The organism is Stieleria bergensis, from assembly GCA_007745635.1.
GTDB classification, from domain to species: Bacteria; Planctomycetota; Planctomycetia; order Pirellulales; family Pirellulaceae; genus Stieleria; species Stieleria bergensis.
The window spans coordinates 1,755,254-1,841,300 of sequence record CP036272.1 but is presented as its reverse complement, the minus strand read 5'-3'; the positions used below and the strand labels follow the sequence as shown (position 1 = coordinate 1,841,300).

General features: G+C 55.5%; 52 protein-coding genes, 2 tRNA genes and 1 pseudogene (1 of these 55 only partly in view). 24 read left to right on the top strand and 31 right to left on the bottom strand.

Going from position 1 to position 86,047, the window contains the following annotated elements; genetic code table 11:
- Positions 1 to 407: 407 nt before the first annotated feature.
- A complete protein-coding gene (locus tag SV7mr_RS06205) occupies positions 408 to 6,602 on the bottom strand; it encodes a DUF2339 domain-containing protein (protein ID WP_145270196.1) in 6,195 nt (2,064 codons plus the stop codon).
- A gap of 478 nt (positions 6,603 to 7,080) precedes the next feature.
- Here SV7mr_RS06205 and SV7mr_RS06200 point away from each other — a divergent pair, with 478 nt between their 5' ends.
- The 7 genes from SV7mr_RS06200 to SV7mr_RS06170 all read left to right on the top strand — a co-directional run bounded on the left by SV7mr_RS06200 (position 7,081) and on the right by SV7mr_RS06170 (position 16,705).
- Entirely contained in the window at positions 7,081 to 9,045 is a 1,965-nt protein-coding gene (locus SV7mr_RS06200; protein WP_145270194.1) for a hypothetical protein, read from the top strand.
- A gap of 9 nt (positions 9,046 to 9,054) precedes the next feature.
- Positions 9,055 to 10,917 (top strand): P-loop NTPase family protein, encoded by a 1,863-nt coding sequence (locus tag SV7mr_RS06195; RefSeq protein WP_419188164.1) that lies wholly within the window; start codon positions 9,055 to 9,057, stop codon positions 10,915 to 10,917.
- Positions 10,918 to 11,041: 124 nt separating this feature from the next.
- Positions 11,042 to 11,782 (top strand): MotA/TolQ/ExbB proton channel family protein, encoded by a 741-nt coding sequence (locus tag SV7mr_RS06190; RefSeq protein WP_145270192.1) that lies wholly within the window; start codon positions 11,042 to 11,044, stop codon positions 11,780 to 11,782.
- Positions 11,783 to 11,970: 188 nt separating this feature from the next.
- Positions 11,971 to 13,749: an ABC-F family ATP-binding cassette domain-containing protein gene (locus SV7mr_RS06185; protein WP_145270190.1), complete on the top strand. Its 1,779-nt coding sequence runs from the start codon at positions 11,971 to 11,973 to the stop codon at positions 13,747 to 13,749.
- A 35-nt stretch (positions 13,750 to 13,784) separates the two neighbouring features.
- Positions 13,785 to 13,982, top strand: a complete 198-nt coding sequence (locus tag SV7mr_RS06180; RefSeq protein WP_145270188.1) for a hypothetical protein — start codon at positions 13,785 to 13,787, stop codon at positions 13,980 to 13,982.
- Positions 13,983 to 14,051: 69 nt separating this feature from the next.
- Positions 14,052 to 15,437 (top strand): AAA family ATPase, encoded by a 1,386-nt coding sequence (locus tag SV7mr_RS06175; protein ID WP_145270186.1) that lies wholly within the window; start codon positions 14,052 to 14,054, stop codon positions 15,435 to 15,437.
- Complete coding sequence (locus tag SV7mr_RS06170) at positions 15,434 to 16,705, top strand: tetratricopeptide repeat protein (protein WP_145270184.1); 1,272 nt, start codon at positions 15,434 to 15,436, stop codon at positions 16,703 to 16,705. The genes SV7mr_RS06175 and SV7mr_RS06170 overlap by 4 nt, the downstream gene beginning before the upstream one ends.
- Before the next feature lie 94 nt (positions 16,706 to 16,799).
- On the opposite strand, the gene SV7mr_RS06165 is transcribed toward SV7mr_RS06170, so the two are convergent.
- Both SV7mr_RS06165 and SV7mr_RS06160 read right to left on the bottom strand, forming a co-directional pair.
- Positions 16,800 to 18,299 carry an arylsulfatase gene (locus SV7mr_RS06165; RefSeq protein ID WP_145270182.1) on the bottom strand — a complete coding sequence of 500 codons (1,500 nt, stop codon included), beginning with the start codon at positions 18,297 to 18,299 and terminating at the stop codon, positions 16,800 to 16,802.
- A 104-nt stretch (positions 18,300 to 18,403) separates the two neighbouring features.
- The gene (locus SV7mr_RS06160; RefSeq protein ID WP_419188163.1) at positions 18,404 to 20,116 is read right to left on the bottom strand and encodes a sulfatase family protein; all 1,713 of its coding nucleotides are present in this window, start codon (positions 20,114 to 20,116) and stop codon (positions 18,404 to 18,406) included.
- A 276-nt stretch (positions 20,117 to 20,392) separates the two neighbouring features.
- Here SV7mr_RS06160 and SV7mr_RS06155 point away from each other — a divergent pair, with 276 nt between their 5' ends.
- Entirely contained in the window at positions 20,393 to 21,487 is a 1,095-nt protein-coding gene (locus SV7mr_RS06155) for a sialate O-acetylesterase (RefSeq protein WP_145270177.1), read from the top strand.
- Between the two features lie 13 nt (positions 21,488 to 21,500).
- On the opposite strand, the gene SV7mr_RS06150 is transcribed toward SV7mr_RS06155, so the two are convergent.
- Positions 21,501 to 22,976 (bottom strand): sigma-54-dependent transcriptional regulator, encoded by a 1,476-nt coding sequence (locus SV7mr_RS06150; protein WP_145278112.1) that lies wholly within the window; start codon positions 22,974 to 22,976, stop codon positions 21,501 to 21,503.
- 575 nt (positions 22,977 to 23,551) lie between these two features.
- Between SV7mr_RS06150 and SV7mr_RS06145 the strand changes: the two genes are divergently transcribed.
- From SV7mr_RS06145 to SV7mr_RS06120, 7 genes and pseudogenes are all read left to right on the top strand, one after another.
- Positions 23,552 to 24,193: a response regulator transcription factor gene (locus tag SV7mr_RS06145; protein ID WP_145270175.1), complete on the top strand. Its 642-nt coding sequence runs from the start codon at positions 23,552 to 23,554 to the stop codon at positions 24,191 to 24,193.
- Positions 24,194 to 24,938: 745 nt separating this feature from the next.
- Positions 24,939 to 25,885, top strand: a pseudogene (locus SV7mr_RS06140) (NAD(P)/FAD-dependent oxidoreductase); the annotation flags it as partial.
- A 93-nt stretch (positions 25,886 to 25,978) separates the two neighbouring features.
- Positions 25,979 to 27,067 carry a nitrite/sulfite reductase domain-containing protein gene (locus tag SV7mr_RS06135; RefSeq protein ID WP_419188452.1) on the top strand — a complete coding sequence of 363 codons (1,089 nt, stop codon included), beginning with the start codon at positions 25,979 to 25,981 and terminating at the stop codon, positions 27,065 to 27,067.
- Positions 27,068 to 27,069: 2 nt separating this feature from the next.
- Positions 27,070 to 28,575, top strand: coding sequence for a cytochrome c3 family protein (locus SV7mr_RS06130; RefSeq protein ID WP_419188162.1), 1,506 nt, complete (start codon positions 27,070 to 27,072; stop codon positions 28,573 to 28,575).
- A 64-nt stretch (positions 28,576 to 28,639) separates the two neighbouring features.
- Positions 28,640 to 28,897 carry a hypothetical protein gene (locus SV7mr_RS25125; protein ID WP_419188161.1) on the top strand — a complete coding sequence of 86 codons (258 nt, stop codon included), beginning with the start codon at positions 28,640 to 28,642 and terminating at the stop codon, positions 28,895 to 28,897.
- Between the two features lie 36 nt (positions 28,898 to 28,933).
- Positions 28,934 to 29,269: a Tll0287-like domain-containing protein gene (locus SV7mr_RS25120; protein ID WP_419188160.1), complete on the top strand. Its 336-nt coding sequence runs from the start codon at positions 28,934 to 28,936 to the stop codon at positions 29,267 to 29,269.
- A 140-nt stretch (positions 29,270 to 29,409) separates the two neighbouring features.
- Positions 29,410 to 29,829, top strand: coding sequence for a globin family protein (locus SV7mr_RS06120; RefSeq protein WP_145270168.1), 420 nt, complete (start codon positions 29,410 to 29,412; stop codon positions 29,827 to 29,829).
- A gap of 37 nt (positions 29,830 to 29,866) precedes the next feature.
- On the opposite strand, the gene SV7mr_RS06115 is transcribed toward SV7mr_RS06120, so the two are convergent.
- From SV7mr_RS06115 to SV7mr_RS06105, 3 genes are all read right to left on the bottom strand, one after another.
- Complete coding sequence (locus SV7mr_RS06115) at positions 29,867 to 30,724, bottom strand: alpha/beta hydrolase (RefSeq protein ID WP_419188159.1); 858 nt, start codon at positions 30,722 to 30,724, stop codon at positions 29,867 to 29,869.
- A 151-nt stretch (positions 30,725 to 30,875) separates the two neighbouring features.
- Complete coding sequence (locus SV7mr_RS06110) at positions 30,876 to 31,526, bottom strand: hypothetical protein (RefSeq protein ID WP_419188158.1); 651 nt, start codon at positions 31,524 to 31,526, stop codon at positions 30,876 to 30,878.
- 589 nt (positions 31,527 to 32,115) lie between these two features.
- The gene (locus SV7mr_RS06105; protein ID WP_145270166.1) at positions 32,116 to 33,228 is read right to left on the bottom strand and encodes a BON domain-containing protein; all 1,113 of its coding nucleotides are present in this window, start codon (positions 33,226 to 33,228) and stop codon (positions 32,116 to 32,118) included.
- 486 nt (positions 33,229 to 33,714) lie between these two features.
- Between SV7mr_RS06105 and SV7mr_RS06100 the strand changes: the two genes are divergently transcribed.
- A complete protein-coding gene (locus SV7mr_RS06100) occupies positions 33,715 to 34,659 on the top strand; it encodes an IS110 family RNA-guided transposase (RefSeq protein WP_145268727.1) in 945 nt (314 codons plus the stop codon).
- A gap of 391 nt (positions 34,660 to 35,050) precedes the next feature.
- Here SV7mr_RS06100 and SV7mr_RS06095 read toward each other — a convergent pair whose 3' ends face one another.
- The 3 genes from SV7mr_RS06095 to SV7mr_RS06085 form a co-directional block, all read right to left on the bottom strand.
- A complete protein-coding gene (locus SV7mr_RS06095; RefSeq protein WP_419188157.1) occupies positions 35,051 to 35,812 on the bottom strand; it encodes a PEP-CTERM sorting domain-containing protein in 762 nt (253 codons plus the stop codon).
- Between the two features lie 659 nt (positions 35,813 to 36,471).
- Positions 36,472 to 37,281, bottom strand: a complete 810-nt coding sequence (gene trpA / locus SV7mr_RS06090; protein ID WP_145270162.1) for a tryptophan synthase subunit alpha — start codon at positions 37,279 to 37,281, stop codon at positions 36,472 to 36,474.
- A gap of 224 nt (positions 37,282 to 37,505) precedes the next feature.
- Positions 37,506 to 38,813 carry a hypothetical protein gene (locus SV7mr_RS06085; protein ID WP_145270160.1) on the bottom strand — a complete coding sequence of 436 codons (1,308 nt, stop codon included), beginning with the start codon at positions 38,811 to 38,813 and terminating at the stop codon, positions 37,506 to 37,508.
- Positions 38,814 to 39,085: 272 nt separating this feature from the next.
- Between SV7mr_RS06085 and gpmI the strand changes: the two genes are divergently transcribed.
- On the top strand, positions 39,086 to 40,693 hold the full coding sequence (gene gpmI / locus SV7mr_RS06080) for a 2,3-bisphosphoglycerate-independent phosphoglycerate mutase (protein WP_145270158.1): 1,608 nt from the start codon (positions 39,086 to 39,088) through the stop codon (positions 40,691 to 40,693).
- Positions 40,694 to 40,783: 90 nt separating this feature from the next.
- A complete protein-coding gene (locus SV7mr_RS06075; RefSeq protein WP_145270156.1) occupies positions 40,784 to 43,021 on the top strand; it encodes an NADP-dependent isocitrate dehydrogenase in 2,238 nt (745 codons plus the stop codon).
- A gap of 486 nt (positions 43,022 to 43,507) precedes the next feature.
- Here SV7mr_RS06075 and SV7mr_RS06070 read toward each other — a convergent pair whose 3' ends face one another.
- From SV7mr_RS06070 to SV7mr_RS06055, 4 genes are read right to left on the bottom strand one after another with little or no spacing between them, the layout of a single operon-like run.
- Entirely contained in the window at positions 43,508 to 47,047 is a 3,540-nt protein-coding gene (locus SV7mr_RS06070; protein WP_145270154.1) for a YhaN family protein, read from the bottom strand.
- Entirely contained in the window at positions 47,044 to 48,345 is a 1,302-nt protein-coding gene (locus SV7mr_RS06065; protein ID WP_419188156.1) for a metallophosphoesterase family protein, read from the bottom strand. The genes SV7mr_RS06070 and SV7mr_RS06065 overlap by 4 nt, the downstream gene beginning before the upstream one ends.
- Positions 48,346 to 48,372: 27 nt before the next feature.
- A complete protein-coding gene (locus SV7mr_RS06060; protein WP_145270150.1) occupies positions 48,373 to 50,949 on the bottom strand; it encodes a UvrD-helicase domain-containing protein in 2,577 nt (858 codons plus the stop codon).
- On the bottom strand, positions 50,946 to 53,993 hold the full coding sequence (locus SV7mr_RS06055) for a PD-(D/E)XK nuclease family protein (RefSeq protein WP_145270148.1): 3,048 nt from the start codon (positions 53,991 to 53,993) through the stop codon (positions 50,946 to 50,948). Before SV7mr_RS06055 ends, SV7mr_RS06060 begins: the two co-directional genes overlap by 4 nt.
- 686 nt (positions 53,994 to 54,679) lie before the next feature.
- Between SV7mr_RS06055 and SV7mr_RS06050 the strand changes: the two genes are divergently transcribed.
- Together SV7mr_RS06050 and SV7mr_RS06045 are read left to right on the top strand one after the other, a co-directional pair.
- On the top strand, positions 54,680 to 58,357 hold the full coding sequence (locus tag SV7mr_RS06050; RefSeq protein WP_145270146.1) for a hypothetical protein: 3,678 nt from the start codon (positions 54,680 to 54,682) through the stop codon (positions 58,355 to 58,357).
- A gap of 103 nt (positions 58,358 to 58,460) precedes the next feature.
- Entirely contained in the window at positions 58,461 to 59,864 is a 1,404-nt protein-coding gene (locus SV7mr_RS06045; protein ID WP_145270143.1) for a hypothetical protein, read from the top strand.
- 122 nt (positions 59,865 to 59,986) lie between these two features.
- Here SV7mr_RS06045 and SV7mr_RS25115 read toward each other — a convergent pair whose 3' ends face one another.
- Entirely contained in the window at positions 59,987 to 60,403 is a 417-nt protein-coding gene (locus tag SV7mr_RS25115) for a DUF4339 domain-containing protein (protein WP_419188155.1), read from the bottom strand.
- A 459-nt stretch (positions 60,404 to 60,862) separates the two neighbouring features.
- Between SV7mr_RS25115 and nrdR the strand changes: the two genes are divergently transcribed.
- Positions 60,863 to 61,327, top strand: coding sequence for a transcriptional regulator NrdR (gene nrdR, locus SV7mr_RS06040; protein WP_145270141.1), 465 nt, complete (start codon positions 60,863 to 60,865; stop codon positions 61,325 to 61,327).
- Positions 61,328 to 61,421: 94 nt separating this feature from the next.
- Here the strand turns inward: nrdR and SV7mr_RS06035 are convergent, their stop codons facing one another.
- From SV7mr_RS06035 to SV7mr_RS06020, 4 genes are all read right to left on the bottom strand, one after another.
- Positions 61,422 to 62,852, bottom strand: coding sequence for an EF-hand domain-containing protein (locus tag SV7mr_RS06035; RefSeq protein ID WP_145270139.1), 1,431 nt, complete (start codon positions 62,850 to 62,852; stop codon positions 61,422 to 61,424).
- Between the two features lie 131 nt (positions 62,853 to 62,983).
- On the bottom strand, positions 62,984 to 64,261 hold the full coding sequence (tyrS, locus tag SV7mr_RS06030; protein ID WP_145270137.1) for a tyrosine--tRNA ligase: 1,278 nt from the start codon (positions 64,259 to 64,261) through the stop codon (positions 62,984 to 62,986).
- Between the two features lie 7 nt (positions 64,262 to 64,268).
- Complete coding sequence (gene ispD, locus SV7mr_RS06025; protein WP_419188154.1) at positions 64,269 to 64,991, bottom strand: 2-C-methyl-D-erythritol 4-phosphate cytidylyltransferase; 723 nt, start codon at positions 64,989 to 64,991, stop codon at positions 64,269 to 64,271.
- Between the two features lie 117 nt (positions 64,992 to 65,108).
- Positions 65,109 to 66,158, bottom strand: coding sequence for an AAA family ATPase (locus SV7mr_RS06020; RefSeq protein WP_145270135.1), 1,050 nt, complete (start codon positions 66,156 to 66,158; stop codon positions 65,109 to 65,111).
- A 468-nt stretch (positions 66,159 to 66,626) separates the two neighbouring features.
- On the opposite strand from SV7mr_RS06020, the gene SV7mr_RS06010 reads away from it, so the two are divergent.
- Positions 66,627 to 68,621, top strand: a complete 1,995-nt coding sequence (locus SV7mr_RS06010) for an ATP-binding protein (protein ID WP_145270131.1) — start codon at positions 66,627 to 66,629, stop codon at positions 68,619 to 68,621.
- A 23-nt stretch (positions 68,622 to 68,644) separates the two neighbouring features.
- Here SV7mr_RS06010 and arfB read toward each other — a convergent pair whose 3' ends face one another.
- From arfB to SV7mr_RS05980, 6 genes are all read right to left on the bottom strand, one after another.
- A complete protein-coding gene (gene arfB / locus SV7mr_RS06005) occupies positions 68,645 to 69,067 on the bottom strand; it encodes an alternative ribosome rescue aminoacyl-tRNA hydrolase ArfB (protein ID WP_145270129.1) in 423 nt (140 codons plus the stop codon).
- Between the two features lie 105 nt (positions 69,068 to 69,172).
- A tRNA-Glu gene (locus SV7mr_RS06000) sits at positions 69,173 to 69,245 on the bottom strand.
- Between the two features lie 565 nt (positions 69,246 to 69,810).
- Entirely contained in the window at positions 69,811 to 70,008 is a 198-nt protein-coding gene (gene csrA, locus SV7mr_RS05995) for a carbon storage regulator CsrA (protein ID WP_145270127.1), read from the bottom strand.
- A gap of 365 nt (positions 70,009 to 70,373) precedes the next feature.
- Positions 70,374 to 70,844, bottom strand: a complete 471-nt coding sequence (locus SV7mr_RS05990; protein WP_419188153.1) for a hypothetical protein — start codon at positions 70,842 to 70,844, stop codon at positions 70,374 to 70,376.
- An 84-nt stretch (positions 70,845 to 70,928) separates the two neighbouring features.
- A complete protein-coding gene (locus SV7mr_RS05985) occupies positions 70,929 to 74,309 on the bottom strand; it encodes a hypothetical protein (protein ID WP_419188152.1) in 3,381 nt (1,126 codons plus the stop codon).
- Positions 74,310 to 74,708: 399 nt separating this feature from the next.
- Positions 74,709 to 76,640, bottom strand: a complete 1,932-nt coding sequence (locus SV7mr_RS05980) for a preprotein translocase subunit SecA (protein ID WP_145278099.1) — start codon at positions 76,638 to 76,640, stop codon at positions 74,709 to 74,711.
- A 680-nt stretch (positions 76,641 to 77,320) separates the two neighbouring features.
- On the opposite strand from SV7mr_RS05980, the gene SV7mr_RS05975 reads away from it, so the two are divergent.
- On the top strand, positions 77,321 to 79,273 hold the full coding sequence (locus SV7mr_RS05975; protein ID WP_145270123.1) for a BBP7 family outer membrane beta-barrel protein: 1,953 nt from the start codon (positions 77,321 to 77,323) through the stop codon (positions 79,271 to 79,273).
- A 62-nt stretch (positions 79,274 to 79,335) separates the two neighbouring features.
- Here SV7mr_RS05975 and SV7mr_RS05970 read toward each other — a convergent pair whose 3' ends face one another.
- The 5 genes from SV7mr_RS05970 to tig all read right to left on the bottom strand — a co-directional run bounded on the left by SV7mr_RS05970 (position 79,336) and on the right by tig (position 84,913).
- Positions 79,336 to 79,785 (bottom strand): FHA domain-containing protein, encoded by a 450-nt coding sequence (locus SV7mr_RS05970; RefSeq protein ID WP_145270121.1) that lies wholly within the window; start codon positions 79,783 to 79,785, stop codon positions 79,336 to 79,338.
- Positions 79,786 to 80,122: 337 nt separating this feature from the next.
- Complete coding sequence (gene thiL, locus SV7mr_RS05965) at positions 80,123 to 81,040, bottom strand: thiamine-phosphate kinase (RefSeq protein ID WP_145270119.1); 918 nt, start codon at positions 81,038 to 81,040, stop codon at positions 80,123 to 80,125.
- Between the two features lie 48 nt (positions 81,041 to 81,088).
- Positions 81,089 to 81,391 carry an acylphosphatase gene (locus SV7mr_RS05960; protein ID WP_145270117.1) on the bottom strand — a complete coding sequence of 101 codons (303 nt, stop codon included), beginning with the start codon at positions 81,389 to 81,391 and terminating at the stop codon, positions 81,089 to 81,091.
- A 48-nt stretch (positions 81,392 to 81,439) separates the two neighbouring features.
- Complete coding sequence (locus tag SV7mr_RS05955) at positions 81,440 to 83,161, bottom strand: SpoIIE family protein phosphatase (RefSeq protein WP_145270115.1); 1,722 nt, start codon at positions 83,159 to 83,161, stop codon at positions 81,440 to 81,442.
- 270 nt (positions 83,162 to 83,431) lie between these two features.
- Entirely contained in the window at positions 83,432 to 84,913 is a 1,482-nt protein-coding gene (gene tig / locus SV7mr_RS05950; protein ID WP_145270113.1) for a trigger factor, read from the bottom strand.
- A gap of 896 nt (positions 84,914 to 85,809) precedes the next feature.
- Here tig and SV7mr_RS05945 point away from each other — a divergent pair.
- Positions 85,810 to 85,882, top strand: a tRNA-Gly gene (locus tag SV7mr_RS05945).
- A gap of 163 nt (positions 85,883 to 86,045) precedes the next feature.
- On the opposite strand, the gene SV7mr_RS05940 is transcribed toward SV7mr_RS05945, so the two are convergent.
- Positions 86,046 to 86,047, bottom strand: a 2-nt sliver of a protein-coding gene (locus SV7mr_RS05940) for a hypothetical protein (RefSeq protein WP_145270111.1). 187 nt of this gene lie beyond the right edge of the window; just 2 of its 189 coding nucleotides fall inside the window; the start codon falls outside the window, past its right edge; only part of the stop codon is in view: it crosses the right edge, with 2 bases visible at positions 86,046 to 86,047.

The following is an 86,047-nucleotide window of genomic DNA, read 5'->3' as shown; positions in this document are numbered from 1 at the left end:
TGGCGCGTTGTTTGGGAGTGTTGCCGGTTCGTTGGACTCGATGTCAGAGGAGCGGAAGCATGTGAGCGGAGATGCCTATTTCATCCGCAAGCAGGCTCGCGTGGTGTTGCAGATTTGAATTCTCATTAGAACGGATTTACCATCACGCCATTTGGCGTCATAGCATGACCGATTTCAAGCTTTTTCGAAGCTTGCAGGCTAACGTTCTGCGCATCCCTGAGGCAGAAACGCTCCGAAACGGGTTATTCCGGCTGATCCAGACTCCAATCGCACTACCTGCCGTCTCTCCAGATCACCTCCCCGTCCCCGACCACCCCTCCTCCCACTCCCAACAGGGACACACCCCATCAAGCAACCCATTCCCCTCCTTTCAATAGGGACACACCCCATCGGAGAAGAGCAGATTTTCACCCTTCCCATTTTTGCAGGTGACGCGTGAATTGGCGGAATTGCTGCTTGTTCTTTTCAATCAAGGTCAACAAGACCAATAGCACAATCCCAGTGCTGATCCCAAAAACCCACCAGGGCCACACCGCTTGAATCTGCTGCTGAGCATGCCATACCATGCTGACCGTCCCTAAAAAGACAAACAAAGTTCCCAGGTAAACAAACGGCCGCACCTTGCATGCAATCCCGAACGCAACGCCAATCAATGCCAACCCCACTAACACCATCGGCCCCAAAATGGACTCCCCCAACCCCTGAATGAACATGTCCGCGGAACTCAAAATGTAAATCATCGACGTCGCTGCGTAACGAATCGCATTCGCTGCCCTAACACCAAGCTGATGCCGATAGAACTGCACACCCACCAGCACACACAAAGCCGGTGGAATCAACCAGGCTTGGGGATGTTGCCAAAGACTCCAACCTTCCGCTTGAGCCAACACGACCCAGATCGTCGCATTGCCTCCCACAATCGCAAACATTCGCATCACTGTGTTCTTCCACATGAAGGACACCACCGAATAGTAAAGCGTCACGACGATCAATAATGCCTGGTAACTAACCCGACCTTCAATAAAACTCCATGAATCGGCTGCCGACTGTCCAAACAACCCCGTTACAACTGAGCCACTGATCCAAAACCCAATCACCGGGATCAACGGCAGATACATGACACTCTTACGCATCACCGCCACCAAGACTTTGTCATCTCGGCGCATCGCCCATTGAACCACACCCGCACTGGCAAACGCCAATGCCATCACGACATACGGCCAATAGGGACGAAGCCCCAGACTCGCCAACGGACTCCGACACAAAAACAAGTGAAACCAAGCCAATCCGCCAAACATCTGAGCCCCGATGACCAACGCCGTTCGCTTGCGATCCGTCAACTTCCAGATCTCGGCATAGCGAAAACCTGGACCGCTAAAAACGGCTCCTCCAGTACATAGAACACAAGCAGAGACCAACGTCCCTGCGACGGCCAACATGATGGGGCGAATCAACACATCCGTCTGCCCGCCTATTCGCAGCCCAAACTCAATCACTAGCAACGCCACGAGCGAAAGACCTGATAAAGTCATGGTGCTGAGACCGCCAAACCGAACCGCTGCTTCCCAACGCCCCCACCAAGACTTGGCCACCAAGCGAGGCACCGCAAAAACCGTCACCGCAGAAATCATCGACCAAGAGATAAACCAACGTGCCGCTAACTCCCAACCAGCTACCACTGCCGAAAGGTTGACACTGGACCACATCGCAATCGCCAACAATCCAACCAACACGGAAACATAACGCTGCCAGGAATTCATCAGACGGTCCGCTAACTCTGCAATCGCCCAGCCAAGCATCGCAACGCCACCTATCGCGAACGGAACAAATTGATGCCCGTTTTCCGAAATCAACAAGTTGCCACCGACACTAACAACGATCACCAGTGGAATAACAATCTGTCGCTGCAGCATCCTCAACACATCAACCAATTGTGTCGCTGACACATCTCGCTCAGGACCAAAACCGGACCAAATCCGATTGACTAAAGTACTCACAAGCGCAATCAGCGACGACGCATACACCGCAACCGTGACCAATAAAGCAATGGCTGATGAAAAGACAGTCACCAAAATAACGCTTTCCTCGGTCCATAAACTTGCCACCCGAACCGAAAACAAACCGACAAGCACCATTGCCAAATAGCCTGAAACCTCACCCGCTCCACGCACTCCCCGACGCCAAAACGCAGAGACAACGATGAACCAACCAAGCCCCTGACGCACAAAGCACCAACCGTCACTGGCCAACTCCGGACTCGGCCACCGAACGAAAACTCCAAAGCACACGAATAACTCAAAAACAGATAGGCATAACACCAACACACTGACCTGAGTATCAACAAGCATCGCTAACCATCGAGGCCTTGACGCTTTAAGCTGCCCGACGATTCCTGAACGAGGGTCCACACAAATGAATCGCCACAAGATGCACCACAACGCAAACCAAACGTAGAACGCGTTGAATGCCATCCAGCGATCTCTACCGACAACCGGGAGTTCATCAATGACAAACCAAGCCCCCGCAGCCAAACCGAACCAAGCACAGCCCGTGGCGAACCAACGCGCAACGGCGTCTAAACGAACGAATGCTGGCTTCTCAATTCCTGGTGAATCTTCCCAGCTACCTAACAACGCCGAGCCAGTCACCGAAACCAAAATCATCGTGGCAGTCAACAGCCCGACGTGAACAAACGGCCCCGTCCCATAACAAAGACATTGCACGACCACCAGCAGCGCCAGCCCAATGCTCAGCAACTTATCCTGCAAGTTCCCTCGCGCGGTCACACGACCAGGAAGAAACACGAACTGATACGCTGCCCCAACCATCACAACCACCGCGCAGAACGTCAACAACAACCCAACCATCCAGGTCGCATCACTAGAATCCCCTGTCCACTGCCCAAACGCCACGGCGAGTGGGGCAGCTAAAACCAAAGGGGCCGCCGTAGCATTGATCGCCAGCTTTTCCCGCCACTGCCTCTCAAGCAACTTGGGTGCCGACAGAATCAATCCAAAGGTTGTGAAAGAACTCGCGATCGCAATCCACTGATGAAACTGTCCCAAGTAGGGCGCTTCGATCAAAACCAGCATCGTCATCACGACTGCACTGCCAAGGCCAGCCACCATCGACATGACGAACCCCAGATTGATCGCCAGCGACGCAGGGTGCTGAGCGTCGCCCAACACAAAATGACAGCCCACTGCGATCAGCGCCAAAAGCACAATCGCTGCCTGAAACCAAGCCGTCGGAAGACCTGGCAGCCACAGTGGCATCACCCACAACACCAACAGCGGCAACACGAAAGCTATGCTAACAGCTCGAAAACCATTCCGTTCCCGATAAGCCAGCATTGCCCAAATCAGCCCCATCCCCCCCCACCAAACAGCAACGGTCCCTGTGCTGAAACTCGGCGGAGCAAGATCCGCCACAACTTCCGGCAACCATTGATTGATCAAAATCGTCACCGTCGACACCATGCAAAGCGCCGGTGCAAAAAACAACACGATTCGCCGCTCACCAAGCAGACGACGCACGCGAATCATCAGGCCTTGCGTGACATCAATCAATAGTAAAACACCGACCCCAAGGGAGGTCATCACAACCAGTTGCGTAGACGCATCGTACGAATACCAAACCGCTGTTCGCCAACAGAACCACCCGATCAATCCGGCAAGATGAGCCAAACGCAACTGAAGCAACCAAGATCGACTGAGAGAACGCCCGATCGCCGGCAGATAAAGCAACATGCCAAACGACAATAAAGTCAATCCTGGCAATCGATTGCTTGCGTCGTACGCGACCGAATGGCCCCAACTCGAAGCCACAACAGCAAACACGCCCCACATCGCCGCCAACAGCAAGCTGACCACTGCAATGCACTGAAGTGAGCGAAACGAATCAACATCCCAGTCTTGCTGGTCCAAACGATACCAGCGGAATCGCTCAGCAAGCCCCGATTGCTTCGCTGCAGAAGGAACCTGCACGGCCCAATGATGCAACCAATCCAGAAACATTGACCGCAACTGCACCCAGGCGGTCAAACCAACCAAAGCTGCCGTCAATACCCAAAGTGCCGATCCACTACGCCAAGCTTCCGCTGCCTGCAATTGATCCCACAAGGCTCCATAACAGACGACAAACAGACCAACAACACTCGACAGACGCGCCATCTGAAGAGGCAAGGTCTGCCGAACCGACAGACCAATCCAAGTCCACATCGCGTTGGAAACGACAACCAACACCGTTGCTGACACCCAAGTTGCTCCCGCAAACGCATCAAACACAGCAGCCAGCAACGAGAAACCAATCCCAACAGCCGTGTATTCATACGCCAGCAAACGACGAAACTCATCGCGGGTTCTCCAGGCACAAATCATCTGCATTGCAGCAGCAATGCTCACTGCCCAACCAACTTGAAAACACAACCCAGAATCAGCCTCAATCCACTGCACGTCCACAACCTTCAACCACCCAAAGCCAGCAATGGAACTGAACAACAACGCCCCTAACACCAGCCCCTGACTTCCCTTCGGATCGATGCTAATCTTGCTGGACTGCACGATCATCCCTGCCAGCGCAACCAGGCTTGTGATCCCAACGACGAAGCTCAGTGGAACACCAGCCAACCAAGCACTCGGCGCAAAGGTAAGCACGGCTGCGATCAATCCAGAAAGCGCCAACCAACCCGCCCCGCAAGCGAGCAGGCCGATTCCAACCAACTGCTTACGCAACAGCAACCCAATCCCCACCAACGTTCCCCCAAAAACAAAGAGCGTTACTGCGTTCACGCCGCAAAGTAACTGACGCCACAATGCCCACTCAAGCAATGCCTCGTTACCAAACACGAGCCGACTGATCTCCGGAGCGCTTAAACTGAGTGCGACTCCCAGTGGTATCGTTGCAATCGCTGTCCAGGCCCCCATTAAATGCTGAGTACGTCGCTGCTGAATCGCAACCCACAACGCCGCAATGGAAAACGACCCTGCCCACACCCAAGTCCATTTCAGCGCAAACGACACTGGAACAACCAAAGCCCCACAAAGCAGCAACACGCAGATCGCAGCAGCGGTCGATGCCAATGCAATTCGAGGTCGCCGAACAAGGCGAACCATCGTCCCTAGCGAACCTGCCAACACCACCAAACCAGGAATCGTCCCCAAGGCGATCGGCAACCAAGCCTTGGGAATTTCCCTTGTAAGAAACCCCAAATAAGTCGCAAGGACGGCCAAGCAAAACAACGACACACCGATCACCATCAGGCGCTTTCCAGCAAACGCATGCAAACGGCCTGTGCTGCGTGGGTGTTGATCGATGTTACGCCAAACCACAAACTGGGACACCACCACCACCACTGAGGCCACGTACATCCCCAGACCAGCATAGCCACCGAGCCAACGCCAAAGCGCCGGTGCAAAAGGAATCACTGCTGCCACACCAACGATTCCTATCGTCATCGCTAACGCCAAGTGTTTGCCAACCAATACACGCGACGATTGCCTAAGAAACAACGTGTAGACGACTCCCCCAACGAACAGCCCGACCAACGCGATTGGATCGGTCAACTGAACCGCCGACTCCGAGTCGCCTGTTGATAAACCTGCCAGAATCCCTAAGGGAACAAGGAAAGTGGCAATCAACAGAGTCGCGCGACTGGTATCGGGGAGTTTCCATCGAAAAAACGTGTACAGGCCAGCCGAAAAGATCGCTGCGTTCCCTGCCAGAAAGAGCATCGACGGAACCACCCGATGCATCGACGACAAGGTACTCCACAAACTGACCACTAGACCAATCGAACAAACAACAATCAGCACGCCAGCAAGCAACTCTCCCCAACGAATATTGTGATCAGCCAGAAATTCTGCCAGGGTCCTGCCAGCGGCGGCCTGCGTCGCGCCCCTTGTGGCGGCCAGAGAATCGGTGACAGTGGTTGCCGCCAAAGAAGCGTCCGCCAAGTCCTGTTGCCGCGCCGCATGCAGATGCCGAAGAGCCTCCGCCGGCTGGCGACGCGCGGTGGATTCAACACGCTCATCGTCAGACGCTGCCCCAGACGTTACCCCAGCAACTGGCCCCGACACATTTCCTCGATCACTTGAACGATCGCCGTTTACAGCCTCACCAATCCCCCCTGAAAGATGCGTTCGTTCCGGCGAAGAATCAACCGGGACAATGCTTGGCTCCCCTGGCGTCGTCGCGGTTGGACTCAACGCCGCACTGCTTCGCTCAATCGCACCAGCCATGGGCGGCGGATCGATCGCGACAGAGCCTGCCTGCATCGGTTGCGGGTGCCAGACCGGTGGAGACGCTGGTGATTGCAGCGAGCCGGGCTGAGAAAGTTCGTCGCCCAGCTGTTGCAACTGTTGCCCGATTGCTTTGGCTTGGCGCTGGCTAATCCGTTTTTGAAAGTGAGCATACTGCAAGACGCGACGGGCCCCTGCAATGTCATCACGCAGCGACGGAGTCTCAGTAACTGCCGGCGACTTTGGCTCCCTGATCCCGAACAAGCCCGAGAGCAGTAGCTTTACCAGCAGCCAACTGGCATGTCCGACCAACGTCACAATCACCCAGCCGATGAACAAAAAGATCAGGAATTCAGCAAACATGATTGATTTGAAATAATCGGGAAAAGCAGAAAGATTACAGTCTCAGTGACGAATGTGGTCTGTGAAACTCGATGAACCACTGGAGACGACTGTGTGACAGAGCCCGTGCGCGTGTGCCTGATTCGCACCAATATCCAACAGTGCGTCAACTCATAGGAAAAACCTCTACGATCATCAGGACCCGGCAGATTGTTGACCGGTTCAGCAGTGAGTTTGGTTAGTGTGTGCCTTCATAGCGTGTACCAGTTGCCACAACCGATGGGTTTTGCGGAGTCCCCCAAGCGTCATCCCACCATGAAAACCGCCCCGATTAGTTAAAATGTTTGGCGTAAGGCGAAAGAAAAAAGACCAGCCGGTGGATTGGCCTCAGCTGTTGTCACTCTTAGAGGACGACGGCCGGCGCGCCGCATTGTCGCGCCGATTTCCAAAACCGCGCCATGAAAGCTTTTTAAACGGGCTCAAACGGATTGACTCCGAATTGGCTGAAGGAGTTGTAGCACTCGGTCGTCAAGTTTCGCAGGCCGCTCGATTGGCGGAGTTTCCGACCTTGGCGGTCGCTGGAATGCTCAACGGTGGCAAGACAAGCCTGATCGCCAGCTTGCTAAGCCCCGCAGGCCGAGCTCGCGCATTGCGTGGTGAATCCAACGACCAGGGCACACACCGCTTCGTCCTCTGGCTGCCCGACTCTTGGAAAGCCGATGCACCGCTCTGGGAACTGTTGCTCAAAGACTTGAGCGACGCGATTGGGCATCAAGCGGAATTGCTGTCCGACGATCCCGAATCCGCGCACCAGCAATACAGCAATCAAGCCGGAGAACCAGCGCTACTGGGCATCCCCTTGGTCGCTACCGACGCCGCGCTCGACGATCTAGGCATTGGACTACTGGACTGCCCAGACATTGTTTCAGATGAAATCTTTGGCGTTGGCTCCCCTGAACAGCGACGGCAGCTGCTGGGAAAAGTGTCAACATTCTGCAGCGCGTTCCTTGTGGTTTCAACGCCAGGCATGGCGCGTGATCGAGCACTGGGCGACATCCTGGAAACGGTGTCAGACCTCATGCCGGGCACCGAAAGGCTGTTGGCGGTGAACAAGATTCGCCCACGTCAAAATCCCGACGACGTGCTCTCAGCTTTTGAACCACAATGCAATCGCTATGGAATCAAACGCATCTTCGGTGCCTACGATTACGAGATTCCTAAGTGTGGGCCCTACATTCCTAAACAAGTCGTCGACGGCGAGCAACTGATCGAGTTACCGCACGACGAAGCGGATCCGTTGCCGGTCTTCTTCGCACTCTCTCCCGACCCAGAACAAAATCCACCAGCCCAAATCACCCGCGACCGATTGCTCTCTCAATTAGCCAAAGACCTTGATAGCCCGGCGTCCTCTGCAAGGTTCTTAGCTGGTCGCAACCAAGCGCTGTCCAGGGCGATTTGGGATCAGGCCATTCCACTGTTGAAACAGCACGCTCAGGCCTCCTGCGAAAAGTCACAGCGCGCCCAGCAGACGCTGCTGGAGACGACCGTCGCTTGCTTTACCAAACGAGACGCGCAAGGACAAATCACCGAACTTCGCTTGCATCAAAGCGATCAAGTCGTGCAGCAACTGGCGGTTGCGTTCACGCGAACTGCTCCCTGGTATGCGCGACTGAGCGTTCGCATGAACACGATGATTCAAGGACAAGCCAAGAAAGCCGGCGATAAGATTCGCAAGTTCGTACCAACGGTCTTAGCGGAAAGTTATGCCGAGTCCATTAAGAGCAAATTCACGAGCCAAAAAGTCGGCAGCGTTGTGGACGTCACCGCACTCGCCTCCTCCATTGGCCGCTATGGCGGTGATTTGACACTCCCTCACTGGTTTCCACAACCCACCGGCGCCTCCCTGAAACAACACTGGCAGCTGATGTTGGAACAGTGGTTGGAAGCGTTTGCCAACGTGGACCAAGTGCAAATCGACTCCGACGCGCTGGACTCTGTTGCCAAAGAAATGTGGCATCAATTGCCCAGCCACCGAAAACTGGCTGCTGGCTTGACTCCGTTGGCCGCATTGATGGCGACCTTTGGAAGCGTGCTGATGATCGGCGTGGACTTCGGAGCCACTTTCATTGCACAGGCTTCGATCGTTGAACTCATGGCTGCTGCGGGGCTCACCGCGTTTTCGACGTATTGGTCCGGAGGCAAAGCGGCTCAGCAATTGAACAATCAGGTTGCCATCAAGCAGATGTCGATCTTTTACTTGGTCGCCTGCCATCACGTGGGAATTGAATCAGGCGATCCATTACCCAACATTGAGTTCAAGAATCAAACGCTTGCGTTCAGCAACCCTCACTTGGAACTGGAACCTCTTCCCGGCCAATGGCCTCAACTTCCCGTTCACGAGTATCGCCCTGAGTTTGAAAAAGACCTGCGCAACATCATTGCCCCCAGCAACACTCAGGGATAATCTTTGAACATGTCAGTGACCGATCCCAAGGCTAACCGACCAGCAATCGGCCACGATGAAGCGTTTCATCATCGTGTTCGCCGCGCTGCGCAAGCGGTGCTGGGCAACAGCTCGACCGGGCAAAACATCATACGTCTATGCGATCAGCACGAGCGCTCGCTGTCTCTGCTGATGCAAGATCGCGCTGCCGGTGCGATGGTCCTGGGTGTGGTGGGAGCAACCGGGCAGGGCAAGTCCTGGCTCGTTCGTCAATTGATTCGCAAGTCACCATCGGCCAATCAGATTCGATCGGGTGACAACATTGACCAAAACACTGAAAAGCTGGTGTGGGTGGGCCCCCAGCCGCCGGCTGACATTGATTCTCGCTATGAAGAATACCTGCCAGTTGCAACCTCGCAGATGGAACCGGCCGATTCACCTTACCTGCTGCTCGACGCTCCCGGGGCAACAGACCAGCGAGCCGCGATCGCCGAGGTTTCGCGACGCGCCCTGATGCTAGCTTCGGCAATCCTTTTGGTCGTGCGCAGAGACCAGATCCGTGGCCAAACCCCTGGTATCTTAGTTGCGGCAAGTGAAGGCACGATCGTCATTCCCGTGATCAACACGGTCCGCAGCACGGACCAATCACTCCAGGAGGACACCGAGCGGTTCCTGGACAATCTGCGTGGCACAGCCCCACAAAGCATCATTGCCAAGCCACTGCTGGTTGAAGACTTTGATGTCACCGGGCAGTCCAGCGAAGTGGTCGGACAGCAGGTGTCCAGAGAATTGATGCGGCAACTTTCCGACCTGCTTGAACAGCACCCCGATTCCGATCGTCGTCTCGGTTCACGAAAGGTTGCACTCGAAGAACGCTTTCGTTCCGCTCTTCAAAGCTTGCTCGTCGATCAGTTACCAGGCCTCACCTTTGCGGTCAATCATCTCAACCAAGAGGCCTGCAAGCTACCGGGTGAAGTCGCGGAGACACTTGTTGGTGGCGATGGGCCAATCATTGCCGCCGTTCGGAATCGGCTGCGTTTAAAACTGCTCGCTCAGACCAGTGCTCTCTGGTTTCCCTATCGATCGATCTTGGGTTCACTCAACCTGACACACGGCATCTGGGACCGCGTATTGATGTCACTTTCTGGTTCGCTCCCTTCGCTGGTAAGCAGTGTCTGGGCCACGACACAAGGCATCTTGGCAAAGCGTGACGCAGATGCACAAGTCCGAGAGGGGCTCAAACGACGCAGTGCTGCCGCAGTCACCGACCGCCTAGGGCCGCTAGCAGCCAGGTTTCGAGAAGAACTAGCGATGCTGCGCCAATACCAGACAAGCGAAGTTGATTCGGCAGTTTCACCGACATCCAGTGATTCGGGTGCATCAAGAGCAGAGGGGGCGCCCGTCGCGACGCTCGCCGGTGTTGATGCCTTGCAAGAACGATCCCAAGAAATCTTCGAGCGGGCGATAGACCATCACGGCATCTCGCGACGCTTCGCCTCCATCACGGCACTCCTTGGAACTGTCCCCTTTTGGTTATTGCTAGCCGGCCCCCTGCTAGCAATGTATGCGAACTACCTGGAAGCCTGTTACCAGACCATTGGCGGTCTGGCCGGACAACAGACAGCGCCAACCAGCCTTGGCAGTCTAGTGGACCGCTTTCCCAACCCTTTCACATGCGTCCTACTCTCGCTGCCACCAACGGCCATCATTGCGATGGTGTCGCTGTCCATTTCGCAGTCCAATCGCCGCAGTCGCAGCACGCAAGCGGAGATTCGCGAGGGACATGCACAGGCGATCGACGAACTCCAGCAAGCCGGTATTCTGCGGCTGCGCTGGAACGATCCCTTGCTAACTGAAGCCGAATTTCTGGTTTCGGCAGGAAATGGAAACTAAGTCCATTGCCCGAGCGAGCGGCATCCCGTCTGCGGGGTGGCAATTTGCGACCAAATCGACGAAACTAGTGGCGCTGCGACGGCAGTTTCATCGCTTCTCGATCACAGACTGATGCTTCCAAAACATGATGCTGCTCCCTCAACTTAGCAATCTGCTGTTTCTTGCCCAGGAAACCAGCGCACCGGCAGAGGACACCAACGCCACCGAAACGACGGGGCTGTTGGATGTGATTCTAAGTGGCGGCATTACCGGGGCGCTCATTCTGGTTGTCCTTCTGGCGCTGAGCTTCTTGGCAGCCTACCTGGTCTTTGATCAAGTGATGACACTGCGCCGTCAAGAGATCCTTCCTGACGGGCTCAGCGAAGCCGTCCGCCAAGCACTGCTTACGGGAAATTTGGCTGACGCGGACGCGGCCTGTCGTCGGAAACCGAGTGTGCTTGGCGTGGTCTTGCTTTCTGGGCTGACCGAAATCGACTACGGTTGGCGTGAAGTCGAAAAGGCCACTGAGGATGCGTTGGCGGAGCAAAGCGCTCGCTTGATGCGAAGGATCGAATACCTTTCGGTGATCGGCAACATCGCACCGATGGTTGGTCTCCTGGGAACAGTGACGGGGATGATTTTTGCCTTCCAGCAAGTCGCTGCGACCAGCGGTGCGGCGGGAGCAGGTGACTTGGCTGAAGGCATCTATCAAGCGTTGGTGACCACGGTGGGCGGTTTGATTGTGGCCATTCCTTCCCTCGCAGCCTATGCCGTCAGTCGCAATCGAGTTGACACGCTGATCGCTGATGTCGCTTATCAAGCACAGCATGCCCTGATCCCCATCAAGCGCAGGCCAAGTGCTCCACCGGCTGCGCGGCGAAAATAGACGCTCACCGTCGGTCGTCCATTGACCAGCAGCAGGGACCGCTTCTTGGTCTCAATCAGGCCCGCCTACCGGATCCACGGCGTTTGGAGACACGTTGAAAAAGCATCGCGGATCGACGTGTTTTTGATTTCTTGCTACGCTATCGGTGACAAATCTCTTGCCTCCAATTGTTGATTTCCCTGCGTCCCATGCCAGTCCTGATCCAAGTTCGAGATGCCCACAAACGCTACGGCGACCAAATCCTGCTTGATGGAGCAGAAGTCTCCCTGGTGGACAATCAAAAGGTTGGCTTCATTGGACGAAATGGAGCTGGGAAAAGCACGTTTTTGAAGGCAATCCTGGGTGATGAGGAACTGGAAAAAGGTGAAGTCACTCATCACCCCAGCCTCCGCGTGGGGTACCTCCGGCAGCACGATCCGTTCCAGCCTGGCGAATCAGCTCTAGATTTCCTGATGCGAGAAAGCGGCCAGCCCGATTGGAAATGCGGCGAAGTCGCTGGCCAATTCGAACTGAAGGGAGACTATCTGGAAGGTCCGGTCAAGTCGCTCTCTGGCGGATGGCAGACGCGAGTCAAACTGGCCGGTTTGTTGCTGAACGATCCCAACTTGTTGATGCTTGACGAGCCGACCAACTTCCTGGATCTCCGCACGCAGATCTTACTGGAACACTTTTTAAGAAACTTCAACAAAGCGGCACTGATCGTCAGCCACGATCGTGCGTTCTTGAAGGCGACTTGCTCGCAAACGCTTGAACTGGCCAAAGGCAAGCTCACCATGTTCAGTGGTCCGATCGATCGCTATTTAGAACATCGTGAAGAACGCCGCGAACATGATCGCCGCGTCAATGCCACCGTGGCTGCCAAACAGAAACAATTGCAGCGATTCATTGACAAAAACCGAGCCAACGCATCCACAGCCAGCCAGGCGCGCAGCAAGGCCAAACAGCTTGAGCGTTTGCAAACAGGTGAAGTCGATGTCGATGAACCGACCGTGCACATTCGCGCCCCCTTGGTCACCCCAAGACAGGGCACTCTCATGCGCTGCGACGGTTTATCGATCGGCTATCCGGACCACACCGTTGCATCGAACATTCAATTAGAAATCGAACATGGCCAACGAGCCGCAATCGTCGGGGACAACGGACAGGGTAAGACAACCCTGCTGCGGACACTCGTCGATTCCCTGACACCGATCGAAGGCAAACTCAAATGGGGACATGGAACTGAAATTGGCACCTATGCCCAGCACGTGTACACCAGTCTCGATCCACGTCGCACGGTTCTAGAACACCTCGAATACGAATCCAACGCCGAAACAACTCGCCAGGATTGCCTGGCAATGGCCGGCGCCTTGCTGTTTCGCGATTCTCACATCAACAAGAAAGTCGAAGTGCTCTCTGGTGGTGAACGAGCTCGCCTGTGCATGGCCGGCCTACTGCTAGGAACGGCAAATGTGCTGGTACTGGATGAACCGGGAAACCACTTGGACGTGGAAACCGTCGAAGCTCTTGCCGATGCGTTACACAATTACAAAGGCACAGTGATCTTTACGTCTCACGATCGACACTTCATGCAGCGGGTCGCGACCAATGTGATCGAAGTCCGCGATGGATCGGTCAAGAACTACTTTGGCAACTACGAAACTTACTTGCAAAGTATCGAGAGCGAAATTGACGAAGGTGAACGCCAACGTCAGAGCGCCAATGCGAAAGACAAACCGGCAGGCAAGGCTAGTGCCTCACAAAACGATCGCGGCGCGCACAAGCAGAATCGCAAAACAGAGAAGGAAATCAAGAATCTGGAAAAGAAGATTGCTCGATTAGACGACGAGAAAAAGTCGCTCAATGAGCAACTGATGTGCGAATCAGACCCCGACAAAGCGATGAAGTTGCACCAACAAATCACGGACATCACCAGTGAGTTGGAAACCGCCGAAGAACGCTGGCTAGAACTCAGCGACTTTAGCTAAATTCATTCACGTTATTGACTTCAAAGGCATTCCCAGTGAATACAACCGAGCGACTCTTTGCGCGATTTGAAACCAGCAAACCATCCTGGTGGCCGGTGATCGTTTTGTCTCTCATCGGTTCACTGGGAACCATCACTGCCGTGACGGCCCTGTCGCAAGTGCAACCACCTGAACCGGCGCAGACCAATGCTGCGCTAGACGACTCTGATCCGCAAGCGACTCCAGACGGGTAACTGGCGAACAAGTATGACGCCGCAGACGCCTTAACGCCTACCAACCGAATCTCTCCTTGCCGCCATCCCATGACTGACCCCAATCAAATCGCTCTCAATGCATTGCGTCAAGCCGTTGAAATGGCACCTGGCAATATTGAATTAGTTGATCACTTGGCCAAAACGCTGGTGCAGCTCCGTCACTTTGATCAGGCCGTCGACGTTTATCGCGACGGTCTCTCGCACAGTGCCGGAAACCTTACCCTGCAACTTGGGCTCGCCGACGCATATCGTCTCAGCCAACGCCACTCGCATGCGCTGGCCATCATGGAAACCATCATCGAATCTGGCCAGGCGAATGCAGAGGCACACCTGTTGTACTGCAAGGTGCTGCAATCCGAAGGCGAACATCGTCAAGCCATCGACCATTACAAGAAAGCCGTTGACACCGATCCGGATCTTGCTGACCCCGCACTGGAAAGCTTACTTGGATTGACCTTCGAACCTGACGATCAGCAAGAGGCACCGCGTCCGATGCGAGCCGGTTGGTCACAAGGTGGCGAAATGATGGAAGAGCTCGGCGAGGGCGAAGAAGAGGATTCAATCGTCGAACTTGAAAAGCCTGGCATCAAATTCGATGACGTGGGTGGGATGAATCAAGTCAAAGAAGACATCCGCGTCAAAATCATTTATCCACTTCAACACGCGGACATGTTTGCAGCCTATGGCAAGAAAGTCGGTGGTGGCATTTTGATGTACGGACCACCTGGATGCGGCAAAACGATGCTCGCCAGAGCCACTGCAGGAGAGGTTGAGGCCAACTTCATCAGCGTTGGGATTAGCGATGTCCTGGACATGTGGATGGGGAATAGTGAAAAGAACCTGGCCAAGCTTTTCCAAAAAGCGCGTTCCAATCAACCCTGCGTGATGTTCTTTGATGAAGTGGACGCGTTGGGGGCCAGTCGATCCGACATGCGACGCAGTGCGGGTCGCCATTTGATCAACCAGTTTCTATCAGAACTGGACGGGGTCCAAGCGGATAACGAAGGCGTCCTGTTTTTGGCTGCGACCAACGCGCCTTGGCACCTGGACAGCGCCTTTCGTCGGCCCGGAAGATTTGAACGCATCGTCTTCGTACCGCCACCGGACAAAGAGGCTCGTGTGGAGATTTTCAAGATCGCGTTGATCGGCAAACCGACCGAAAAGATCAACTTCGAAAAACTAGCGGCCAAGACGGACGACTTTTCTGGAGCCGATATCACGGCGGTGATCAACAGCGCCGTGGAAGCCAAACTGCACGAGGCCGTGAAAACCGGATTGCCCAAGCCAATCACCACCGGCGATCTCATGGCGGCAATCAAGAGCAATCGCCCCAGCACCGGGGAATGGTTTTCCACCGCTCGAAATCACGCCCTGTACTCCAATGAAGGCGGCGCGTACGACCCAATCTTGGACTATCTGAAAATCAAACGATGAACAGTCAATACAGCCGCATCGAACTGCTGCTTTCTCAGGGGCGTCATGAATTGGCTGAGCGTGAAACCCGCCAGTTACTGGGCCAGGATCCCGATGACGCCTTAGCGCACAGCTTACTGTCGATCTGCATCGCCAATGATGCCAATCGCCAAGATGAAGCAACGCGAGAAGCCCAAATGGCAGTCGCCATCGAGCCTGATTCGGCGTTCAGCCACTATGTACTGAGCCAAGTGCTGGCCAATGCCAATCAGCTGACCGAAGCGTATCGGTCGATTCAGGAAGCGATTAGTTTGGATCCCTACGATGCAGACTACTTTGCCCATGCCTCCATGATTCGGCTGCAGCAACGCAACTGGGAAGACTCCCTCAAGCATGCCGAGCAGGGACTGTCGATCAACCCGGAATGCAACGATTGCAATAACCTACGAACCATCGCACTTGAACGTCTTGGGCGCACGGGCGACGCCGTCGTCTCGGCAGAAGAGAATCTCAAGAATGCGCCAGACAACTCCTACGCTCATTCAGCGCATGGCTACGCGTTGCTAAATGACGGCAAGCACCGTGAAGCTCAGGTTGCCTTTCGCGAAGCGCTTCGATTGGATCCCAACAATCCAATGGCTCGCAGCGGAATGATGGATGCCATCAGCAGCAAGAACGTCCTGTTTCGAATGATGAACCGTTACGAACGCTGGATGAGTCGGCTAGCGATCAAATATCAATTCGCTTTGATCGTAGGAGCCTGGCTGCTGATCCAGGTGCTTGCCCGCGTGGAATCTCAGCAGCCTTGGATCGGGCCCTTGATCCCGGTGATCATCATGGCCTACATCTGCTTTGCAGTGCTCACGTGGACCAGTGACTCAATCTTCAATACGCTGCTCAGGTTTCATTCCTTTGGTCGGCATTTGCTGATTCCCAAACAGATCTGGCGTTCAAACCTGATTGCTTCATTTCTGATCAGTGGCCTCAGTGGCATCCTTTACTGCGGAGCCATGGGACTGTGGGGAATGATTCCCGGAGTCTTCTTCTACTGGACGCTGCTTTGCGTGCCGGTGACGATGGCATTTGGCATGCCCACAATCAACCAGAGTTTATTGATTGCCACGATTGGACTGGGCGTTGCTCTGCTGCCAGTTTATGGAGTCATCAACTACACCTTGATGGGCGGCACGCCAGCATTTTTTGTCCAGACCTTCAACCTATTCACCTGGGGCATCATCCTGATGCAGGTGCTCGGCGGATCGCTGGTCGCCAAAAGTGCCCGCGGGTAGCGGCGGAATGTTGCCGCTTGCCAGGCAGGACCACCGACGCTTCGATGAGCGCGGTGCTGCTGTTAAGCGGCAGCACGTCACTTGATCTGGGGTGTTATTCCAGTGGAAGTGGCTTCCAGTCTGGAATGCCCTGTGCCGCCATTTGCTTTTCGTAGCGAACCGCCTGGGGTTGCTGCTTGGCATAGGCAGCATCTTCATTGACCATCAAGGGCAGCGTTTCCTGCCACCACTTGTCATAGCTCCTTCGCAACTTGGCAACCACCTCCGGATGCTGATCGATCACGTTCACTTTCTCATACGGATCGTTCACGATGTCATACAGCTCGCGATTGTTCACGAATCGCCAACGCTGAGTACGGACGGCGCAGTTTTTGAATTTACTGCCGTTGGGGTCAGCGCCCTTTTCCCAGCGACCTTGATGCACGAACAGTTCGCGATCGGCCCAATCAGCCTTGGCGTCCTGTAACAAAGGCAGCAAAGAACGACCATCAATGGATTGAATCCCAGCTGGGATTTCAACGTCCGCTAAATCACAAAAGGTCTTGTACAGATCGATGTGAGCGGTCAGGCCATTGATATCGACGCCTTCATCAAGGACACCTTTCCAGCGCCAAAACGCCGGGACGTGGGTGCCACCTTCATAGGGAGAACCTTTGCCAGTCTTAAAGCCGGCCGTGTAAACATCGGTTCGTTTTCCATTCAGTTTGCCGCTACGCGACGCTTGGCCATTGTCTGTCATGAAGATCACCAGGGTGTTGTCCCACATCTTCCAATCATCCAGCTTGTTCATCAACAAGCCAAAGTTATCGTCGATGTTCTCCAGCATTCCATAACGACCTTGCGTGTTGCCGTCCCAGCCCATTTCGGCAAAGCGTTGTTTGTATTTCTCTGGGGCCAACATCGGACCATGTGGTGCATTGGTTGAAATGTAGGCGAAAAACGGCTTGTCCTCGTCGTGCTGCTTTTTCACCCAACCGAGTGCCGCCTGGAAAAACACATCCGTGCAAAAGCCTTTCGTTTGCACGATAGTGTCGTTATGCAAGATCACGTTATCAAAGTAACGCCCGTCGCGCTGGCGGTTCGGCGGAAAGTCGGCGCAACTCCCAGGGTAAGACTGCCCAATGCCACCGGCGCCGTGAATAAAGGTTTCTGTGAATCCACGACTGTAAGGTTGGTACGCGTCCTCATCTCCCAAATGCCACTTGCCAAAGATCCCGGTCTGGTAACCAGCTTTTTGCAATAGCTTTGTAAAGCTGGTCGTCGACAGCGCCATCCGCTCACGTTCTTTAATCGTGTGTGTGACACCGTTACGAAATTCATGCCGTCCACTGAAGATTGCGGATCGAGTGGGCGCACAGGTTGGACTGACATGGAACTCCGTAAACCGAGTCGATAGCTTGTAGAAGCGATCCAAGTTGGGAGTCCGCAAGACTTCGTTGCCCAAACAGGACAAATCACCCATCCCCTGATCATCCGTCATGACCAAGATAATATTGGGCCGCTTACCAGCCAAATCTTCAGCACAGGCAAACGGGCTGGCACTGAACAACAGCACTGCGATGGACAACGAGAACCAACGACACAAATAGCTCATGAGCAAGTCTCCAGAGGAGCGGCGGGGACGGAGGAGGGAAGGAAAGACAAAAAGAAACAACGCGTTGCAAACTCAATCGCGTGGTCACGCGAACGTAAACCGAATCACTTTCCTTGGTACGTGCGAATATTTCGCTTCCCCTCGGCAAGTTCACTCTGGCGACGTTTCAGGTACTGATGGGAGATCTGACGTGCCTTCTGGCGATCAGCGGCATCATAGTCCCAGAACTCTTGCACAACGGATTCACAATCAGGAAAGTGCGATCCGTCATCGCCAACGCGAGCACGCAACGCAGCGAGTCGCTGCTTCAACGTTTTGACCAAGCCCGCATGCTGAGGATCATGATACAGGTTTTTCGTTTCCGCAGGGTCGTTGACCAAGTCATACAACTCCCAGCCCGCTGGGGTCTGATAGCCGCCTTGATAATTGCAACCGTAGTAGTAAATCAGTTTGTGAGTCTTTGTCCGCAGGCCCATGTGTGCAGGGTTATCATGATGCGCCATGTGCATCCAGTAGCGGTAGTAAGCCTCTTGCTTCCAATCGGCAGGCTCATCGCCGGTTGCCAAGATTGGCATGAACGAGCGACCTTGGACGGTTTGAGGAATGCTGGCACCGACAAAATCCAACAGTGTGGGCGCGAAATCAACGTTCTCGATAACCGAGTCAATGGTTTGTCCAGCAGGAATCGACTTGGGGTAGCGCACCAAGAATGGCATCCGCATCGACTCGTCATACATCCAGCGTTTGTCTTGATAATCATGCTCGCCCAGCATGAATCCCTGATCGGCGGTGTAGACGATCAGCGTGTTGTCCAGCTGTCCGCTCTGCTCAAGGTATGCCAAAATCCGACCAAGATTATCATCGATGCCTTTCACACAGCGGAGGAATTTTTTCAAGTAAGCGTTGTAGGCAAGACGCGTGTTCTGTTCGTCAGAATAATTTTTAGCATCGTAGTTGGCTGGAAACTCGTTCGGATAGAGCTTCGGCAGATCCATTAAATAGGAACGCCTTGGATTGCGGTTCCCAATCGATGTACCGAGATGCGGAATCAATTCATCATCGGCACCGCGCGTCGCCAAGGACCCAAAACTCTCATTCAGTTCCCACAAGCTATCAGGCTCGGGAATCTTTACATCGGCCAAGTAAGATTCGTAGCGAGGAGCATTATCAAAGTAATCGTGAGGCGCTTTGAAATGATGCATCAAGAAAAAGGGCTTCTCCGGATCACGTTCCTCTTTAAGCCACTGCAGTGACAGGTCCGTGATCGCATCGGTCACATGTTTATCGGGGAATGCAATCAAGTTCTTCCCCCAAGGCTTGTCTCCACGAACACGAAACTCTGGGCCGTGATACTTGCCTTGACCGGGCAGCACGCAGTAATAGTCGAAGCTTGCCGGTTCGGCCTTCAAGTGCCACTTACCGATCATCGCCGTCTGGTAACCAGCCTGCTTCATTTGCAAAGCCAGCATTTGCTTCTCTGGTTCCACGCGTCCTGACAGATCGAAAGCACCGTTGGTGTGATCGTATTGTCCGGTCAGCACGCAAGCACGTGAGGGCGAGCAAATCGAATTGGTACAAAACGCATTCTTCAGGAGCGCACCTTCTTTGGCCAAGCGATCGATGTTCGGTGTGGGCGCAATCTTGGCAAAACGGCTTCCATAGGCGCTAATGCCGTGAGCCGCATGATCATCCGACATGATGTACAGGACATTAGGACGTTGCTTCTGAACTGCTGATTGTGCATTCAGTGAACCTGCTGCGGTCAACAGAGCAAGCAACAACATCAACGAGACGCGGCTAAATAAGATCGGTTTCATCGTTTTCATGAAAAGATTTGCGATGGTGTGACATCCAGCAACGGAGTGCTCGCACATCGAGGTTCGGACGAACGAATGTCGCGAAGATGTGCCGCTGGATCAATCCATCAGTATACCTGGGCAGATTGCTTGCTCGCCGACCTCCTGAGATTGCTGGGCCAGATTCTTTGGCGTTTTCCCCGTGGCCGACACAACCGATGTCGGATTGAGCATAAAATACGCTAACCCCGACTCCACAGATCCCGAGTCGCCTTCACGCCCTCCTTGCCCCACCGAATGATGATGCTGCAACGACACCTCTCCCGAACCCGCTTGCTCCTTGGCTCGCTTGCCCTGTTGGTCTTTCTGACCAGTCACTGCAACCTACTGACGAACCAAGCCTGTGCCCAAGACACCGTCCAGGTCTATATCCTTGCCGGCCAAAGTAATATGGAAGGCAAAGCCAAGAATAGCCTGTTCGACCACCAGGCCAGCGCACCGGAAACGAAAGAATTTTTTGCACACCTACGTGATGGTGAAAAGTGGCTGGAGATGGATGACGTGTTCATCAACTACTTGAACCGCAACGGTCACTTGACGTTGGGCTACGGCTCCCGAGATCGGACAGGAATTGAATACGAGTTCGGCTATCGCATGGGAAAACAGCACAAGGATCCCGTGCTGTTGATCAAGACCTGTTGGGGCGGGCATTCTCTCTACAAGAAGTTTCGCTCTCCATCCAACCCTGTCCCCGATTCTGTTTTGAAGCAGGATCTGGAACAACAAGTCAAGAATGTTCAGCGCAACAATGAAAAGAAGGACCGCAACGATCCCGCGCCGACCGCAGACGAAGTTCGTCAACAATACGGTGATTCATATCGCATGATGGTTGACGAAGTCACCAACACATTAAAAGAACTGGACACGCGCTTTCCCGAGTTGGCAGGCAAGAAAACAAACATCGCCGGTTTCGTATGGTTTCAAGGCTGGAACGATCAATACAACGGTGCCGAAACCGAGTACGATCATAACCTTCGAATGCTAGTCGATGACATTCGCAAAGAGTGGAAAAAGCCCAAACTGCCGGTTGTGATCGCCGTCATGGGTCAGAACATGTCCCAAGAAGCCAAGGGAGCGATGAAAGTGATCCAGGACGCTCAAATCGGCGTTGCAGAAAGCGACGAATACAAAGATAGCGTTCGTGCGGTGCGCACCGCTGTGTTGGTCGATAAAGCTGCCGAAGAACTGTATCCCAATTGGCGACAGAATTTCGAAAAGTGGGAAAAGACCGGATCGGATTTTGCGTATCACTACATGGGCAGCGCGATTTGGATGACGCGAATTGGCGGCCACTGTGCCGATGCAATGATCGAACTGGTTGGCAAAGACTGATCTGCAAACGCCACTAGTGGGCTTCATCCAGAGCGAATTGCAACCGTGGATCGTCCAGCCCCAAACGCTTCATTTTCTTGTAAAGCGTCGTGCGATTGATATCCAACGCATCGGCGGTTGCGGCGCGATTCCACTTAAAACGTCGCAGCGTGTGCAAAATGATCTCGCGTTCAGGACCTTCCAAGGCTTCACGCAAGGTTTTATTCGCAAAGCTGCTGGGGTTCAAACGGTTGCCGCTCTCTGGGCCAGCGGCTTGATTGGGCAACCCACCAGTAGCACCCTGCGTCTGGGAGATCGATCCAGTCCCGGGGCTGGCAATCGAGCTGGGAATCCCTTGAGGCAATGCTGCACTCAGCGGATCAGCCACAGTGCCCACAACCTCGGGCGGCAAGTCTTGCACCGTCAGCACTTTATCGCGTGACAACAGGACCGCACGTTCAACCACATTCTGCAATTGCCGAACGTTACCAGGCCAAGGATAGGCCTGCAGCAGCTGCATGGCTTCGTGATCGAATCCGTCAACGTCTCGGCCACTGGTCTCCGCAGCCGCGTGCAAAAAGCTGTCGCAAAGCAGCGGGATATCGCCAACACGTTCTCGCAGCGCGGGCAGAACGATGTTCACCACGTTGATGCGGTAGTAAAGGTCCTGACGAAACCGACCGTCGTTGACCGCCGCAGACAAATCTTCGTTGGTCGCCAAAATCACACGCGTGTCAACCGATTGTGTTTTCGTGCCACCGACCTGTTCAAACTCAAATTCCTGTAGCACACGCAACAATTTGACTTGCATGGCGGGGCTTGCTGTCCCGATTTCGTCCAGGAACAACGTGCCTCGATCGGCGAGATGAAATTTGCCGACCTTATCCGTTGCTGCTCCGGTAAAAGCACCTTTGACATGCCCAAACAGTTCGCTTTCCAATAGATTATCCGGCAGAGCACCACATGCGACTTCCACAAAAGGCTTTTGTCGCCGCGAACTACGCTGATGGATCGCTCGCGCGATCATGCTTTTCCCCGTCCCGTTTTCTCCTGTGATCAACACAGACGCTCGGGCATCAGCCACGCTGTCGATCACGTCGAATATCTTCAACATGCGATAGTCATGTGTCAGGACGTTCTCTAATCCGCTACGAACGTCCAAGCTTTGTCGTAGCCGTTGGTTCTCTTGTGCGATTTGCCGTTGTGACAGGCCGCGCTCAATCGCTAGCTGCAATTCAGCATCCAACACGGGCTTGGTCAATAAATCAAACGCGCCCGCTTCGATGGCTTCCACCGCAGTCTGTGGAGTTGCGTAGCCAGTCAATACCAGCACACACACATCGGGATACGCTTTGCGGACCTCTGAGATCAAATGAAACCCGTCGTCAGAACCTAGCCGCAAGTCCAATAGCAATAGATCAAAGTGACGAGCGGCCAGTTCAGTCCTGGCCTCTTCCAAGTTGCCAGCTGTCTGTACTTGATGCCCAAAGTCGCGCAGCCAATGACTCATCGACTGCACCAATTGCAGATCATCGTCCACTAACAGAATCGATGCAGGTTTAGCATTCACGAATCGCGACTCCTCACTCGGTCGACATGATCGGGCTCATGGCCTTTCTAAACGAAAGTGGGAACTCGATTCCTTCGTCGCCAGCGACCAACAAGAGCCTGCTGTGCTGGCAACGGTGCAAGGGCTGCCGAGTGCACGACTGGCGACGGAGATCACTGCCGCTAAGAACCTGCACGCAGAAATAACTTCTACGCGTTCTGGATGTTTAGAAAGGGCCGTAATGACGTCCAACCAAGCAATCTTGGCAAATGCTCCATTCAACGCTTGATGTGGCTAGTCACTCTTTGATGTAGGTCACGAATGTGCATGGTGCATAAAAACCACGACAGAAACCCCACAAGAGGGGATTCTGTCGGACATCCACACTAGCAATCTCCCTCAATTCGGGTGGATCGGATAGATAATTCTCGTAAGACTCCCCATATTTTGGTTCGTTCGGCGAAGCATCGCCAACCATCAGCGGTGGGAACGACTGCCCAAGCAGCCGATCTTGCCGTTTCAACTACGAGGGCAACATGTCATTTAAAACCATCGTCATCGATGACCACGAAGCAGCACGGCTGGGGCTTGCCGTTATGCTGGAAGGGTCATCCATCAATATTGCTGGATCGACGGCCAGTGCGGAAGAAGGATTAGCCACTCTCGAAACGGAAAAGTTTGACGCCGCACTCGTTGATGTCCAGATGAGCCAGACCGATGGCTTGGCACTGCTGACAAAACTCCGTGAGCTGCACCCCGAGTTACCCGTCATCTTTATCAGCGCTTACGATTACCCCATCTATATCGCCAGAGCAGTCGCCAATGGCGCACTGGGATACGTTCTAAAGAGCGATCCCATCGGTGATGTTGAAAAAGCCATCCAGCATGCGGTGGTTGAGAGCCTTCCTCACCCCGAGGGCCGACTGCATCGAATCAAACGCAAGATGACCGAATCAATCCCTGCCTCTGACCTGCCGGCTGAGTTCCCCATCACGCCGCGTGAGGCTCAGGTACTGCGTCACATTGCGTTTGGATTAAGCAACCGGGAAATTGCTGCTTCCCTGCGGATCAGCGTGGAAACCGTCAAAGAGCACGTCCAGAACATCTTGCGAAAGACGGGCGCCGCCGACCGGACGGATGTCGCGGTTCGAGCCGTTCGCCTGGGTTTCAACGACTGACCGATTTCTGCACACCCCGCCAGATGCTTCAGAAAGCCATGGACGCAGCCGCTCTCTCTTGAGCGACAGTGCCCCTTAGGCTGCGCGGGGAACGTTCTCCAACATCGATGAACTGATTCCGCTGCTGGCAACCTCGTGAAAGCGGCGAGTCGCCTATCGGTCTTCGCGGTGCTCAAACGTTCACTTGCTGAAACGGCTCGTCAAGCAGCCTCTGGTTCGCTGCTGAACCGCTGCAACTGATTCGGCGTATGCTCAGGCGACACAGCCTCCAGCTTCCCATCAGAAGCCAATCGGCATTGCGCACCGACCGCCACCAGTGCCATCCTAACACCCCCAGTCAATCGCCACATTCTTAGGCATGCAGTCTAACATTCGATCATCGCACCGTTCTCGTTGACCGCTAACCAAGTGTCTCATCGGAAAGGTTAATCCTGCGGTTAATGCGCGGTCAATCTACCCTTAGCCTTTCTCTAAGCCGCCGGCCGCTACCACTTCGATTTAGGCGTCAAGTTCAAGGCGGGTCGATCCTACACACCAGCGTGCAGATTGGCACGCAGCTCGCATTTCGAGTCCTGCACAGAAGCGTGCAGATTCATGCGCAGCATTCATTTTGATTCGCTGCTTCTGAGCTCATCAACGCGTCACAGGCGGACACGGTGTTCGACAACCGTGCTGGATCATTAATGACACTCCAGAGATGCAGGATCTCATTCCTGCTTGTGCCTCCTCCTCGTGCTTGTGATTAATGGCCACCACTCCGCCAGTTGATACCCAGTCAGTCAATGCAAGAGCCAAAGGCTCAGCGACAGCGACTCGACGCCCATCGGCAACAGTCGGTGGTAGGCAATTGGAGCACCAATCGGTCGTGTCTGCGCCCGAGCGACTGGTCGTCGTGGGCATGGGAATGGCAGCGCATGGTTTGTGCAAGCGTTTAAACCAGATCGATGCTCTCAAGCACTATCAGGTCACGGTCATCGGCAAAGAACCAACCATTGCCTATGACCGCGTGAATCTGTCCCAATTATTCACTGGACGCGCCCCCGAAGACTTGCTACTGGCCGACCAAGCGTGGTACGACGAACGCAAAATCGACGTCGTGACCTCGCGAACCATCCGTCAAATTGATTGTGACGAACAGACACTGACTGATGATCATGAACAGCAGTACGGTTACGACAAGCTAGTGATTGCAACCGGCTCTTCAGCCTTCGTTCCACCGATTGATGGCATCGATAGCCAGGGAGTCTTTGTCTATCGCACACTCAACGACCTTGCAGAGATCCGGCGGTACGTTGAAGAGCGGCGTGACAAGCAAAATCCCCTGTCGACGATGCGGGGCGGAGTGATCGGCGGAGGCTTGCTTGGCCTGGAGGCCGCTCAGGTGTTGCAACACTGGGTCTGGAGGTTGACATTTTCGAAATGGCTCCCGGCTTGATGCCTCGACAACTTGATGCTCGAGGTGCTGATCGACTCCGTGACTGGGTTGAGGAAACCGGTGCCAACGTTCACTTGGTACGACGAACGAAGGAGATTGAACGCACCGACGATGATCAATTGACGCTTTCGTTTCATAACGCATCGGCGCTGGAGGTTGACATCTTGATCGCTGCCACCGGCGTCCGCCCCAACGATCAGTTGGCTAAAGCTACTGGGCTGGCAACAGGGAGTCGCGGCGGATTTGCTGTGAACTCGAACCTGGAAACCTCCGCCCCGAATGTATTCGCCGTCGGGGAGTGTGTTAGTTTCCATGACCATCTTTACGGCCTAGCCGCACCGTGCTTTCGAATGGCAGATGTGCTTGCCGAGCGTTTAGCGGGGCGTGACGAACAGTTTCATGGGGCGGACGAGTCGGCTGAACTGAAGCTGCTGGGAGTCAACGTCATCACGATCGGAAAAACGCTGGGAGATTCGCCAGGCGTCATTCCATTGATTCACTTTGACGCCAGCGGCTATCGCAAACTGTTGCTGGAAAAAGGCCGAGTTGTTGGCGCGTCTTGTGTGGGGGAATGGTCTCAGCTGCACCAAGTTCGTCATGCGATTGAACATCAAACCATCCTCTGGCCTTGGCAGCGTTTGCGGTTCCAAAAGACTGGCGTTCCCTGGGCGATCGCAGAGAACCTGCCCGTGCACCAATGGCCACCTAGCAGCACGATCTTCAGCTGCCTTGGTATCAAGAAACAAGTGATCGAACAAACCATCGATCACTGCGGCGGAGCAGAGTCGCAACGGCTGGAGCAGGTGATCGAACGATGCCGAGCATCGACGGCCTGTGGCAGTTGTCGGCCCTTGGTTGCCGAACTGGTTGGTGCCCCCGCGTCAAAATCTGCCAGTCCAGGCAGCAAGACAATCCTGATCGCCAGTCTGATCGCGTTGCTGTTGGGCGTTGGCGTGTCGCTGCTACCGCCACTGGGATTCTCGTTGAGCGTCACCGACCAATGGCGAAACATCGACTGGCTGTGGAGAAACGACACCGCGCGCCAAATCACGGGCTTTAGCCTGTTAGCAGTCACCGTGATCGGCATGGTGTTTTCGATTCGCAAACGCAGTTCGAAGGTGCAATGGGGACACTACGGATACTGGAGAGCATTCCACTCAATCATGGGCACCTTGGCGCTGGTTTTCATGCTGGTTCATACCGGGGTGAAACTGGGCTCTAACCTAAATCTGATGCTTGGGGTTTGTTTTTGGATGACCGTATTACTTGGCGCAGGCGATGGAATCAGCAGCGGGCTGGAATCGAATCTCCCCGCCCATGTGGGACATCGCGTGCGAGGCTGGAGGACCAAATTGACGAAGCTTCATCACTGGGTCACTTGGCCACTCCCTGCATTGATTGGGCTGCATATCCTCAGCTTCTATTGGTTTAGCGATTGAAGATGAGCAACGACCTTTCCACTTCAGCCGAATTAGACAACGTCTCGCTGGATCCCGTCTCGATCGAAAACAAGAACTCCGATCGAAGCTGGCTGCGGACGTTCATGTACTGGGGCATTGTGAACGTCTGCCTGCTGGCGTTCTTCCTGTATGGCCTGTTGGCGCCAGCATCGGACATCAAGCAAGCCTTCCTGCCAGGTACGACAACACACGGTCACTATCAGATCGAACTTGATTGCAACGCCTGCCATCGTCCCGTTGCCAAGGGCAAGAAGCATTCAGCCAAGAACGTGATGCAGAACGCCTGCATCGACTGTCATGGCGATCAACTGAAAGCGGCACGTGATACTCACCCGGCTTCCAAATTCAACGACCCTACCAACGCAGATCGCCTCAAGATTCTGGATGCACGCAACTGCCTGACCTGTCACCAAGAACATGTTCCAGACCGGACGCTTGCGATGGGACTGACAGTTCCCACGGACTACTGCTGGCATTGCCATCAGGACGTGGGAGATTCGCGGCCCAGCCACGTCGGCATGGCCTTCAATAGCTGTGCCACATCCGGTTGCCACAACTACCACGACAATCGAGCACTTTACGAAAAGTTCCTTGAAGACCACTACGGTGAACCAGACCACCATTCGATGCAGATCCTTCCACTGACATCTTCGATGGTCAAGAGGCTGGCGCGTTATCAGAATGAGGAAGGGCAGGAGACAGATGACGGAGAAGCCAGAAAACCTTTATCGCTGGCCGATGCCGATGCCCCCCAATCGCTACTGGGCGATGAGCAGCGACTGACCGATTGGGCAACGACAGCGCACGCTCAAGCGGGCGTCAACTGCAGCCACTGCCATCAAGTTGGCAGCGAGGGACAGAAGGCAGCGATCTGGCAAGATGCTGTGGCGTTGGAAACCTGTCAGCAATGTCACCAGCAAGCAGCCAATAGTTTTCTCAAAGGCAAGCATGGCAGGAAGCTGGCGTCCGGCCTGCCTGCCATGACGCCCGCCCAAGCCAGGTTGCCAATGCATCAGAGTGCGGCTCATCAACAACTCTCCTGCAACGCCTGCCATCAGGGTCACCGATTTGATCGGCAGTACGCAGCGGTCGATGCCTGCTTGAAATGCCACGCGGATTCGCATTCAACGGCCTATCTGGATTCTCCACATGCTCAGCTCTGGGCGGCGGAGATCAGTGGCCAGGGCCAGGTGGGATCAGGCGTCAGCTGCGCGAGCTGCCATTTACCTCGCTTGGCCGACGGCAAAGAGGTTTGGGTCAACCACGATCAAAACAGCAATCTACGCCCCAACGAAAGCATGGCTCGGGAAGTCTGCCTTCATTGTCACTCCTTGGAATACTCACTGAGCAGCCTAGCGGAAACGGATTCCGTGCCAAGCTGTTTTGCCAACCCTCCATCAGCGCGCGTCGAAAGTGTCCAAATGGCGCGCGACTGGTTTGTCGAAAAGGAACAGCAACGCAGGCGGCGTCGCAAAGGTTCCCAATAAACGGTTTTGCCCAACGGGGGCGAATCACTCTTCACTCCCTCGCATTTCATGCAAGGCATTCATCATGAATCGGAATCTCTCCAAACGAACCGCCACCCTCGCTTGCAGCCTTGCAGCGACTGCCTGCGTTAGCATCACCGCGTTGATCTCCAGCGGCTGTGGCTCGTCAGAAGCCAGCAGTACACCAGCGGGCTCAATCACTCCTCAGCAATTTGCAGATGGGGTGCACGCTGTGATGATGGCAGACCGGACGGTTTACGCCAAACACGTTGTCACCAACTTGAAGAAACAAGACGCTCCCGTCACCGCCTTTGAGTACTGATAAACCACCGACAACTCCATCCCGCTGCCCGCGCAAATGTTTCGCATGGGGGCCGCTCTGGTCGACGAAAACGAAGAAGCTGGCTTCGCGTACTCTCTTCGCAGCAAGTGGCCCCTGAACGAACAGAACAAACCACGCAGCGATTTTGAAGTCGAAGCCTTGGACTTCCTGGAAGCCAATCCCGGCGAAAACTTTTACGGCGAAGAAGAACTTGGTGGCGATAAATACTTCGTCGCAGCGTATCCAGACCGCGCGGTCCCCGAAGCCTGCTGGACCTGCCACAACGAGCATAGCAACCGCGGCGAAGACTATCCTGAATTCAAAAAGGATGACGTCATGGGCGCCGTTGTCGTTCGTATTCCTCTGCAATAATCACCGGCCAGGTTCATCGCCCCGCCTATTGAGTGATTCAGGGACAACGAGATTGCCAACGCAATCTCGGGGGCAAACGATTGAATGACTCAAGCAAGACTCCCAATACTCTCCATTGCCCAACCTTTTAGAGACCCTTTATGACACCAGCACAGATCGAACTTGTCCAATCAACCTGGGACGCGGTCAAGCCAAATGCAGACACCGTGGCAGAACTGTTTTACCAGCGACTCTTTGAACTCGACCCTTCCTTGAAGCCGTTATTCAAAGGCGACATGAAAGAGCAGGGCAAGAAACTGATGGCAACGCTTAGCCTGGCAGTTGCCTCGTTAACCAAGCTTGAAGAAATCCTGCCCGCCGTGCAGGCTCTGGGCCGTCGCCACGTCGAATACGGAGTGCCAGAAGAGAGCTACCAGACCGTCGGCCAAGCCCTCTTGGACACGCTGAACAAAGGCCTGGGTGATGCCTTCACTGACGAAGTCAAAGAGGCTTGGACGCAGACCTATGTCACGCTCAGCACCGTGATGATCGAAGCCGGCAAGACAGCCGAAGAAGCCTGATCAAAGGCTCGACCCACTAACAGGTGTTGTCGCTGAGTTACTCAATGTAGCCCAGCGACTTGAGGAACGCGAGGCTCTTTGCCAAGGTGTCTTGGTAAGGCTCCCCCTTGTTAAAAAAGCCATGTTTCGCGTCCTGGTACAGGTGCATTTCGCAGCGTCGCTCAAGTGCTTGCATCTTGTCTTGATACGCTTTGCCAGTGGACACTGGAATCAGCTTGTCCTGCGTCCCCAAAAAGAAGATCGTCGGCGGCGAGTCCGCATCGAGATTGTGTAGCGGCGAAATCTTCTGCCAGTACGCTTTGACGCGATCATAGCCATATCCCTCGGGGCCATTGTCAAACACGGGATTAAACAATAGCAACGCCGCTGGTCGCGGGCTGATGGACTGATCATCACTGGGGTCATCAAAGTCATCCACCATCGCCGTGGCGGCCGCGACATGTCCGCCTGCTGATCCGCCACCGGCTGCGATGCGATCAGGATCAATGCCCAAGTCGTTGGCATGGCTGCGAACCCAGCGAATCGCGCTCTTGCCGTCACTGACACATTCTTTGGGCGATGTCCCGTTCCGAGACTTCACTCGGTACTCGGCACACATCGCGACCATTCCGGCATCCGCGATCGCGCGGCTCTGGCCATAAAACTGCGACGGAGAACCACCATTCCATCCACCGCCGAAAAAGAACACGATGGCAGAAGCGGATTTGGAGGGATCGTGACCGGGAGGATTGAAAACGTGCAACGAAAGCGTGCCGGAGTCCAGCGTCTTGTAAACCACTTCCTTGTCAGGCGAAGGTTTCGCGGACTGGGCTGCCGCCAAACCGGGCGTGAGCAGCAATCCCGGCAAACACAGCAATGCAGCGCAAACAGAGCGACGTGTGAACAACATAGTCATCGAGGCTTGATTCCTGGAAAAGGAGATGAGAATCGGCAAGCAACGGCCAATCAAACGCCTCGATTATAGTCGAAACAAATAAAAAACGGCGGCCCGGTGAAAAACACCGAGCCGCCGTTCATGTCGTCAAGCGAAACGTTGATGAATCAGATCACTCTGTGGGAGTCTGGTAAGGCTCCACATCGCCAACCATGTGGAAGTGGTTGTGATCGATGTAAACCACTTCAACCGCTTCACGGTCACGAAGCGTGTGTGGCACAGGATAGCCAACACTGGTGATCTCTTCAAAGTAGATCGTGCACTTGTAGTGTGCGTGGTGCAACTGTGCAGGACCGATCAGAGGATAAAAGCGTGGTGGATCAATGTAGTCTGCGATCTTCTCTTTGATGATGCGAACATTGTTCCGCTGCTTTTCATACAGAATGGGAACTCCGCCTTGAACGGGGCGAGCCTTTTCCAACGCCTGCATGACTTCGTCGTCGCTTGGTGAATCCAAAGCGATTGGAGGTCCGCCGCTGGTCGTTGGGCCAAGAATTGGCACGCGATCATAGCGTTCGTGATTCCAAAACTTCTCTTCCAACTTGTGTTGGTAGTAAGGGCTTACCGGAATCGGGTAAGCCAAAGGTCCTAAGTTGTAGTTGCCAGTGAAACCATAACCGAGGCAGCCGGTTGTGGTCACAGCAAGTGCTGCAACAGAGAACAGAGCCAGTGTACGAGCTACGCTGACTTGTCGCTTGCTAAGTGAGTGCCGCGTCTCGCTGCGGCAGTTCTTGGTGTTTTGACGTTTCGTCGTGATGGACATCCGAGCAACCTTCCCTGGTTTTCGTTTACAGTTCCACACTGGCTTGTGCTGTAGCCGCTTCTAAGCGAGCCATTCGCTGGGCTATCAAGTTCGATGTGTGGATTGGTTCCGCTTGTACGTCACTTATCGTGTGAAGTTGTGCGGATCTTGCGGGTAAATCAGGAGTTTTGCAATTTCACGGCAAGAACCCTGTTTCACGATTCGCTGTTTCACGCCGCGGCGCTCTCCAGCGAGTGTTGTGAGACCATTGAGGCCTGCAAAAGCTGGCTCGTGACACCGACGGTGCAATGCCTGACGGCTGTGTGTGCCCTGACGACCGCGTGAGCGTGCCAGCTGCGAGCTTCAGATCGCACCGACCACCCAGAACAGGCCAGGCGGTTGCCGAGCGTGATCGTCCGGCGGCAATGCAGCCGACAGGCAACTAGCAAGCCAACCAGTGGGCAGCGTGTTCGCAACGAGCCCTTCTGCGCATAGAAAAACGCGGAGGCAAGGCGACCTCCGCGTTGGCGATTTCCAGAACTGCTTCTGAAGCCTGTCCACCGATGCGAGACCAGTTTGTTGGTGTCGCAGGTTGACAACTCGCTGCAGATCAGCGGCTAGAGAAGTCCAAGTACCACCAGCCGTCGTCCCATTCCAGGCAGACCTTACGCCATCCCAAAGGAACTTGTGGGTAAGGGTGGAAAGGACCAATGTAGGGCCATGCACAAGGGCTGTACTGCTGAGGATAGGTCACAGCGGCGTAGTTAGGGTAAGCCGCGTAGCCTGGCCAAGCGTAGTTGGGCAGATTGGGTGCTTCGTATTGAGGAGCACCCGCACTGTAAGCCACAGGAACCGGCCCAGCTGCTGCTGGCATCGGTACCGCTTGTGGTGGAGCAGCCATGGTGGGAAATTGGTCCCCAGCTTGGCTCAGGCTGACCGGGTGAACAGGAGCAGGCTGACCAACGACTTCAATCATTGGTTGGATGCTTTGAACACCTGGAATGCTCTGTGCAATCCCAGCGATCTGTTGAGCCACTTCAGGAGAAACAGCTCGTCCTCGCAAAGTGACAACACCCGCATTGGCTTGAACATCAACACCGAAGCCACGCAAGGTGCCAGCTTGGTTGGCTTTGCTAAGAGCTCCGACGACTGCAGCGACCAATTGTTGGTCAGAAGCAGCCGCTGGAGCAGCCAATTCAACGGCACCGGCAGGCTTCACGTCAACCGTGTTGGCCACTTGGGCAACTTGGGACTCAGGACGAGCCACAGTCACAGGCTGCACAGCGGTGGACTTCTGCTTGCCTACCAGCTTGGACTCCAAGCCTGCAGACAACATGTTTCGCAAAGAATCGCCAGGACGGCGAGTCGCTAGAGGCTTGGCCTCTGGCTTTGATTCAGCCTTGACTGCCACAGCTTCCACTTCGGGAGCTGCTTCAGCTGGCTTGACGACCACTTCGTCAACTACCTTCGTGATGCCTTCAACACCCTTGGCAGCAGACAGAACGAGGTTCTTTTGATCTTGCTGACTGACATTGCCGCGGAAAAGGACAACGCCCTCTTCTACTCGCATGTCCAGTGAGAAATCTTTAAGAGCACCGGTGTCACGGTTACTCTTTAATCGGGTCATGATTTCTTGTGCGATCTCTTGGTCGCCACCGAAGGCCGCAGTGTGGCCTAGGGTTACGAGCGCCGCGATCGCCAATCCGAAATACTTTCGTCGCATGGGAAATGCCTCCTACAGTTCCTAATCGCTCCGGCCGGCGAGGCTTCATTGAGCCGCCCGCGACGATCGCGGGTCTCTCCATCACGGGTGGCAATACGCCTCCGGAATTTCCGTGTCGGACCGGTGTTGCTGTAGACTTCGGCGCTTTGAGCTGTCCTGATGGTGCGTTTTTCCGGATTTTGATGCTGAATCAAACGGAGCAAGCCACAAACTCTGCCCAAACCCCCAGAACTATCTCTATTCCCTTGTATGTTACATCCTAGTGGTGTTTCGTTGGACACTACAGATGCAGTTGCTTTAGCCTCTGAGCGTAGCGAAGAGGCTAAAGCAACTGCGGCCGACGGCAGATCGTTGACCCTCGAGTGCTGCAACGCAGATACTGTGCGGGAGCTGGATCGTCGTCGGCCTTTGGTAAATAGCCCGAACAGCCGCCTGAGCCGAGACAAGCTCTCGAGCTCGCATTTGCAAGGAAGGGATACATCCAAGATGAGTTTTCAACACTTTATCGGAATCGATGTCTCAAAAGCCAAGCTTGATCTCGCGTTTGATGAACAAGCCACGACAACAGTCGTTCCCAATGATCCAAAGGGAATTGATGAGCTAGTGGATTTGTTGCCAGAAGCGAAGTCTTGCCTGATCGTAATTGAGGCCACTGGCAACTACGAACGTCCACTCGCTGTGCGACTTGTTGAAGCCGGCCATGTTGTCTCTGTGGTCAATCCGAGACAAGTGAGAGACTTTGCCAAAGCGATTGGAAAATTGGCAAAGACTGACAAGATCGACGCACGCATCATCGCACTGTTTGGGAAATTGACGAGGCCTCGAGCCGTCGCCAAAACCAAGCAATTGCAGGGTGAATTGGATCAGCTTGTGACTCGAAGAAGACAGTTGATCGGCACCAGAACTGCCGAGAAGAACCGACAGGGACAAGCCGTGTCCGGAGCGGTTCGCAAGAGCATTCAGCGCGTTCTCGATGCAATCAACAAGGACATCAAAATGATTGATCGTGAGATCCAAAAGCTTGTGCAGTCTGATGATGACTGGAAGCATCGCGCCGAATTACTTGGGACGATGCCTGGTATCGGCGATGTGACATCAGCAACGATCATTGCAGAGTTACCAGAGCTTGGCGACCTGAACCGACAGGAAATCGCCTCGCTCGTTGGACTAGCACCGTTCAACCGGGACAGCGGGCAGATGCGAGGCAAGCGTTCGATTTTTGGAGGCCGTGGATCAGTGCGATCGGCGCTCTACATGGCCGCACTGAGTGCTCGCCGATACAACCCAGCGATCGCAGCCTTTTCCAAGAGACTGGCCGAACAAGGCAAGCCTCCAAAGGTCGTTATTACCGCATGCATGCGCAAAATCCTCATCACACTCAACACAATGGTCAAAACAAATACAGCATGGGAAAATCCACAAAACGCTTGACATCTAACACAGCCGCTCCTGAGTCACTCTGGGATCATGCCCTCTGGCGCCCATCGAGCCGCGTTCCCGCAGAGAAAGCGCCTTCACCAACTGCCTGGCGCTTTAAGAAACCAATCCGCCGCCACGAATCCAACAAGAGTCCACTTCTCTTGCCAGCGAAGAGCAACCGTCCACCACAGTCGTTCGCTTCTTGTGGTTGACTTCAGGCGGCGGGTTCGTTTTCGGTCTCACCTGCCAGCACCCGTCGCCCGACAGAATGCCTCAGCGACTTTGCCCCACGTTTCCATCCGATTGTACGCCTTGATTTTCCAGGCCTCCAACGCGGCCCCATCAGGTCATCAATGGTTCTGGTGTACAGTTACCGCGAAGGAACTGTCGCAACGATATCCTCTTAGGATCGACGTCGACGCAACATGAGTCCACCGACGAAAGTCGATGCGAAAATCATCAGCGAGGAGGGCTCGGGGGCCGCTTGAGCATTCCCAGGTTGTTCAACTTCCGTGGTCAACTGAATGTTGTCGACCTGGATCTGGCCGCTACCACCGTTGGCATCCACTCCATAGATCCGAACTTCATAGCGTCCCTCGGGCAACTCGATGTCCAGTGAATCATCCCCAGCAAGGACGCCGGACGGATAGGTGGTCCAATCGGTCGAAGGATTGGTAATCGGGGGCAGAAGATCGTCGATACTAATCAGATCGATTCCGTAGAACCCGTCACTGAATGTCTGTCCCGTTTCCTCGAACCGCAAGATTTCTGCAGCCAATTCAACGCCCGAATCTACCGCAGCATCGAATGAGAAACCCGTGACGGTGGTGAGCGGATCCAAGACGTCAAAGCTGAAACCGAAATAGCTCTCCAGAGCAGAGTCCGGGGAGAAGCTATCGCTGCTACCAGCGTAGTCATCGCCACCGCGATTCACCGTCGAAAGATTGCCAGTGTTCTTGACGCTTGACTGACCGAGGTTCTGGTCGAAGCGTTCCAGGGGGCTCAATCCGCCCACACCGCCTGATCCGCCGCTGGCAGCTTGGTTCTCGAGGGACTCACCCTGGAAGGTGAAATTCGCAATCATGCCTGCTTGGCTAACACTGTTGGCAAACAAGCAAATTAAGCAGCCGAAAGCAAACGATTTGGCAAACAAAAGACGAGTCATTGGGGAAGTGCAAGTTGAAGGGACGGAGCCACGTTTTGACAGTTGCCCTCCTGCCATCTTCAATGCACAGCATTATTGCAAACCAACGGGAGTCAATCCCCAGAGAGTCCGGTTAGCGCATTTAGAGGGACAGAAAGTTCTCAGCGCCCCCAAAACCCCCAGGCCGAAAACAAAAGAAATGACCCGCAGGGGGGGCGAACCCTTAGAACGCAGGCCAATCCCCCCTCCACAAAAGGGGACGCCCGACAAGAGACAGGGGCTTCGCTTTCCAGCTTGGCGTCGTTCCGCCTACCGCAGGCGATCCTTGGAATTGCTGATCCGTTGTCGACGGCCAAACGCACCGAGTCGCGCGGGACTGCTTGCGAGCAATAGGACTGGTTGCGAGCAATAGGACTGGTTGCGAGGAAACTGGTTGCGAGGAACCAATGCGGCCAAATCGAACGCAGCGCTGTGCAACAGCACGGCTAGAGACTGCCAAACGACGCGTCGACAAGAGTTCGCATCGCTTAAACGGGGACACCGATCGATACAGGAGGCTGCGTCATGGACAGACCGCTGGTCTGCAAGGCAGTTCAGCACCACTGCTTGTGCCGCGTCCGGCAGGCTCGGGCTGCATCGAGATCGCCAAAGTGCTTCTTAGAAAGCACGCGTCAGAACGGTTATGAACGAGTGCTGGCTTGATCGATCGCTTGGCGCAGTTGTTGTACAAACGCAGCGACCTCGGCCGGCGCGTTGGCTGGCCCCGCTTCATGGATCCGCCGAACGACCGCCGATCCGACGATCAATCCATCGGCTACAGGAGCCAATTGGGCAGCCGTTTCGGGACCGCTGATTCCAAAGCCAATACAGATCGGTAACTCAGTCTGCGAACGCAGCCAAGCGACATGATCGACCAAGTCTGTGGGCAGTTTGGTTCGTTCGCCGGTGATGCCAGTGACTGAAACGTAATACAAAAATCCGCTGGATGATTCAGCAATTTGCAACTGCCGCTCTCTAGACGTTGTTGGAGTGACGAGCTGAACCAAACTAAAGTCCGCTGCTTGGCACAATTTGCTGAGCGCGGCAGCCTCTTCAACGGGCAAGTCTGGAACGATGGCACCGTGGAACCCCGCTTGTTTGGCTTGCTCGACATACTTTTGCAATCCAACACGCCAGATGATGGAGTAACTGACCATCGTCACCAAGGGCATGGTCAGCGCGGCGGTTTGCTGTGCCCCCAGATCCAGCGCTTGATTCAAACGAAAGCCGTTGTCCAAGGCTCGTTGATAAGAATCCTGAATCACCGGACCGTCAGCGATCGGGTCACTGTAGGGAATCCCCAGTTCACACAGATCGGCTCCGGCCTGATCAATGGCCTGCAAGATTTCGCTTGTTACCGCGATGTCGGGATCACCCGCTGTGATAAAGGGCATCAGCGCTTTGCGATTTTCAGACTTCAAACGTGCAAACAGATCATCAATGGCAGACATGGTGAATCCACAAGGTTGTCTTGAAACTCTGCCGCAACAGAGCATAAACGGGGCGTGCTAAGGTTAACCGATCGCCCGCAAAAGTTTTAGCCCCGCAGCCACCCACGGCGGGCGGACTCCGGCAGATTGCATGGGGCGTTTGCCTTCGACCCTGCGGCTTCAGCCCCAGAAAGACCTGCGCCGGACAAACAATCGGCAGGCCGCTTGACGCCACGGCGGCCAAATCAACCCTCCGCTGCCGCCATTTGCCCCGCAATCATGACCCACTGGACCAATTGGCCCAACGCATTGGGCTCGATCACCGGCAGATGGAGTTCCGCAAAATCGGCAGCGAATTCACCGCTCATTCGATCCGCTTGCCAATCCTGCCAGGGACGACCGTCCACCATCAGCTGATCGCTCCGCTGCCGCCCCACCCGCCACCGGGTTGCCAGGACTGCCAGGGGGGCCGGTTGTGATGCTGACTCATTGTCGATGCTCTCTGGCAGATCAAATCGACAGGCGTGATTGGCCCACCGACACAGGCTCTCCAGGGATGGATCGAGTGCCACGAAGCGGTGCGTTTGCCGCCGTTGAGCGCCCCCTCTGATCGCATGGGCCAGCAACTGCAGGACCAAGTTGCTGGAAAAATCGGCTTCCACCAGATTGCGATTCAGCTCGGCTGCCCCCACCAATAACTGCACGCAGTCAAATCCCAAGAACGCCGCTGGCAACAACACCACGGGGGACAAAACTTGACAGCCGAGCGGCAGCGAACGGGGAACGCACAGCATTTGCTTGTGAGCTGACTCTGGCATTCGCTGCAGCAAAGGGTCGTCCTGATGACAAATCAGCGTGAACGGGTGCGGGAGCGCGTCGGTCGCCGGCGAGTCGTTTAAGGTGGGCAGGCGCGGCAACAACACGCCGAACACCAGTCGCTCAAATGCAGATCGGGACGGTGTTGCCGGGGCTTGCCCATCGACCTGCTGATCAACTGGCCCATCAACTGGCCCATCAACTGGCCCATCAACTGGCCCATCAACTGGAGGCGGCGCGATTGCCACCATCGCCCAGCGTGACTCGGCGATCCCATCACCATAGCCGCCGCGATCCAATCGCCCCAATACGGCCTGAATCACGTCGCTGGAATCGTCTGGCCGCAGGTAGTAGGTGCGTGGTTTGCTGCCCCGGTGAGCACGTGAGAGTTCATTATGAAAGGGATCGCAGCCCGATTCGATCACCGCTCGAACCTGCAGCAATGGAGCTGGCTCCGCGACAATCAGCAGCGCGTCCACTTGATCGTGCAAACCATTGGCAATGCGAAACACTTGGCCCAGTTCGCTGTTTTCACGATGCTTCTCATACGCGTGCAATAACTGTTCGGGCAGGGCCCAAAAAGGCAAATCATCGGGCAGCCGCTGATCGCGATTTTTCCCATTTTCAAAATCCACCGCATGCTGAGCAACAAACCGATCCCTCCAGGCCTTTAGCAACAGACGCTGATCGTCGGCCAGCAAATCGCTGGAGCGGCAGTCAAAATGCAACAGTGGCATGGAAAAGCCCAGTGAAAATGGCTGAGTTAAAACAGTGAAAATGGCTGAAAGAACACAGGGAACCTGAAGCGTTGCGAAGCCATCCTCTGGTGGCCGCCGCATGATTCTGGCTGGGGTCTGACGACCTGCCAATAGCAGCGACCACCAGAAGCGGGCTGCCGCCAACCGCCCCACTGTGTTGGAACGCGATTCTCGGCTACCATGAGCGGCCAGATCGGTGGCCTCGAGCGTCACCTGCAACGCCTTCACTTCAGCCAAAGAATATTGTTGTCATGAGCGAAGTTCGCCGGAAACCAGTCGTCTTGATCGTACGCGATGGATGGGGCGAAAACCCATACCCCCAGTGGGATGAGTCCAACGCCGTGATCCAGGGCCAAACGCCCGTTGCTGAACAACTGATGAAAGAGTACCCGAATGTTTTGATCAAGACCTCGGGCGAAGACGTTGGGCTACCGACTGGCGTGATGGGCAATAGCGAAGTGGGCCACCAAAACATCGGTGCCGGTCGGATCGTGGACCAAGAGGTGATGCGAATCACTCGCGCCATTCGCGAGGGGATCTTCTTCAAAAACGAAGTGCTTAACGGCGCGGTCGACCATGTGCGCAAGACAGGCGGCAAGCTGCATGTGCTGGGCCTGATCTCAGACGGCCGCGTGCACAGTGACTTGGACCACGCATTAGCAGTGGTCGACCTGTACAAAGACTCTGGACTGCCGGCCGATCGTCTAGTGGTCCACGCGATCACCGACGGTCGAGACACTTCGCCAACCGGCGGATTGGCGTACGTTCAAAAGGTTCAGGACAAGTTGTCTGAAGCCGGCGTTGGAGCAATCGGAACCGTGGTGGGACGTTTCTATGCCATGGACCGCGATCTGCGTTGGGAACGTGTCCAGACCGCCTACGAAGCTCTGACCAAGGGTGCGACTCGAACGGCAACGACTGCCGCCGAAGCGATCCAGAGATACTACGACAATCCCACCGAACCCAGTCGCAGCGGCGATGAATTCATCGAAGCGACCTCCATTGTCCCCGAGGGTGCGGCACCACCGACCGTCGGCGACGGTGATGCGGTGGTCTTCATCAACTATCGCGGCGACCGAACCCGCGAGATCACCAAAGCATTTGTCTATGACGATGCGGCTTGGGCTGCAATCGACGGCGGCGGTTTTGATCGCGGGACGAAAGTCGACAATCTTTATTACGCGACGATGACCGGATACGAAACCGGTTTGCCGGTCAACGTGATCTTTGAAAAGCCACCCAAGATGCCCAACATTCTGGGACAGTACGTTAGCGAACAAGGCTTGAAACAGTTCCGCTGTGCCGAGACGGAAAAGTACCCTCACGTCACCTTTTTCTTCAACGACTACCGTGACGATCCGTTTGACGGCCAAACTCAAGCCATGGCTCAGTCACCAAGAGACGTTTCAACGTACGACCAAAAGCCTGAAATGTCAGCCGCTGAGGTCACGCAGTCTGTGCTTGATGAAATTGAATCCGGGCAAAGCGATCTGCTGATCGTCAACTTTGCCAATGGTGACATGGTCGGTCACACCGGCGTCCTCGCCGCCGCGATCAAAGCCGTTGAAACAGTCGATGGCTGCGTCGGACAGATCGTCGAGGCCACGCTTGCCAAGGGTGGATCCCTGGTGATCACTGCAGACCACGGCAATTGCGAGCAATTGATCAATCCCGAAACCGGTGGACCTCATACCGCACACACCACCTACGATGTGCCTTTGATCGTCGTTGACCCTGATGCAGTTGGCAAAACGCTTCGCAGCGGCGGACGACTCGCCGACATTGCCCCTACGGTCCTGACCTTGATGGGACTTGAGACGCCAGCCGAGATGACCGGCGAAAGCTTGATCGAACTGTAGTCCCATCCGACTTCTCATCCCGCCTCGGGCTGACTGCCCGAGGCATTGCATTCCATCGAACCAACCTCCTTCAGCTAATTTAGATACCTCATGAGTGATTCGTCCGCCAGCATCGTTTACACCTACACTGACGAAGCACCAGCACTCGCGACCCATTCTTGGTTACCCATCATCCAAGCCGTCGGTGGCGCCGTTGGACTGCAGTTTCAAACCGAAGACATCTCGCTCGCCGGACGCATTCTGGCGCTGTTCCCGGAATGCCTCAGCGAATCACAACGCTGCGAAGATGCGCTCAGCAAACTTGGCCAACTCGCCAAGACTCCTGAGGCTAATCTGATCAAATTGCCCAACATTAGCGCTTCGATCCCGCAATTGACTGCAACGATCACGGAACTGCAAAGCAACGGGTATGCTGTCCCTGATTTTCCTGCCGACCCGCAAACGGACGAAGAACAGGACATCAAGAGCCGCTACGCAAAAGTCCTGGGCAGTGCCGTTAATCCCGTGCTTCGTGAAGGCAACTCCGATCGCCGTGTCGCCGCGGCCGTCAAGAACTATGCCAAGAGTCACCCGCACTCGATGGGCCAATGGAGCAGCGATTCGCCAGCACATGTTGCCCACATGAGCGAAGGCGACTTCTATGGCAGCGAAAAATCTGCCACCATCCCTCAAGCGGATCAACTGAACATTGAACTCGTCAGCAGCGACGGAACGCGCACCGCACTCCGTGACCCCGTCCCTGTTGATGCGGGTGAAGTGGTTGATGCGGCTGTCATGAGTGTCGCGAAACTACGCGAATTCTATCAAGCTGAAATTAGCGACGCTCGCGACAACGGATTGCTGCTTTCACTGCACTTAAAAGCCACCATGATGAAGGTCTCTGACCCGATTCTGTTTGGTCACGCCGTCAGCACCTATTTCGCCACCGTGTTTGAAAAGCACGCCGATGCGTTCACGCAACTTGGCGTCAAACCCAATAATGGCATGGGCGGCCTGGAGAGCAAACTCGATTCCCTGCCCAAGGATCAAGCGGACGCCATTCGCCAAGACATCCAGGCCACCTACCAAGCCGGACCGCCGCTGGCGATGGTCGACTCAGACCGTGGCATTACAAACCTGCACGTTCCCAGTGATGTGATCATCGACGCGTCCATGCCGGCGGCGATTCGAACCTCAGGACAGATGTGGGGCCCTGATGGTCAACTGCACGCGACCAAAGCAATGATCCCCGATCGTTCCTATGCTGGCGTCTATCAAGCCGTGATCGAAGACTGCAAAGCCAACGGCGCCTTCGACGTGACGCAAATGGGCAGCGTCAGCAACGTGGGCTTGATGGCCAAAAAAGCCGAAGAGTATGGCTCACACGACAAGACCTTTGAAATCCCCGCCGACGGGACCGTTGAAGTCACGAACTCAGCAGGCGAGCTGATCTTTTCACACGCCGTCACCGCTGGGGACATCTGGCGCATGTGCCAAACCAAAGACGTGGCCATCGCCGACTGGGTCCGCTTGGGTGTCGAACGCGCGCGTTTAAGTGGCGCTCCAGCAATCTTTTGGCTCGACGCCAATCGCGCCCATGACAGCAACCTCATCGAAAAGGTCAACCAGTACCTTCCCGATCACGACACCGATGGCTTGGAGGTGCAAATCATGAGCACCGTTGACGCCACCAAGTACTCCTGCCAACGAGCGCGAGCGGGCCAGGACACGATCGCAGTCACCGGCAACGTGCTACGAGACTACTTGACGGACTTGTTTCCCATCTTGGAACTCGGCACCAGCGCCAAAATGCTGTCCATCGTGCCGCTGCTAGCCGGTGGCGGTTTGTTTGAAACAGGTGCCGGCGGTTCAGCTCCCAAGCACGTTCAACAGTTCGTCTCCGAAGGACACCTGCGTTGGGATTCACTCGGTGAGTTCCTGGCATTGGCCGTCTCGCTAGAAGACCTTGGCCGAAAAATCGATAATCCAAAAGTCTTATTGGTTGCCAAAGCCTTGGATCAAGCGACGGAAGTCTTTCTGAACGAAGACAAGTCACCCAAACGTAAAGTTGGTGAGCTCGATACTCGCGGCAGCCACTTCTTTATGGCAAAGTATTGGATCGAGCAACTGGCCCAGCAAACAGAAGATGCTGAGTTAGCAGCAACGTTCCAACCGGTTGCCAAAGCCCTGCAAGAGAATGAAGCCGCAATTCTGGCCGATCTGGAAGCCGCTCAAGGCAGTGCAGTGGAACTGGGTGGTTACTATCAGTTTGATCAAGAGAAAGCGACCGCCGCGATGCGACCAAGCCAGACCCTGAATCAGATCATTGATTCCATCGCCACTGCCTAGTCTGCCTCTCAAACAGCAAGAGCCAGCGCCGAATAGGGTGCAATGCTTGCACGCACCAAAAAAACTGTAGCAACGCCAACCGCCAGCAGATGCAACAAAACCCTTGCCCCATTTGTTGACTAAACTCTCCCGCTGGCGGGAGAGTCGAGCCTAGGCGAGGTGAGGGTGAAGTGGTTGGCAACGCCAACCGCAGGCAGATGCAACAACACCCTTGCCCCCTTCGTTAACTGAACTCTCCCGCTGGCGGGAGAGTCGAGCCTAGGCGAGGTGAGGGTGAAGTGGTTGGCAACGCCAACCGCAGGCAGCGAAACAACATCCTCCCGCAAGCGGCGAGGTGTTGCTGAAGGGCCGTGGCGACGCCAAAACGCCTGATGACAAAACGTAGGGTGCGTTTGATGATCATTGGTGCGTGCAAGCACGGCACCCTACGGAGCAACGTGATCGAGCCAAGGCATGGTGCGGCGATGGCACTTTTCCACGACGTGCTTACAGGACATGCGTGTGAAATTGATCTGCGTTCAGCGTGCTGCCAGCTAAATCCAACAAATGCTGATGGTGCGTAAACAAGATCACTTGGGTCTGCGTTGCCAGATCAGCCAGCACTTGCAACGCTGCCCCGGCGCGCTGATCATCGAGCTGCACCAGGCAATCATCAATCACCACCGGCATCACGACGCCGGAACCCAATTGATGTTCAATGGAGGCGATTCGTAGAGCTAAAAACACTGCGTCGGCAGTCCCGACACTCATTTTCCCCATCGGCACCCATTCGTCATCGCCTCCCCGGTGACCGTACAGCACGGGGTTTCCTTTACTGTCCTCCCCCGGGACCAAGCCCTGATAACGTCCTTCAGTGAGCTTCGCAAAGGCCGAACAAGCGAGCGCCAAAATCGGACTCTGATGCTCACTGCGATAGTGCTCCAGCGTCTGCTTCAGTAAGCGCTGAGCGATACTAAGCTTGGCATAGTCCGCTGTCAAATCGCGGAGTTTAGACAACTGCAATTCATAATCTTGCTTCAGGTCCGCAGCACCACGGTCTCCTTGAATCGCATCACGCTCGGTCAATCGTGCACCACGCTCTTCCAACGCTCGATCCTTCTGTGGTTTAAGCAATTCCATTTCATCAGCCAACTGATCGATGGAAGCTCGCACCTGATCCACGTCTGCTGCATGAACGTGTTGGACAAACTCGTCCACACTAAGGTCTGCCGCCAGCGACTGCAAGTGTCGGCGTAGCTGATCGTGGCTGTCGATGGCCTTGCGTTTTTGCTGTGCCTGACGAGCGACCTTGTCGAGATCATCGGGACCGGCAACCTCAGCCTGTTTGCACAAAGCTTCCAGCTGGTTGGTGCCTTCACGCACCTCGTCACTCCCTTTGGCCAAAGCCTGCTCCAGCTGTTTGATCTCTTGATCCAACACCTTGGATCTGCGCTGTTGCTCCAATGACTGGTCCAGTGAACTCTTCAAGGCTCGAATCAATTCGGACACGGGTTGCTCGGCTTGCCCCAGCAGCAGACCGGCCAACTTGGTAACCTGCTGATCGTAATGCTGGACTTGCAATTGCAGATTGGCGATTGCCTGCTGAGTGCTGCGAATCTGTTCGGCGGTGCTTTGGACGAGATCGCGTTGCTCGAGATGCTGCAACATCGCCTCAGGTTTCAACGCCCCAATGGCCGCTTGCGCAGCATCACTTAGACCGACCGCCAGCGCATCCAATGCCTCTTGCCAGCCCTGCTGCCACTGCTTCCAACCCCTGTTCGCTTGATCCAAATCCTGACTTTTCTTGGTCAAGTCCGCTTCAGCTTGCTGAAGCGCAGCTTGCCGCGTTTTCCGCTGGTCGCGAATCTCACTCAGCACTACATTCTGCTCCTGAGCTTGATCATAAATGACTTGAAACTGTTGCCGAATGCGATCGGGATCACCGGATTCGCCTGGTTGCTGGTTCGCCTCAGAAACCTCGATTACATCCGTCAAGCGCAACGTGGCATCCTGGATTTGACGCAGCACGGTCTGATGTTCTTGTTCAGCACTCTGGAGTTCATCGTGTTTGCTTAACAAGTCAGCAAACGTGCCGAGCCATTGCTTCATTTTCGCGGGACTCTGCGCATCGATGGAGCGCTCACTCCAGAGAGCGTCCCATTTCTTCGTCACTTGATCCGTTGTCTCGATTGCTCGGTCCACACATTGCTGTTGTTCCTGAATCTTTTTGGCCAGATCGTCTAAGTCATCTTGCAGCATGCTGCAAGTGGTTACAGCTTCCTGATCCGCCCGCATTCGATCAATGACAACGTCCGCGGAATTGATTTTTTGCCGAACCTGATCGACTGCCGGTACCAATTGATCGGCCGCCACTGTCACCAGACCATTGACCGTCTCGTCACGTTCCTGGCGGGCCGACTGCAGATCCTGCTGAGTTGGGACTTGGGACTCACGTCGCAATTCATCGAGCTGGAGCCTCACTTCTTCTTGCCTTGCTTGACTGCCTTCCAGCTTCAGCCTCTCTTGCTGCAAACGCTTCTCACTGTCCTTGATTTGGCTTTCAAGGCTTTGCACTTGCTCATCGGTCGGCAACGGCAACTTCACAACCTCGCTGACTGAGAACTGTGGCAAGTTCAACTGGCGAAGCAGCTTCTGGCACTGACTGGTGACGCTTTGACAACGCTGCAAGCGTTCACTTTCAGAATCCAACAGAACGGCGGAGGCTCCGATTTCGCGAAGCACGATGTCCAAACGCAATCCACCTTGATCATCGGGCGTTTCCGTTAACTGCAACTGGCAATCTTCCATGTGCCGCGTCGCTTCGCGATGATCTGTTTCTGCTTTTTGTTGAGCCTGCCAATCAGCTTGATGGGATCGAACCCGATCCGTTAGCTCATTCCGCGCGATCGTGACAGTCAACTGATCTGCCTGAGTCAACAATGCAGCGACATCATCAGGTTGCCGAGCGGGAATCTGCAATCCGGTCAATTGCTGAACCAAATCCGCGGCCAGTTGCTGTAGCTTCGCTTCGGACTGTTCGACATCAGCTTGCCGCTGATTGCGAAGCGTGAACTCGCCGTAGAGTTTTTCGATCGGTTCACTTTGATCGATCACAGCCTGATCGAAATGGCAACTTTGGCGGTCCTGCTGCTTTTGATCCATTCGATCCTTGTCAGCTTGCAATCGATCTTGCGAGTTTTTGAGTTCCAACTGCGTCGCTTGACTTTTGGGAGCAAAATCAGCATCCAGTTCTTTCACGCCCTTCAGTTCGTCAAGCTGGCGGCAAACCTCGTCCCATTCATTGATGATCGCCAGGGCTTCAACGATGGCTTGATTGCGTTTACGTTGTTTTTCAAGGCTACGATGCTGTTGGCTGAACTCCTCTGCTTGCTCGGTCGCCTCTTCGATGGCCTGCTGCAGTTCGTTGAATCGGCGGGTGGGAACAGCCTGGTCTCTGAGCTCACTGGCAGTCCGTCGCAACGTGGAGATCAATTCGTTGACGGGCGGCTTTTTACCATTGGGAACAAAAATTCCTTTCAGATCGCTGGTCAGCTGAGACGCGATTTCGCTCATCTGGCTCACACCGGCTCCGGCGGCGAACAAGATTTCACCAAGATGACCTTCACTGCGTTTGACCTCTTCGCCGCCTTGACGGAGAGCCTCGTACGTCAAACCAAATTGATTGAAGAATGCCTCGCGACTGATTCCGCCCAACACGCGTTCCAGTTGCTCGGGTGCAACGACGGCATTGTCATCTAAATCACGCAGGGGATCCTTGCGTGCTTTCCTGCGCAGAAACGACAAGCGACTGCCGTCCGCCGTAATTAGCGTCGCCCCCACGCGCATTTTGGCGTTGGGATGTAAGTAGTTGTCGATGGTGCTATTGGGAATACCAAATAAAAGATCACCAATCGCCCGCAGCGAAGTGGTCTTGCCGGACTCATTCGGTCCAAACACCAGATGGAGGCGACACGGCTGGGCAGAGAAATCGAGGTGCTGATCTTTGAATCGGCCGAAGGCATTCAGGTACAAGTGTTCAATAATCATGCTTGACCTCCCGGCTGAGAACCACCCAGCAACAGGAATTGAAGTTCGCTGATGGCATCATTAAGTATTTCTTCGCACCACTGTGAATCTGAGAATCGAAACGCGGGGTCATCGCTGGTGGCGGCCAACTCTTTAGGCAGCTTTCCCTCGATCGCCGCCAGTTCTTTTTGCAAAATCTGCATCAGCGTATCGTCCTGGCGCCAGGAATCTGCGACGTGCTGCAGGCTCAATAATGGACCGCTAAAATCTGACCGGCCCGTTGCCTGCTTGGGCCGCGAGGTCTTTACCTTGACCTTCTCCAGCCACACGCGTTCCTGGCCTTCAATGAGGCAAGTCGATTGCATCTCGGCGCGGACATGAGCCACCGAACGTCGCAAGGATTCGTGCAATTCGGTCTGGCCCGTCAACTCAATCCGCACCGCCAACAGCGATTCAGGGTTCTCGACAAGCAGACTTCGCAACTGCTCACCTAGCAGCGGCTTCATTTCGGGGACGGAAGCACAACCAGAGACATCCAGTTCAATCAAAAACCAACGCAGCACATCCAAGGCATGGAACTGGTAATCGCAACGATTGCGATCATCCACCTCAATGATCACGCAGCCCTTGGCACCTGGTTCACCAATGTGACGGCCTTGCAGATTGCCGGGATAGACGATGGGCGGTCCATCGGCGGTCCCATGATCTTGCCGCTGATGAATGTGCCCCAAGGCCCAATAGTCATAACCTTTTTCGATCAACTGGTTGCGAGTGCAGGGGGCGTAATGAGCGTGCCCCGAATCACCTTCTAAACCGGTGTGCAGCAAACCGATGTTAAACAAATCAGGTATCGGATCAGGGTATTCGATGGCCATGTTTTGCGTCTCATGCTGGAGATGAAACGATTGCCCGTGCACGGCGACACCAATGGACTCCAGAACACGAGTCTCGGGCTTTTTCGTCCGCAGAAAGATCTCCGAATCATCGGGATTTTTTGGCAGCGTCAACGAGGAAGTCATTTTGCTTTGCGCATCATGGTTTCCACAGATCACCAACATTGGAATGCCGGCGGCGACCAATTGATTGGCTGCTTTGACGAAGGCCATCCCAGTGTGGTAATCATTCCAGTCACCGTCGTACAAATCACCAGCAATGACGACTAAGTCGACTTTACAATCGATGGCCAGTTTGACCAAGTTCTGCAACGCTTTGCGCGATGCACCACGGATGTCGTCAACCGGCGCGTCCTCAAATTGACTGAGTTGGCGGAGGGGGCTGTCCAAGTGGATGTCAGCGGCGTGTAAGATTTTTCGGGTCACGGTCTTGGTTTCCAAAACGATCAAAATTCAACGGTGCTCAAACCAATCAGGATCACCACAGCGGTAGAGCAGGGTGCCGGGCTGTTCAATGTCGTCCAGAGCGGCGGCAAATTCGTCCAGCGACTCCTTGACCGGCTGGGTCTCAACGGCACTTAGTCCGGCGTGCAGCCAGGTCGCGGTCCGCTTATTCCCTGCTTTACACGGCTGAACCATCATATACAGCCCCTGTCGACTGCGGGTCATCGCCACGTACAGCAAGCATAGCGCCTCGGTGACTTGCCGATGAGTTGCTTTGCCGAACACACGCTGCCAAGAAGTTTCTAAGTAATGCCAGGCCTTGCTGGAAAGACTGCGTGTGATCCCGGTGGCAGGTTTGCTTAGATCGGGCATGTCGACCACGCAAGCGGCCTGCGAACCAACCGGATTCTGATCCAGTTCGATCAAAAAGACCGCGTCGAACTCCAGGCCCTTGCTTTGGTGAATGGTCATCACTCGCACCGGTGCCGGCTGAGGTCGCTCCACACGCCGTTGCCGAACCAACTGGACAAAATCACGTAGACGGAGCGTCGCATTGGGTTCGTGCTCAATCGCCACTTGCACCAATTGGCTCAAGCGATCCTGGTCTCGCTGATCGCAGTGCGGCGCCACCTGAACCACCAATTCTTCGACCGCCAATGCCAACCCAGACTGCGTCACCAATTCACGCACCCAGTCAGCGGTGATTTCGGGGAGTTGCCCCAGTGGTGAATGCTGAACGTGGAACGCCCAACGCGGGTCTCCAGGATGTTCAGCTATCATCAAAGCAGACAGAACCAAGTCCACCGCAGCAGAATCGACCAGCGGGTTACCACCTTCTTGGCTGACGTCCACTTGGTGACTTTCCAGATACGTGATCATGCTGGCCACGCCAGTGTTGCTACGCGTCAGCACACCAATGCTGAGGTGCGGCGCCACACGATTGAGTTCCGCGATCCGTTGTGCAGAGGCTTTCCAAACGGTGTGTTTATCAATGCTGGCCGGTTCGGCGTCCTCACCCACCGATTCCTCCGAACAGGTCGCCAGTTCCACATAACCCGGCATGGATGCACGGCTGGCGAGGTGCTCTGGAAAATCGGTCGCGAAGGTCTTGATCGCGTCTGCAACATACGTTTCGGAATCACAGCTGTCGGCATCGGCACTTTTGGCAGCATTCTTATGCCGCGTCATGTTTTTAAACGCACGGTTGACGGCGTGCATCACGACGGGACTGCTGCGATAACTGATATTCATCGCGTCGGCATGCACATTCGGCAAATCACCGGTCACGGTCTCAAAGATCTCGGCGACGCCACCGCGCCAGCCATAGATAGCCTGCTTTGTATCACCGACGCAAAAGAAAGAACCTCGCGAGCCGTCCTCACGAAGCTGAGTGACGGACAACGCGATGGTTTTGAGAATCTGCCACTGCAAAGGCGAAGTGTCTTGAAACTCGTCCAACAACAGATGATCAACTGGATTGTCTAACTGCTGAACAAACTGTTCCACACTGGTCTCTGCAAACCGATCGGCTAGACGAACGGCGATGTCGTCAAAGGCGAACGTTCGCGCGGACTGTTTCAGCCCGGTCACCTGACGGTCATAAGCTTGCAAGAGCTCTCCGGTGGCTTGATTCTGTAATTGCACGGCCCGCAGCGTGTCCGATCGCACCGCAGCATACAAATCACCAAACGCGGATTCGATTTCGACTGGATATTTGGAACGGCCAAACTTGATCGGATCACCTGTTCGGCGTGCCTTGACATAATTGGCGATCAGCGTGTTTTCCTTTAAGCCGTCGACCTGCCCATCGCGATACAGATCCAGCACTTTGTCCAAGGCCTTTCGCAGACTGGCCTGCGGAATCGGAAAACTGGCCAGGGCATCAAAAGAAGCCTGCAAGCTCTCTTGATCGGGCTTACTAGGGGCCACCAATTGATCCCAAACATCATCAGGGCAGCGGCGACAGGCGGCATAAGTGCTAGTGACCTGTTGGATGACTTCGCCGACCACCGAGCGTTTGATATCCCCCTTGCTTAGCATGGAAAGCAAGGTCTGCATCTGCCGAGAACTGGCTTCACCCACCATGGCCTCAACGGCACGCGCGGTCAACCAAGTCTCTTCCATTTCATCGGTCAATCGCCAATACGATGGCATCTGCAATTCGTACGAAAACGAGGTTGCCAGCTGAGAGAACAAGCTATCGAGCGTCCCGATTCGAACTTGATGAATCCGCAGCAGCAACTGCTTGAGCAACGACATGCACTGTTGATGTGTGATAGCGGTGTCGTTGACCTGCCGCTGCAAATCCTGCAAGGCTTGCTCGTTGCTTGGATCCGCGGCGCCGGCAAGAGTCTGTAGAATCCGATTAAGAATTTCGCCAGCGGCTTTGCGCGTGAAGGTTGTTGCCAAAATGGTGCCAGGATTGACACCATCAAATAACAACCGCATCAATCGTCCTACCAAACGATAGGTTTTTCCGGTTCCAGCCGAAGCGCGGACCAATAACGCATCCGAAAGTGTCTTCGATGCCGAGATGGTTTCCGGTTCTTCCGGGAACAACGGCAGGTCAGTGGTGTGGGAGCTCATTGCGTCACCTCCACGTCGTCGAGTGATCCAGCCAACATTCGTGCGGCGGTTCCCGTTTGCAAAATCATTTGATAATCATCGTACTGCACCACATCACTCGTGGGTTGGAATTCCTTGGCAACGATCCCGCGTACACACTGGTAAATCACTTCTTCAGCCTGTCGCATTAAGTCTTCATCAAAGTCAGCCAGGTGAATCCCTGTCTCACTGGCTTTATCGCTGACGTTGAAGTATCCCAAATCGACTTGATCCGGCGGCGCATCAATGCCCAGGTGAGGAATCATCATGCGGTAAAGTGGCAATTGGAGATCCAACCACTTGGTTTCACCGCTACTGCGATTGCGGCGAAAGTGTTTCTTCTCTGGTTTGTGACCATGCGTCTTGTAATCAAGAACCGCCCAACGATCCAACTGTGGATGATAGTCGATCCGATCGAAACGCCCGCGGATCGCCAGCTTGATGTCATCAACTGATAAATACGCTGGCTGACTCAATCCAACTGAAGCCTCCACTTGATGGATTTGCCAGCCCTGGGCGATTCGTTCTGCCTGCTGATCGGCCACGAATCGCAAACGTTTTTCTGCCTGCTGGATCTGCAAAGTCAAAGCCTGACTGAGCGGCTTGCCAAACGTCTTGTCAACGTACACACACAAATGCTGCTTGAGCGCCAAGAAAATGTCATCAGGATCAGTTAAACCTTTGTCCTTTGATTCGCCAAAAAACTCCAAGGCACCGTGAACCAGGTCGCCAAACTGATTGGCCGCCAACTCCGGTGCGTCATCATCCAAGGGACGCAGTTTCCGAACGTGCCGCAAGTAAAACCGATAAGGGCATTGCAGGTAGGTGCTAAACGCAGTCACGCTGACCGGTGGCACATCCAGTGATTGATCGACCGGTGGGAGCGGCAACTGGGACTTAGGCAGTGCTTTCCAGCCTGAATCAAAGGGCGTTGATTTCAGTTCTCCGGTCAACAACTGAAGCCGTCGAGCGACGTCCTTGGCCGGTGCCGCAGCCAACAGTCGACTCGGTGGAATCGGCGAACCGCCAGCATCGGTCCTGCCAACGATGAAACGCATCTGGCCCTCAGATGGAGTCAAACTGCGAGACTGAATCATCATTTCAATCGCCAATTGATCGCGTGCCATTCGACGATCATTGTCGTTGATCTGCAACTGAGTGCGTAACGATTCGGGCAATAATGAATCACTGCCGACCGCTGAAGGGACATAGGGATGATTCAGCCCCAACACAATCATTGCTGGTGAATCATTGAGCGCCAAATCCAACCAGCCTCGCAAATGCAGTTGATCCGCCTGGGGCTGTTGATGCACATGAAGCGCTGACAACCGCATCTTCAATGTTTGCAGTGCCGTCAAGGCGTCCATTTCAACATCCAATCCACAGCTGATGGTTGCCATTCGTTGCAGCAATTCACAAGCCTGACGCCGGGCAATGCGATTCAGTGACTCGGCGTCAACGTCTTCCTGTCCCGCAATCTGCACCTGGTCGGCCTGCTCAATGGCCTGCAACCATCCGTGCAGTCGCTGACACCACGTCGTCAGGGGCGCAGTGACGGCGCGAATGGAGTCCTCCGTCATCTGGTCAACGCTGGACGACGAAGCGTCGCCAAGAAACGGCACCAACAGAGCCAACTCTGCCTGGTCACTGGCCATCTGTTCATCACTGCTTTCACAATCCGCGATGGGAACGTCAAGCAATCCATCCTGGTACAAAGGCATCAGCAATCGTTGAACAAGATCGCGAATCATCAGCGCAGTCTGGCTGGCTTTGGCAACTCGATCTGGCAATTCGGTCTGCAACGAAGAGGGAAAGTGATTGGCGATCAGGCGATCGATCGCCTGCAGGGGCTCCTGCTGCACATCACGAACCTGAAGAGTCGCGACCAGCAATCGATAAACATCTTGATGCCTGACAAGTGCAGCCAGCGAGCGCCAGGAGGGCCGCTGCAGATGCTGCATCACGCAATCAAGCAACTTCATCAGCCCCGAGTTCGCCACGCTGTAGCCTTGACTTCGATAGACCGAAAAGCCGGCGGTGCGCAGGGCAAAAGCCAGTGGGCTCACCTGAGAACCATCCGTTGTGCCAACACAGATTTGCTCTGGGCGAAGCGTTTGATTCCAATCAGAAACCGTCGCCGCCAGACGCTGACATTGATCACGCAGATCGCCAGCGGAAATCAGCTGATCATCTTTCCAAGGCACATCCCGTGACAGCACCGCAGTGGTGCGAAAGCGCCCGACCTCATCAAAATCATTGGCACGTTCGGGCGGTGCAGCAATCAGTGCGACAATGCGATTGCCCGAATCCTTAGCCGCCATTTTGATGACATTGGCCGCTGAGGGATTCAAGTCACTGGTGCCGATCAGCAGCAAGCGTTTTCCATTAAATAAACGTCCCTGGTCCACCGCCCGCGCGCGTTCTTGGTGCCTGTCTGCAAGGCCCGCGACCTGCAAATGTTCAAGGTACTCATCATGCAACTGTGCCAGAAGCTTCCAGCGCGCTTGGTCGATCGGACGCTGAGTTTGGCTAAGCACTTTTTGAAACGAAACCGAATGCGCCGCCAGCTCGGTTGATAATGATCGCAAGCGCCCAGCGAGCTCCAGCCAAAACACAAAGCCCTCTGACTCGTTGGGAGTCGGCACCAGCGGGCGGATCGTCTCATGGTCTCGCTTTGCCAACACCGTGGCCCAGGCAATCGTCTGCTCGAACTCGTTCGCCATCACTTGCTGAGAATGATAAAATTGCTCCGCCGCTTCACCGACGGAAATGACCTTCGGTAATGGGACCGCCTGCGTCTGACTCTGGCCCCATTGCTGGAGCAGTTGCCGAAAACGGGCCACGGACTGAGCGGTCGGCAACACACAAACCCAGCCGCCAGCATCAAGCTGGCCGGCCTGGTCGCAGAACAATCGCTTCAACACGTCTGGACTGGCAACCTGAGCGAGAAACGGTTGCTGCCAATCAAAAAAGTACCGCTGGATCGCCGCCGAGGGAGGCGATGGAGCTGCAGGATCGGGTGTCATGTGAGAATCTAAAGAAGTGAAAGAGCGCGGCTGACGGCAAAGCAAAACGCTTGCCGAGCCCGTGTTTTGGCGGAGTCCGTGTTTTGGCGGAGCCAGTGACGACGCCTGGTCTTGTGCTGCCGAGCAGTCCAGTCAAGCAGTCCAGTCAAGCAATCGTGAAACGGCAGAAATTGAGGCACATTGCAGCGGGTTGCGGCACGACCTTCGCAGGACTACGGAGAGTGTGGTTTTGATAGCAAAATTCTGGTCATAACGCGTGACACGTTTGGTCAATTTGAAAAAAAATTTCACGCGAGAGCGGCAATACCCACAGCACGTCGTCGCAACCTCCTACCTGCAAGGGCTTTAGACAAACCGATCGAGTCTGCGGCCCGCCAGCCAACGACGGGATGTCGGCCAGCAGCCATCGGTATCTGGCACAATTCGTACATTTGTCACGCCAGACATAAACGATGCATCCCAAAGAATCGTTAATGTCTGCCAAGCAGGGTTCCGATACGTAGATCAACGGGCAATCGGCGCATGGGCACCCAGTGCGCCTGGGACAACCACAACTAACGCAGCCTCGCAGACCTCCCTGCTGCTGCTAAACAACCCGGCACTGTCCACCTGTCACCACGGTGACGGTAGCCATCGATCTTTCGATTTCAGGGACGCAGATGCGTGTGACCACGGCGAAACGAAAAATGACCACGAACAATGCATTCCTTCAAAGCGCTAAACGGGCGTCTTTGATTGCGGCATTGTTGGCCTGTTGCTCCACCGCGCGATCCGATGAACTCTCCTCCGGACTGATTGATTCGGCTCAGCTAAAGAGCCGCCATTCGGCCAATCCGGCAGCATCGTTTCCACAGCATGCCGCCAACTCGCTTCAGCAACATCAGGCCGCTGCGGCACAGCGTGCTCGCAATCTTGCTCGGGCCAGTGCTGCTCGGGCCAGTGCTCCGGTCGCTGGGGCGGGCTACTTGCACCAATCACCTTACGCGGGCCGCGCCAACGATCCCGTTGGCAACTCGGCGGCAGTCGCCAATGGGGTGGTTCAGTCAAACCCCTTCCTGCAGCCATCTGCACACGGAAACAGCGCCGCACCGGCTGATGGACGAAACTCTGCCGTCAGCGGACAACCGATCCCGTCTCAACTGCCAAGTCCACAATCAATCGGCGCATCACCCAACGCACCGATCGGTGTCGTTCAGCAGAATCAATTCGCAACGGCCGCAAGTTTGGCCAGCCAACAAGCCGATCAACAAGTCAGCACGCAGCAACCCAAATCGCTGGCGATGCTGATCCGCCGCCAGCCTGACGCGCAGCTGAAACCGGTTCCTCAACCTCAACACACCGCCGTCTTGTCCAGCCATCAAGCCGTGATGCAAAACGGATTGGCGCTGGCAACCGGCCAGGCGGAGCCGAGCGGACAAGCAGCGCATTCCGCGCTGGCAGCCAATCCTGCTTTGATGCAATCTGGGCATCAAAGCGGAGGCCTGACAGCGCCGACCGTCGTTCCAGCAGGCGGTCCCATTGATCCGCCCGCGCCCTTGAAAGCTGGTTCCAATCTCGACCAAGCAGACACTGCGGCAACGGAGACGACTTCGTCGGCGACACAAACGCCGTCTGAATCCAATTCAGACGATGAATCGATTCTGCAAGTGGCTGATGCTCGCGATCAGCAGAAGTCGATCAAGATCACCGAACCGATTCAGTTTTCGCTGTCCGATGGCTCATCCGTCATGCAGGCGGCGCCGACGGATCATGCTCCAGATGGCGGTGTGATTCGTGAGATCTTGCCACCTCGGTTTGGCAAGCACGCCAAAGCCGACGCGGCGAACTCTGCGCCAAACACCGCGCCGACAGCAAAGCCCGAGACCAACGATCAAAGCGCTGCCAGTGAGACCGAACCGCTGCCGTTCGACCTGACGCCCAAACATCAACCGGCCGCAGCACCTCGCGTTGCGGTGAAACGAAACGTTGGTTCTGGAAACATGCCAGCGGCATCCAGCCAGTCCGCTGGTGGCACCAACCAGATGATCAAGGTTGCCAAGCCAAAGATTTTGCAACATGGCAAAACCGCTTACGCTGGTGGCAGCGGTGTGATTCAGTTGGCTCCTGGGGTGGCTTTTGCCAAACCGTTGCCGAACGATCCGGCCGCGATGCCTTCCAGCGCTGTCGAACCAGAAGACGCGGGGCAAAACGCAGCCTCGCCCAAAATGGCTAACGAAGTCAGCAACGCACAGGAAGCGGAAACCGAACCCGCAACCGCAGCAGAGCCAATGCCTGCGGCCGCGCAGCAAGATGCTCCAGCAGCACCGGTTACTGACAGCACAGCGTCAAAGCCGGAAAACACTGCGACTCAGTCACTGAGCACTCTGCCGATCGCCAAGTTGCCAGCACTGCCACAGTTCCCCATCGCCGATCTGGGGCTCGCGCCAAGCACGACACCACCGGCAAACCAAGTGTCGCAACCCGGCGCCGCAGCGCAAGAAAATCGATCCATCGAGCCCGAAGTTCGCAGTTCACGACCAACCGAGGTTGTGACAGAAACTCCGGTCGCAGAACAGCCAGCAATGTCTGCCGATCGCGAGCCAGATGCGTCTGCAGCCAAGCCAGGCTTGCCGATCGCCCAAGGCAGCATGCTGCCACCGCCGCCACCATTTTCGGCGGGAACAAACGGCCGGGTTGCTCCGCCAGCGACTCCACCAACCTCGATTGCTGCTGCTCCACCGCAACGCCAGCCGAAAGACAATCACCAAGACGCTGGTGTGGTCCGTGGGACGCCTCGAACAGCCTCGCGATCGGTGGTTGCAACGCCGACAGCTGAAGGCGACAGCGATGACGCAAACGATGACGCTGCGTCTGCCGTCGCCGCCGAATCAACATTGCCGCCCCTCCCTGAGATGCCGGCAGCATCCGCTGACCGCACGACGCCGGGTGAAGTGAGCCAAGAGATCAAGATCGCCTTCGCTCAACCCGATGCTGCGAACCAACAGGTCACCAAGAAACATTGGGTCGACAGTGGTGAGAGTCCCGTGCACGCCGCACCAGCAACGGTGGGCGCTACCGAAACGGGTGCCAGCAACGCATCGCCAGCCACCAATCCAGCCCAGGTGAATCCAGCCCAGGCCACTCCAGCTCAAATCAAATCAACCACGCAGTTCAATGCGTTCTCGATGGCAGCGAACCGAGTTCCCTCGGCGCCAGCGAATCCGCCCACTCAGCAAGGGACTGTCCCGGTTCCTTCCGCTGTCGCGACCACAGGCACCGATGCCGAGACAGACGCTGATGCCAAGACAGACAGCGTGTCCGGCACAGACAGCGCCCCGCAAACAGTCTCCAAGCCAGCGGCCACCCCTGCGTCCCAGATTGCATTGAAGGATCGAGTTGCTGAAACCGCGGCAGAGACCAGCGGCGTGATCGCAGTGCCTGAACCACATGCCCCAGCGACAGCTCAAGACGCTGAGCCCCCCACTGTGCAATCGGCTGACGAACCAATCTTGCCGACTGCGACCGATCACATGGCTCAGCCACCGGGACTAGAATCCATTCACGGCGTGCGAAACCAACGCACCGTGGTCGCCGATCCACCACCGGCACAGCTTGTCGGCCCAGTTGGTCCGCAGGTCAACGCGGCACCGTCGGCTATCAGCTCGGCAACTTACGATCCGGCTTCGATGGAGCAGCCTGCAGGCCCAACAGATCCAACACCCGAGACGAGTTCCACCGCACCTCCACTGGCCGCTGGCCTGACGGAAAGCGGTCCGGGACCGGCTGCTGGGGATCAAATCGCTCAGCCGAATCCTGCTCCAAAAACGGTGACAAAGCTAAGGCCAGCACCAACACCGCGGCGGATTCCTGGTGAATCCAAGCTTGTCACCGTGGATGCACCTGTCTCGGGGATTGATGGCAAGACCGCCAACGCGATCCCGATCCAGCTGTCCAGAGCTCAGGTGCGTTCGATGACGATTGGTGGTCGTTTGCGTCAATTCAAGATTGATGACGACAGCATCTGCCAAGTCTTTCACAGTGGGCACAATCAAATCAAGTTGATTGGAACCAGTTTGGGAAAGACCTACCTGACGGTGTGGGCGGATGTCGCCCCCGATCAAACCACTCGAGTGCAAACGTTCTTGATCGACGTGAGCCAAAACGTTAATGCACTGGGCGAAAAGGTCGGCATCGACACGCAGCTATTGAATACATCAGTGGCTCGCGCTTTTCCCGGTTCCCGAGCGTTGGTCACGCAACAAAACGGCGTCTTGATCGTCAGTGGCACCTGCCCCGACGACCAAATGGCGACTCAGTTATTGCGAATGGTCCGCAAGAGCTGTCGCATTCCTGTCATCGACCGCTTGTCCGTTCAAACTCCCTAACTCAGCCTTGGTAGTCGTTATGACGCAATTGTCACCCGGCCAATCCAACCACCCCCAAGCCAAGCGGAATCGCCCGCCAGAATCAATGTCAACGAGGATTGCCATGAACTTCCGATCGCTTTCCTACAGCGCCAACCTTCATCTCGCGATCGCGTTTGTGCTTGCTGCCGCCGTACTGCTGCTGCCCAATCGCCACAGCTTGGCCCAAACCGTGGATTCGATCCAGGGTGGGCAAGCCGCTGGTCCGGGGTGGAGCAATCCAGCCAAGGCAGCGGAGATCGCCGACCGCATCCGTCAAGCCAATTACTTGCCAGAGGCAGACGTGGCCGCTTCAACAGGCGTCCGAATCGTTCGCCCGGAAAGCGTGCCAACGGTCGGCAGCAAGGCCGCTCAGCAATCCGCTGAAAACGCCAGTGTGACTTCGGGCATGCTGGACTTTGGCTCTGCCATGTCGACTGTACGCGAACCTGTCGGGGGCGACTTCTCAGGTTTCTCATGGGAACAGGAAGGCAGTCAAGTGGCGCCGGTTTCCTATCAGACCACCGGCTGCAGAAGCTGTCGCGGGACCAGCGGTGGCTGCCGAAGCTGTCGAGCTGGTGGCTATGGCCAGCATCCTAGCGACTACCCAGGCCCTTGTGGCGCGGCCGTTGGCCCTTACTGGTTCGGCAGCGTCGAGGCCCTGTACATGCAGCGACGCGGCAAACGCAAATACAGCTTGATTCGTGATCGCCTCTCCGACGACGTGACCTTTGACTGGGCGCCTCGATTCACCATTGGTCGCTCGGCCGATGGTGTCAACGGCTGGGAATTCGTTTACACCGGCCAATTCGAATTCGGACGCTCTATCACCGCTACCGGAGCCGGTAACATCGACACGTTGCTGTTTGATGGTGACGGGGCCGGTGGATTCGATGGCACTCTCCTGGACCCGTTTAACGACGCGGACACCCAGTTCCTGTCGTACCTGTCGAATTACAGCAGCTATGAATTCAACCGCGTGATGGTAGGTTGGGACGTTGCCCGCATCCTCTGGGGCGTGCGATACGTTCAAATTGATGAACGACTGCTGTACACCTCGTCAGCGCCACCAGACACCGGGGACTTGCTAAGCCGCACCCAGAACGAAATTCTGGCATTCCAAATGGGCTTGGACCTGCTGTACCCGATCACCTATCGCCTGTACGCCGACGTTCAAACTCGCGGCGCCGTGTTTGCAAACTTCGCCGACTCGTTTGTCCGCTTGCGTAACAATGATGCTCCGTTTATCAACTCGTTCCAGGATGACGTGGAACTTGGTGCTCTGATTGAAGTGTCCGGTGGCTTGCGATATCAACTGAACCGTTGGTTCTCCGTACGAGCCAGTGGCGAACTGTGGTACGTCTCTGGTATGGCAACTGCCCTGGGACAAGTCGGCCGTAGCGTGACCGGTAACTATGCACGTCAGCTGAATGCCGGCGACGACATGCTGTATGCCGGTGGCGTCTTCGGAGCCGAACTGCGATACTAAGCCGCAGCCATGAAGGCCGGCGATCCAATCGCTGGCACATGATCACACAGAGGAGAATGCATTGCCTCTGTGTGACTCCCACTGGCTTTCTGCGTCCTGCTTTCTGCGTCCTGCTTTCTGCGTCAACCAGAACGACGCGGCAAACGCTTCCGCAACCAGTTCTGCATACTTTGGCGAGCTTCATCGTCGGCTTTGTTTATCGCCTGTGCGACAGCTGTGGGCAACTGGTCAGGTTGCTCTGCAGACACCACCCGGGCTTCCCCCTTTTGAATGTCGTGCAGACAGTGTTTGCAGGTAACCGGGGGGCGCGAAACCTCGACACCGCAACTGGGACAGAAAAATTTTAGCGGCCGCTTCGAAGCGGCTTCAAACAGCCCACCAACGTCACTGGCGGGAAACCATGCTGAGTCACCTTTGCGCAGCTTGGTCTCCGGACGAATGCTGCCTTTGCGCACCAGTTCCAACAGCTCCTTGGGCTGCAGCGGTCCAATCTCTGTCTGAACCTCTCCGTTAACCTGCTGAACAAACCAAACGGTCACGATGAAGGTCTCCGCTCTCTGACGTAGGAAGATGATGGGACGCAGGAAGATGATGGGATTAAGGACGCTGATGGGATTTCAAGTGCTTGGAATCCCGCAAGACGCGTGGTCACACGCATCGCCAGCGGGAAACCGCTGAATCAGCGGATCGCAGGTGTGCCAGAAAAACGCGGCGTTGAAATCATGGCTCCGCCGGTGACCAATTCTTGCAGGCCCCTCCCCAGCTAATCACACCAGGCACCCCCGAGGCAATCAAATTGCCCAGGCTTTGGCGTGATTTGCGGCAATCCACGCGCGGCGGGCTTGATGGAAGAAAAGGAATGCGGGTCGCGACGCCCCCCCAGTTCGCACGCCACTGACGACGTGGCTGCCCCCTCCTGAGTGACCAGGGCTTGCCAAAGCGGTGCCGGCTACTGAATAATGCAGGCTAAATGTTCGTTGCCCAATGCAGCTAGAATTATGCGTTGCCCATTTTGCCACTGTGACCGTGATCGCGTCCTCGATACCCGCACTGCGGAAGGTGGTTATGCCATTCGCCGCAAGCGGATGTGTAACGAGTGCAGTCGCAAGTTTGTCACCGTCGAAACCATCGAGCAGACCACCATGCGCGTGGTCAAACGTGATGGCACTCGCGAGGCGATGGACCGCGAGAAGATTCGTTGCGGGATCGAAAGAGCGTGCAGTAAACGCAACGTCGATAGCGATGCCATCGAAGCAACCGTGCAGCGAATCGAAACACAGATCTATAACGAGCACGAAAACGAGATCCCAGCCAAAGAGCTCGGTGAAATCGTCATGACTCATCTCGCCGCATTAGATGAGGTCGCCTACATTCGTTTTGCCAGCGTGTATCAAGTCTTTCAAAGCGCTGACGAATTCATTCGTGAAGTCTCTCGACTGACCAACCGCCAGCACAGCAAGTAGGCTAGCTGGTGCGATTCCCTCAGACCAGGATTCGTTCGTACGCCGCAGAATAGTTCGTAGGGTGCCGTGCAAGCACGCCCCCTAGGTTGTTGGATCAGCTGCCGTTTTTACGACGCCATTCCATCCACCACGCGTATTCTTCAACGGTAATGGAACCATCTCGATTGAAGTCTGCGGCCGCTGGACTCAATGCCATGTCAGCCCATTCACTGCGAGTCAGTTTGCCGTCGCCATTCTTATCGCGGCCCTTCATGATCCGAGCAGCGAACTTGACGTAGGACTCGCTGGGTTTCCCCATCTCGGTCGGCCCCGCAGGCTTTGACGCCGAAGAGCTGGAACCAGAGGAAGCCTCGGCATCGTTGGAACTGGCACCAGTCGATGCCATCGAACTGGCCGGTGGCCCCAGTCGATCGTTCTGTTCAACGGACGCGATCACTTCTTGGACGGTAATGATCCCGTCCCGGTTTAAGTCGGATTTAAAGAACTCTTGCAGCAGTTCGTCGGTCCACTCACTGGCAAATTCAGCCATGGTCACCTGGCCATCTTGGTTGGCATCTTTATCGGTAAAGAAACCGGGGACGCCTTCGGTGGACGCACCTGCACCTTCAATCCGATAAGATTTGCGATCACCGTAGAGTTTTTCCATCATGTCATCGACACTGACCGACCGCTCCTTTTTACTGGAACGACGAGACGATTCGCGACTGCGTCCTTCGTCTTCTTCGCGAACGGTCCGACGGCGAGCGTAACGCACAGCCAACTCGCCTTCGGTCAGTCGGCCATCTTTGTTTCGATCAAAGTCCATGGGGTTACCGCTAAACCGACTGGACAATTCATCCTTGGTCAGCACGCCGTCGCGGTTCCGATCATAGCGGCCCAACGTTTGGCGAGCTTCATTGCGATCGGCATCGGTCACGGCAACTGACATCATTTCCGCCGTGGGACCAAAACCGGGCAACATCACCGGATCGGTCTCAACACGAAAGTCTGGCACCAAGAGGTCGGCCGTCAACGCATCATCGCTACTGCGACGCGGGTCCGATGAACCACCTTTGGAATCGCCACCGCTGTCACCGCCACGGGACTTTTGAAACGCTTCGGTGACTCGCTTGATCGAAATCGGTTGGCCGGCTTTAATGCTGGGATCGACGGACTGCAAACGCTGGATCAAGAACTGTGCAGGCCCCTGTTGCTCGTCCGGATCAAGGGTTCCGTTGCCGTTGCGGTCCAAGCGGGAGAGAAAGCCACTGGGATCAAATCCACCACGATCGCCGCCGGGAGGACCACCGCGCCCGAAGCTGCTGCCACGATCGCCGCCGGGAGGACCACCGCGCCCGAAGCTGCTGCCACGATCGCCGCCGGGAGGACCACCGCGTCCTGGATCACCGAAACCGCCACTTGGCGGGCCACCACCAAATCCACCGCGTCCGGGTGGTTGTGCTGAGGCTGGCATGGAAAAGACCACCCAACTGGCCATTCCAGCCAGCAGGGAGAACAGAATCAGGTGATGAGATGAAGTCTTCATAGCGATAAAACCCCGTCGGAGAGAGAAGGTTCCGCCATGTTAGTTTCTTCCCGGCATTCCAGCAGCGTCGATGCCGGATTTTGCCAATATCAACGGCAAAGCTGACTTGCCGTGCACCGTCTTGAGGCTGTTCAGTCGGCGAAGCGCAGCAGAGCGTAGTTGCGTTTTCCTTTGCGCAACACCATCACGGACTCGCTGGCCAAGTCCGATGCGCTCAGCCGCAAATCCATTTCGGTCACACGTTGGTTGTTCAGGTAAACGCCGCCGTCTTTGATGGCTCGCCGCGCCTCTCCGCCGCTCTTGACCAGGCCGGCCTGCTGCAGGGCCTCGACGATCCACAAGCCTTCGCCGGTCAGCGAATCGCGTTGCAGATCATTGCTGGGGACGTCCGCGAAAATCTCGTTCAAGCCCGCGTCATCCATGTCCTCGATGGCGCCACCGAACAGGATTTTGCTGGCCGCCAGGGCAGCCTGCAAACCGTCTTCGCCATGGCAGAATCCAGTCATCCATTCGGCAAGGCGTTTCTGAGCGGCGCGACGCCCTGGATCCTGTGCCGTTGCCTCGGCGAGTTGATCGTATTCTTCTTTTTCAATTTCGGTCAGGTAGGCAATGCAACGCAGGACATCTTCATCGCCCACATTGATCCAGTACTGGTAGAAAGCGTACGGGCTGGTTCGTGAGCGATCGAGCCAGACGGCACCTTTTTCCGTCTTGCCCATTTTCCGGCCGTCACTGGTCGTCAACAGCGGCGCGGTGATCCCGAACAACTGCTTGCCCAGCATGCGGCGACCAAGATCGATCCCGGCGGTCACGTTTCCCCATTGATCGCTGCCACCGGCCTGAATCAAACAGTCATGTTCACGGCAGAGGTAAACAAAGTCATAGGCTTGCAACAGCATGTAACTGAACTCGGTGTAGCTCAGTCCGGCTTCACTGCCCAAACGGGCTCGCACGGATTCCTTGCCCATCATGGTGCCGACGGGAAAGTTCTTTCCGACGTCGCGCAAGAATTCGAGGTAACTGTAACCTTTCATCCAATCAAAGTTATTCAGCAACAGTGCAGCGTTGTCGCCTTCAAAGCGAAGAAACTGTCGCATCTGAGCTTCAATGCCGGCCACATTGGCGGCAAGCTGGTCGGCGGACAGCAGATTCCGTTCTTCGCTCTTGCCCGTCGGATCACCGATCATGCCTGTCGCACCGCCGACCAGAGCGATCGGCCGATGGCCCGCCTGCTGGAATCTTCGCAGCATCATCAACTGCATTAACGACCCAACATGCAGCGAAGTCGCGGTGGGATCGAATCCGATGTACACCGTCTGCGGTCCAGAATCCAGTTGCTTTTGCAGGCCTTCGGTATCAGTGCATTGGTGGATCAATCCGCGCCATTGCAGTTCGGCAATCAAGTCCATGTTTTCTTTAGGGGGTTTCGTTTTGAATCTTGAGAATTGCTTCGGCGATGACCAAGTCGGTGGGCAGGGTGACTTTCAGATTGTCACTGGCTCCGTGAACCAGTGCCACGTCGTGACCGCTGCGAGCAACAAGCTGCGCATCATCGGTCGCCGGTCGCCCGCGATGCCGCTGGTAAGCTTGACGTAGCAAGGCAAGCCGAAACACCTGCGGGGTTGCTGCTAACGACAGTTCGCTGCGGTCAACGGTTCGGCAGGAGAGACCACCATCGCTGGAACGCTTGACGGTCGCAGTCACGGGAACAGCCAGAATGGCGGCCCCGCACAACGCCGCTTTGTCGAACACCTGATCCAGATCAGCAGATCGCACCAGTGGACGGGCTGCATCATGGATCGCGACCAAGCCATCGTCTGGCCAGTCGGTCAACGCTTGTAAACCACACTGGACACTGTCGATGCGTTCTTTGCCACCGGTGACGAGCTGCACATCAAGCTGCTGGAGCTGGTCGTCATAGCCATCACGAAAAGATGACTCATCGGCTGCAGAGATCGGCATCACAATGGGGCCGACTCGCTGATTGGATCGCAATCGCAAAACGGTCTGCAACCAAATTGGCTTGCCATCAAGCAAGGCAAAGAGCTTGTTTTCGTCTCTTTCAAACCTGCGTCCGCGACCGGCAGCAGGCATGATCACGGCAACTTTGTCCGGCGACACGTCCAGGGCACTCAACACGCACGAGGTTCCACATTTCATTGGCCTCCAAAGCCACTTACTTTGGAGACCGAATGATATGGCAAGAGAGCCGAAAAGGGCAGGGCGGTTGCTGGTCGGAAACCCGAAGATTCGGGACTAGATCGCTGAGGCCGCTTTGGGTTTTAAGTCCGCGACCAACCGCAGAATCAAGTCATCGACCGTGATCCCATCGGCTTCGGCGGTAAAGGTGGGCACGATCCGGTGTCGCAACACGGGCAAGATCAAGCATTGCACGTCATCCATCGTCACGTGAGGCCGACCGTGCATCAAAGCACGAGCCTTGGATGCCAACACCAACTGCTGACTCGCACGTGGTCCGGGCCCCCATTCAACCAGCTCCTTCGCCCAGCCGGTGCAAGCTGGATCACGAGGCCGCACCGCGCGGACAGCGTCAAGAATCCATTCCTTGACGTGCGGCGGCAAGGGCACGCGGCGCACGGTCTTTTGGAACGCAATGATCTGATCCCCCGTCACGACAGGCTGAACTTCAGCGTCAAAGGTCGACGTGGTGCGGTCCAAAATCTCTGCTTCCTCGTCTCGCGATGGATAATCAACCACCACGTGAAACAGAAAGCGGTCACGCTGCGCTTCAGGCAACGGGTACGTGCCTTCCTGTTCAATCGGGTTTTGTGTCGCCAATACAAAAAACGGCTCGGACAACTTGTACGTCTTACCGCCAGCGGTCACTTCGTGCTCCTGCATCGCTTCGAGCAATGCCGCTTGAGTCTTCGGTGGTGTTCGGTTGATCTCGTCGGCCAACAGCATTTGCGTGAACACCGGTCCACGCTCAAAGACCATGTCGCGATGTCCCGTTTCAGGGTTCTCCTGAATGATCTCCGTCCCAGTAATGTCACCCGGCATTAAGTCAGGCGTGAACTGAATGCGATGAAAATCCAAGTGCATGGATTCCGCCAACGTGCGAATCATCAATGTCTTTGCCAACCCAGGCACACCTTCAAGCAAACAGTGGCCCCGCGATAAAATGGCAATCAACAACTGCTCAATGACTTCGTCTTGGCCAACAACCACGCGTGCGACTTGCTGGCGAACCTGCTGCACTGATTTGACTAACTCTGCTGCTTTGGCGGCATCTTGTTCAGTGGCAACTTGATCTGCTGCGGATTCAATTGGGGGCGGCTGTACCATGCAAAACTTCTCCAGTCTGATTCTACAGTCAACGAACGGGGATCATTCTAGCGACGGCGAAGAGCGTTTCGCGGTGGCTAGCTCTGCCTAGTAAGATCGGGTGAGCTCCCGGCGACAGATCCAACTCAAATCACTCAGGTCAGGAATCACGCGACGCCTCACCACTCCATAAACTGCTTGCCCTGCAGATTGGCCCCAGTTTACTTGATCGATACAGCAAAAAACAGAAAAGCAGTGCCCAAGGCCCCGGCCGAAGCAAAAAACTAGCCGTGACATGCCCTCAGGGGCTTGCGAAGCGAAATCCAGACACCGATCATTGACGTTCATCCCTGCCGCATCCCAGCCCGACCAGTTTCCCAGCCCGACCAGTTTCCCAGCCCGACCAGTTTCCCAGCCCGACCAGTTTCCCAGCCCGACCAGTTTCCCAGCCCCACCAGTTTCCCAGCCCTTGAGCTCTGACGGATTACCATGGCATCTCTGTACGTTGTTCGAGGCCGCGACCAAGGCAAGCACTTTCAACTCGACAGTGCAGTGGCTCGCATCGGACGCGATTCAGCGAACCAAATCCAACTGCTCGATAGCGAAGCCTCACGCCAGCACGCCGAGATCCGCAGCCAAACCAAGACCGATTCCAGCTCCGGCGAACCGGGACCGACAGAATACTGGCTAGTCGATCTCAGCAGCAGCAACGGCACCACAGTCAACCAGCAGCGGATTGAGTCCCAATTGCTGCAAAGTGGCGATCGCATTGAAATCGGTGGCACGCTGCTGATCTTCACCGGCACCGGCCACCCCAATGCCATCGAAGCTGCTCATCGCGTTGACATTGTTCAACAGGCAAGCGACGACGCCAGTCGCATTGTTTCCTCGCTCGATGCCTTGCGGTTCAGTGCCGCTGCAAGCAGCCATCCATCCTCCACTCGCGCCTTGCCGCTGCCAAATCAAAAAACGCTCGCGGATCGCAAGGCTGACCTCAGCTCAAGGGTGTCTCCGCCAGACAGGCCCCAGCCGGCGGCATCGCCAGACAGGCATCACTCAGGCATCGAGCAGCGCCCGGCGGCAGCGGTTGCACCTGATCCAGCCAACTTGTCCAGCACCGATGCCGATCGCTCGTTAGAAGTCATGTACCGGACCGCCATGGCTGTGGGACGCACCGATGACTTGAATGAACTGCTTGATCGCATCTTGCAATTGGTCTTCGATTGGGTCGAAGCTGATCGTGGTTGCATCATGTTACTCGATCAAGAAAGCAAGCAATTGCGTCCCGCTGCTCGCCGTGATCGACAGGACAGCGATCAATCCGCCCCCCAGCAATCGAGCGCCACTGACCCCCATTCAGCGCAGGCCCCCATCAGCATTTCCAGCACCATTCTGGACTACGTTCTTGAACACGGCGAAGGTGTGCGAACGACCGATGCGACCGACGATGTGCGTTTTGATGCCGCCGCATCAATCGTGCAAAACGGAATTCGTGAAGCCTTATGTGTCCCACTACAGGGACGCTATGACATCGTCGGCACACTGTACATCGACACGTACACTTCACCGGGCGAAATCGTACGCAGTGGCTCCACTCAGCGTTTCACGGATCAACACCTGAGCTTGATCACCGCGATTGGTTACCAAGCAGCGCTCGCGATCGAAGACACCTTCTATTACTCGGCTTTGTTGCAAAGCGAACGCTTGGCCGCCATGGGACAGACGATTGCGACGATCTCACACCATGTGAAGAATATCCTGCAGGGGATCACGGGGGGCGGCTACCTGATCGAATCCGGATTGAAACGCGAAGACACCGATGCCATTCGCCGAGGCTGGAGCATGGTCGATCGCAACCAGGAACGCATCTCTAACCTGGTCATGGACATGCTGACCTTCAGCAAGGAACGGCAGCCACAACTGGAAACAGCCGAGTTAAATGAAACCGTCAGCGAGGTGGTCGAATTGATGGCCACACGCGCCGCAGACCATGGAATCGAACTGGTCTTCTATCCAGACCATGATCTGCCCGCGGCACGCTTTGACCCCGACGCGATTCACCAAGCGATCTTGAACTTGGTCACCAACGCCATTGATGCGGTCAAGGATCACTTGGATCAAATCGAATCCGACAGCGAAGACTCCGCGGTCAACTTGGCCAACAATGCAGGCCCCGCTGGCGGGCTGATCCAAGTCCACACACGCTATGCAGCTGATCAAGGCTGGTTCATTGACGTGACCGACAATGGCTCTGGCATCGCAACAGAGGATCGCGAAAAAATCTTCTCACTCTTTGAATCTGGCAAAGGCGCTCGCGGGACTGGACTGGGACTTCCCGTGACCGCCAAGATTGCCAGTGAACACGGCGGCAGTGTTCAGATTCTAAGCCCTGAAGCAGGCAAAGGTTGCTGCTTCCGTTTCATCTTGCCGCCTGACGACGACGAGCCATCACCGGCGGACATTCTGACGCTGAGCGATCAATAACTGCCAAACTCAACCTGCGTCCCTCAATCAAACGATTGTCGACGGCTTTGCTTGCGTTCGCTCAACTGTGTCTTGTGCTTTCGCCGGCGGCGTTTGGCACCCGCGGTTGGCTTGGTAGGCTTACGCTTCTTTGCTGGCTGGCGACATTCCATCAACATCTGCACCAATCGCGCTCGCACATCCGCTAAGTTTCTTGGCTGATCTCGATAGCGATCGCTGTGCAACACCAATTCGCCTTCACGGTTGATGCGATTTCCATAACGGCTGCGCAGCCGCGCTCGCCAGCCATCATCCAACTGCGTGCAGCGGTCTGGAGACCAGCGCAGTGTGATCTTTGAATTGACCTTGTTGACGTTCTGTCCACCGGGACCACTACTGCGCGCAGCACTGACCTGCAGCTGTGCAGCAGGAATCGTTAGTCGCGGACAAACGTATAAATCGCTCATCGATCACACAAAGAAGGGCGGACAGCGGCGGCCTAAACCGTCCTGAGGACGAAGCATGGGCGCATAAAAAAACCGGAAGCTCCAGCTAACTGAAACTTCCGGTAGTGACCCCTACGGGACTCGAACCCGTGTTACCGCCGTGAAAGGGCGGTGTCCTAGACCGCTAGACGAAGGGGCCGTATGACTTTTCAATCAACGAATCGATCCATTTCGCTGTCGATCTGATTACCGAGAATGCTTGTCAGATGAAACATCTCACTCGCACCAATGATCAGCAATCCAACGCAATGGCTTGATTGAAATCTTGATCGGCTGACAGATGAAAGGACTTCGGTGAAAGTTTCATTGGCTTTGCTAAAAGCCCGAGAAACTCAACCTGAAGACGTCAATTCATTGACTCCCGATCAGTGAGCGAGGTTGTACATAGGACCCCGATACATCGTCAAGGGTTCGCACCAAGGAACCATCAAAAACATCTTGGTTTTTATGCTCGCGCAAGGATCAACGGTGATTTTCCACTGCCAGGCCGGATTTTGTCGCCTGCCCACGCACTGGCCAGTTGCCGCCATCGGGCAAAAAAAAAAGCTCGACTGCAGGTGCAGACGAGCGTTTGAATGGAGAACGCAGCCATCGCGACGGCGTCATGGAGTGGTCAAAATCATGATCGGGGCGTACCAATAGCCGATCTCAGTCAGAGGCAAACGCATCCCGCCAGAGATACAGATGGCATCACTGATCCAACATCACGACGCATCGACGGGAGCGTCACCAGATTCCAAGGACTTCTGGATCGCGTCATACACTTCGCGGCGGTGCACGGGCACTTCACGAGGAGCTTCCACTCCTAGGCGAACTTTGTCACCACGAATTTCAACGACGACGATCTTGATGTCGTTGTTGATGACAATGCACTCGTTCTTCTTTCGAGATAAAACCAACATGATTCATTCCTTTTGATAACCGGCCTGGTTCTTTGTACTGGGTGCCTACGAGGCGAAAGCGCGAAGGACTGGGAGGTCGGTCGGCAATATCGCTGTAGGCCGGTTCAATGCAGCTGGCACCAAGTACGAAGGGAGGGAGTGCGCAGCCGCTCCTGCGTTTAACTCTAGAACAAAAATAAGCCCGGTCAAGGAATTCTGGCTTGACAAGCAATGAATTCTTTGGTTCGCAGAATCCATCCAGCTACTCCAACACGCACCGTTTACCAGCAAACACAGCAAAAAGCGAGTAAAAGTGCAGTTTTGAGCCCAGATTGACTCAAGATTCCCGCTGTAGTTTTTTTCGCTCCTTTTTCAAAACTTTTCACTTAGTCCGCTTGAACTTTTGGTTTCTTCACTTTCCAGCCGCCAGTTTTGCCCTCGATTGCAAACAACCCCGCCAGGATTGCTCTGATTACTTGGGTCGGCCACAGCATCAAAGACCATTCCGATCGACGACAGACCATTCCGATCGACGACAGACCATTCCGATCGACGACAGACCATTCCGATCGACGACAGACCAGCGCGAACCAGACCAGCGCGAACCAGACCAGCGCGAACCAGACCAGCGCGAACCAGACCAGCGCGAACCAGACCAGCGCGAACCAGACCAGCGCGAACCAGACCAGCGCGAACCAGACCGGCGCGAACCAGACCGGTCGCGAACCAGACCGGTGGCGGTGTCCCAGCGACAAATCCCTGGCGAATCCGACTGCGGCGGGGTCGAAGTCGTTTAGCAGACAGGCCGCTGGGCAAACGATCCGGCCGCTGGGCTGCACGAGACAACAAAAAAACACGGCGTCTTCGCAATCGAAGACGCCGTGTTGGCGTTGGGTTCAAACTGTGTTCCGATCGACGAGCCTTAGTGGGCTCGCCACTGATCACTGATCAGCTTGGAAACCGGTTTGGACGTATTCCTCTTCTTCTTGGATGATGATCCGTGGTGTGACCATCATCATCAAGCTGGTGGCATCACGTCCAACAGCCACGTTGCGGAACAGGCGGCTGATGTAAGGGATCTTGCCCAACATCGGCACACCACGCTCAGCACGACCTTCGCTTAGACGCTTGATACCGCCCAACAAGATCGTTCCCCCGTCGGGAACATTGACGGTTGTGTTGACGAAGGTCTGTGCCAGTGTTGGCAACTGAACTGTCGAACCGGAAACAATCTCTGCCGTGTCTTCGGTATCAACCGCATCGTTTTCGTCAACCACACCGTCACCATTGGTGTCCTCTTCAGCACGGCTGCTGCTGGTGGTCGTCCGAGTGCCTTCGAAGGTGAAGGTACTGACGTCACCGATTTGGCTGAACTGAGGCATCAGTGTGACGCGAACGAATCGTCGGTCTTCACTGACGATCCCTTGCACGCTGAGCTTGGTGCCTTCATCCAAGACCACGATCACAGGCTGTTGAGCAACGGCAAAGTCACCCACAACCGGAATGATCCCGGTCACGAAGGGACGCGAAGTAAAGTCACCTACCGAGGCGGTTTGACCATCAAACATCGTGACCTTCGGTGCTTGCATCACGTTGGTACGCTCGTCACCTTGTGCAGCTTGCAGGAAGAAGAACGCTTCGATGTCACTGAGGACAGCGAAACCGATCGTTGACAGAGCACCGGGGTCAGGAGCACCGAACGCTGGGTTGACACCGAACGACCCGTTTTGAAACTGAATGTCCAAGTCGCCGGTCGGCAAGCCCTGGATGCCGTCCCAACCGATGGTGACTGCTGGTGGATCATCTTCACCACGAGGCAGCTCGGTCACGTTGTCATCAAACTGCAAGTCAAAGTCGACACCGATCTGTTCGAAGAACGTATCGGACAGCGTGATGAACTTCAGCTCGATGGTGATCTGCAAGTTCTGCAGAGCACGCAACGACTTCAGCAAGTCCTCAATCTCTTTATGAACGTCTGAGGTCGTGTTAACGATCAGCGTCAAGTTCTGAGGATAGGGAGCCATGGTGCTACTACCACCCATGTTTTCCCAAGCATCGGGAGCAATCGTTTGCTCAATCAGGTTCATCAAAGAAGTGAAGTCCGCCATGGCTCCACCACCTGATCCCGCACCGCCCATTTGGCTGCGCGAACCCTGATTGAATGCACCCGTCATCGCACCGGGGCTGTACTGGCCCATGATGTTGCCAGGCAAGTTGCCTTGATTGCGATTCATGCCAACCGCAGTGGTCGGGACGTACTGGACGTCGACCTTTGGTTGCGTCATCTGAATCGCGGCCTGAATCGCTCCTGCCAAGCCATTTTCATAGCTGGGGTAGAAGTTAGGAATCGGCGTGACCAAGTCAGCCACCTTATACACGCGAGTGTAGGTGCGGCTATTCTTGGCATCGGCACTGGTGACCATGATGACTTCATTGTCAATGTCGTAAGCCAATCCCAAATCATTCAGCAACAGATTCAACGCACTGCGAAGTGACACAGGCGTTTGAATGTTCAAGGTTACCGGAGTATCAACAGGGACTCGAGTCGCGGCCAAAGCGCGTGCATTGATCACGATTGGCACGTTGGTGACTTTGGACAAGTCCTCAATGACGTCACTCAAGGGACGGTTGATGTACTGAACGCTCACGCTGGTGTTCAGCGAGTTGTCCAGTTGCGCCTCTTGCACACTGCGGAACGTCGAACGACGCTCACTGAGACGACGCCCACTGCGCGTGGCCCATTCCTGCGGATCGGTGCCAAAGCTCATCGGACGGTTGGGATCGTAACCAGCGATGTCAGAAGCCGAACGTTCCACATCCATCAAGCCAAATGCAAAGACTTCTTCCTTGCCTTCCTTGATGTCTTGCAACATCTTGTAACGGCTGCTGAAGGTACTGGTCTGACGCAGTTGAGTTGCGATGACCGAACCGGGATCCAGCTCAGAAACTTGCTTCGCAATCACCTCGGCTTCTTCGAATCGCTCAGCAGTCATCAATTCGCTGAACTCTTCAGCCAGCTGCTTGATCTCCGCTTGGACTCGTTGATCCAGTGCTGCGTCATTCGCCATGTCAGCCTTGATCGAGTCATTTTCGAGCTGCAATTCAATTGCGGCACGATTGGCATCGACGTACTGACGCTGACGTTCCAGCTCCCGATCGACCATCCGAGCCAGTGACTGCTTGGAGGCTTCGGTCAATTGCGAAGAATCAACACGACGACGCAGACGAGTTAAAGCGTCCAACGCGTCCAGTGGATCGGATTCCCGAATCACAGCAATGTTGTTCAGCTCGGCCGAAACCTCGCTGAACATCCGCTGATTCATTTGACGCGTTTCCGCATCCACCACAGCGATGTCAGCGGCTGGCGCTGTTGGAGCCATCCGCGTTGGCTGTAACAAGGTCAATTTGTCTTTCAACTGTTGACGCGTTGCCACATCCAAGATGGCTTCGTTTTGCCAAGCTTCAATGAACTTCGCTCGTGCACCTTCGGTGTCACCCGCTTCCAAGGCTGTTAAACCAGCTTGATAAGCCTCGACTGGACCTTCCGCGGCAACCACATTGTTGACCTGCGCAAGACCGGTCCCAGGTGCACCCATGGCGCCGTTGAAAACACTTTGCTGAACGGCACCAGGTTGCATCACGCCAGGCTGAACCGTGGTGCTGCCACCGGCCAAGGCAATCATGCTTTCGTTCACACCTGCACGCTTGGCCGCAGCCTCGGCGTCAAGCACGAATTCCCAGACGCGAGGTTCACCAGCAGCAAACGCCGACTCAGGCACATTCAACGCCTGAGCTTGACGAGCATGCGAAATCGCAGAGACCACATCGCCAGCATCCAAGCTAGCGCGGCCTTGCGCGATCAGCCGCAAGGCTTCACGTTTGGCCGCTAAATGATCACCCGGTGCAGGCGCGGCAATGCGTGTGATCTTGGTAGGACGTCGTAGGTTGGCCAAATCAACCCCAGCCATTTGCATGTCAATCTGCAAACGAGCCACAACGGGTCGGAAGGCCGGATCTGTTTTTGATAGCGCAGAAGCTTGATGATACAGACCTGCTGCGGTCTGGTAGTCTTTGGCTTCTAACGCTTTACGGGCGCGGTCGACATACGATGCTGCCGATCCGCTTGCTTGATTGCCAGCGATTGCGGCTGGTTGACCGAGGCTGGCGGTGGTTGCGGCCACTGGGGCTGCAACGGGGTTGTCGTTGGATGGCAATGTTGCGGGCAAGGCAAATTGCGCCGTAGCGCTGCTTGCTCCCATCATGCACGCCATCATGGCGACGCCCCAGCGATTATGGCTAAAACGTTTTTCGTGGCGTTTCAACGCGACACTCCTTCTTCGCGGTGAGACTTATAGAACACAGTAAAGTTTTCGCCTACGTTCACGAAAACTGGTCCTTGAACCTAACCCCACCCCACGGCAAGTGCTCACACGTCGGCAGCTGAAAAACCGCCTCAGGCAATCACCTTTCGCGAGCCCCGAATCAACGCGATGAATTGCTTGACCGCTCTGATTCGGGTCCCGACGCCAAACCGACCCATACGGGCGAAAGTGCCGGGAGTTAAGGGACTCGCAGGTCGGGATACGGTGTTTTCAACAGCCCTGTCAAGCTCGACAAACCCCCGTTTTTTCCTTTTTTTTGAATTGCCACCGCTGCGGTTTCAACGCCAGATCTCTTCAATCAAAATCGGCAAAAAAAACAAAAACTTCGGACCCAGAATGTTAATTTGGCGTGTCTAGGTAAGGATCCTGCCCGATCTCACGCTGCAGCTTCTTGCGCTCCTTTTCATGGTGCAATAACACCATCCGATCACGAAAGTGAGTGCGTTCAACCTTCAGCTGCGCCTTACGAAACAGCTTTGCCAGTCGATCCATCGAGCCCTGAACGTCCTGGCCGCGAACCTTCAACTTTTCCGCTCGCTGAGGCCCCAAGCCACCTTTCAAAATATCATCATCGAGCGCCAAGTACTGGCGATAAGAGCCGGGGTCACCCTGCCGGCCGCAGCGTCCAATCAACTGACGGTCAATCCGTGCCGCATCGTGAAGTTCGGTACAAATCACATGCATGCCGCCGATCTCAACGATCTCATCAGTCAGCTTGATATCGGTCCCACGGCCAGCCATGTTGGTTGCCACGGTGACGCGCCCGTGCTGCCCGGCGTCGGCAACGATTTCAGCTTCACGTTCGACGTTATTGGCGTTGAGCACTTCATGCTCAATGCCCAGATCGTTCAACATGTGTGAAAGCAGTTCGCTTTTATCAATCGAACGCGTGCCAATCAGCACCGGCCGTCCCGTCGCATGCACCTCGGCCACCTCATCGGCGATGGCTTTAAACTTGGCCGTCAAGTTCCCAAACACACGGTCTGGCAAACGCTTTCGCTGGGGCGGTCGATTGGTCGGTACACGCAACACAGGTGTTCGATAAATCTTGCTCAACTCACGCGCGCTGGTGGCTGCCGTTCCAGTCATCCCGGCCAAGTGGTTGTAACGCAAAAACAGATCCTGAACCGTGATTCGAGCCGCTTGCCCGGTGGGCACGCTGATCTCCAGATCTTCCTTGGCTTCGATCGCTTGGTGAATGCCATCACGCCACTTACGCCCTTCAGCCAAACGACCGGTGAATTCATCGACGATGACGATTTCATCTTTGTCTTCGTCATCGGGACGAATCACGTACTGGCGATCGAGCAAGAATTCTGCGTGCACTTTCGCCGCTCGCTCGGTGTATTCATAAAGATCGACCAAGCCCATCGTGCGCACCAGATCACTCTTGGGCAGCGCCCGAACTTTTTGACGACCGCGGGCGGTCAACTCGAATTGCTTGGTTTCCTCATCGATGATGTAATGCTCGTCTTCGATGTACTCAGGGGCATGTTCGGCGGCCCAACGATAGGTTTCAACGATCTGATCACGAACGGTATCTTCCAGCGATCCAATGATCAGCGGCGTCCGCGCTTCATCGATCAAGATACTGTCGGCTTCATCGACCAAGCAGAAGTGCATGCCGCGCATCACCGGTTTATCGCCACTTTGCGAAAACCCACCGCCGTCACCAAGCATTTCCGTGTCAATGCGGTTCTGTGCCCGAAGCAGCAAACGATCACGCAGAAAATCAAAGCCAAATTCCTTCGCAGTCCCGTACGTCACCGCGGCTGCATAAGAGGTTCGACGAGCGGCCTGGTCATCCGGGGTTTGAATGATGCCCACGCTGACGCCCAGCTTCTGAAAGAGCGGCGTCATCCACTCGGCGTCACGTTTGGCTAAGTAATCGTTGACCGTCGCCAAGTGCGCTCCTTTGCCTGGTAACGAATGCAGATACAGGGGCAGGGTAGCGGTCAGGGTTTTTCCTTCCCCGGTCTGCATCTCGGCGATGTGACTGTCAAACAGAGAGATGCCGCCAATCATTTGCACGTCGTAGTGACGCATGCCCAGGGTCCGTCGCCCGGCTTCACGAACCAAGGCATAGGCTTCGGGAAGCAGCTTGCTGAGCTTCTCACCGGCCATCGCTCGGTAACGCAGCGCTAAGGAACGTTTGCGCAGCGCGTCGTCCGGCTCCTGCATCAACTGGTCTTCCCACTCGTTGACCTGAGCCAACAACTGTTTCCACTTGACCATCTTGGGATGAAAGCCACGGCCGGAAAACACCGACATTTTGGCTTGACCGGAGGTCTGAAAACGCTTGGGAGCAATGGTCGGCTCCAGCCCCGAAACGTCTGAAGCGTCGCCGTCACCAGCAGGCGGAGCATCAGCGGCCAGCGCTTGCCCAGGACGATCGGGATCCGCAACCGCCTTGGTCAACGGGATCTTGGCCAATGGAACGGAACCTGACGAGGCGGGGGCAGCCGAACTAGATTCGTCGGCCGCCCTGGGCTGGCTGGTTGGCCGAGAGCCGTCAGCCTCCGGTTGTGCAGAATGGCTTGCAGCGGACGGTTCCGATTTTGCGGATTCATCCGGAAGTTGTGGATCAGGCAATTCTTGCCCGGCCGCCCTTAAAATTTCCTCTGGCTGCCTGCCCGAAACGTTTTCAGTGGACTGCGGGTCGTTGGAATCGGAATTCATCAAGCGATCTGGGGGCGGCGGGAACAGGTTGATGGGGAGCAGGCCCTTCGCAACGCAGCACGTTGAGAAACACAGTGTAATAACGCGATGCAGTTTACCCTCACAAGAAACCGCTGTTGAGGGATTTGGGAACGATTTCACCGTTGAGTTAATCTAGGTCATCTACAGGAACCTTACGCCTGAACCGGAAGGTGTTGCATCTGCGTGCCAATTTGGTCGATCCACATATACGACTGAATCTTGGAATCCCGGTCCGCAAGAGATCACGTAACATGAAGATTAAACTGAGAGGCATTGTTGTAGCTTTTGCCATGCTACCAGCCTCCGCGTTTGGGCAAGAGAGATTGACTGGCGACAACTCGTCAGTTGCTCAAACAGCGTTCACCGGCGATTCATCTGCAGAAGTCGTTGGCGACTTAGCCCTGGAAAGTGTCGGGGATCTAAGTCCACAGTTGCAACTCGCTCCGCTGGACCTGCCACCGATTGCCGGTCCTGCGATCGCCTCGCCTTCGGATAGGATTGCGGCTCAGCCCATGCCTCACGTTGCTGGCGACTTGGCACCCGTGGCAACCGCTGATGGAATTCTGCCGCCGGCACCAGGCCAGCCAATCGCGCCCCCCGCGATCGGCAGTCAATCGGTTGGAGACTTGGGACCGGCATTTAAAGAAATCGTCGCGGGCCAAATCTTGATGCCCGTGTTCCCCGGCACGCCCGATGCGTTAGAACCCAGCGCCACGCCAGGGATCCAAGCCACCGTTGTTGGCGACCTGAAGATCCCTCACGCTGCACCTGAAATCGGACCAGCACCTCGGATCGCCCCCGCTCCCATGCCAACACCGTTGGCCGAGACCAGTGTGGTTGACCTGGACCAAGCATCTCGCGATCGGATCGAAGCCTCGCTGAAAGAGCGTGAAAGCCAACGCTCACAAGCTGCTTCGACGGACAATATGACGGCGGTTGAAATTGACGATCTGGTGACCGGTCCCGAAGTAAACATCGCGACGCTGACTCAAGCAGAGGAAACGGAGGCCGCCGAAGAAGCTGAAGCGGCTTCACCCAGCGACGTCGCAGCTCCACCAGCACCGATTGCCGAAGCAGCGACTGAGCCACCCGTTTCGCCAATCATCGCTTCTAGCGGCGACAAGGGACCTGCCTGTGACGTCAGCTGCGACTCAAGCCGCGCGTTGCTGCCAAACCTGTGCACACGCGAGGGTTGGATTCGCGGCGAGCTGCTGTTTAGCTGGATGAAGGAACGCAACTCACCACCACTGGTCGTTTCAAACGACGTCGGTGCGTTGCCACAAATTGGCGTCGCTGGGGCTCGCAACGAACTCGGTGACCCGCTGGACACGACCTTCTCCACAGGCATCCTGCTGGAATGGGGACGCTACCGCGACGAATGCCACGGTTTCAGCGGTCGATTCCGCTACATCGGCGGCAACGGTGATGGCGTGGTCCTCTCGGGCAACCAGAACCAAGCCGATCGCTCCTACGGTATCCCCTTCCTTGACGGTGGGGCGAACGACGCCGTCATCGTTTCCCAACAAGGGCTCACCTCAGGCACCGTGGATGTGCTGTACAAGTCATCCCTGCTGATGGCCGAAGCGATCAGCCACTATCGCTACCAAGGTGGCAGCAGTGGACAAATCGACTTGACCGCTGGTTACACCTTCGCGGCGTTCAATGACTCGGTCCGCATCCGCACCACGACGACCAACATCAATGACGGAACGCTGCCACGAACCGATCACTCTGATTCCTTCAATGCCAAGAACCGCTTCCACGGCATGCAACTTGGCATGACATCGCTGAAGCACTACCAGAAATGGTCGCTCCGATCGATGGCCAAAGTTCACTTTGGATACAACCAGCAAACGGTTGAGATCAATGGTCAGACAACCGACTTCTTGGCCAACGCTCCGGCCGCGAACTTCAATGCCGGGATCCTGGCAGATGAAAATCAAGGCGTTCTCCAGCGAGACGCATTCACGTGGATGCCCGAACTGGACATCGACCTGGAATACCACTACCGCCGGAACCTGGATCTGACCCTTGGCTACACCTTCCTGTTGCTCGATGATGTCGCCATCGCTGGAGAACACATTGATCCCAACGTTTCGCCAACACCACCTGGTGCGGCCGATGTTGTTCCTGCTGGTTTCCCTCTGCACAGCACCACTCACTGGGTGCAGAGCATTAACATCGGTGCCATCTACCACTACTAGGCACCTGCCGTTTTGGCGCTAGCCACGGCCTGGCACGCGGGAGGCCGCGTCCCACAAACCGGCTAATTTTCTTGGCCGGACCCTGACTGGCCGGACCCCGACTGACCGGGGTACAAATTCACGGCTTTGGTCTCATCTCCGGTGGCTTGGCCGCTGGCCAAGCCCTTGCCGGGACCGGCAGCCTGTCCATCGACTGGCTCCACGGTGGTGTCCAGTTTCAACTGAACCAAACCGATTCGAACTCGCGCGCTGGATTCAATGGGCCCCTGATCGAGCTTGGTGCCATTGACGTAGACTCCGTTCTTGCTGCCTAAATCACGGACGGAGACCTGCCCCTCAGCATCCATGAAAAACTCGCAATGTCGCCGACTGATCGAGGGATGATCAATGCTGATGTCCGCAAAGATTCCCCGCCCAAGCTTGGCGGGCAATTCAACGATCCAAGACTGCAGCTGGCCACCGCTTTCTGGATCCAGCATGACCACTTTACAACGTTCAGATTGAGCATTCATCGATCTGGCTTCCGACACTTGGTTGAATGAAACGCTGCAGCGACCGGTCGTTGCAGGCAACCACCGATGTCAGCAGAAAACGACGAGAGCACCGAAAGAGCAGGGGAAGCCATCGGAATTGCCACCAATGCATCCTCCTCCGGTACCCAAAAGGGCGTCGCCACGTATTGTAATCTTCGAACGCTGGTCGCTGGGGATGGATGCTCGGCGGAGCAGAAAAGTTTCGGCGAATCACAGACCGGCCACCCAGGGATCGCTGCCTTGCTAGAGATCGATGAGTTCGACGCCTGGCACCCATCACGTCTGGCGTCCCATGGAAAAGACCACGGCGACTGGCTCACTGGTCGCCGTGAATGTAACCCTGTGGGGAAAGTCGCACATGTTTGCCGTCTTCCATCATCCACAGCCCCGTCCGACCGATGACTTTGCCGATCGGTGTCAGTGGTGCGGGCAGCTCAGCAGCCGCAAGCAATTGTCCCGCATCGTCCGCCGACAGGGTCAACAGCAGTTCGAAGTCCTCTCCATCGCTCCAGGCATGCTCGAAAGCTCGGCGGCCGGATTGCTCGGCCAAGCGGTCAGCATCAGGGTGAACGGGAATCGCGTCGACTTCCAAGTCCACGCCGACTCCACTGCGAGCACATAACCGATCCAAATCGATCGACAAGGAATCACTCACGTCGATCGCCGCGTTCACGGTGACACCTAGCCGACGAATGGCCAGCGCCAACTCATTGCGTGGCACTGGACGCAAGTGGCGTCCCAAAATGCTACCGCCAAAGGCGCCACTAGCCAGCACGACGTCCCCTTCCTGAGCACCACTGCGCAGCCAAGGCTGACCATCGGGACAGCGTCCCAGTAACGTCACGCTGATCGCCAGAGGACCATCATAGGTGGTCAAGTCACCGCCAGCGATCGCGACTTGGAAAGCATCGGCAGCTTCGAGAATTCCTTCGTAAACCTCACCGGCGATCTGGGTTGCATTTTCCTTGGGCAGCGCCAATGTCACCAGCGCGGATTCCGCTACCGCTCCCATCGCGGCAAGATCACTTAAGTTAATGGCCATCGACTTGTAACCCACATCATGCAGCGACGCGGCGGGCAGCTCAAAGTCAACGCCTGCGATGATTTGATCGGTGCAGGCCACCAGAGGCCCGGGGCCTGGCAGGATGACCGCTGCATCGTCGCCGATCCCAACTTCGACCTGTGGCAATTCACTGGTCCGTCCGCGCAAGTAGGCCAAAAATGACTGTTCCATGGTTTCAGCTCAAATGAAAGATGCAGCGAGATGAGTAAAGCGTCTGTCTTAGGCGATGGAAAATCCGGTCTCACGCTGCAGCGAATCCGTCCAACTCACGTCACAGGTCTCAATAAAACCCGCCGGCCGATTCTGAATGCGGTTGAGCAACTCGACTAACTCCGTTCGTTTGCCGTCGACATCCAGTAACACTGAGCCGCCAGGTTCGTTGCGGACAAAGCCATGCACGTCTAGGTCCCTGGCCGCCAGCAGCGCCGTAACGCGAAAACCAACGCCTTGCACACGCCCATTGAACCGGGCGATCAAACGAACCTGCTTGGCAGGCTGGCGCGGGCGACGAGAAGACTTCATTCCAGCACCTGTTGTTTCTCCAGCACCGAATTTTCCCAGCCCCTATTATCACGCTCGCTGGATAACCACCAAGCACTGATCATCGGTTGCAGGCAGGTCACCGACATGTTTTTTGACGGCGTTGACCACCCGTTGCTTGACGGCGCCGGCTTGGCTGTCCTGTTTTGCCAGCTGGCGAATGGCTTCAATCCCAAAGGGTTCATCCTGAGCATCCATGGCTTCATTGATCCCATCGGTGTACATCAGCATCACATCACCGGGCAGAAAATCCACCGCCACGGCTTGATAATCCGAATCTTCCATGATCGCGATAGGCAGACCGGACTCCTCCTGGCCGGGTTCACAGAGACTGCCATCGGCGCCACGACGAATGATCGGAGCCATGTGCCCTGCGTTGACCAACCACACGTTCGATTCGTTGGGATCCAGCACGACCAACAAGAAGGTGACAAAGCGCGAGAGATCCAACTGGCACATTCGCCGATTCAACTTTGAAACCGCGGTGGCAATGTCGGCTTCCCCAGCCAAACAGTAGCGAGTTTCCGCAGCCAGCTTGGCCATGAACATCGCCGCCGCGATCCCATGCCCAACGACATCGGCAACCACCACGGCGCAGCGATCGCCAGAAAGCTGAATGTAATCGAAATAGTCGCCACCGATGTGATTGGCTGCTTCGTAGTAACTGTCAAGTTCGAAGCCCGAACAGGCCGGAGCCACGCTGGGCAAGAAAGCTTTCTGAACATCGGTCGCCAGCTTAAGGTCTTGTTCGAACTCTCGCTGCAGCATGGCTTGCTCATGCATTCGCGCGTTGTTGATCAAGATACCGGCCTGCGCCGCGACGCCCATCAAGACGTCAATGTCTTCCTGAGAGAACTGCCCGTGCCCCTGAGCAGTATCGATTTGCAGGGCGCCAAAGACATTGCCATCGGCATCACAAAGCGGTGCACAGATCATGCTGCGAATGGAAAAGTCAGCGATCGAATCACTGGTGTTAAAACGAATGTCTTCGGTCGCATCAAGAGAAAGAATCGCTTCACCGGTTTCAATCACGCGGCGAATGATGGTCCGACTGATGCGCACCGTTTGCGTTTCGTCACTGGGGCGGCGCGTTTTGATCCAACGCGTGACCAACTGCCCCTCGTTATCCATGACGATAAAGCCACGATCGGCTGACGGAAAGATCGTAAACAAACTCTCAATGATCGATGGAAAGATCTCATCGAGCGCCAAGCTATTGCGCAAATGATGATTGATTTGCAGCAGTGCACTGAGCTTCGCTTCGGCGGTCGCCGTCATCTTCAAGTTGCCATCTTCGGCACGCGTGTAGCTCACCCCCGAAGAAAACGCCTTGGAGGCTTTACTGGGCTCTTCGTCAACCATGACGACACCAAAACAGCTTCCGCTAAAGGTCAGCTGAGACTCATCGGTCACCAAGCCCAGGCCGTCGGCAAACGTAAACTCAATGTCGCCAATCCGAATCCGATCGCCACTGCGAAGCAGTTGCTGCTTGACCAGGAGACCATTGAGAAAGGTGCCATTGCGGCTATTGAGATCAACCAATTCATAGTCATTGCCAGCGCGTACAATCTTGGCGTGATAACGGCTTACCGCGCTGGCTTCGACGACGATCTGACACTCGGGGTGACGTCCCAGTTTGGTTTCAGCTTCGACAAGCTCCAAGCGACGGTCACCACCGACGACGATATCAGCAGCCGCATCAACGTCGCTGCGTCGTGCAGCACTAGTAGAATGTGTCGACAAAAACGCCATGGTGTTTACCATCAGGAGTCACAGGAAACAGGGCGTCACCGAATGGCGAACAGGCCGACGCGCTGAGATGGTCCCTATCGTAACCCATGCAGCCCGAGAAGAAAGCCAGCCGAAAAGCGAATCGCCTGAGTGGAGGCAAAGACGCCGGTCCACGCCAACGCTGGCAGTGGACGCAAAACAGCGAACTGGAAAACCCTGTGAATGCCCACTTCCGTTGGCGCATGAAAAAAGCGGCCGTGAAGCCGCTTTCCCCAGGTCAATGGACTGCGATCACTCGCCAGTCTTGGCGTCAGCCCCAACGGGCTTGTTGTCTTCGTACTTGGCTTCAGGAATGTCGCTTTCCTCGTTTGCCTTCAAGATGCTCTGGGGAATCGCGAACAGGGCGTTGGGGTCTTGCCCCTCTTCCACAGCGGCTTCCGTCTCGGTGACTTCGCCATTTTCGACGACCAAGTCGATCACCTTGCGTTCCACAATTTGGTTTCGCAAGCTATCCATTTGACCAGTCTTTTCTAGACGGGCGCGGACGCGACGTGCGCTTTCACCGGACTGCTCAGCGATCAATTCGATTTCCGAATCGTAATCCGCTGGCTCCGCATCAACTTTCTCATCTTCAGCGATCTGCTCCAAGATGAAGTGCTCACGCAGTGCAGACTCGGTGGTCGCACGAACGTTTTGACGCATTGAGTTCAAGAATGAATTGATGGAATCAACGGGGAAGCCACTGCGTTGCAGCTCCAACGACTTACGATTCAGTTCACGCTGAGTTTGGCTTTGGACCAAGCCACTTGGCAGATCAAAGCTAACGGATTCCGAAAGCAGGTTAGCAACCGACTGACGAACAGCTTGCTGAGTGCGATAGTCGGCTTGACGCTCAAGCGAATTACGAATGAACGATTTCAGTTCGTCCTCTGCCTCAAAGCCACCCAATTCATCCAACACTTCGTCAGTCAAATCGAGGTCTTCAAGTTTCGCGACTTCCACGACATGGACGTTGACATCCACGACCTGAGCGTCTTCTTCGCTGTCCTCTTGGAACAGTTCAACGCTGACTTGAATGTCGTCACCTTCTTTGGCGCCAACGACCTTCTCACCAAACTCTTTGCAATTGCCGTCTGCAAAGCTCAGCGCCTCAGCCAAGGTCACTTGCTCTTCTTCAATCTGGCCAACTTCCTTGCCGTCCTGCGTGAAGGTGAAGTTCACCGTCAGGCGATCGCCGAGGGCAGCAGGATCGTCCGTGGCTTGGAAAGAAAGCCGATCGCGGAAGATTCGCAACAGCGCTTCGTCGACTTTCTCGTCGGTGATTTCTTCCACTGGCTTTTCAAGCTTCATGCCTTTCCAGTTCGGTGTGTCGAACTCTGGACGCACTTCGATCTTGAACTGAAAGACAAAGGCTCCCTCACCTGGTTCAGGAATGGAGTTGTAGTCGAAATCGGGCTCGCTGATCGCCGAGAACTCTTCGCTATCAGTCACCGATGCCAGGCTGTCCATCAACAGCTGACCCTTGACCTGCTCGGCAACGCGATCCTTGAATTGCTTTTCAACCAAACGGCGAGGAGCACGCCCATCACGGAAACCAGGCACTTGAGCATCTGGAACCAACTTGTCGTATGCTTCCTTCAAGTAACGCTTGACTTCGCTTTCGGGGACAGTCACAACGACTTCGCGAACGCAGGCCTCAGGACTTTGCACCTGAACGTCCAATTGAAGAGGCGTTTGCTCGGTGTTTTCTGAAGTTTCAATGGACGATGACATCCTAAGAGACACCTTTGAAAAACTGGTAGAGGGGAATGTTCTTTGATTCACTCACGCTGCAGCCCACGGTGCCGCAACAAATCATCGCTGCGAATGCAAATGACAACACTCTGGAGTCATCGCATCCGCACAATCTCACAATGGACAGCCTCACATCTGATCACGACCGCAGCGGACCGCGTTTGATCTCATTTGCAATGACCGTATTGGCACGCTGCGCTTCGATGCTGTTTACCTTGCCCAATCGTGCTGTGCAAAACTGCGACAGTATTGATCAGCCACAGTACTTACCAGCCGAACGAATCATCGGCCGAACTGCATGATCAACCACACTGTGTCGCTAACAGAAGCGTTCACCGATCGAGCGTCAGCCTCAACCGCCGGTCAATGAGCAGTCGTTCAAGACCACAAAACATCAACGATCGATGGCCTCTCATCGGCATCACGCATGCCAGAAACCGACTTGACATCAATGCCCAGGGTTTCAACCAAACCGGTAATCTAGCGTGCATCGCTCCGAATCGACAAGCCGATTCCCCGATTTTTACGCGTCCATTTACTCATCCACTCCCTGGCCATGACGTCTCACAGCAGCCGACTCACCCGCCCAGCGCTGAGGGACTTCCAGCACAGCACGAAGGAATTCACACAACGGCGTCCCATTCACCAATGCACCCCGTTCACCAACGGCGCCCCATTCACCAATGCGCACCCGTTGACCAAGAACACACCGAAGTGGACCGAGCCGTTCGATTCACCCGACCGGCAGCGCCACCCAACACGCCTCTGGCGAAACCGATCCGAAGCAGGGCAAAATTCCAAAACAATTTTCTACACATTTGCCCCGCAGGCCTTGCCGAGATCAATTTTCAGTGCATAATGCCGCCGCACACGATGCGGCTGTAGCTCAGTTGGCAGAGCATCACGTTGCCAACGTGATTGTCGTGGGTTCGAATCCCATCAGCCGCTCTTTCGCTTCCACTAGCGAAGCATCGACACAGAAGGCACGCCCATCCAGGCGTGCCTTTTTTCGTGCGCTCTCCAAACAGACTCGTCCCCCAGCCAACCGCGGCGAGCCAGCCCCAACCGCCACAAAGCGGACTCCCACTGGCTGGAATTCACTGGCTGGAGCTC

What these genes read in the sequence shown, in the direction of transcription:
- SV7mr_RS06205 (WP_145270196.1), bottom strand. Translation starts at nt 6,602, where the DNA reads ATGTTTGCTGAATTCCTGATCTTTTTGTTCATCGGCTGGGTGATTGTG.
- SV7mr_RS06195 (WP_419188164.1), top strand. Translation starts at nt 9,055, where the DNA reads ATGTCAGTGACCGATCCCAAGGCTAACCGACCAGCAATCGGCCACGAT.
- SV7mr_RS06190 (WP_145270192.1), top strand. Translation starts at nt 11,042, where the DNA reads ATGATGCTGCTCCCTCAACTTAGCAATCTGCTGTTTCTTGCCCAGGAA.
- SV7mr_RS06185 (WP_145270190.1), top strand. Translation starts at nt 11,971, where the DNA reads ATGCCAGTCCTGATCCAAGTTCGAGATGCCCACAAACGCTACGGCGAC.
- SV7mr_RS06175 (WP_145270186.1), top strand. Translation starts at nt 14,052, where the DNA reads ATGACTGACCCCAATCAAATCGCTCTCAATGCATTGCGTCAAGCCGTT.
- SV7mr_RS06170 (WP_145270184.1), top strand. Translation starts at nt 15,434, where the DNA reads ATGAACAGTCAATACAGCCGCATCGAACTGCTGCTTTCTCAGGGGCGT.
- SV7mr_RS06165 (WP_145270182.1), bottom strand. Translation starts at nt 18,299, where the DNA reads ATGAGCTATTTGTGTCGTTGGTTCTCGTTGTCCATCGCAGTGCTGTTG.
- SV7mr_RS06160 (WP_419188163.1), bottom strand. Translation starts at nt 20,116, where the DNA reads ATGAAACCGATCTTATTTAGCCGCGTCTCGTTGATGTTGTTGCTTGCT.
- SV7mr_RS06155 (WP_145270177.1), top strand. Translation starts at nt 20,393, where the DNA reads ATGATGATGCTGCAACGACACCTCTCCCGAACCCGCTTGCTCCTTGGC.
- SV7mr_RS06150 (WP_145278112.1), bottom strand. Translation starts at nt 22,976, where the DNA reads ATGAGTCATTGGCTGCGCGACTTTGGGCATCAAGTACAGACAGCTGGC.
- SV7mr_RS06145 (WP_145270175.1), top strand. Translation starts at nt 23,552, where the DNA reads ATGTCATTTAAAACCATCGTCATCGATGACCACGAAGCAGCACGGCTG.
- SV7mr_RS06135 (WP_419188452.1), top strand. Translation starts at nt 25,979, where the DNA reads ATGGCAGATGTGCTTGCCGAGCGTTTAGCGGGGCGTGACGAACAGTTT.
- SV7mr_RS06130 (WP_419188162.1), top strand. Translation starts at nt 27,070, where the DNA reads ATGAGCAACGACCTTTCCACTTCAGCCGAATTAGACAACGTCTCGCTG.
- SV7mr_RS25125 (WP_419188161.1), top strand. Translation starts at nt 28,640, where the DNA reads ATGAATCGGAATCTCTCCAAACGAACCGCCACCCTCGCTTGCAGCCTT.
- SV7mr_RS25120 (WP_419188160.1), top strand. Translation starts at nt 28,934, where the DNA reads ATGTTTCGCATGGGGGCCGCTCTGGTCGACGAAAACGAAGAAGCTGGC.
- SV7mr_RS06120 (WP_145270168.1), top strand. Translation starts at nt 29,410, where the DNA reads ATGACACCAGCACAGATCGAACTTGTCCAATCAACCTGGGACGCGGTC.
- SV7mr_RS06115 (WP_419188159.1), bottom strand. Translation starts at nt 30,724, where the DNA reads ATGACTATGTTGTTCACACGTCGCTCTGTTTGCGCTGCATTGCTGTGT.
- SV7mr_RS06110 (WP_419188158.1), bottom strand. Translation starts at nt 31,526, where the DNA reads ATGTCCATCACGACGAAACGTCAAAACACCAAGAACTGCCGCAGCGAG.
- SV7mr_RS06105 (WP_145270166.1), bottom strand. Translation starts at nt 33,228, where the DNA reads ATGCGACGAAAGTATTTCGGATTGGCGATCGCGGCGCTCGTAACCCTA.
- SV7mr_RS06100 (WP_145268727.1), top strand. Translation starts at nt 33,715, where the DNA reads ATGAGTTTTCAACACTTTATCGGAATCGATGTCTCAAAAGCCAAGCTT.
- SV7mr_RS06095 (WP_419188157.1), bottom strand. Translation starts at nt 35,812, where the DNA reads ATGACTCGTCTTTTGTTTGCCAAATCGTTTGCTTTCGGCTGCTTAATT.
- trpA (WP_145270162.1), bottom strand. Translation starts at nt 37,281, where the DNA reads ATGTCTGCCATTGATGATCTGTTTGCACGTTTGAAGTCTGAAAATCGC.
- SV7mr_RS06085 (WP_145270160.1), bottom strand. Translation starts at nt 38,813, where the DNA reads ATGCCACTGTTGCATTTTGACTGCCGCTCCAGCGATTTGCTGGCCGAC.
- gpmI (WP_145270158.1), top strand. Translation starts at nt 39,086, where the DNA reads ATGAGCGAAGTTCGCCGGAAACCAGTCGTCTTGATCGTACGCGATGGA.
- SV7mr_RS06075 (WP_145270156.1), top strand. Translation starts at nt 40,784, where the DNA reads ATGAGTGATTCGTCCGCCAGCATCGTTTACACCTACACTGACGAAGCA.
- SV7mr_RS06070 (WP_145270154.1), bottom strand. Translation starts at nt 47,047, where the DNA reads ATGATTATTGAACACTTGTACCTGAATGCCTTCGGCCGATTCAAAGAT.
- SV7mr_RS06060 (WP_145270150.1), bottom strand. Translation starts at nt 50,949, where the DNA reads ATGAGCTCCCACACCACTGACCTGCCGTTGTTCCCGGAAGAACCGGAA.
- SV7mr_RS06055 (WP_145270148.1), bottom strand. Translation starts at nt 53,993, where the DNA reads ATGACACCCGATCCTGCAGCTCCATCGCCTCCCTCGGCGGCGATCCAG.
- SV7mr_RS06050 (WP_145270146.1), top strand. Translation starts at nt 54,680, where the DNA reads ATGACCACGAACAATGCATTCCTTCAAAGCGCTAAACGGGCGTCTTTG.
- SV7mr_RS06045 (WP_145270143.1), top strand. Translation starts at nt 58,461, where the DNA reads ATGAACTTCCGATCGCTTTCCTACAGCGCCAACCTTCATCTCGCGATC.
- nrdR (WP_145270141.1), top strand. Translation starts at nt 60,863, where the DNA reads ATGCGTTGCCCATTTTGCCACTGTGACCGTGATCGCGTCCTCGATACC.
- SV7mr_RS06035 (WP_145270139.1), bottom strand. Translation starts at nt 62,852, where the DNA reads ATGAAGACTTCATCTCATCACCTGATTCTGTTCTCCCTGCTGGCTGGA.
- tyrS (WP_145270137.1), bottom strand. Translation starts at nt 64,261, where the DNA reads ATGGACTTGATTGCCGAACTGCAATGGCGCGGATTGATCCACCAATGC.
- SV7mr_RS06020 (WP_145270135.1), bottom strand. Translation starts at nt 66,158, where the DNA reads ATGGTACAGCCGCCCCCAATTGAATCCGCAGCAGATCAAGTTGCCACT.
- SV7mr_RS06010 (WP_145270131.1), top strand. Translation starts at nt 66,627, where the DNA reads ATGGCATCTCTGTACGTTGTTCGAGGCCGCGACCAAGGCAAGCACTTT.
- arfB (WP_145270129.1), bottom strand. Translation starts at nt 69,067, where the DNA reads ATGAGCGATTTATACGTTTGTCCGCGACTAACGATTCCTGCTGCACAG.
- csrA (WP_145270127.1), bottom strand. Translation starts at nt 70,008, where the DNA reads ATGTTGGTTTTATCTCGAAAGAAGAACGAGTGCATTGTCATCAACAAC.
- SV7mr_RS05980 (WP_145278099.1), bottom strand. Translation starts at nt 76,640, where the DNA reads ATGTCGGTGTTTTCCGGCCGTGGCTTTCATCCCAAGATGGTCAAGTGG.
- SV7mr_RS05975 (WP_145270123.1), top strand. Translation starts at nt 77,321, where the DNA reads ATGAAGATTAAACTGAGAGGCATTGTTGTAGCTTTTGCCATGCTACCA.
- SV7mr_RS05970 (WP_145270121.1), bottom strand. Translation starts at nt 79,785, where the DNA reads ATGAATGCTCAATCTGAACGTTGTAAAGTGGTCATGCTGGATCCAGAA.
- thiL (WP_145270119.1), bottom strand. Translation starts at nt 81,040, where the DNA reads ATGGAACAGTCATTTTTGGCCTACTTGCGCGGACGGACCAGTGAATTG.
- SV7mr_RS05960 (WP_145270117.1), bottom strand. Translation starts at nt 81,391, where the DNA reads ATGAAGTCTTCTCGTCGCCCGCGCCAGCCTGCCAAGCAGGTTCGTTTG.
- SV7mr_RS05955 (WP_145270115.1), bottom strand. Translation starts at nt 83,161, where the DNA reads ATGGCGTTTTTGTCGACACATTCTACTAGTGCTGCACGACGCAGCGAC.
- tig (WP_145270113.1), bottom strand. Translation starts at nt 84,913, where the DNA reads ATGTCATCGTCCATTGAAACTTCAGAAAACACCGAGCAAACGCCTCTT.